The organism is bacterium, from assembly GCA_022616075.1.
Taxonomy (GTDB): Bacteria; Acidobacteriota; HRBIN11; order JAKEFK01; family JAKEFK01; genus JAKEFK01.
This window is the reverse complement of the sequence record JAKEFK010000048.1, coordinates 1-84,023: the sequence shown is the minus strand read 5'-3', so window position 1 is coordinate 84,023 and position 84,023 is coordinate 1. Positions and strand designations below refer to the sequence as shown.

The 84,023-nt window shown below is 48.8% G+C and carries 73 protein-coding genes and 1 pseudogene; 28 read left to right on the top strand and 46 right to left on the bottom strand.

The window, feature by feature from the left end; genetic code table 11:
• Positions 1 to 679, top strand: a 679-nt coding sequence (locus L0156_04410) for a class I SAM-dependent methyltransferase (GenBank protein MCI0602234.1), incomplete at its 5' end; no start/stop codon positions are given.
• Positions 672 to 4,115: a methionine synthase gene (gene metH / locus L0156_04405; protein MCI0602233.1), complete on the top strand. Its 3,444-nt coding sequence runs from the start codon at positions 672 to 674 to the stop codon at positions 4,113 to 4,115. The genes L0156_04410 and metH, both read left to right, overlap by 8 nt.
• A gap of 58 nt (positions 4,116 to 4,173) precedes the next feature.
• Here the strand turns inward: metH and speB are convergent, their stop codons facing one another.
• Positions 4,174 to 4,962: an agmatinase gene (gene speB, locus L0156_04400; protein MCI0602232.1), complete on the bottom strand. Its 789-nt coding sequence runs from the start codon at positions 4,960 to 4,962 to the stop codon at positions 4,174 to 4,176.
• Positions 4,963 to 4,988: 26 nt separating this feature from the next.
• Between speB and L0156_04395 the strand changes: the two genes are divergently transcribed.
• Positions 4,989 to 5,330, top strand: coding sequence for an MmcQ/YjbR family DNA-binding protein (locus tag L0156_04395; protein MCI0602231.1), 342 nt, complete (start codon positions 4,989 to 4,991; stop codon positions 5,328 to 5,330).
• A 56-nt stretch (positions 5,331 to 5,386) separates the two neighbouring features.
• On the opposite strand, the gene L0156_04390 is transcribed toward L0156_04395, so the two are convergent.
• Genes L0156_04390 through L0156_04375 form a run of 4 tightly spaced genes read right to left on the bottom strand, consistent with a single transcriptional unit; the run spans position 5,387 to position 10,446 of the window.
• Positions 5,387 to 6,826, bottom strand: coding sequence for an RtcB family protein (locus L0156_04390; GenBank protein MCI0602230.1), 1,440 nt, complete (start codon positions 6,824 to 6,826; stop codon positions 5,387 to 5,389).
• 49 nt (positions 6,827 to 6,875) lie between these two features.
• Positions 6,876 to 7,589 carry a formylglycine-generating enzyme family protein gene (locus L0156_04385; protein MCI0602229.1) on the bottom strand — a complete coding sequence of 238 codons (714 nt, stop codon included), beginning with the start codon at positions 7,587 to 7,589 and terminating at the stop codon, positions 6,876 to 6,878.
• Between the two features lie 54 nt (positions 7,590 to 7,643).
• On the bottom strand, positions 7,644 to 8,888 hold the full coding sequence (locus L0156_04380; protein ID MCI0602228.1) for a beta-ketoacyl-[acyl-carrier-protein] synthase family protein: 1,245 nt from the start codon (positions 8,886 to 8,888) through the stop codon (positions 7,644 to 7,646).
• 43 nt (positions 8,889 to 8,931) lie between these two features.
• Positions 8,932 to 10,446: a bifunctional metallophosphatase/5'-nucleotidase gene (locus tag L0156_04375; protein ID MCI0602227.1), complete on the bottom strand. Its 1,515-nt coding sequence runs from the start codon at positions 10,444 to 10,446 to the stop codon at positions 8,932 to 8,934.
• Positions 10,447 to 10,567: 121 nt separating this feature from the next.
• Here L0156_04375 and L0156_04370 point away from each other — a divergent pair, with 121 nt between their 5' ends.
• From L0156_04370 to L0156_04355, 4 genes are all read left to right on the top strand, one after another.
• Entirely contained in the window at positions 10,568 to 11,758 is a 1,191-nt protein-coding gene (locus L0156_04370; protein ID MCI0602226.1) for an FAD-dependent monooxygenase, read from the top strand.
• Positions 11,759 to 11,760: 2 nt separating this feature from the next.
• Positions 11,761 to 13,188, top strand: a complete 1,428-nt coding sequence (locus L0156_04365; protein ID MCI0602225.1) for a B12-binding domain-containing radical SAM protein — start codon at positions 11,761 to 11,763, stop codon at positions 13,186 to 13,188.
• Positions 13,189 to 13,385: 197 nt separating this feature from the next.
• Positions 13,386 to 13,895: an isoprenylcysteine carboxyl methyltransferase gene (locus L0156_04360; GenBank protein ID MCI0602224.1), complete on the top strand. Its 510-nt coding sequence runs from the start codon at positions 13,386 to 13,388 to the stop codon at positions 13,893 to 13,895.
• Positions 13,896 to 13,906: 11 nt separating this feature from the next.
• A complete protein-coding gene (locus L0156_04355) occupies positions 13,907 to 14,482 on the top strand; it encodes a YceI family protein (protein MCI0602223.1) in 576 nt (191 codons plus the stop codon).
• A gap of 80 nt (positions 14,483 to 14,562) precedes the next feature.
• Here the strand turns inward: L0156_04355 and L0156_04350 are convergent, their stop codons facing one another.
• On the bottom strand, positions 14,563 to 17,694 hold the full coding sequence (locus tag L0156_04350) for a cyclic nucleotide-binding domain-containing protein (GenBank protein MCI0602222.1): 3,132 nt from the start codon (positions 17,692 to 17,694) through the stop codon (positions 14,563 to 14,565).
• A gap of 248 nt (positions 17,695 to 17,942) precedes the next feature.
• On the opposite strand from L0156_04350, the gene L0156_04345 reads away from it, so the two are divergent.
• The 3 genes from L0156_04345 (at position 17,943) to L0156_04335 (ending at position 21,090) form a co-directional block, all read left to right on the top strand.
• Complete coding sequence (locus L0156_04345; protein ID MCI0602221.1) at positions 17,943 to 19,133, top strand: hypothetical protein; 1,191 nt, start codon at positions 17,943 to 17,945, stop codon at positions 19,131 to 19,133.
• A 261-nt stretch (positions 19,134 to 19,394) separates the two neighbouring features.
• On the top strand, positions 19,395 to 20,060 hold the full coding sequence (locus L0156_04340) for an HAD-IA family hydrolase (GenBank protein MCI0602220.1): 666 nt from the start codon (positions 19,395 to 19,397) through the stop codon (positions 20,058 to 20,060).
• Positions 20,061 to 20,085: 25 nt separating this feature from the next.
• Positions 20,086 to 21,090, top strand: a complete 1,005-nt coding sequence (locus tag L0156_04335) for an amidohydrolase family protein (protein MCI0602219.1) — start codon at positions 20,086 to 20,088, stop codon at positions 21,088 to 21,090.
• Between the two features lie 43 nt (positions 21,091 to 21,133).
• Here the strand turns inward: L0156_04335 and L0156_04330 are convergent, their stop codons facing one another.
• Both L0156_04330 and L0156_04325 read right to left on the bottom strand, forming a co-directional pair.
• Entirely contained in the window at positions 21,134 to 22,402 is a 1,269-nt protein-coding gene (locus L0156_04330) for a glycosyltransferase 87 family protein (protein ID MCI0602218.1), read from the bottom strand.
• Complete coding sequence (locus L0156_04325; GenBank protein MCI0602217.1) at positions 22,399 to 24,096, bottom strand: hypothetical protein; 1,698 nt, start codon at positions 24,094 to 24,096, stop codon at positions 22,399 to 22,401. The genes L0156_04330 and L0156_04325 overlap by 4 nt, the downstream gene beginning before the upstream one ends.
• Positions 24,097 to 24,129: 33 nt before the next feature.
• Between L0156_04325 and L0156_04320 the strand changes: the two genes are divergently transcribed.
• Positions 24,130 to 24,954 carry a DUF547 domain-containing protein gene (locus L0156_04320; GenBank protein ID MCI0602216.1) on the top strand — a complete coding sequence of 275 codons (825 nt, stop codon included), beginning with the start codon at positions 24,130 to 24,132 and terminating at the stop codon, positions 24,952 to 24,954.
• 14 nt (positions 24,955 to 24,968) lie between these two features.
• Positions 24,969 to 26,480 carry a sigma-54-dependent Fis family transcriptional regulator gene (locus L0156_04315; GenBank protein ID MCI0602215.1) on the top strand — a complete coding sequence of 504 codons (1,512 nt, stop codon included), beginning with the start codon at positions 24,969 to 24,971 and terminating at the stop codon, positions 26,478 to 26,480.
• Between the two features lie 82 nt (positions 26,481 to 26,562).
• Here L0156_04315 and L0156_04310 read toward each other — a convergent pair whose 3' ends face one another.
• The 4 genes from L0156_04310 to L0156_04295 form a co-directional block, all read right to left on the bottom strand.
• On the bottom strand, positions 26,563 to 29,724 hold the full coding sequence (locus tag L0156_04310; GenBank protein MCI0602214.1) for a protein kinase: 3,162 nt from the start codon (positions 29,722 to 29,724) through the stop codon (positions 26,563 to 26,565).
• Between the two features lie 24 nt (positions 29,725 to 29,748).
• Positions 29,749 to 30,687, bottom strand: a complete 939-nt coding sequence (locus tag L0156_04305; protein ID MCI0602213.1) for a hypothetical protein — start codon at positions 30,685 to 30,687, stop codon at positions 29,749 to 29,751.
• Positions 30,684 to 31,442 (bottom strand): hypothetical protein, encoded by a 759-nt coding sequence (locus L0156_04300; GenBank protein MCI0602212.1) that lies wholly within the window; start codon positions 31,440 to 31,442, stop codon positions 30,684 to 30,686. The genes L0156_04305 and L0156_04300 overlap by 4 nt, the downstream gene beginning before the upstream one ends.
• A gap of 259 nt (positions 31,443 to 31,701) precedes the next feature.
• A complete protein-coding gene (locus L0156_04295) occupies positions 31,702 to 32,157 on the bottom strand; it encodes a peroxiredoxin (GenBank protein ID MCI0602211.1) in 456 nt (151 codons plus the stop codon).
• A 76-nt stretch (positions 32,158 to 32,233) separates the two neighbouring features.
• Between L0156_04295 and L0156_04290 the strand changes: the two genes are divergently transcribed.
• Positions 32,234 to 33,226, top strand: a complete 993-nt coding sequence (locus L0156_04290; GenBank protein ID MCI0602210.1) for an SGNH/GDSL hydrolase family protein — start codon at positions 32,234 to 32,236, stop codon at positions 33,224 to 33,226.
• Between the two features lie 213 nt (positions 33,227 to 33,439).
• Here L0156_04290 and L0156_04285 read toward each other — a convergent pair whose 3' ends face one another.
• The 9 genes from L0156_04285 to lepA form a co-directional block, all read right to left on the bottom strand.
• A complete protein-coding gene (locus L0156_04285) occupies positions 33,440 to 34,735 on the bottom strand; it encodes an LpqB family beta-propeller domain-containing protein (protein MCI0602209.1) in 1,296 nt (431 codons plus the stop codon).
• Positions 34,736 to 34,899: 164 nt separating this feature from the next.
• A complete protein-coding gene (locus tag L0156_04280) occupies positions 34,900 to 35,688 on the bottom strand; it encodes an ABC transporter ATP-binding protein (protein MCI0602208.1) in 789 nt (262 codons plus the stop codon).
• Positions 35,688 to 36,638, bottom strand: a complete 951-nt coding sequence (locus tag L0156_04275; GenBank protein ID MCI0602207.1) for an iron chelate uptake ABC transporter family permease subunit — start codon at positions 36,636 to 36,638, stop codon at positions 35,688 to 35,690. Before L0156_04275 ends, L0156_04280 begins: the two co-directional genes overlap by 1 nt.
• Complete coding sequence (locus L0156_04270; GenBank protein ID MCI0602206.1) at positions 36,635 to 37,387, bottom strand: helical backbone metal receptor; 753 nt, start codon at positions 37,385 to 37,387, stop codon at positions 36,635 to 36,637. Before L0156_04270 ends, L0156_04275 begins: the two co-directional genes overlap by 4 nt.
• Before the next feature lie 122 nt (positions 37,388 to 37,509).
• On the bottom strand, positions 37,510 to 38,328 hold the full coding sequence (locus tag L0156_04265; GenBank protein MCI0602205.1) for an ABC transporter substrate-binding protein: 819 nt from the start codon (positions 38,326 to 38,328) through the stop codon (positions 37,510 to 37,512).
• Positions 38,321 to 39,292, bottom strand: coding sequence for a cysteine synthase family protein (locus L0156_04260; GenBank protein MCI0602204.1), 972 nt, complete (start codon positions 39,290 to 39,292; stop codon positions 38,321 to 38,323). Before L0156_04260 ends, L0156_04265 begins: the two co-directional genes overlap by 8 nt.
• A 113-nt stretch (positions 39,293 to 39,405) precedes the next feature.
• Positions 39,406 to 40,344: an SAM-dependent chlorinase/fluorinase gene (locus L0156_04255; GenBank protein ID MCI0602203.1), complete on the bottom strand. Its 939-nt coding sequence runs from the start codon at positions 40,342 to 40,344 to the stop codon at positions 39,406 to 39,408.
• On the bottom strand, positions 40,344 to 41,030 hold the full coding sequence (lepB, locus tag L0156_04250; GenBank protein MCI0602202.1) for a signal peptidase I: 687 nt from the start codon (positions 41,028 to 41,030) through the stop codon (positions 40,344 to 40,346). The genes L0156_04255 and lepB overlap by 1 nt, the downstream gene beginning before the upstream one ends.
• Positions 41,030 to 42,835 carry a translation elongation factor 4 gene (lepA, locus tag L0156_04245; protein ID MCI0602201.1) on the bottom strand — a complete coding sequence of 602 codons (1,806 nt, stop codon included), beginning with the start codon at positions 42,833 to 42,835 and terminating at the stop codon, positions 41,030 to 41,032. The genes lepB and lepA overlap by 1 nt, the downstream gene beginning before the upstream one ends.
• Positions 42,836 to 42,899: 64 nt before the next feature.
• Between lepA and L0156_04240 the strand changes: the two genes are divergently transcribed.
• The 8 genes from L0156_04240 to L0156_04205 all read left to right on the top strand — a co-directional run bounded on the left by L0156_04240 (position 42,900) and on the right by L0156_04205 (position 49,600).
• Positions 42,900 to 43,808: a cobalamin-binding protein gene (locus L0156_04240; GenBank protein ID MCI0602200.1), complete on the top strand. Its 909-nt coding sequence runs from the start codon at positions 42,900 to 42,902 to the stop codon at positions 43,806 to 43,808.
• A 25-nt stretch (positions 43,809 to 43,833) separates the two neighbouring features.
• Positions 43,834 to 45,246: a GWxTD domain-containing protein gene (locus L0156_04235; protein ID MCI0602199.1), complete on the top strand. Its 1,413-nt coding sequence runs from the start codon at positions 43,834 to 43,836 to the stop codon at positions 45,244 to 45,246.
• 10 nt (positions 45,247 to 45,256) lie between these two features.
• Positions 45,257 to 46,189, top strand: a complete 933-nt coding sequence (locus tag L0156_04230) for a tetratricopeptide repeat protein (protein MCI0602198.1) — start codon at positions 45,257 to 45,259, stop codon at positions 46,187 to 46,189.
• A 120-nt stretch (positions 46,190 to 46,309) separates the two neighbouring features.
• On the top strand, positions 46,310 to 47,113 hold the full coding sequence (locus tag L0156_04225; GenBank protein MCI0602197.1) for an alpha/beta hydrolase: 804 nt from the start codon (positions 46,310 to 46,312) through the stop codon (positions 47,111 to 47,113).
• Complete coding sequence (locus L0156_04220) at positions 47,110 to 47,592, top strand: hypothetical protein (GenBank protein MCI0602196.1); 483 nt, start codon at positions 47,110 to 47,112, stop codon at positions 47,590 to 47,592. The genes L0156_04225 and L0156_04220 overlap by 4 nt, the downstream gene beginning before the upstream one ends.
• Positions 47,573 to 48,781, top strand: coding sequence for a hypothetical protein (locus L0156_04215; GenBank protein ID MCI0602195.1), 1,209 nt, complete (start codon positions 47,573 to 47,575; stop codon positions 48,779 to 48,781). The genes L0156_04220 and L0156_04215 overlap by 20 nt, the downstream gene beginning before the upstream one ends.
• 45 nt (positions 48,782 to 48,826) lie before the next feature.
• Positions 48,827 to 49,168, top strand: a complete 342-nt coding sequence (locus L0156_04210) for a hypothetical protein (protein ID MCI0602194.1) — start codon at positions 48,827 to 48,829, stop codon at positions 49,166 to 49,168.
• A gap of 45 nt (positions 49,169 to 49,213) precedes the next feature.
• Positions 49,214 to 49,600, top strand: coding sequence for a hypothetical protein (locus L0156_04205; GenBank protein ID MCI0602193.1), 387 nt, complete (start codon positions 49,214 to 49,216; stop codon positions 49,598 to 49,600).
• Positions 49,601 to 49,607: 7 nt separating this feature from the next.
• On the opposite strand, the gene L0156_04200 is transcribed toward L0156_04205, so the two are convergent.
• From L0156_04200 to L0156_04180, 5 genes and pseudogenes are all read right to left on the bottom strand, one after another.
• Positions 49,608 to 50,915, bottom strand: a complete 1,308-nt coding sequence (locus L0156_04200) for a protein kinase (GenBank protein ID MCI0602192.1) — start codon at positions 50,913 to 50,915, stop codon at positions 49,608 to 49,610.
• A gap of 122 nt (positions 50,916 to 51,037) precedes the next feature.
• On the bottom strand, positions 51,038 to 51,376 hold the full coding sequence (locus tag L0156_04195; GenBank protein ID MCI0602191.1) for a hypothetical protein: 339 nt from the start codon (positions 51,374 to 51,376) through the stop codon (positions 51,038 to 51,040).
• Positions 51,377 to 51,404: 28 nt separating this feature from the next.
• On the bottom strand, positions 51,405 to 51,923 hold the full coding sequence (locus tag L0156_04190) for a response regulator (protein MCI0602190.1): 519 nt from the start codon (positions 51,921 to 51,923) through the stop codon (positions 51,405 to 51,407).
• A pseudogene (locus tag L0156_04185) lies at positions 51,903 to 53,991 on the bottom strand (ATP-binding protein). Before L0156_04185 ends, L0156_04190 begins: the two are co-directional and overlap by 21 nt.
• A 1,225-nt stretch (positions 53,992 to 55,216) precedes the next feature.
• Entirely contained in the window at positions 55,217 to 55,567 is a 351-nt protein-coding gene (locus tag L0156_04180) for a tRNA-binding protein (protein MCI0602189.1), read from the bottom strand.
• Positions 55,568 to 55,633: 66 nt separating this feature from the next.
• Between L0156_04180 and L0156_04175 the strand changes: the two genes are divergently transcribed.
• Positions 55,634 to 56,179, top strand: a complete 546-nt coding sequence (locus L0156_04175; protein MCI0602188.1) for a hypothetical protein — start codon at positions 55,634 to 55,636, stop codon at positions 56,177 to 56,179.
• Between the two features lie 27 nt (positions 56,180 to 56,206).
• Here the strand turns inward: L0156_04175 and L0156_04170 are convergent, their stop codons facing one another.
• From L0156_04170 to L0156_04160, 3 genes are all read right to left on the bottom strand, one after another.
• Positions 56,207 to 56,626 carry a response regulator gene (locus L0156_04170; protein MCI0602187.1) on the bottom strand — a complete coding sequence of 140 codons (420 nt, stop codon included), beginning with the start codon at positions 56,624 to 56,626 and terminating at the stop codon, positions 56,207 to 56,209.
• Positions 56,627 to 56,733: 107 nt separating this feature from the next.
• Positions 56,734 to 58,077 carry a sigma-54 dependent transcriptional regulator gene (locus L0156_04165; GenBank protein MCI0602186.1) on the bottom strand — a complete coding sequence of 448 codons (1,344 nt, stop codon included), beginning with the start codon at positions 58,075 to 58,077 and terminating at the stop codon, positions 56,734 to 56,736.
• Positions 58,046 to 61,201: an ATP-binding protein gene (locus tag L0156_04160; protein ID MCI0602185.1), complete on the bottom strand. Its 3,156-nt coding sequence runs from the start codon at positions 61,199 to 61,201 to the stop codon at positions 58,046 to 58,048. Before L0156_04160 ends, L0156_04165 begins: the two co-directional genes overlap by 32 nt.
• Before the next feature lie 164 nt (positions 61,202 to 61,365).
• Here L0156_04160 and L0156_04155 point away from each other — a divergent pair, with 164 nt between their 5' ends.
• Positions 61,366 to 61,944: a hypothetical protein gene (locus tag L0156_04155; GenBank protein ID MCI0602184.1), complete on the top strand. Its 579-nt coding sequence runs from the start codon at positions 61,366 to 61,368 to the stop codon at positions 61,942 to 61,944.
• Positions 61,945 to 61,972: 28 nt separating this feature from the next.
• Here the strand turns inward: L0156_04155 and L0156_04150 are convergent, their stop codons facing one another.
• The 5 genes from L0156_04150 to L0156_04130 are packed head-to-tail and all read right to left on the bottom strand — an operon-like array spanning position 61,973 to position 67,083.
• Positions 61,973 to 63,409, bottom strand: a complete 1,437-nt coding sequence (locus L0156_04150; GenBank protein ID MCI0602183.1) for a PLP-dependent aminotransferase family protein — start codon at positions 63,407 to 63,409, stop codon at positions 61,973 to 61,975.
• Positions 63,393 to 64,097: a haloacid dehalogenase-like hydrolase gene (locus L0156_04145; protein ID MCI0602182.1), complete on the bottom strand. Its 705-nt coding sequence runs from the start codon at positions 64,095 to 64,097 to the stop codon at positions 63,393 to 63,395. The genes L0156_04150 and L0156_04145 overlap by 17 nt, the downstream gene beginning before the upstream one ends.
• A gap of 39 nt (positions 64,098 to 64,136) precedes the next feature.
• Positions 64,137 to 64,310: a hypothetical protein gene (locus tag L0156_04140; protein ID MCI0602181.1), complete on the bottom strand. Its 174-nt coding sequence runs from the start codon at positions 64,308 to 64,310 to the stop codon at positions 64,137 to 64,139.
• Between the two features lie 57 nt (positions 64,311 to 64,367).
• Positions 64,368 to 66,578 (bottom strand): tetratricopeptide repeat protein, encoded by a 2,211-nt coding sequence (locus L0156_04135; GenBank protein ID MCI0602180.1) that lies wholly within the window; start codon positions 66,576 to 66,578, stop codon positions 64,368 to 64,370.
• The gene (locus L0156_04130) at positions 66,565 to 67,083 is read right to left on the bottom strand and encodes a sigma-70 family RNA polymerase sigma factor (GenBank protein ID MCI0602179.1); all 519 of its coding nucleotides are present in this window, start codon (positions 67,081 to 67,083) and stop codon (positions 66,565 to 66,567) included. The genes L0156_04135 and L0156_04130 overlap by 14 nt, the downstream gene beginning before the upstream one ends.
• Positions 67,084 to 67,210: 127 nt before the next feature.
• On the opposite strand from L0156_04130, the gene L0156_04125 reads away from it, so the two are divergent.
• The gene (locus tag L0156_04125) at positions 67,211 to 68,947 is read left to right on the top strand and encodes a fatty acyl-AMP ligase (protein ID MCI0602178.1); all 1,737 of its coding nucleotides are present in this window, start codon (positions 67,211 to 67,213) and stop codon (positions 68,945 to 68,947) included.
• Here the strand turns inward: L0156_04125 and L0156_04120 are convergent.
• The 4 genes from L0156_04120 to L0156_04105 all read right to left on the bottom strand — a co-directional run bounded on the left by L0156_04120 (position 68,944) and on the right by L0156_04105 (position 72,339).
• Positions 68,944 to 69,729 carry a urate hydroxylase PuuD gene (locus tag L0156_04120; protein MCI0602177.1) on the bottom strand — a complete coding sequence of 262 codons (786 nt, stop codon included), beginning with the start codon at positions 69,727 to 69,729 and terminating at the stop codon, positions 68,944 to 68,946. The genes L0156_04125 and L0156_04120 overlap by 4 nt on opposite strands.
• Before the next feature lie 94 nt (positions 69,730 to 69,823).
• Positions 69,824 to 71,023: an SLBB domain-containing protein gene (locus tag L0156_04115; GenBank protein ID MCI0602176.1), complete on the bottom strand. Its 1,200-nt coding sequence runs from the start codon at positions 71,021 to 71,023 to the stop codon at positions 69,824 to 69,826.
• A gap of 99 nt (positions 71,024 to 71,122) precedes the next feature.
• Positions 71,123 to 71,911, bottom strand: a complete 789-nt coding sequence (locus L0156_04110) for a DUF4388 domain-containing protein (GenBank protein MCI0602175.1) — start codon at positions 71,909 to 71,911, stop codon at positions 71,123 to 71,125.
• On the bottom strand, positions 71,908 to 72,339 hold the full coding sequence (locus L0156_04105; protein MCI0602174.1) for an ATP-binding protein: 432 nt from the start codon (positions 72,337 to 72,339) through the stop codon (positions 71,908 to 71,910). The genes L0156_04110 and L0156_04105 overlap by 4 nt, the downstream gene beginning before the upstream one ends.
• A gap of 144 nt (positions 72,340 to 72,483) precedes the next feature.
• On the opposite strand from L0156_04105, the gene thiL reads away from it, so the two are divergent.
• Complete coding sequence (gene thiL / locus L0156_04100) at positions 72,484 to 73,521, top strand: thiamine-phosphate kinase (protein ID MCI0602173.1); 1,038 nt, start codon at positions 72,484 to 72,486, stop codon at positions 73,519 to 73,521.
• A 3-nt stretch (positions 73,522 to 73,524) separates the two neighbouring features.
• The gene (larE, locus tag L0156_04095) at positions 73,525 to 74,337 is read left to right on the top strand and encodes an ATP-dependent sacrificial sulfur transferase LarE (protein MCI0602172.1); all 813 of its coding nucleotides are present in this window, start codon (positions 73,525 to 73,527) and stop codon (positions 74,335 to 74,337) included.
• An 86-nt stretch (positions 74,338 to 74,423) separates the two neighbouring features.
• Here larE and L0156_04090 read toward each other — a convergent pair whose 3' ends face one another.
• On the bottom strand, positions 74,424 to 75,137 hold the full coding sequence (locus L0156_04090; GenBank protein MCI0602171.1) for an SDR family NAD(P)-dependent oxidoreductase: 714 nt from the start codon (positions 75,135 to 75,137) through the stop codon (positions 74,424 to 74,426).
• Between the two features lie 57 nt (positions 75,138 to 75,194).
• On the opposite strand from L0156_04090, the gene L0156_04085 reads away from it, so the two are divergent.
• Positions 75,195 to 75,686, top strand: coding sequence for a TlpA family protein disulfide reductase (locus L0156_04085; GenBank protein MCI0602170.1), 492 nt, complete (start codon positions 75,195 to 75,197; stop codon positions 75,684 to 75,686).
• Positions 75,687 to 75,762: 76 nt separating this feature from the next.
• Here L0156_04085 and L0156_04080 read toward each other — a convergent pair whose 3' ends face one another.
• Positions 75,763 to 76,128, bottom strand: a complete 366-nt coding sequence (locus tag L0156_04080) for a response regulator (protein ID MCI0602169.1) — start codon at positions 76,126 to 76,128, stop codon at positions 75,763 to 75,765.
• Positions 76,129 to 78,231, bottom strand: coding sequence for an ATP-binding protein (locus L0156_04075; GenBank protein ID MCI0602168.1), 2,103 nt, complete (start codon positions 78,229 to 78,231; stop codon positions 76,129 to 76,131).
• A 98-nt stretch (positions 78,232 to 78,329) separates the two neighbouring features.
• Between L0156_04075 and L0156_04070 the strand changes: the two genes are divergently transcribed.
• Complete coding sequence (locus L0156_04070) at positions 78,330 to 78,704, top strand: response regulator (GenBank protein MCI0602167.1); 375 nt, start codon at positions 78,330 to 78,332, stop codon at positions 78,702 to 78,704.
• A 59-nt stretch (positions 78,705 to 78,763) separates the two neighbouring features.
• Here L0156_04070 and glgC read toward each other — a convergent pair whose 3' ends face one another.
• From glgC to L0156_04045, 5 genes are all read right to left on the bottom strand, one after another.
• Complete coding sequence (gene glgC, locus L0156_04065) at positions 78,764 to 80,002, bottom strand: glucose-1-phosphate adenylyltransferase (GenBank protein ID MCI0602166.1); 1,239 nt, start codon at positions 80,000 to 80,002, stop codon at positions 78,764 to 78,766.
• Positions 80,003 to 80,052: 50 nt separating this feature from the next.
• Positions 80,053 to 81,468: a hypothetical protein gene (locus L0156_04060; GenBank protein ID MCI0602165.1), complete on the bottom strand. Its 1,416-nt coding sequence runs from the start codon at positions 81,466 to 81,468 to the stop codon at positions 80,053 to 80,055.
• Entirely contained in the window at positions 81,459 to 82,130 is a 672-nt protein-coding gene (locus L0156_04055) for an ABC transporter ATP-binding protein (GenBank protein ID MCI0602164.1), read from the bottom strand. The genes L0156_04060 and L0156_04055 overlap by 10 nt, the downstream gene beginning before the upstream one ends.
• Positions 82,127 to 83,320, bottom strand: a complete 1,194-nt coding sequence (locus L0156_04050; protein ID MCI0602163.1) for an FtsX-like permease family protein — start codon at positions 83,318 to 83,320, stop codon at positions 82,127 to 82,129. The genes L0156_04055 and L0156_04050 overlap by 4 nt, the downstream gene beginning before the upstream one ends.
• Positions 83,317 to 84,023, bottom strand: a 707-nt coding sequence (locus tag L0156_04045; protein MCI0602162.1) for an ABC transporter permease, incomplete at its 5' end; no start/stop codon positions are given. The genes L0156_04050 and L0156_04045, both read right to left, overlap by 4 nt.

The following is an 84,023-nucleotide window of genomic DNA, read 5'->3' as shown; positions in this document are numbered from 1 at the left end:
TCTGTGGCCCTCTTTAAAGGAGCAACTAAAAGCGCTGGAGGGAGTTCGTGAGGATGATGTTCGTCTTCAGGAAGTATTGAGACAGCGAAAGGAGGACTTTCGCGAACAAACCTCCCGCATCGCAAATCCTGGTCGAAGCTGGGCGGCCTGGGCTCGCACTTTGAGCTATGTCGCGCCGTTCAGTGTGGTTGCGGATCTCGGATGCGGGGAAGGATATTTAACGCTGGAAGTTGCGCGCTGGGCGCGAAAAGTGATTGCGATCGACAAATCCAAAACCATGCTGCAGCGGGCGAAACAGCTTGCGCACAAACATGGTGCGCGTAACATACGTTGGAAACAGGCCAGGATCGAGAAGTTGCCGCTGAAGAATCAAAGCGTGGATGTCGTTCTCATGGCGCAGGTTTTACATGCGTTGCAGGATCCATCGGTCGGTCTGGCGGAGGCGCATCGCATTTTGAAACCGGGCGGAAAGCTTCTACTGCAAGAGCTGCGAACTCATCAGGAGGAATGGGTGAAATCAAAATTGGGAGATGTGTGGCTTGGTTTTGAAGAGAAGGAGCTGCGCGTGTTTTTGAAGAACGCTCGCTTTGTGGGAATCCAGCTGGATACCGGATCCAGGAGACGAGGGGATCCGTTTACGGTGTTGATCGGATGTGGAGTGAAGAGGAAGAATGCCTGAATATACAGAACGTGGTAAACAGTTGTTGCAATTGATTCGCGAAAAGATTGTTGTGCTTGATGGCGGCATGGGAACGATGCTTCAATCGTACGACTTGAGCGCATCCGATTTTGGCGGGCCTGACTATGAAGGTTGCAACGAGAATTTGAATCTGACGCGTCCGGATGTGGTTCGCCAGATTCATGAGGCGTACTTTAGCGCCGGCAGCGACATGGTGGAGACGAACACGTTTGGATCAATGCCCACCGTTTTATCCGAATACAATCTTGCACACAAGTCGATTGAGCTCAGCTCGGCGGCAGCAAGAATCGCGCGGGAAGCGGCTGTAAAGTTCTCCAACCGCTTCGTTGCGGGATCGATGGGACCCACTACGAAAACAATCACGGTAACAGGCGGGATCACATTTCAACAACTGATCGATTCTTACCGCACACAGGCAACGGGTCTGCTGCAAGGCGGAGTGGATGCATTATTGCTGGAAACATCGCAGGATACGCGCAACGTTAAAGCGGGAATCATTGGAATCCATGAAGCGTATCGCGATACCGGCATCCGTGTGCCTTTGATGATTTCTGCCACGATTGAGCCGATGGGGACAATGCTTGCGGGACAAACCATCGATGCTTTCTACGCTTCGGTCGAGCATTCTGGAATGATCTCGGCCGGTTTGAATTGCGCGACCGGTCCGGAGTTCATGTCGGATCATTTGCGGACTCTGCATTCACTTGCGAAATGTTACATATCCTGTTATCCCAACGCCGGTTTGCCGGATGAAAACGGCCGCTATGGCGAAACGCCGCAAATGATTGCTTCCGCGCTCGAACGCTTTATTGAACAAGGATGGATCAACATAGTGGGCGGATGTTGTGGCACAAATCCAGCTTACATCCAGGAGATTGCGAAAGTGGCCCGCGCGGGACGGCCGCGCGTACCCGCCTCCTACAAAAAGACGCATATCACAGGTATTGATTACGTGGAATGCGAAGAGTCCAGCCGTCCTTTGATCGTAGGTGAACGAACGAATGAAGTGGGAAGCCGGAAGTTCAAGCGTTTGATTGAAGCAGAGAAGTATGAAGAAGCCGCAGAAGTCGGGCGCGCTCAAGTTCGAGCCGGCGCTCAGTTGATTGATGTCAATTTGCAAAACGCGGATCGCGACGAAGCGGAAGACGTCAAGGAATTTTATGAAAAGCTGATCCGCATGGTGAAAGTACCAGTGATGGTCGATACAACAAACACAGCAGCAATGGAAACCGCGCTCACGTATTGCCAGGGCAAATCGATCATCAACTCGATCAACTACGAAGATGGGCAGGAAAAGCTGGACAAAGTCGTGCCGCTTGCGAAGAAGTACGGCGCCGCGATCATTTTCGGATGCATCGATGAAGATAAGGAGCAAGCGCAGGCGATTACGGTGGAGCGCAAACTCGGAATCGCCAAACGCGCGCATCAGGATCTCACCACGAACTATGGTTTCCGCGAAGAAGACATCATCTGGGATCCACTCGTCTTTCCGTGCGGAACCGGCGACGTCAACTATGTCGGCTCCGCGCAACATACGATTCGCGCAGTGGCCGCTTTGAAACAACATTTTCCATTTACCCGCACTGTGCTGGGAATTTCGAATGTTTCGTTCGGACTCCCCGATGCAGGACGCGAAGTGTTGAACTCCGTGTTTTTGTACCACTGTACAAAGGCGGGTTTGGATTTTGCAATCATTTCTTCTGAAAAATTGATTCGCTACGCGAGCATTTCGGAAGAGGACAAACGTGTTTGCGACGATCTGCTGTTCAATCGTGGAGAGGATCCGGTTGCCGCTTTCGCGGCGCACTTCCGGGCGAAAAAGCAAGAGTCAAAACCTGTGGCTTCCACGCGAACGCTGGAAGAAAGACTCGCAAGTTACATCATCGAAGGTACAAAGGAAGGCCTCATTGATGATCTGAATGAGAAACTCGAAACGACAGTTCCACTCGATATCATCAATGGTCCGTTAATGAAGGGGATGGATGAGGTGGGGCGCCTGTTCAACAACAACGAATTGATTGTAGCGGAGGTGCTTCAAAGCGCGGAAGCTATGAAGGCGGCTGTGGCGCACCTGGAGCAATTCATGGAGAAATCGGAGAGCGCGAACAAAGGGAAGGTAATCCTTGCCACCGTCAAAGGGGATGTTCACGATATCGGCAAAAATCTGGTGGACATTATTTTTTCGAACAATGGATACAGTGTAATCAATCTGGGAATCAAAGTGCCTCCTGAAGTTTTGATTCAGGCGGTGCAAAAACACAAGCCGGATATGATCGGGCTATCCGGTTTGCTGGTGAAGTCGGCGCAACAAATGGTCACGACCGCTGAAGATTTGCGCAATGCGGGAATCACATTGCCGATTCTTGTGGGCGGCGCTGCGCTCACGCGAAAATTTACGCTGACGCGAATTTTGCCTGCGTATGCGGGCGCGGGCCATCCGATTGTTGCTTTCGCTCGCGATGCGATGAAAGGACTCGATCTTGCAAATGCCGTGATGAATCAACCGGAGACGGTATTGAAGCAAATTGAAGAAGAAGCGGTCTCACTAAGCGGCGCCGCTGGCGCCGGTGAAGCGATGTCCGGTGTTTTATTGCCTCCGGTGCGTTCCACACAGATTTCGGTGGCTGAACCCACCGTTCGTCCACCGGACCACGAGCGGCACGAAGCTCAGTTTCGACTTTCGGAGATCTGGCCCTACTTGAATCGCCAGATGCTTCTGTCCAAACATCTTGGATTGCGTGGATCTGTGGAGAGGTTGGCGGAAGAACAGGATCCAAAGTACCTGGAACTGAATGCATTTGTTGGTGATGTGATGAAACGGGCTGAAGAGGGATGGCTTCGGTGTCGCGGTGTCTATCAGTATTTTGGCGCGAATTCGGAAGGGAACAGGCTGTTGTTGTTTGATGAAACGGGAAAGGAAGTCGGATACTGGGATTTTCCACGGCAGCAAAAAGAGGATGGACTCTCTCTTGCGGATTTTGTAAAACCACTTGCAACCGGGGAGCGCGATTCCGTTGCGATTTTTGTTACCACGTGCGGTGAAGGTGTGCGGGAACGCGCAAATGATTTGAAGGACCGCGGTGAGTATCTGCTTTCTCATACGCTTCAAGCTCTTGCAGTGGAAGGCGCGGAAGCTGCCGCAGAAAGATTGCACCGGAAAATTCGTGAAGGCTGGAATCTGTTCGATTCACCGGAGCTCACGATGCAAGACAGATTGAAAGCGAAATATCAGGGAATTCGTGTGAGCTTTGGCTATCCTGCGTGCCCGAACCTTGCGGATCAGCAATTGCTCTTTCGTTTACTGCAACCGGAATCGATCGGCGTGGGGTTAACAGATGGGTTCATGATGGATCCCGAAGCAAGCGTCAGTGCCCTGGTGTTTCACCATTCGCAAGCGCGGTACTTCAGTATCTAAACAAAGTAGCACAGCCGTCCCGGCTGTGTCCACAGGCGAGACGCCTGTGCTACTTTGATTACACAGTCTCTAATATTTTGCCGCAGATTTCTTTCAGGATTTTGGAGCATGCGACAGCCGTGATTTCGGATACATCGCGCAGCGGATTGAGCTCCACTATATCTGCGCCAACAACTTTTCCTTTCATCGATTGGATGATGCGCACAACCTGACGCGTCGACAGACCGCCACCTTCCGGATGCGATACGCCGGGAGCAAAGGCCGGATCGAGGCCGTCAACATCTACGGAAATGTAAACAGGGGTGTCGAAAGAGAAGACCTGTTCTTCTTTGAAGTTCCGCATTTCGATCATTTCCACACCGTACTTTGCAACTTGCTCCCGCTGGTGCTGGTTCGCGCAGCGAATTCCAAGCTGCACAAGACGCTCAGCAAGTTTGTTTTCCATAACGCGCGCGAAAGGAGAAGCATGCGAATAAGGATTCCCTTCGAAATCATGATAAAGGTCAGGGTGCGCATCGAAATGCAAAATGCTCAACCGCGGATATTTTTGATGAAATGCTTTCACTATGGGAAACGTGACGGAATGATCACCACCCAAACTGATGACCGGTTCGTTTCTTTCCAGCAATGATAAGACTCGTGCTTCGATCGATTGAAAAACTTCCGCTTGCATTCCTTCGATGTCCCCCGCGTCATCCATTCGGTCAGTGAGGTCGAAGTTATTTTCGGTCCACATGTTGGAAGAATCGGAATAGAAACTTTTACGAATCGCGGGTGGAGCGAGCGCCGCTCCGCGCAGAAAGGAAGAGTAATCGTCAAAAGGGATGCCGAGTAGTGCGATTTTCATACGGTTCAGGATATCATCAGTAGCTTATGAAACTCGAAGATATTCGTAAATATTGTTTATCTTTGCCGCACACAACAGAAAACGTTCAGTGGGGGAATGATCTCGTTTTCAAAGTTGCAGGGAAGATGTTCACTGTGTGCGATCTGGAAGGCTCTAAGCTGAGTTTTAAAACCACGCCGGATGAATTCCAGGAACTCATTCTGGTGGATGGTATCGCTCCTGCGGAATATGTTGCTAGATATCACTGGGTGACTGTTCACAAGGCTTCGGCGCTTCGTAATTCGGAACTCAAACGTCTGATCAACGATTCGTATCAGATGGTAGTCGATAAGCTGCCGAAAAAAGTGCGGGAGAAATTAACAAAGTAGTGCGGGTGTCTCGCCTGCAACTCTTTGCGCAGACGGGGACGTCCGCGCTACTTAGCTCATCCCTTGACAACGCCAATTGGGCGGAGGCGTGCAACTTTTTTGCTGATCCCTGCTTCGTGCATCACTTCGACAACCGCGTGAACATCTTTGTATGCCTCGGGCATTTCCTCCGCAACGGTGCGCATCCCTGTGGCCATTACGGAAATCCCTTTCCGTTTCATCTCATTGATGATGTTGCGCCCGCGCGCAGTATTCATGGCTTGCTTGCGACTCATCACGCGGCCCGCTCCGTGACAGGAGCTTCCGAATGTTTGAGACATCGCTTCGGACGTCCCGACCAAAACGTAAGACGCGTTTGCCATATCACCCGGGATCAACACGGGTTGTCCAATTTGCCGGTACACTTCCGGAAGCTGTGGATGCATGGGAGGGAAACTGCGTGTGGCTCCTTTGCGGTGAACGCACAGTTGTTTTTCCTTTCCATTTACTTTGTGATTTTCGAATTTCGCAACGTTGTGACAAACATCGTAAACAAGCTGCCATCCCAGCTCACCCGGCGAAATGCGCAACGTTTCTATGATTGCCTGTTCGGCAAGATGCATCATCGTCTGGCGGTTTGCCCAAGCAAAATTGGCGGCCGCTGCCATTGCCGCCAGGTAACCTTCTCCTTCAGGCGATTCGAGGGGAGCACATGCAAGCTGCCTGTCCGGAAGTTGAATATTGTACTTCTTCATTGTCGTTTGCATTGTGCGCAAATAATCCTGACAAACTTGATGACCAAACCCGCGCGACCCGCTGTGGATAAAAATGCAAAGATTGTCTTCTTCGAGTCCAAACAAGTCTGCTACATCCGGCTCAAAGATTTCATCAACGATATCCAATTCCAGAAAATGATTTCCAGAACCGAGACTCCCCAACTGCTGAGAACCCCTTGACATGGCTTCATCCGAAACCGCATCGGGATCTGCATTTTTCAGACATCCATACTCTTCCGTGCGATCCAGATGATCACGCGATCCCATTCCCTGTTCGACAACCCATCTTGCTCCTTTTCTCATTACGTTTCGAAGATCTTCCTTTGACAACTTCTGAATCGCGCCTGTTGAGCCAACGCCGGAAGGGACGCGGTAAAAAAGATTTCGAACAAGGTCATGAAGTTTTCCTTCCAGATCTTTTTCTTTGATACTCGTTCGTGCCAATCGAACGCCACAGTTGATGTCGTAACCGACACCTCCGGGAGAAATGACGCCTCCGTCTGCGGGATCCGTTGCGCACACTCCACCGATCGGGAAGCCGTAACCCTGATGTATATCCGGCATCGCAATGGAGTACTTGACGATTCCGGGCAGGTGCGCAACGTTTTGCACCTGTTTGATCGAATCATCTTTGACGATGGCATCGATTAACTGCTTGCTTGCGTAAATACGGCCGGGCACACGCATCCCGCCGGTGCGCGGTATCTCCCAAAGGTAATCGTTGATCTTGTTAATCTGCATTTTTTTACCGCAGAGGACGCTGAGAGCGCGGAGATACAAAAAAGTTCTTTCATTTTTTTTCTGCGGTCTCCGCGTTCTCTGCGGTTAATTCTAGTTCTCGGACGAGGCGAAAGCCATAATCGGCGTAGCGGTAGTCGGGAGGGATGGAGCTGCGCGCGGCGCATCTCGTGATCTTGCAATGATGACGCCAGGAACCACCGCGTGAGGAGCGTCTGCTTCCGGAGAGCGGTCCTTTCGGATTTTCAGCCGGCGAATTTCTGTAGTAGAGCGGATCATACCAATCCGAACACCATTCATGCACATTTATTCCCATGTCGTGAATGCCAAAGGCATTTGGTTCGAAACACCCAACCGGTTCCGGTCCATCTTCAAAGCGTGTATGGAGTTCAGGCCATTCATTCCAATTGCGCGTGCCCCAGGGATAAACATTTTCTGCAAGACCGGACCTTGCCGCATACTCCCATTCCGCTTCTGTCGGCAATCGATAGAGATGCCCTGTTGCTGAAGAGAGCCACTCACAATACTTGACGGCATCGAACCAGCTGACATGCGTGGCTGGTTGCAGGGGATCGTTGAAGGAGTGGTCCGGGAAACCATGATTTGTTGTGTCCAGGAATGCGCGAAACTCGCGATTCGTTACCGTGAATTTGCCAATATAGAAGCCATCTACGAATACAGGGTGGGCAGGCTTTTCATCTTCGTTGCCGGAGTCATCCCCCATAAAAAAAGAACCACCGGGAACATGTAGGAGATCAAGTTGCATAAACGAAGTAGCGCGGACGTCTCGTCTGCGCTCGCCGCAGGCGGGACGCCCGCGCTACACTTTCTTCAGAACGATCGCGCTGTTTTTGGAACCGAAGGCTATCGTGTTGCATAACGCTGTTTGCACCGTTGACTTACGTGAAGTGTTCGGCACGTAGTCCAGATCGCAGGCAGGGTCCGGATTGTCCAGATTGATGGTTGGATGGATCACTCCTGAATCGATTGCCATACACGTAGCGATGATTCCTGCCGCACCGCAGGCTCCCTGCGGGTGTCCGATCATCGATTTTGTGGAGCTCGCGGGGATCCGGCGGGAACGGCCGTCAAATACATTCTTCACTGCGAGCGTTTCCAACTCGTCATTGATTTTCGTGGCCGTTCCATGCAGGTTAATGTACTCGACTTCCTGCGGCGTTAATCCCGCGGACTCGACCGCAATCTTGATGGCGCGCGCCGATTCCGCGCCTCCAGGCATGATTTGCACTTTATGATACGCGTCGCACGTGGATCCATATCCGGCAACTTCCGCATAGATTTTCGCATTTCGTGCCACAGCGTTTTCGAGCGTTTCCAGGATTAGAATCCAGGAACCTTCCGAAAGCACAAATCCATCGCGATCCACATTAAATGGCCGTGAGGCTCTTTGCGGATCATGATTCCACTTGGTTGTGGTCGTTCCCATTTGCACGAATGCCGTAAGAATCGCTGGTGTGATGCATGCCTCGGCTCCACCGGTCACCGCATACCTGATGGTTCCGCTTTGCACCATGGAAGTTGCGTAGCCAATGGCATCCGTGGAGCTCGTGCAACCGGTCGAGATGACATGGCTCGGCCCGCGAAACCCGAAATGAATGCTGACTTCGCTGGACACCATTCCCACGAACGAAGATACGATGGCAAACGGGCTGATTCGCGCTTGTGAGGAAAAAAACTTTTCGTATTCCTGTTCGCCGAAATCCAATCCCCCGGCGCCGGTTCCTATAATGACTCCGATCTCCTGTCGCTGGAGCTCGGTAAGACTCGTGTAGGGAATTTCCGCATCTTGCAGGGCTTCTTCTGCGGCCAGGACCGCCATCGGAACAATGCGCGAAACCCTTTTGCGCTCTTTATGAGGAATGCATTCGTAGGATAGATTCTTCACTTCGCCTGCTATTTTGCACGCTAGCTTATCTGTGGGAAAAAGACTGATTTCCCCTATCCCACTCTCGCCTTTTTGCAAGGCCTGCCAGTATTCATTCTTGTTGGAACCGTTTGGGCTGAGCGAACCTAGACCTGTAATGACCACACGTGGCTTTACCATATAGCAACTCTACAAGCGAATTTCGGGCCGCTTCACCTATAATCTATTCCTGAAAGATCCTTCCTTCAACCTGACAGCGCAACGGCCCCTTTTCCAGACTACGTATCAGGACCTCGTTCAGATTGCCGCCTTTTACCACCTTATCTTTCGGTAATTGATAACCATCGATAAAACCACGATTCAGTAAGAACTCGATGGTAGCCATCGTGTAAACTTTGGCGAGATCCAGGGGCGCTTCGCCAATGGTAACTTTTGTTACTCGTTGCCCTACCGGCATGTCCGGATCAAATGTGAATTTCATTCCGGATACCTGCGGGAATCTCCCATCTTTTTCTCCAATCATGCTCACACCATTTTCGAGAGCTTCGAGCAATTGTCTGCCGGTAATTTCAAGCGAGCGGAGCTCATTTTCGAAAAGCATCACTGTGTATACATCATTGAGCGTGAGTGGTCCTTGTGGAATGACCCGGTCTCCACGAAAAGCTCCGCCATTTATGAGTGCAATGTCGGACTTCATTTCACCGCGCATGACGTCTGCGAGATAGTTGCCAAAATTGCTTTCTTTTTCACGAACCGTATCTTCGCGGACATCCAACGGGACTTCCGTCGTTCCAACGACTTTTTGAAACGGTTGCATTTGCTCAAGGTAGGGCGCAAGCGCGGCTGTTACTGCCGGACTGGGCTTTGTGACCCTGGGATTCACATCGATCCGCTTCCAATTCTTCTGGATAACCCATCCATCCGTTGTGCGAATTCCTTTGATTCCGATCATTCCCAGCGCTGTGGCGTTCGCGCCTGCCTTTGTGATCAGTGTTTTGCCAACGACTTCTACCAGCGGCTCATGATCGTGTCCGCCCACTATGAAATCAATATCCGGATTTAATTCCGCAAGACGCCTGTCGTCTTTGATACGCAAATGAGTCAACGCAATGATCAAATCTACTTTCTGACTTTTCAAGCGCGGGATCATTTTTTCCGTTATTTCGAACGGATCTTCAAACTGAATGGGTTCTTTGCCGCAACCCTCCACAGGTTCGAGTGGAACCGTTAAAGCGAAGATGCCGACCCGCATGCCGGCAATTTTTATGATGCGATAGGGCCTGATCTTGGAGGCAAGGTGATTCATCTCATCCGGGAATTTGACGTTCGATGAAAGCCACTGGAAATTGGATTGGTTGATCCTTTCTCCCAGAACCTGGCAACCGAAATCGAATTCATGATTCCCGAAGGTCGCAAAATCAGTGTGCATGGCATTCATGGCATCCACCATCTGTTTGCCTTTTTGTTTGAACCTGATAGACAAAAGGGAAGGAGAAAGGAAATCACCGGCATGCATCACGACCACAGGTCCTGCTTTTCGGAAGTCGGCAATCATGGTGCCGGCATATTCCAGCCCGCCGCGGAGCTCAGATTTGTGATCCACGATGGTCGGCACAGGAAAGACTTCGTACACATCATTCAGTTGAATGATGGTGAAGGTCTTCGCTTTGGCCGCCTCTCCTGCGGAGGCATACAAGAGGAGACAAAGAATAAGCGAATGTAAAATCTTCGACTTCATTTTTCAGTCATTTTTATTTGCTCGACGAAGATCGTTGAAACGGAAAAAGTATAATACCATTACTCTTGGCACTCGCCTGGTCTGATCGTTAGATTTCCTTGTTTCAGGAACGTAAAATCTCATGGATACAGATGTTCTCATTCTGGGGGCCGGTCCGGCGGGCGCAGCGCTTTCCTTGCTCATGGCGCGCAAAGGGTATTCCGTGGAAATCCTGGACGCCGCTTATTTCCCGCGCCCGAAAATCTGCGGTGAATTCTTGAATCCTCAGGCCGTGCAATGGCTGAGAGAAAATGAGTTGCTTGCTCCCGTCGAAGCATTGAATCCTTTCCCGATACGGGGAATGAGGATCACCGATCACAATGGGGACACATTTAAAGGGACTTATCAAACTGGCACCGGGTACGCGATTCAGAGAAAGGATTTTGACGCTTTGCTGATCTCGATTTTAAAAAGGGAAGGGATTCAGTTGCACGAAGGATTTCGAGCATCTCAGCTCATGTTTGATCAGGATCGTGTTGCGGGAGTGTTGGGGGAGGACTCAGACGGGAATGTTTGTGAAAAAAGAGCGCGAGTCATCGTGGGAGCGGATGGACGGAACAATTTGATCGGCCGCACTTTTGGTTGGATGAAAACGATTCGCTTTCTCCGCAAATACGCCTTTCTCAGCTATTTTGATGACGTGGATGGATTGCAAAACTACGGGGAGATTCATCTGGTCAAGGATGGTTATGTTGGAGTTGCGCCACTCAGCGATCGCCTTGCAAATGTGGCGCTTGTGGTGGACGAAAAAGTCTGCCCGAATGGAAACAGCGATCTTAAGGCATATCTATTAAGTTATCTAGAACAGACGGAGTTGAAGAAGCGTTTGAATAAAACGGAACCGCTTGTTCCGGTCATTACTGCAGGGCCGCTGGCGTTCAAGTTGAAGCGCATCAGCGGAAACGGAACAATCCTGGTGGGTGACACCTGCGGATTTATTGATCCCTTCACCGGAGAGGGAATCAATTACGCTTTCCTTAGCGCTTCGGTTGCAACCGAGGTTCTGGATGAATGTTTCCGGAAGAATCGTTTTGATAATTCTTCTTTGATGGTCTACGATAAAAAGAGACACCAGATCCTGGGAAGGAAGTTCCAGATGGCACATTTACTTCAGAGAGCCATTCATTCTCCATTCTTCTCCGATTTTCTTGTGCGGCGTTTTGCCAGAAAACAAGCACTTGCCGATAGGATGGTCAGCGCTGTCGGAAGCGCCATTCCCGTTCAGGAAGTCTGGAACTTTGGTTTCCTTCTGAAGGTGGCTCTGGGAGGCTAATGGTGAAAATTCTTTTGGTTTCTATGCCGGATACGGCAAGTTGTTTTGACAGAGTTATGAAGATGCCGAATCTCGGACTTTGTTCCGTTGCAGGCTCGCTTCCTCCCGATGTTGATGTAAAAATAATTGATTTCACTTTGCAAAATAAACGCATTGGACGCCAGCTGGAAAAACTGATTCATGAGTACGAGCCGGATTTGATCGGTTTGAGCGCGATGAGTTTTCAGTTTCAAACGGCGATGGCGCTCGCGAAAATTATCCGCCGGGTCGCGCCTTTAACGAGAATAGCGGTTGGAGGCTATCATCCCACACTACTCTATCGGGAAATATCAGAGTCACCGGACGGATTGCTCCTCGATTTTATCGTGCGCGCCGAAGGGGAGCCTGTATTCCGGGACCTTGTAAATCGCTTGAAACGAGGAGAAGAAGACTTCTCAGAAATCGCTGGACTTTCTTTTCGAAAAAAGGATGGAGAGTGGATCCACAACGTGGAAGCTCCACTCGTGGATGTTCGAAAATTGCCGCTCCCGAATCGCGAAGTCCGGATTTTGAAAAACTTCCATTACTTAAAACGCTCGTTTGATTGCTCCGAAACCACTCGGGGATGCACTTTTCCGTGCACTTTTTGCAGCATCACGCGTATGTACGGAAAAACTTTCCGCGAGTTTCCAATTGAAAGGATCATTGAAGATCTGACAATACTAAAAAAGAAAGGAACGTGGGGAGTATTTTTTGTCGATGACAATATGACTCTGAACGTTACCCGGATGAAAATTCTGTGCGAGGAAATTATTCGTCACAATCTCAACACGATCGATTATTTGACTCAAGCAACTGTGATTGGAATTGCTTCCGATCCGGAGCTCGCCAAACTGATGGGACGCGCCGGATTTAAATTTGTGTTTCTTGGAATTGAAAGCGGGAACAAGAGGAATCTGGAGTTGTTTAAGAAGAGCCACATCTGTGCGAAGACAAGACAGGCAGTGGAGTATCTGCAAAACAATAACATCATTGTTCTCGGGGGATTCATTGTTGCAAATCCAGCGGACGGGAAGGAAGATGTGAAAGCCGTTTTCGACTATTGTCTGGAGATTGGTGTGGATCATCCGATCATACAGACTCTGACTCCTTATCCGAAGACACCGATGAGGGAGGAATTGCTCAAGGCGGGGCTGGTCGTAAACAAGGACAATTTCAAGAGATACAACGGTTTCATCGCAAATGTTCGCACCGAGAAGCTCAGCATCGAAGAAATCAATCGGTTGATGGTCGTGGAGGGCGCCAAACTCTACTGGCATCCGAAGTATCTTTCGCGCAGCCGTTTCTGGCGATATCACGGTGTGGGAAGCATCGGTTTGTTGTATAACAATTATCTGTTCATTAAGAGTGGCTTGAAGGGGGACCTTTTCTTGTCGAGCCACACCCTGTAGTTCTTAACCGCCAAAGAATCGTAGTGGCAGAGCATTTGCCGTCGAGTTCGGATGGCTATTCTATTTCAAGTTGAAGCTAATAAGTGCAACAATAGATGCAAAGGAGCGGCAAATGCTCTGCAACTACTACTAACCGCCAAGGCGCCAAGAACGCCAAGATGCTTTACGTATATTTCTTAGTATTCAATACGCTTGAAATGCTTGTTGAATCCTGGATTTCGGCGCGCAATTCAAGGGTACTTCTGCAAAAGGGCGCCGTGGAGATCGCGGCATTTCTGTTACCTGTCATGGCAAGTCTGTATGGCGTCATGTACATTGGCGGTCTTGCGGAACATCTTCTTTTTCAGAGAGAAATTTCGCTCGCATGGGCGTCATCGTTTGGGATTCTCTTTTGTCTTGCAAAGGTCTTGAAATTCTGGGCAGTTAGGAGCCTGGGTTCTTTTTGGACGATGCGCGTTCTGATCTTGCCTGAATCGAGGGTCGTAACAGGTGGACCATACAGGTGGATTCGGCATCCAAACTACGTCGCTGTATTGATGGAAATTGCCGCCACAACCCTGATCGGAAAGTGCTTTTACACCTGTGGGATTGTCATATTTCTGTTTTCTGTTACGCTTGTTTTCCGTATCCACTATGAAGAACGGGCCTTAAGGGAGTACACTGACTACAGCGATCAAATGGGGGTCCGCCATCGTTTCTTGCCCTGAAGGGGACTGAAATGAGAAAACTGGTCTGCATCCTTTTACTCGTTTCTGCTTCCTTTGCATCAGCCCAGATCCAGAATTACAAAATTACGCCTGAGCAGAGCGCTCTCACTTTTGATGTGAGCGCGCAGATGCATCAGGTTCATGGCATCTCAAGAGACTTCAGCGGAACAATCAGCGGCGATCCGAAAGACGTAACAACTGCAAAGATAACGATCCGGTTAGATCCGAAGAACTTTGATACGGACAATCAGAAACGGGACAAAGTGATGCGGGAAAAATCACTCGAAATCGAAAAATTCCCGTTCATTGAATTTGAATCTACTGCAATTGAAGCCGTGAACAAAGGATTGAGTCCGAATCAAGCATCCGAGGTAATAGTGAAAGGCGTACTAAAACTGCACGGTGTTGAGAAGCAAGTCAGCATTCCGGTGCGTGTCCTGTGGGACGAAACTCAGTTAGTAGCCGATGGATCCATGGATCTGAAACTGGATGATTATACGATCTTCCGTCCGAAGGTGTTGTTTTTCCGTTTGAAGAATGATGTGAAAGTCCGCTTCCGTATTTCAGCTGAAAGGATACTTGAATAAACGCAAAGACGCCAAGGCGCCGAGAACGCCAAGGATAGGAATTTTATTGAAATCTTGTGGCGCCTTGGCGTCTTGGCGGTTTAACTCTTAACCTTATCTGCTTCCAGCGCGTTGAGCATGCTGCCGACGCGTTGCGCCATCACTTTAAAGATGCCGTGACAGATCGCCGGATAATCCTCCAGAATGTCCCACAAAGTTTCGCGGTCCAGTTTCAGACAATGCGATTTTTCCGTTGCAACTGCTGAAAAGAGGCGCGGTTGATTCCCCAGAACAGAGAGCGTGCCAAAACTTTCTCCTTCTTTGATCAGCGTCGCCTGGCCGGAACCTCTGCGGAGTTCCACGGCTCCTTCAAACAGAATAAAAATTTCTTGCGCGAGGTCACCTTCGGAAAAAATCACCTCGTTGGGAATGAATTGCTGTTCGGTGCATTGATTGGCAAGCAGTAGTAATTCATTGGGTCCGAGTTCAGAAAAAATATCCACCTTGCCCAGACGGTCCAGTTTCTGGATCGTGGAAAGCTTACGTTGAATTGAGCTATCGCCAATCATGCTTTTGTACCTCCATCTTAATGTTTCTTCGACCAGCGACTGGTTCTGAAAAATCTTCAAGGTGTTCTCAATATCCGGCTGCCAATCCTGCAGCTCTTCTATGCTGAGATCCTCAACCAGCGCGGCCGCAGGAAGCTGATCCTGAGCTCCCAGATAGCCCAGTAAGACCGCTCTTCGAGTTGCAGAGTCGCTTTTGTTCCGGAATCTCGCGGTTCCTTCAAGCAATGCCAGAATTCTGGATCGATGATCCGGACGCAGCACAGTATCGAGCCATTCCAATGCTGCATCGGCTCTACGTTTATCGCCGCCTGTCAGCGCGCGATAAGCGCTGTAAATGCTTTTCGGTTCATACAGTAGCGCCAGCGCGCGAAAAATTCGTTCGCGGGCCCACAGTTGTCTTTGGTGCAGTACGCGTTCGATTACGCTACCCGGATGCGGCACAAAGAATCTGATCCGTTCGAACTCCACTTCCAGCGCCGTGATCTCCTGTTCCACAAGGGAGTCAAGATTTTGCTCAAGGATGGGAAGGCGCTGGCGCTTGCGAAGCTTGTTGAGCGCCTTGATTGCGACAAATCGAAGCACAAGATTTGAGCCGAGGGCATGTTTCATCAGGAAGTCCGCGATGGTAGGTGCTTCAATATCTGATAAAATCACCAGAGCCTGCTTTCTTCTTTCAATGGACTCCGATGAATCGTTCACGATTCGTTCCATGTGTGGAAGGACCGCATTGCCATACGCGCCAAGGGTCTGGCGAACTTCTGCGCGCAGTGATGGATTGCCGACCAGTTCGAGCAGCGCGGGAATCAAACTCGCTCGTTTCAGATGACTCACACTGCGTAAAGCGATCTTTTGCACTTCCACTGCCGGATCTTGTAAGAGCCGGATACAAAGCTGATCTGTGGTGACGGAAGGTTTCAAATGTTCCAGAATTCGCGCAACTTCGAGGCGCACCTCGGGTCGCGCTTCTTCCGCCGAATCGCTCATGATCTCTTCCAATTTCTTGTACGCGGCTTCTTTCGCCGGCTCCAAATCCAGATTCAAAGAACAGGCGCAGGCAGCCGCTTGAACGGTGGGATCCGGATCCATCAACAAATGAGCGAGTTTCGCAAGTGGATCAATCGAAGATTTGAAACACAAATATCGTATTGCTTCAACCCTTACGCGGGCGTCCGGATCACTCACCATCTGCTCCACTTTGTTGGATAAATCTTCATTCTGCTTGAAAAGTAATTGCAGCGACATCAAACGAACTTCGGCATCTTTATGGTCCAGCAAAGGTTCGAGATAAGGTTTCATTTTTCGACCAGGCATTGTGGAGAGGAGCTGCAGAAGATCGATGAGTGTCTCGCGATTGGAGTTTTTCAAAAGCTCCGGCATGAGATTGTAAAAGTCGGTGGTGAAGAACGTCGTTTTTACACTGGAAAAAGTCACTTCTTTTTTCTGAATTGCATTTGTCAGGGCTTTCGGATACTCGCGTCCCAGGAAGAAAGTGCAAACAATGGCAACCGCCAGCAGGCCAATGCTGATGAAAGCTACGACTGGAAGAGGTACCTCTGCAATGGAAAACAACAAAACCAGCAATACCGCCCCGATTCCTTCCGCCGTTCTCACTCCTACTGTATCGATCAATGATTTCAACCGGACTTTAACATCGTCCGGTATCGCCATATAAAGGACTTCCAGAGAAGACCGATCCACGGAATGTTTGAACAGTTGTTCAGAGCCTTTCAAAAAAACCGCCGATGCGAGAGAACCCGCCATCAGTATCCAGGCGTTTCCGAAAGCCATTCCCAACGGCAAGATTGCAAGCGCAGCAGAGACTCCAACACGACTCATCAGAATCGGAGTGATAAAAAGTTGGAACAGGAATGTTCCTAATCCAACGTACGCATAGAATGAACCGAAAAACTCAGCCAGTTTATCGGCTGTAAACATTTCTCTTTGCGCTATGACCTTGAATTGAAAATCTGCAAATGTTGTGACAACAGTTCCGATTCCAACTACCAGTAAAACCAGAACGACGAAACGTCGTTGAATCTTGGGACTTTCCGCTTCGGCTGTTGAAACGGGTAGGCCTGTGCCGAGAATGGAAAGCGCTTGCACGGCAAAATGGCCGAGAAGAATGAGTATCGTTGCGGCAGGCAGGAGAGTAGAAACGCTGGAAGCTTTAACGACCCAGGTTGCAAAGAATCCACCCGCTGCGGCACCTAAAATTCCTCCCGATCCGATCATCCCAAGATCACGTTTGGCTTGCCGCGTGAGTAATTGTTGAGTGATCACGGACCAGCTTTGAACCGGGGCAAGCGCTCCGAAAACACCTGTCCATACATAGAGAATTGGAGTTGCGGGAGCCCAGCGTGCTTTGATCCCGGCCCATAAAATCAATGAGCCTACTGCAAATACCTTCAGACTCAATTCAACGGCTGGACCGAGCGATAGTTTTCTGTACAACCGGATATACGTTGCAGCTACGACTGCGGTTACCAAAGTTGTGATCGCCATGAACCAGGGAAGCGCGTTTGCGGAGTAATCACTCAAGATCAAACCGTCTCTGGCGGTTTTTAAAATGATGAAGGCGGCAGTGACTGCAAAAAGCAATCCTGCGCAGAGAAGTGTTGTCTTGTGTAGTCCTTCTGGGACTCCAAATCGCTCCCGCCAGTCCATCTTGAATGATTATAATGGACCGAAGGCGTCTGCGCTGCTATGGAGCGCAGGCTGAGGTTGTTGAAAAATCCAGATCGCGGGCGGTCCTCTAGTGGGAGCGCGGGCATCTTGCCCGCAAAATGCTTGTCGAGCAAACACGTTTTTGCGGACTGGAAGTCCGCGCTCCAATTGATTTTTCAACAACCTCGGCTTCCAGCCTCCATTACGGGCCGCAGGCTTTTAGCCTGCTTCTTAATATAATTACTGTGATGATTTATCGTTTCTCGATTCTATTCTTGTTTCTCCTCGTAAGTCCTTCTTTCGCTTCCACCGTTCTTCTTTCTCCGGAACTGGAAACGTTTCGCAACCAGGGTGTCGATGCATTGTTCAATATGGACTACGACGGCGCGCGGTCTGGTTTTCAGAAAATGATTGATCTGGACCCGCAGCATCCCGCAGGACATGTTTACATGGCGAACACAATCTGGCTGGGCCATCTTGCGCAGTTGCGGCGGTTGCAGACGAATATCTACAACCGTGGCAATTCCTTTTTTAGCAAAACTGAGGATGCAGTCGATCCAAAGATTGACAAGGCGTTTCGGCAGGAAGTCGATAAAGGTATTTCACTTTGCGAAAACCGGTTAGAAACGCGAAGGAAAGATATTCCTTCTCTTTATTTTCTTGGTGTTGCGAAGAACATTGTTGCCGGCTATGAGGCAACAGTGAAAAGGAGCTTTTTGCCGGCGCTCAGGAACGGTTCCAAGGGAGTGGGACTTCACAGGGAAATTATGGAAAAGGACCCGACATGCATCGATGCCCAGTTATCTGTTGGAATGTACAACTACGTAGTGGGCAGTTTGCCTCTGGCGGTCAAGGTGCTGGCTTTTATAGGTGGTGTTCGCGGTTCCAAGAAGGATGGGATTGCCATGCTGGAAAAAGTTGCGAAAGAGGGAAACTACGCGAAGGATGAGGGCAAAGTGCTTTTGGTGATGTTGTATAACCGGGAGAAACGGATTGCAGACGCTCTGAAAACTTTGGATCAACTGGTTCAACGTTATTCAAAGAATTCACTGTTTCGTTTGGAAAGGGCAATGACTTTAGGTCAGTTGCGAAAGTTTTCCGAAAGCGCGCATGAATTTGATCTGCTGCTTCAGGATCCCGATTCGAGTTCGTACATTCCGGATCTAATTCACTATCAGTATGGAACCATGCTTTCGGATGCGGACCGCTGGCAAGATTCGTATGAGCAGTTTGTGGCAGCATACAACTCAAAGAAAGCGCCTCCTGCTCTCGCAACGCTTGCGCACTTAAATGCGGGAAAATCCATGGATGCGCTTGCCAAGCGGGATGAGGCACGACTCGAGTACCAAACTGTTCTAAAAAGAAAAGATGTTTTTGATTCCCATGACATGGCGAAGAAGTTTCTCAAAAAGCCTTATTCCCCATTGCGCGACAGATAACATGAAGCAAGTCATAATTATCTGCTGGAGTACTTCGACTCGGAAGGTAACTTTCATTTCGTAGACTGGAGCCCAGAAGACGGAAGAATTGCTAGATCACGAGATTTGATGAAAGAAACAATGATGGAGCGCTAAATTACACCTCGATCATTCTGGATGCTTACAAAGATGGCTATCGAAGCCGTTCGAGCGGAGAACACCTGCGTTTCGAATGTTGATAGTTCCAGCCGACTAATGGTCCTGATTCGTTAACAAGAGTTGATGATTAAAGGGATCCTCTTCGATTTATTTGAGACACTGATCAGTGAATACGGCCAGAATCCAACACCTGCTTCGTCTCTTGGTTTCGATCTCGGTGTAGATTCCGCTGCGTTCCGCGCTGAATGGAAAGTGCGTCGCTCGAACGTTCTACTTGGGCAGATTTCGTTTTCGCGCGCACTTGCTGAGATTGCAACAACTCTGAAACATCCTGCCGAAAATTCTCTACTGGACCGAATCCGTAATGCAAGGATTCGAGAGAAGGCACAGTCTTTTAGCGAAATCCAACCTCAAGTACTGGCATTGCTGCGCGAGCTTCGAAGTCGCGGCATCCGGATGTGTGTTGTCAGTAACTGTTTCGCTGAAGATGTAACGGCATGGCACACAAGTTCGCTCGCGTCTGAGTTTGACGCCACTGCTTTCTCTTTTGAAGTTCATCTGGCAAAGCCAGGTCCGGAGATATATGCAGAGGCCTGCCGTCGGCTTGCTGTCGAACAAGATGCTACTCTATTCATAAGCGATGGGATGCAGGAACTTGTTGGCGCGGAAGAAGCGGGAATTCGGGCTTTCCAGGCACTCTGGTTTCTCAAACGATGGCCAAACTTTAGCAGAGACAGTCTCTACAGCCGCGCTCTCGAAAATATCGATGATATTTTAAATCTCATCTAATCGTATTAGGAAACGGAGGCTCACAATGAAAATTATGGTTGCATTCGTTTTTGTCTGTTTCTGCTACGCAGCGTCAGGAGAGGTTCCCGAACCCATCATTGACATGCATCTGCATGCATCCCCGGCGGATGGAAATGGTCCGCCGCCCCTGGCGATTTGCGCGCCGCTTTCAGAGATTCCGTTGCAGGATCCTGCCATGAGCTGGACGGAAACTTTCATGGGATGGCTGAAGAATCCACCGTGCAAAAATCCGATCTGGGGACCGGAAACAGATGAAGGTGTTTTGAAGGACACTCTGGAAATACTCGAACGCCGAAACATTTATGCTGTAACCAGCGGCCCCTTGATCGAAAACTGGAAGAAGGCAGGAGGCGAACGAATCATTCCTGCTTTGGAGTTTGGTCTACTGAACCCGAGTGTTCCCACACCTGCAGAAGTTCGCAGATTGTTTGCGGAAAAGCGATATGAGGTATTTGCGGAAGTGTCGATTCAATACGATGGCATTTCGCCAAGCGATCCGATGTTCCAGCCGTATCTGACCGTGGCCGAGGAACTGGATGTTCCGGTCGGAATCCATATCGGCACAGGTCCACCGGGTGCGGCGTATCTTCCCGGTATGCAGAATTATCGCGCGCGTCTGCACAGTCCGCTTGTGCTGGAAGAAGCGCTTCTTCAGCATCCAAAGCTTCGCGTGTACATCATGCACGCCGGGTGGCCAATGCTGGATGACTTGCTTGCGGTTCTCTGGGCTCATCCACAGGTTCATATCGATGTCGGCGTCATTAGCTTTGTTCTTCCGCGCAAAGAGTTTCACAGGTACCTTCAACGCATTGTTGAAGCGGGTTTTGAGAAGCGTGTAATGTTCGGTTCTGATCAAATGAATTGGCCAAAAACGATCGAGTCCGCAATTGACGCAATTAACACAGCGGATTTTCTAAGTGAAGAACAAAAACGGGACATCCTCTACAACAATGCGGCTCGATTTCTACGCCTGAGCAAAGAAGAAATAGCAAAGCATCATAGAAAATGAATCTGGTGCGGAGGTCTCGTCTGCGCAAAGCAAACTCTATGCGCTATCGTAACTGGCGGGCGAGTCGCCCGCACCACAACGCTTTCAAACCATCCACTAGAAGGAAAGCATAGAATGGGAGATAAATCAGCAACTTCAACCATAGGACCGGCTTCCATACACCAACCGGGTACAGATGCCGAACGAGATATGAAAGAATTATCCATCCGCATAAGAATAGCCAGGGTTTGTTTGGATGAAAAACCAGAAACGGCAATATCCAGCACAAGTACCAGGGATGTACAACGGGCGAAAATAGAATCACAGCTCCAAATACAATAAACGCAGACCGGTAAAACGAAAGCCTGGCTGCGAGACAGAATCCAGCCGCCAACACAGTAATAAGCATCCCTGCCATTCGCGCGGGTTCCGCCCCACCGAGCCAGTCGTATAAAAAGCCAAATAAGGAATCATTGAACCGCCATTTTTTGTAATAAGTCAGAACACCGGAAAACATTTTCCAATCGGAGGAATAGTAAGGCAGAAGCAGCAGAAGACCTGCAGCGCCGGCGGCAATCAAAAATTTCCATTTCCCCTGTTTGAGCAGCCATGGAAGGACGAGCGCGGGTAAATACTTAGTTAGAATTGCCGTTGCAAAAGTGATCCCCGATAGCGCGGTCTGGCGATGGTACAGCAGTAAATACGAAAGAAATAACAACGAGATTCCAATGATATCCATGTGTCCACTGCCGGCGAATTCAATGATCGGAAGTGGATGCCATGCATAGATCAAGAGCCATGCCGCGCTTTTATTCTCTTTTTGGAGCAACCTTCGAATGATTTCCAGCAGGATTAGATCGAAAATCGCAAGAAAGGATTTGAATAAAACAATATTGGTAGAGATTCTCGCAAACAGATAGAAAAGAGTTTCGGCAACTGTTGAATAAGGAGTTCGAAACTCTTTATGATTGATACGATCGTAATATTCATCGCGCAGCGGTTGCAGTTCAACTGCGCGCGGAGGGAAGTCGTAGGGTCCGTGTCCTGCTGCTTGAACCCGGCCGTCCCAGCGGTAACGGTAAAAATCTTCGGACAGACTCGGCTCGGACCCTAGAACGGCAAGCCGGAAGAATACAGCAGGAACGAGAATGTATAGCGCGGATACGCCTTCAAGCCGGCCCTGGAAAAGCCAGTAAACGCACACTCCATAGACTGCAAAGCAGAACAAGTTAACAGAAAGGAAGAGCGGAATGTTTGCGTTCCAGTTCCCAATTACCCCCAGGATTACGTACGATATTAGTAGTACGGAAGAGACCGGGAGTAAGCGTTTCAAGACCTTTTTTTCCCGTACCATTCTGCAACAATTTTTTCAGCGGGCCGGTCATGGGGCGAGTGCGTGTCTGCGGATCTGCCGCGATCGTCCGGGTCGCTAAACCATTTCCACCAGTACATTCCGGCGAACCATGGCTCATTCCAGTACGTTTCCAGTGCAAGGCGATAACTGGCTTCCTGCGCCTGTTCGTCATAATCGGATTCGTCCGCTTCAAATTCTTTCGTTCCCATGCCGGCTTTGCTGTTCGCCATGTAACCGATTTCGGTGAAGAGCAGAGGACGGCAAAAACGAAAGGAATAGGCTTGTAGCTTTTCCTTTTGTTTTGCGAAACCTGACTTCATCTCGGAAACTCCATGGTCTTCGGAAGTTCGAACCGCGTAGTAGTTGTCCAATCCCATGTAATCCAACGCATCCCAGAACGGAATTTCCTCGAACTCACGCCCCCAGTTTGCCGCGTACGTAAGCGGACCATGATAAACATTTCGGATTTTTTGAATGATCGAGCGCCAGCGATCAGGATTTTTCAACGTGGCCTGAACAAACTCGGTCCCGATGCAAAGCAGATCAGCTCCGGTTAGTTCTGAGATGATTGCATAGTGCACAATCCATTTCTCGTAGTTGTTCAGCCAGCGATTCCAGCCTTCCGTGGAATCAAAATCAATTCTTCCCGGCCAGGAATTATGACTGATCCAGATCTGTGGTTTCATCATGATTTTGATCCGGCGCGCCTTCGCATCTTCGGCCAGAGCCCAGAGGCTCTCGTCATTTTCGCCTGCAATGTGATGGCCGGGGTAGCCTATTTCGCTCGCATGATTCGAACGCATGAAACCGTAAGGCACGGACGCAATCCATTCCACGCCTAAATCTTGAAGTTCATCCAGCGATTGTTCAGATTTTCTTGTAGCGTAGCCACCTTCGTAGCTATTCGTGTATGCGTAAGTCATTCCTTTTTGGAAGCGGGTCGAGAATACGTAAGGTTCGATTTTCGCCAGTGGAACGCTTCTCAATTTCTGTTCCCATCTTTGAGCATAATCGGCTGGAAGCTCGCCATTTTTATAGTGTTGGATCATTGCCGGCAGGCCGTATTCCTGCACAAGGAATCTCGCGAGAGAAGCATTCCATGGATAGCGCACAAAACGGCTGGTTTGTCGATCCGTAAACAGGTCCGGGAACTGTGGCAACAAATCGCGTGCCTTCAGAAAAATCTCCCAATCATCCAGCTTTCTTTGGAACCAGACTCCGGCGAGCGCGCTGGAGCTGAATTCTCCCCATTCCGGACGGAACGGTTCACCGTTTGCATTTTGAAGAACGACCTGAAACTCGAAACGCTCCGCGATGCCGTCCCATTCGTCATTGACGATGCAATAAATAGCCCGCTCTCCGGGATCTGCATGGGCCAGCCGGACATCATTGATGTAGTTTCCTTTCTCCTCCCAGTTTCCAAAAAGATAGACCTTCAGCTGTTTGTCCAGCAGTTTGCCTATTAATTTCTCCGCTTCCTGCAGGTTTGCCTCCAGTCTTGTGGCAAGCTTTTCTATATTTGCGGACAAATAGTCGTTCGGAACATACTGGATCAGAATGCGATCAGAGACAAATCGAGTCAGCTCAACTTGTTTCGGTTTTCGCCGAAACTGAGAGCCGATGAATAAAATTGCGACCAGAGGCAACAAAAGTATGAGAGAAGTTTTCTTCATTGCGACTAAAAAAGGAGATCTATCTCCAGTAAAATGAAACTTATGATATACCACAGGTTCCTGCTCCTTACTTTCATTATTTTTTGCAGCAGCGCTTCCGCGTTTGATCATGAATACCGAGACTATGGTGAAGTGCTGAAGGCCAACGTAAAGGATGGTCTTGTGGATTACGCGGCTCTTCAAAAGGACAGAAAAGGGATCGATCAATTTGTGAGACAGCTCGGCGCGGTTACAACGAATGAGTACGAAGACTGGTCACGCGATCAGCAGCTGGCTTTTTGGATCAACGCATACAACGGCTGGTTTCTGCAGATTGTAATCGACCGCTACCCGATTCGTGGAGGAAGATTGCTCGGCGTATTGTACCCGGATAACAGCGTGCAGCGAATTTCGGGCATTTGGGACAACATCAAAACACGCTCCGCGGGCCGGGAAGTGTCTTTGAATGATATAGAACACAAAATTCTTCGGCCGATCTTTAAAGAACCGCGAATCCATTTCGCTATCGTTTGCGCTTCGATCGGTTGTCCCGCATTGCGTTCCGAGCCCTTTCGCGCAAGCGCACTCCAGGAACAGTTAGAGACTGCTGCGCGAGACTTCATTAACAATCCCGCAAAGGTGCGTTGGAATTCGGGCCAGAAAAAACTGGAGCTCTCGAAAATATTCGATTGGTTTTCCGAAGATTTCGCTTCTTTCGCCGATGAAAGTTGGCGCACCCGCTATTCCAAAAAACAGGCCGGTCCTGTTGCTTTCAGCAGTAAATACCTGTCACCTGAGGTTGCTGAAACGCTAAAAAAGGACGCTGTAAAGGTCGTTTATCTCGATTATGACTGGCATCTGAACGAGCGGAAGAAGTAGAATCATAATCGAACATGCTTCCGAAAGTTCTGGAGTCCCTTGCAACTTTAAATTCGCTGCTTCAACTGGACGATTTGCTTCCGGCCGTGCTGGACGTGACGCTGGACTTGACCGGCGCGGACCGTGCGTTTGTGGTTCTCGATGAAAAAGACCGGAAGTTCAGCGTTCAAGCAGGACGCAACAGCGCGAGAGAAGACTTAACGGAGCAGGATTTCAGCGGTTCCACAACTGTCATCGAAAAAGCGCGAAAAGAGCTGCAATCTGTTTACATTCCGCGCCTGACAAAGGATGCGCAGTTTGCCGATGCCGAGAGCGTTCGCAAATTGCAACTGAAGTCCGCGATTGCCATTCCTTTGTTTCAGCGTGAGAATGCGTTTCTGGGCGTAATCTATATTGATTCAACTTCCATGGTGAGTCCACTAACCGAAGAGCATTTGCAGATTATGAAAGCACTCGCGAATTATGTTTCGATCTCGATTGAAAATGCAAAACTGTTCGAAGAGGTTCGAGAAAAGAACCGGGAGATCGAGTCGCTGAACTCTCAACTGCAGAAACGCGTGGAAGTGCAGGCGGGAAATCTCGCCGAAATGAGGCACCTGTTGGCCGAAACGCAACGCGAGTTAAAGAAGGTTTTCGGCCTGGAAACGATCGTTGGTAAGTCGCAGCCGATGAAGCGAATTTTCCGAATCCTCGAAAAGGTCGTTGGCACGAGTGCAAGCGTCCTCATTACCGGCGAGAGCGGAACCGGCAAAGAGCAGATCGCAAGATATTTGCACCACTTCGGTCCGCGATCGGAAAAGCCGATGGTTTCCATTAACTGTTCCGCTTTCAGCGATACGCTTTTGGAAAGCGAGCTATTCGGCCATCGCAAAGGGGCATTTACCGGAGCGGATGAAAACAAAATCGGTTTATTTCAAGTTGCGGACGGCGGCACTCTTTTTCTTGATGAAGTCGGAGACATGAGCGAAGAGATGCAAAAAAAACTGTTGCGGATCCTGCAGGAAGGGGAGCTCCGGCCCGTTGGGAGTAAGGAAAACATTAAGGTGGATGTGCGCATGATTGCCGCAACGAATAAGGATCTTGAAGAGTTGATCAAACAGGGAAAATTTAGAAATGATTTGTATTTTCGCTTGAATGTCATTCACATTCTCCTTCCTCCTTTGCGCGAACGCAGGGAAGACATTCCACTTCTCATCGATCACTTCATGCAAACCGTTTGCGCAGAGTTGCAACAGCCGGTTAAACCGCTTCCTCCTGAAATTATGATGAAGTTTCTGGAATATGATTGGCCTGGAAATGTTCGGCAGCTCGCCAATGAAATACGGCGAGTCTTGATTCTGGAATCGGAATATCTACCGCTCCTTCCTCCCGCGGAAGAAGACGACAGGAAGCTTTCTACGGTTGAGAAAAAAGCGATTTTGAAAGCGCTGGAGAGCACGTTAGGGAATAAGAGTAAGGCTGCGGATTTGCTGGGAATGTCGCGAAGCGCGTTTTATGAAAAGTTGGCAAAGTATCAGATTCAGTAGCAGGTTGAAATAGCGACTAAAGTCGCTACTACGAGCCCGCCAGAAAAAAAATGTCGTCATGATCGGGCTGGTAGTAGCGACTTCAGTCGCTACTTGTTTGATAGCGAAATCGCAGGTTTTGATTGGCTTGAATCGCTTTTTCGGTTAGAGCTAATGCTTCTGTCATAAGCGACGCCTTCTTTCGCGGATCCATTTCGATCTTTGCTTGCTGCATGAGCAATGCTCCGCGGAGCGCGACCGTTTCCGCGTGAACTGGATTTAGTTTGGCGGCCTTCTCCAAAATCGCGATTCCTTGTTCGAAGTCGCCGGGCCAAAAGCGATTCACGTAGCAGCGAGCAAGCGCAATGTAGGTTCGCAAGTTATTGGAATTCATCTCCAACGACTTCTTGAGATTCGCTTCGGCGTTTGCCCATGCCTCATTAGCGATCTCCAGTTCGCCAAGTCTCAGATAGCTTGTGTAGGCGCTTGGATCGATTTCGAGCGAACGCATCAGCCGTGCCCGGGCTTTGTCGAATAACGGACCGGGCTGTTTGGCATGTTGAGCTTCGAGGATAAGCGCGTATCCGGCGCTTTCATGAAATTCAGCGAAGGCTGGATTTAACTTAAGTCCCGCTTCGACATTTCCGATGACACGAGAAGCATGCGGTGTCGGGTCTTCACCGGTCAGCGCAGCAAACTCGGCCAGTTGTAAGTACACAATCGATCGCGCATGTGGGATGTAAAAGAAGTTTGGAGTTGCCTTTGCTGCAATATCAAAATTTTCCAGCGCCTTTTCCATTTCCGGAAGTGGAGTCCGGCCATGTCTCGATTCATATTTCCCCAGATCCATATGTATGAAACCTTTATTCAATCGAATGGATGCTAGATTCGAATTCATGGTAAGGGCGCGATCAAAGAACTTGAGCGCATTCTGCAAATCTTGGACCGGCTCATGGCCATGATCCATTTTGTAGGATCCCAGCATTGCATAGGCGGCTCCGATATTGGATGGAAATCTTGCCTCTTTGGGAACAAGCGAAGCCGCATTTTCAAAACTCTTGATTGAATCTCGCAGGAAAGGTTGTGGATCAGCGCCACTGTTTAATGCATACAAGCCAAGCCGGCTATTCGCATAGCCGATGCTGTTGTGAGCTACTGCTTCGTTGGGATTTTGTTGCAGTGCAGAGCGGTAGTGTCGAATCGCGGTTTGAAAATCGGTGGTTGGATCAGAACCTGTGCTGATCCTGGCTTCCGCGAATCCCATCCATGCATATCCGAGATGTAAGTGGGGCAGGATCCAATCCGGTCTCAGTTGCAGCGCGCGCTGACCGGATGACAAGGCTTGCTGATACAGCGCGGTCGAATCCTGCCCAGCTAATGCGAGCGATTCAGCCTGATTGCTGTACAGGAACGAAAGGTTTGCATATGCTTCCGCGCTGTCTGGATTGGCGAGTTGTGCGTTATCGCAGTCTTTTTTCGACGCATTGTAAATATCTTCCGCTCTTCCACCTACTTCATTTTCAATTGCAATCACGTGGCCGCCCCAGGCGCAAAGACTTTCATGGATGCGCGGATCACTGGGAGCTATGCGGGAGGCCGCTTGAAACTTCTTGCGCGCCTGATCCAGTTGTTCTTTCGCTGCGGTTTGATCCCCCGACATTCTCTTTTCTGCTGCAACCGCAAGATGAACATTCCCTTCCAGAACGATTGCTTCATACAACCAGGCTGCGTTCGCGTAAGCAGAGGATGCCGATTGCGAAGCCTTTTCCCATTGCTTTTCATAATATTGGACGAGCGCCCTTATAAACGCCGCATTCTCCGTTGTGCTTGTTCTCCCAAGCCGCAGATACTTGAGAGCCGGATCCCGGTATTCCTTTTCGATTTGCTGCTTTTTAAGAATCCTAATTTCACGATTGGAAATTTGTTCGGCTTCCAGGTTTTCCTGTTGAAATAACTCTCCGTGCACCCATCCAAGAGCGAGAGCCACCTCCGCAGGCCGGTATTCGTTGTTCCATGCTCTATCGAGGTGTAGTTTCGCTTTTTGAAATTCCTTCAACGCCAGATAACCGCGTGCCAATGCGTAGTCGCCCGGTCCTTCAGCATGCTTTCCAACCTGTTTCATCTGAGAGCGGACCTCTTGCATTCTGTTTCGAACCGTTTGCATTTCCTTTCGCACATCATGTAACGGGAGCATGTATGCGATCCTCATGATGCTTTCCATCTTTTCCACTTGTTGTCCGAACTCTTGCGCGAGCCGGGCTTTTTCCGCAGAACGCCAGAATGAATAGAGAGCCACGCCGGCAAGCAAAAGAATAATGATCACGGAGATTACCAGAGTGGCTGCAAGGACCGGATTTTTGCTGATCTTCTTCTGAATTCGATAGCTGATCCCTGCCGGCCGGGCCAGGACCGGTTGCCCTTCGAGATATCGGTCCAAATCTTCGGACAACTTCCCGGCTGACTCGTAACGCCTGTAAGGAGCTTTTTCCAGACACTTCATTACGATCGATTCGAGATCCCTGGGAATTGCCGGATCCCTTCTGCGCAAAGGGACAGGTTCTTCTTGGAGAACCTTCATAAGAGTTTCGATTCCTGTGGCGCCTTCAAAAGGCCTGTGACCGCTAATTGATTCGTATAAAGTAGCACCAATACCGTAGATGTCGGTTCGGGCGTCTGCTTTACGGCTCCCTCCCGCCGCCTGCTCCGGAGACATGTAAGCAGGAGTGCCGAGAACTTCACCGGTCATGGTGTAGGCGGGACCTTCCATCTGTCGGACCAGCCCGAAATCAACGACGCTGGCGCGCCACTCCTCCTGCCGCTTTTCCACCATGATGTTGGATGGCTTCATGTCGCGGTGAATCAGGCCAAGCCGGTGCGCCTCCTCCAACGCCCGAAGCGCCTGCTGGATTACGCGAATCTTCTGTTGAAGATTCATTTGCGATCCTGCATCTTTCAAGGAACAGCCGTCTATGAACTGCATGCAGATATAAGGTTTGGATTGCACTTCCCCGACTTCATAGATCTTGCAAACGTGATCCTGTTCGATCCTTGCCTGGGCTTCCGCTTCTTGCTGGAAACGTTTTGTGAGCTCCGGATCGTCACCGCGGATGAATTTCAATGCCACGAATCTTTTTAAGCGCGGATCATAAGCTTTGTAAACGCGCCCCATGCTTCCTTCGCCGATCAGCTCAATAAATTCGTAGCGTTCCCAGTTCTGCACAGGAAATCTCGAAGCGGGCGCCGGATCGCGTTCGGAAAAGGTCATGGCATCTAAAAAAATTATCTCACGTTATCGGGGGACTTCTACCGCCACAGTGCCTGGAGATTGGAGGAACTGCGATTCGATCACTTCTCCGGTCTCGTTGAACATCACCTTTAAGCGATATAAATTGTTCGCATCATTTTCGTCGAATCGACTTACTACACGCGCAGAAACATTGATCCAACGCCGAACAGATCCGAAGTGCTGATAAATATCTGCCGAAGAAAATGGATAAGGCAGATTGCTTTCCTGTATCATTCTTGGTCTTGCCTGAAAGCGTATGGATTGCGTCGTTCCGGCCGATAAGCTATTCAACAGTGGCTGCGTTGCTTCGGCGCTATGGATTCTGCCCGCCTCCTGGCAGGCGACTTCCACGCGCGTCTCATAACCCCACGTTTCCAGACCCGCATTTTCCACATCCACAGAAAGTCGGATGGACAGCAGACCGCGATTGTCTACTTCAGCGTAGTCGACATGCACATGCGGGATTTCGAGGTCTCGTGTGAATCTTGGAACCGGTGGAGCGGGATGGATCATTCTGCCAGGCTCCAATCCTAGAGGCACCGTGATTGATTCAACCGGTTTGCTTTTCTCCTTGAATTTCGCGTTCCACTGATCGATCTCCTTCTGGTAAACGAAGAAGCCGCCGAATCCATTGAACCATCCTCTCAAGTATGGTGAGCGAACCATGAGCCCTTCCTTATCAAAATGAATTTGCCCTGTCGCCAAATCGATCCAGCCTTCCGGCGCATTGGAAGGAGGTTCAGGCAGCTTCCCACGATTCTCAATCATCCCTGTGGGTTTGAACAAACCTTTCACCAGAAGACCACTGATTCGTGGGTCATGATTTTCGACTTTCGTATCGATCGGGTACATTTTTCCTGTACGAAGGTTTAACCAGAATTCCTGGGCTTGAGCAAGGTTAGTCATTAATAGGAAGGCCAACAGAACCGATGCAGCCTTCATTGGTTATTCCCCGCATTCGTGCCGCCCGAGTAAGGTGTAGTAACTCCGCTCGTAAGAGTATCTCGATATTTTCCTGTACTGGAAAAATAGGTGATCCCGGAACCGGTGCTGGTGATCCGGTTTCCAACGGCCAGACCATGCGAATGGTTTGCAAAATAGATTCCGTAAGCGCCGGAGGGGGCGGCTACGAGATTGATTTCGTTATTTAGCACGCGCGCGCCAAAACCTTGCCCTACGCGAATGGCGAAATGACTGCTATCCGGAGCGGAGCTTCCAACTCCGGTATTCGAAACTTCATTCTTCCGCAGGATGTGTCCCATTCCTGCAACCCAGATCCCGGCGTGTGTGTTGTAGATTGCGCGAATTCCTTCTACGGTATTCGTTTGAGCAACGTTGAGGGCGCGACTGTCAGAAAGATCGATGGCCGTGTAGAAGTATCTGATCTCGCCGTTTTTGATTACGATGTTGCTTTTTTCATTTGCATAGAATGCTTTCGTTGAGGTTGCCGGACCGGCGAGCTGGTTGCTTAGAGTGTACCCGTTCAGGTCAATGACTACACCTGATGCGTTGATCGTGACCATGTTGCCGAAGGCCGTAGGAAAGTTCCAGTTGCTTCGAAAGCAGTAAACGCCTGGAGTATTAATGGTATAGGGCACTGATGTAATTGCTGTGCAGTTGACCGTTTCTGAAAAAGCAAGATAAGGAAGAGAAACGGCTAACATCAAAAACGCAAACATTACGGATTGTTTTTTCATGTTCTGACTCCTTGCAAACCGTCAGAGCAAAAGCTGTACCATTTTTGAATCGACGAGGAGGCGAGTTGTTTTTGTAAGGAATCCGTACAGCGATGACCGGATTGCTTACACGACCGTGCAGGAATACTAATGCTGCGGTTCGTGTGGGAGCGCGGGCATCCTTGCCCGCAAAGTGGTTTTTGCGCTCACAAGTTTTTGCGGACTGAAGTCCGCGCCCCATCTGAACTTTAGGACGGTTTGCGCCTCTGGCTGGAAAAAATCACAAACCTTTTAATGCGTCGATGAGCTCCTGATTCGCTCGCTGTTGCGGAATGTCATAAACATTGACGTAACGAACGATTCCTTCTTTATCCACGATTACGGTTGCGCGATTTGTGATGCCTTTTTCTCCAAGATAGAGGCCGAATTTCTGGGCTACTGCTCCTTTTGGATGGAAATCGGCAAGCAATGGATATTCGATTCCTAGTTTTTCGGCAAAAGCTTTGTGAGTCCAGGCGCTATCCACGCTGATTCCAAGAATTTCCGCGTTGAGTCCTTTGAATTGGCTGAAGTCATCGTGAAAGCATGCGTGTTCTTTGCTGCATACGGGGCTGAAGTCTAAGGGATAGAACGCTAAAACCACGTTCTTTCCGCGCAAATCTTTTAATGATACTTCTTTTTGATTTTGATCTTTTAAAGTAAAATCCGGTGCAGGTTGTCCAACTTCGATAGGCATTATTTCCTCCAATAAAGATGGATAAGCTAATCGACTTGATTACGGTTGTCAATGCGTAAACTTTGTTCCGGTTAATATGCCACTTAAAGATACCTGGCGGGCCAAAGGTAGTCTCGCGATTTTCGGCACGCTGTTTACGTTCATTATGGTAATCACTATTTACGAGGTATGGAGGGGTAGGCAATACGATCGCTGGAGAGCATACTATCAGCTTCAAGGTGACTGGAAGGGAACGTTAACCGTCCCGTCGAATAATGAAATATTGATGTGGGAATACCGTCCAAACAGCCAATACACGGCTTTAACGTTTGGTTATACGATGACCACAAATCGCTATGGTTTTCGAGGTGTGGACAGAGATCTGTCTGTCAAGAAACAAAACACGAAGCGAGTGGCGTTTCTTGGCGACTCAGCCACAGTGGGCTTATTCGTTCAAAATGATGAAACTTTTGTTAGCAAGTTCGAATATTATGCAAACAATCAATACCGAAACGGATCAGTGGAATCACTGAATTGCGCTATAGATGGATATCATGCGGTCCAGCTTCTCGAACTGTTAAAGACAAAAGTTCTAAGTTTGCAACCTGATTCGGTCGTTTATGTCATGCATTTAAATGACTTCGACTTCGAGTTCGCGTCAGCGAAAAAGGTTTTGTATTTCAAAAGACCAAATAGTTTCTTATGGACTGATATTCGAAATGCGATCTGGCCGATCATTTTTGAATACTACGAGTACTCGTATGGCAGAAACAAGGATGCCGTCTTCCGGGCAATCAAGGAAATGTCAACTTTGTTACAGAAAAAAAATATCGACTTTATGATTGTCTTACTTCCCGTATTCAAGATGACAGAAAAGGATTTTAACAATTACCCACACTGGAAACTTCACCAGGCGGTTGGCAAATTTCTGTCAAAAGAGCATATTAAAGGCATTGATCTACTCCAAAGTTTCAAGGATGAGAAGCGGCAACCGAGGTTTTTTGCCTATGATGTGTGGCACCTGAACGCTACAGGACATGATTATGTCGCCAAGAAGCTACTACCGGTTGTTTTAGCGCACGACAATTAAGCGCCCGCTGTTCTCCTCTTTATGTAAATGGTCTTGTGTCGAGTACTCGTTACCATCGCATGCGCATATTCAAAAGAATTTAATCAATCCTAAAGTAGCACGATCAAACTAAGGGCGAGTAAATGCTCTGCCACTACAAGGTTTTTAACGCGTCAATGAGTTCCTGAATCGCCCCCGGAATAACCTATCGAGTTAGTACCGCTTGTCAATGTGTTATGGTTCGCACCCTGGCGTTAACTCGCCCTGGTTATAGTTCGAAAGCGTATCCGCTGCATCTTTCAAAGCCCTTCCGGTTGCTGTTGACGGCCTGACATCGTAGGGCAACTTGCCGAAGAAAGAGGAGAGCAGACTATCCGCATCCGATATTGCTAGGCTTACAGGAGCCGGGTTGGAACCGTTTGCGATATTCAATTTGGCAGAGATCAACTGGTGCGCCAGGATCAAGCTTGCATCACCGCGAATCGGACTATTCAGAATGGAAAGCAGCTCGGCGCTGGTGTAAAGCTGGCTTCCTAAAGTGAGGAAGGACACCGGCCAGGCAGATGGATCTTCTTTCCAAAATCCCTTCGGATGAGGGCAATTGAAATTGGGAAGCGGCTGCCAGTCTGGATTTATGTCGTAATCAGAATTGTTGGTTAAGTTGATCGGATTTGTTCCGTCCGCATCCATGCTGAATATATCAACGTTCCCAGTCCGAGCGCTAAGAAAAGCGATCTTCGTGCCATCGGGAGAGAATACACCTGATGAATCCGCTAATCCGGAATCCGTAAGCGGTGTCTGGTTTGATCCATCAGAATCCATGACAAATACGGTAAAGACGAGAGTTCGATCGCTGGTAAAAAGGATCTTGCTTCCATCGGGCGACCAATCGGAATCTTCTTCGTTCGCAGGATTGTTCGTGAGATTCGTCTGGTTTGTGCCATCCGTATTCATAACGTAGATTTCTCTGTTCCCATCTCGCTCGCTTGTAAAGGCAATCTTGGTTCCATCGGGCGACCACGCGGGAAAGGCATCGAAAGCCGGGTCATTGGTAATGCGGGTCTGATTGGTTCCATCGGCATTCATTACGTAAATTTCAAAATTTCCATCTCGATCGCTTTCAAAGGTGATCTTACTGCCGTCCGCCGACCAGGAGGGGAACAGTTCGCTGCTTGCAGGAGTATTGGTAAGACGCGTTTGATTGGAGCCATCGGCGTTCATGATATAGATCTCACCGCCTGCATCGCGACTACTTACAAACGCAATTTTGGCGCCGTCCGGAGACCAGGCTGGCCGTTCGTTACTTGCTGCATCAGTCAGACGCGTCACATTCGAGCCGTCCGCATCCATCACGTAAACCTGGAAAACTCCCCCAACCAGATCGCGGCTCTCAAACGCGATTTTGCCATTGGCTCCCGGAAAAGCCGCATCAGCCGGAATTGAGGATAATAGGCTGACAAAAAAAGCAAAAGTTATCATCCATATGATTTGCCAATTTGTGCGAGCCAGTTTGGTTAAATTTGAATTCATAGGTTCCTCCTTCTTAAGGGCTGATCTAACGCAAGATATTCGCCAGCAGTCTGAAAAGGCCTCGATTCTGACGAGCTAAGGTGAGGAAATCAGTGAGAGAGTTTTTGAAGGACTTGTACGAATTTCACACAACGGTGTGCGAACTCCGGACATTCACCGTTCTATCAGTTGCGGTTGTCAATGCGTGTGTTCAAAAGAATTGCCGGTGCCTGAGAGAAGGGATTTTTTTCGATCTTGCAATCGATTCGAAAAACATCACGAAGCAATGAAGCAGTCAGGATTTCAGCAGGTGTGCCGATCTGGTGGCAGAGGCCTCCTTGCATGAGGATCAGTTTTTCGCAGAACTCGGCCATCAAGTTCAGGTTATGAGAAACGGTCAGGATGGTGAGACTTTCCTCAGCGTTCAATGCTTTTAGGATCTGGAAGATTTCGATTTCATAATGGAGATCGAGGTGCGCGGTGGGTTCATCCAGCAAAAGCACGCGTGGTTCCTGAGCCAGCGCTCGCGCAAGTAGTACGCGTTGGCGTTCACCGCTGGAAAGCTCGTGAATGTAGCGGTTGCGGTAGGCCCACGTTTCCGTTTTGCGCAACACAGAATCAACGATCTGATGATCCCGTTGGGAATGAATGCCGAGTCTACCCACAAAAGGTATGCGGCCCATAAGGACAACATCTTGAACGTGGTATGGATAGGAAAACTGAGCCTCGCTTCCAACTACAGCCATCCTTCTGGCGAGTTCCGTTAATGCGAATGTTTTCAAGGGCTGTCCGTCAATTTTGATCGTACCTTGCTGCGCTTGGATCACTTTGCTCAGGATTTTTAACAGCGTGGATTTTCCGGAGCCATTCGGACCAATGACACCCCAGAAGGCGCCTTTCGACATTTCAAATGAAATATTCTGAAGATGAAACGAGCCGTCATAACCGAAACCGACGTCCTGAGCAGAAATCATTAATACACCAGTTCCTTTTGTTTCTTTTTTAAGAGAAAGATAAAGAAGGGCGCGCCGCAAAGGGAAGTAAAAACGCCGACCGGAATTTCCACGGGAGAAAAAATCGTTCGCGACAGAATGTCCATCAACACCAGGAAGAATGCGCCACCGATGGCGCTTGCGAGAATCAATTTGCGGTGCGATGGTCCGACCAACAAACGAAGAATATGAGGAATGATCAAACCGACAAATCCGATGGAGCCTGCCAGGGCAACACTTGCGCCTACCAGAAGGGAAGAGGAGAAGAAAAGGATTTGCTTGGTCGTCTCAACTTTGATGCCGAGATGAATTGCATCTTCTTCTCCACCGCTCATCGCATCGAGGTCTCGCGCATAAAAAAGCGCGATCAGCAGACCTACCAGGACCAGCGAACCCGAAACCACAATCGACCAACCTGTGCCCGCGATTGAAAGAGAACCCAGCATGAAGAATAGAACGGAAAAGGATTCGCGCCGGAATAGTGTGAATAAGAGCAGAACGAGCGCGCTGAAGAAAGTGCTGGAGACAACGCCTGCCAGTATGAGCGTTTGGATGGGAGTTCGTCCGTGTGTTGTGGCGATGCGGTACACAAGCAACATGCTCAGGAAGCAGGCGCCAATTGAAAAAATATAAAGCGTATATTGGAAATGAAAATTCAGAATCGTTGCAACCAGAGCTCCGAAAGTTCCAGCGCTTGAAGTTCCCAGAATGTACGGATCAGCAAGAGGATTTCGCAACAATCCCTGATAAACTGCACCGGCAGTTGCCAGCGCGATTCCAACGACGAGTCCAAGCAGCGCGCGCGGCAAACGGATGTTGAAAACCACAGCGGGATTCCATTCGCGGACTTCACCAATCCATAGAGAAGCAGCAAATGTGATCACAAGCAACAGAGCTAACGTAAACATCCATCGAACGAAATGTCCGCTCATTTTTTGTTAAGAAATTGTAGCGGAAATTCGCGCAAGGCCCGCAATGTCCCGAAGCCATGCCAGGCGACGTGGCTGCCGTCAAAGAGGAACATCTGACCGTTGCTCACGGCTCTTATACCAGGAAACTCTTGTTGGAAGAGATCCAGATGTTTGCGTCGAAATGGATAAGGTTCGTCAGGAAAAAGAATCATTTCCGGATCGATCTGCTCGATTTCTTCCGGCGTTAACGGCGGATATCGTTTTTGATGGGAAGCAAAAACATTGCGAAATCCAAAAAGCTCGCAGGCAGAGTGAACATAAGTATCAGCGTTGATTGTCATGTATGGTTTGCGCCAGATCAGAATCAGGCTTTCATAGATACGATCGGGCTTGTATGCTTCTCGCAGCTTTTGAATCTCCTCAGTCATTGCAGCAGCTGCGGGCTGCACGGAAAACAACTCACCCAGCTGCCGGATCATGTGAATAGAATCGTCAATCGTTTTTGGAAAGACTGTAAAGGTGCGGATCTTGTTTTTCTCCAACGCCTTGGCATCTTCTTTGCGGTTTTCGTCGCAATCCAAAATGACAATATCAGGCTTGAATTCAAGTATGGATTGCAGTTTTGGATTCTTGGTTCCACCAACTTTTGGTTTATGGATAACCTTTTCTGCTGGTCTGGTGCACCACCGGGTGACGGCTACGATCTGATCACCCAGACCCAGTTCGAACAGTGTTTCGGTTATCGATGGCACCAAACTGATGATTCGCATTTTTTTTGAACAGAAGATCGCGAAGGACGCGAAGGAACGCGGACGTCTCGTCTGCGTAGCGTTCGCAGGCGGGACGCCCGCGCTACTTTTCTTGATCTTTGCGTTCTTCTGTTAAAAATAGTTTACTTGTTCAGCAGTGAATCCAGTTGCTGGATCCCTTCGATCAAACGGGATCCCTGATGAGTGATAGCATTCCAATCAATCGCATTCTTGTCAATGATCTTACCTTCGCGAACAGCGCGCAAAGCCCGCCAAGCCGCCAGGCTCTGATACTCTTCTTGCGTGCGGCTGAGAGACATCAGCAGATCGGGATTTCTGGCAACGACCGATTCCATCGTAACGGTTAGATAAGGTTCCTGCCGTTCACCAAAGACGTTTCGAAGACCCAGGACTTTCAAAATTTCTGTGAGGTAAGATTGGCCTCCAACTGTCCAATTGCCGGCATCAATCTCCATGTATACAGTGCGCTGTGGTTTGGCAGCGGCTCGCTTCCGAATTTCTTCCATCTGTTGTTTCATGGTTGCGATCAATTGTGTGGCAGCAGGGAGCCGGTTGATCTTGCCGGCTATCAGATTGAATCGCTGAAAAACATCATCAAGAGTCTGGGCATCCGGAACCTCTACAACCAGAATGCCTGCGGCTCGTAACTTTTCAGGCACATTCCATTTCCAATTTCCGGCGAATACTATGTCCGGTTTCAAAGAAATAATTTTTTCCACATTGGGATTCAGCACGTCTCCAATTTTTTCGGTTTTCGTTGCTTCGGCGGGATAGTCGCAATAAAGGGTTGTGCCGACGATCTGCGGGCCGGCGCCCAGAGCGTAAAGAATCTCAGTGAAGCTGGGAGCGATGGAAACAATCCTCTTCGGTTCGGCAGAAGCGGTTGCTACGCAGAGTAACAGCGCAATTAGCGAAACAACACGGGCAAAAATTCTAATCAACGAGGTGTTTGGAGCGCAACCATTCCTGGTTGAGTTTGGAAAGATACCTGGTTCCGGTATCCGGTAGGATCACCACAACAAGCTGTTCCGGTTTCATCCTTTCAGCAACATGTATTGCTCCCGCAACGGCTGCTCCACCTGAAGAGCCGACAAAAATGCTTTCCTCTTTCGCCAGACGCATGGTGATTTCATACGCTTCTTTATCCGGAACTTGAATGATTTCATCAATGTATTCGAAATTGTAAGCGCCTGGGATAAAATCTTCGCCGATTCCATCAATCAAGTAAGGATGATAGCCTTCAATTTTTCCCGTTTCGAAGTAGCCTTTAATTACGGAGCCAACCGTATCGATGCCCACAACTCGCACGCCGGGATTTTTTTCTTTCAAGAACCTGGCGGTTCCTGTAATGGTTCCACCGGTTCCACAACCGGCGACGAATGCATCCAGTTTTCCATCCGTATCGCGCCAGATTTCGGGGCCTGTCGTTTGATAATGAGCGTCCGGATTTTTCGGGTTGTAATATTGCTGCGGTAAGAAGGAATTTGGGATTTCCCGGTTTAATCGATTGGACGTCTCGTAATAGGATCTGGGATCTGTGGGATCCACATCGGTGGGACAAATGACGCATTCCACTCCGTATGCTTCGAGTAAACGAATCTTCTCCACAGGAACTTTGTCCGGCATGACTGCGATCATCTTGTAACCCAGGATATTTGCAACCATAGCAAGGCCGAGACCGGTGTTACCTGAAGTCGGTTCTATGATGGTTCCGCCTGGCTTCAGCGCGCCTCTTTGGACGGCATCCCGAACCATGTGAAGTCCTATGCGATCTTTGACAGAACCGCACGGGTTAAAGAATTCCAGTTTTGCCGCGATCCGGGCGCCGGAAGCTGGAACAACTTTGTTTAAATAAACGAGCGGCGTGTTGCCGATCAAGTCCAGTAAATTTTCAGCAATCTTCATAACTAAACAACTCGCAAAGTAGCGCGGGCGTCCCGCCTGCGGAACTGCGCGCAGACGAGACGTCCGCGCTACAAAAGCGCCCCATTCTACAATATTTGCTTACTGTGCGTCCATTACGGCTTTCTGCGATAAACAAAGATTGGGGCGGGAGGACGTATTTTATATGCGTCCGCGAAGTTGCCTTGATTGATAGCGATTCCGAGACGCCCGCGCGAATCGATGTAGAAAAGAGGTTGACCTACAGCCACATCACTGAATGTTTTGACGAACGGAATTTCAAAATCACGTTCTCCGATCCGCGCATGAATGAGATCGCCTAGCGCGATGTTCATCTTCTGGAATATTTCTGCCGGGATGTTTGTCAGGAGGTTTCCGTAAGGACCGTCAGTTCCGATAATTTCACCCGTGAGTCCTTTTTCATCGATCCTGGATCGGTGGACATCCAGACGGATCGGAGTCGGGACTACGGGTCCCACCTCAATCCAATCTTTGCCGCTTGCCAGATGCGCAGCCACAGGCGAAAAAATATCCCGGCCATGAAAGGTTGAGGAGAGCGCATTCCCGTTCATCCATTTTATGTTTGTGATTTCCCGCACACTCTCGATACCATCGGCCTCTTCCACGAGCGTGATCAAGCCATTGTCAGGGAGCACGAAAAACTGGTTTTTTCGCGATTTGACCACGATCGGTTTTCGTACGCTTCCTACTCCCGGATCTACTACCACAACAAATACCGTGCCCGAAGGAAAGTGAGGTGCTGTACCTGCAAGGAAACGCGCTGCATCCATGATGGAAAAGGGCTGAACTTCATGGGTGATATCGATGATGCGAAGATCCGGTTCGATTCCAAGCATTACACCTTTGCAAATAGCGACGGAGTCATCGATGGTGCCGAAGTCGCTCATGAAGACGACGGTGGGTGAGGAGGAGAAGGACAGGAGGGGGATTAGAAGGATGAATACAGTTAACGATGCTCTGAGTGCAGATATGTTTCGCCGGCGAGCCGCCGGCGCTACAGACTGCCGGCTGGAAGCCGGCGGTACAAAGTTCATCACCGGATGATTTTGAAGAAGCGTTCCCACCGCGTGTCTGGAATAAAATTCACAACGATATGCGCAATGTGCCGCAGATTTTCTCCCATGGTGGATGGTCCAATGTTTTGCGGTCCGTCAAATGACCAGTAAACAATGAAAGCTCTCCCTTTTATAAAATCCTTCGGCACAAGTCCCCACGCGCGACTATCTTTGCTGTTGTCGCGGTTATCTCCCATGGCAAAATAAAGACCTTTTCCGACCTTTTTGGGTCCAAAATCATCACTGACAATTCCTACAAGATCCGGCTGTAAATCGGATTTATGCACTTTGTACGGTTCTTCAATCGGTTTACTGTTAATAAGGACCTGGCGGTTCCGAATTTCGATTTCTTCGTTCTCAACAGCGATAACTCTCTTAATGAAATTCCGGCCAGGGTCTTCCGGATATTTGAAAACAATTACATCAGTCCGGCTCACGTTCCTGATCGGCAAAATCTTTTTCTCCCAATTAAACATCGTTGGCGCGTAAGCAAACTTGTTCACTAGTATGTGATCGCCAATCAACAGATTGTCTTCCATGGAGCTGCTGGGTATCTTAAACGCTTCTACAACAAAGGTCCGAAAAAATAATGCAAGGACAACGGCGAGTACAATCGCTTCAAAATACTCACGAGCGACTGATTTTTTGAATTCGACAGTTTCCATTATTGCTTTTGATCCTCCTTCAGGATTGCGAGAAAGGCTTCTTGCGGGATATCGACTTTTCCCACACGCTTCATTCTCTTCTTGCCTTCTTTTTGTTTCTCCAGTAGTTTTCGCTTTCGCGTGATGTCCCCGCCATAGCATTTGGCAATCACGTTCTTGCGCATTGCAGAAACGGTTTCACGAGCTATGATTTTATGTCCGATGGCTGCTTGAATCACGACTTCGAAGAGCTGACGGGGAATCAGCGACTTCATTTTTGCGGCAAGAGCACGCCCTCTATAATAAGCTTTTTCCTTATGGAGGATCAACGAAAGGGCGTCCACAGGCTCGCCATTTACGAGGAGATCGAGCTTCACGAGTTCGGAGGGCTGATAGCCGATGAAGTTGTAGTCGAAGGAAGCATAACCTCTGGACACGGATTTCAAGGCGTCGTAAAAATCGATCACGATCTCGTTCAACGGAAGATCGTACTTGATCAGCACGCGATCTGTGGAAAGATATTCCATCCCTTTTTGCACGCCACGCCGGGCCTCGCAGATCTTCAGAATCGGACCAACAAATTCGTCTTTTGTCATGATCAATGCTTCGATCATCGGTTCTTCCATCTGTGTGATCAGCTGGCTTGCCGGCATTTTCGATGGATTTTCGATTTCCAGGACGGTGCCGCTGGTTAAAATCATTCGGTAGCGGACATTCGGAGCGGTTGTAATCAGAGAAATGTTGAATTCATTTTCCAACCTTTGCTGAATGATTTCCATGTGAAGCAATCCGAGAAAACCGCAGCGGAAACCAAATCCGAGCGCCATTGAATTCTCCGGCTCGAAGAAAAAGGATGAATCGTTTAATCGGAGCTTTTCCAAAGCATCTCTGAGCGATTCGTATTCCGTGCTTTCTGTGGGATACAGGCCAGCAAAAACCATCGGTTTGATTTCTCGAAATCCCGGCAAAGGCGCATCAGTGGGTCGTTTTTCCAATGTGACAGTGTCGCCTATCTTTGTATCCTCGATCCTTTTGATTGCGGCGATGATACAACCGACTTCTCCGGCGGCCAGCTCATCCACCGATTTCATTTTCGGCGTAAAGACTCCGAGGTCTGTCACTTCGTAGCTTTGATTGTTTGACATGAATTTGATGCGGTCCCGTACACGCAACGTTCCTTCAAAAACACGAACGAGCACAACCACACCGCGGTAAGAGTCGTACCATGAGTCGAAAATCAGCGCCTTCAATGCATCTTCAGGATCTCCCTTGGGTGGAGGAATCGTATGAATCAATCCTTCCAGCAGCTCCGGCACACCGATACCGGTTTTTGCGCTCACGTAGTACATCTTTTCATCCGTAAAACCGATGATGTTTTGAAGCTGTTCTTTTGTCCGTTCGATGTCTGCGCTCGGTAGATCGATCTTGTTGATCACCGGTAGAATGATCAGGTTGTTTTCGAGGGCAAGATACGCATTTGCGAGCGTTTGAGCTTCTACACCTTGTGCTGCATCCACCACAAGCAGAACGCCTTCGCATGCAGCAAGGGACCGGGAAACTTCGTAGGAAAAATCGACATGTCCGGGTGTGTCAATCAAGTTCAGGATGTATGTCTCGCCATCTTTGGCTTTGTATTCCAGGCGAACCGCGTGAGCTTTGATCGTTATGCCACGCTCTCGCTCGATGGTATTTGTGTCCAGGACCTGTTCCGACATTTCTCGAGCGGACAAAGCTCCGGTCAGCTCCAGCAACCGATCCGCAAGAGTCGACTTGCCATGATCAATGTGCGCAATAATACTAAAGTTTCGTATTCTTTGATTTTTCATGAAGAAGCGTCAAATGATAATATATTGCGTCCTTTCAAGGAAGTGTTTTAACACATTCTAGAATATGAGAATCGTTAGTTTATTACCATCTGCAACAGAGATACTCTTTGCGCTGGGCTTGGGCGACAAGGTTGTGGGAGTAACTCACGAATGCGATTACCCCTCCGAAGCGCGCTCCTTGCCGGTACTGACTCAGTGCGTTTTCGATTCGGAGAAGATGACGCAAGAAGAAATAGACACGGAAGTGAAGCGTCTTGCAACAGCGGGGGAGAGTTTGTATCGAATCAATGATCAACTTTTGAGTGAGGCTGACCCGGATCTGATCGTCACACAGGATCTTTGTCATGTGTGTGCGATCACTCCTGGAGAAGTTCAGCGCGCCGTGGATTTGTTGGGAAAGAAGCCGGAAATCGTCAGCCTGAGCCCGAAATTGTTGGAGGATGTCTTTGCCGACATGGATACAGTTGCCAGATCAGCCGGAATGGATGCTGATGGTGTAATCCAAAAGCTTCACGCAAGGGTCAGGAGAATTGCTCCCGCAGCTACTTTGTGTGAGAAACCAACTGTGGGTTGTCTGGAATGGCTCGAGCCGCTGTGGCGCACTGGACACTGGATTCCTGGAATGGTGCAGCTTGCGGGCGCCGAGGAGGTTCTGGCAGAAGGGGGAAAGCCTTCTCGCGGCCTGTCCTGGGAGGAATTGCAATCAAAGAATCCTGATATTATCATCCTCATGCCGTGCGGTTATAATTTAGGCAGGGCGCGCGAAGAGTTTTTTCGCGTCAGGCGAAGTTATCCCTGGGAGAACTTGCGGGCATATCAGAATCAGGCCATCTTTGTAGTAGACGCGAACTCGTATTTCAGCCGGTCGGGTCCGCGTCTGGTAGACGGGCTGGAAATGCTCGCAGAAATTTTTCACCCTGAATACTTCGCAAACCTGGCCCCCTTGCACTCATACGTTAGGTTCACTGTTTAAATCAACGTTCAAAGGAGAAAGAACAATGAAAAAGTTAGCAATGTTCTGTTTTCTCGCTCTGACTGTCGTTGCTTTTGCCGCCGACAAGTGGATTGATCAAATTCAAGTCCTGATGACAGAACAGGAAAAGGCCGATTTCAAGAAATTGAAATCTGACGCAGACAAGGAGAAATTCGTGGCGGATTTCTGGGCAAAAAGAGATCCGACCGCAGGCACGCCCGAAAATGAATTCAAAAACAACTATGAAACGAATTTTGCGCAAGTGAATGCCAAGATGAAGGACAAACGCGCTTTTGAATCAGACATGGGCCAGACGCTGCTTTTGCTGGGGCCTCCAGCGGATCAAAAACAGGAAGGAGGAAAACCTGCGGGTTACGGTGAAGAAGAAGAGGGAGGCGCGCCCGGGAAGCAGGTTTGGGTTTTCCGGAATTTGCCGGCTGAAGTAGCATCCGGGGAGGTCACGATTGAATTCCGAGTATCCGGAGGAGCATGGAAATTTGCCGACAAGAAAATAGCTCAAGCTCTTCTGGAAAAAGCGCGCGAGCGAGCCATCAGCGCTGGTCAGGCAGCAGCGCACACTCCGCAAGAGCCGGCTGCGAAGCAGCCACAGGCCGCAGCGAAACCCGCAGTCAGCGATGCGCCACCGGTCACGTCCCCCGATGTCAAGGCCGCACTGGATGCAACCGCAACGGGTGCTGCTCCGAAGGACATTCCGGTAATTGCTCTGGTTGATTCTTTCATGACTTCTGAAGGCGAGGTGTTTTCAACCTTTGCGCTCAACACAGGCGCAGATTCAAGCGGCGGAAAAGTCGGCATCCGCGTCCTCGATTCAACAGGGAATACTGTGAAGGAGACGGAACTCCCGTTTGTGGATGCGACGGCAACACCTGCTGAGCCTGCCGGCTATTTTCAGAGCAGACTGCCGATGACCCCCGGCGAATATTCCGTGGCGCTTGCAGTAAGCTCCGGAGGAAAAGCCGGCGGTGTAAAGAAGACGCTGAGCGTTCCTCAATACGATGGAAAATTCGCGATCAGCTCCATCATCCTTTCGAAAAAGTTCAATCAATTGACGGAGGCAAAACCTGAGAAAACACCCTATACCTTTGGAAAGATCAAAGTGGATCCGAATACCGAACGAGTATTCTCAAAAACCGATGAGTTGATTATTGTCTATGAAGCTTACAACTTTCAGCAAGACGCAACTGGTCAAGCAAGCCTGGAAGCAACCATTACTTTTCAAAAAGGAACCGACAAACCGAAGCCAACAACGCCTTCTCCTGCCAAGGGTCTGGTGACCGGCAAGAAGATGACCGTTCCCACAAGTTTTTCCTTGAGTGAATCCTTTTTCACACCGGGCGAATGGAAAATCAAGTTGACTGTCAACGATAAGGGCAGCAGTCAATCGGCAACTCAGGAAGCTGGTTTTACAATTAAGTAGGATCAAAGTGATGAAGTTTCGTTTTCTGTTTTTGTTCTTTCTCCTGATATCGGTGCAGGTTTTTGCTGCAGCCGGGAAGGTCCGCGGTACGGTCAAGGATGTGGATGGAAAACCGATTGACAAGGCCACGATCACGATTAGTTCGACCGGCGAAATCAGTCAGAAATACACTGCGCATACAAATGCAAAAGGGGAATACATACACATAGGTGTATTCCCCGGAGAGTACCGGGTCACGGTCAGCAAAGAAGGATATAAGCCGGTAGAGTATGAGTACGCTGACGTTCGTGTAACTTTAGCCGACAAAGGAACAACTGTAGATTTTAAGATGCAATCCGTTGCGGCTCAGCAGAAAACGCAGCAGCCCGCCGCGTCTGAAGAATCGCCTGCCGTTAAAGAGGCAAAAGCCGGACTTGCCGCGTTGAACGGAGGGAAATTGGACGAAGCAATTGCCGCGTTCGAAAAAGCATTGCAACTCGATTCAACGCTTGTGGTTGCTCATTACAATCTGGGGGCTGCTTATGAACGTAAAGATAACTTAGAAAAGGCAAGGCAGCACTTTCAAGAAGCGGTCAAGCTGAAACCGGATTTCGGTGAAGGTTATCTTGCGATTGGCAATAGTTATCTTGCCGAAAGAAAGTTTGATTCTCCAGCAATCGACGCGCTCACGAAAGCGACCGAACTGTTGCCGCAAAACTACAATGCTTTCTACAATCTAGGTGTATGTTATTCCAACTCCGGCAAGTATGTTGAGGCGGAGAGCGCCTATCGGAAAGCTGTTGAGATCAATCCAAAAGAGCCAGTTGCTCACTATCAACTCGCAATGGCTTTGTTGGGACAATCCAAAAGTGCGGAGGCGAAATCAGAATTTCAAAAATATCTTGAGCTGAATCCGAATGCCGCCGATCGCAAAGAAGTGGAAGAGTTGATGAGTACGCTGTGACTATGGAGCGCGGGCTTCCAGCCCGCATTAGGCGCCGCGGACTTCCAGTACGCAGCGGGTAAGATGCCTGCGGCCCGTAATGCAGCCTGGAAGGCTGCCCTCTAGCCTCTTGAATATGATATGACATACGCTCGCGTTAATGGCATCAATCTCTACCACGAAGTAAACGGGTCCGGTGATCCAATCCTGTTGATTCCCGGGTTGGGTTCCGATGCTGGAACTTGGGGAACATTTTTACCCGTCCTGAAGGAAGGTTACAAAACGATCATACTGGAGAATCGAGGATCAGCGAGATCCACGAAACCCTCCGGAACTTACACGACTGAGAGTATGGCTGAAGATGCGATAGCGCTTTTGGACCAACTCCAGATGGAACAGGTTCATGTAGTCGGGAAATCCATGGGAGGAATGATCGCTCAGATTCTTGCCGCGCGCCATCCGGAAAGGGTCCGTTCGCTCGTTCTCGCCTGCACATTAATGCGGCATGATTCGTACGGAGAGGAGCTGCTCGAGATGGGGCGCATTCTCGCCGAAAAAGCCGGACTTTTCGAAACTTACCGGTTGGCTTTCCTTCTATCCTATTCGAATGAATATTGTGTGACGAATCGTTCCCGCCTGGATGAAGCGCGGCGGTTGCTGGCAGAAATCGGCTCAGAAGAGCTGCTGCAAGGCTATCTTAGCCAGTCGATTGCCTGCGAGACGCATGACAGCCGGGAGCTGGCAAGACAAATCAAAGCTCCCACTCTGGTGATCGCTGCGAAGGAGGACTCGATCACAACTCCGGAACAATCCCGCGATCTGGCCGCTTCCATTCCGAACGCCGAACTGATGATTTTCTCGCGTGGCAAACACGGATTCTGGCGTGAGTTTCCCGATGAAGTAAATCCCGTCGTCCTCAATTTTCTAGCGCGCCATCACTCATGACCGGGATTCTTATCACCTTCAACCTCGCTTCGATCGTATTTCTAGTCTGGGTGTTTGCTCAGGGAATCCTTGTGGATTCAGGACCTTCGATCCGCTCTCACATCGTTATGGCTCTTTGCGCGACCGCGCTGAACGTTTTTGCGCACAGTCTCACAATGATGTATGTGGTTGCTGTGGGACGCATGATCCGTGAAGCGGTCGAAAAAAAGCATCTGGACCAAAAATATGTGGCGCAAACCAAAACGTACCGGAAGAGCATTTTTAAAGTTGCAACAATGGCTATGCTTGCCGTAATGATACAAACAATTCTGGGCGGGGGAGTGCACACAGGAGTTTTTCCTGTATGGTTTCATTTCAGTCTTGGATTTCTGGCTGTGATGATCAGCGGATTCGCAACGTATCTGGAAGTGCGCTACCTGATCGCAAATCATCTTTTGGGCCACCGTGTGGCGCGTGAGTTTGAAACACACCAATCCTGATCTAGGTTCTGAGGAAAAGCCACCACTCATTCTGAGCTCTTCCCGGTATTTTTTTTGGAAACCTGTATTGTTCATTCATCAGAATGGCTTTCGAATCCGAATCGGGAGTAATGACTCATCCATTTTCTTTTCCGATGCGCGGATTTTGAAATGGAAGGAAGCGGATTCATATACGAATGGGATCTGCACCGGAACAAAATACGAGATCATTCTGGCCACTTCCTCCGGAAAAATTTCTCTAAAACACATCAGTAAGATCGATCCTCCTGACGATTTCCCGTTTTTTGCTAACAAACTGATTGGACAACTGGCCGATCGCGCACAAAATGAGATCGAATCGGGAGGATCTCTGCAGGGAAATGGCTGGATTTTGACGGCGGAAGCTTTGCAATCAAACGGAAAGAAACTGAATTGCAAAGAAATTTGGGATGCCGCAATGAGCGAAAATCATGTAACCGTTTGGAAATTGCAAGAGAGCTATCCCTTTGTTCGAATTCCAATGGAAACCGCACAATCACGTATTCTTTTGGAAATACTGGATCGCTACGTTAAAAAGAATCCACCTCCGCAATCGTCCAGTTCTTTGGGCCGGCTCTTATTCAGACGAAAGGACGATTCGGCGCTTCAGTTATTTCTGTCAATCCTGCTCCAGAGACGCACGTGGGATTTTTACGAGAACGGAATCATTCAGCGGCCGGGACACAGAGTCCTTTTTTTCAGGAATTGTGAAACGCTTCAATACGCAGTCGGCCTTCAATTCGTAAATGGAATTTACGCTTTCACGCGGACCCAGTTGAAGCTCAAATCTTTACCTGATTTGAAGTTGATGCAAATCAAAACACAACGCTACGGCAATGATAAGGAATTGGAACAAGCCAAACTGGACATTTCCAAGCAAATCGCAGACCGCCTCTACCTGAAAGTCGCAACTCAACAGGATGTTCCCTGGGGACGGTTTGCTCGCATTTCAAAAGATGAGGTTCGTTATCTGTCGACCAGTTTGCTCGGCGGAAATTTCAGCATGACGTTCCCCTTTTCAAAACCGCTCTCGTATTCCTTCGATTCTGGGAAGTTCTATTTGTTCAACGCCGTCGACGCGCAGCCTCTCTTTACAATGGATTGCGATGAAGAGAACTTCTATCCTGGCTTTTTCTTACTCCTCCGCCTGGTTGGAGAATATGGCAATTGAATACCCTTGTGGCCGAAGATGATGGGGGCTAAAATATGTCCCAATATGAAGATTAGATGGACAGTTTTTCTGGTGGCTTTTGTTGCCTTCGTCTCTTTCGGATCCATAAGTTATGCGACGCCGTCGACCACTTACTGGACTCCGATGACCTTGGATATTCAGTCGTACAAAGTATTTCATATTACTTACGACAGCTACTTTACTGTTTTTCGCGATGCTTCGGATGGAGGCGGAGATTTTCCAACGGATTATGGTCTGACAGTGGGGATTCTTCCATTTGAAAAACTCCAAATGGAAGTTGGTTTCGATTTCTTGGAACCAAGCGATCATCCACTCTTGTTTAACGCCAGGATTGGTACACCTGCAGATGCGCTGTTTGAAGGGTAGCCAGCCATCCAACTGGGGATTTTCAATGTGGGAACTGAGAGCGGTGTGACCAATCAAAATATTGTTCATCTGGTGGTAGGAAAAGTGTTTCCAAATGTTGGCCGGATCTCGGCCGGCCCGTACATTGGCAATGGTGATGTTCTGCTCAGCAGTGATGGAGAGAAAGAAAATAAAGGGTTTGAGATTGCTTTTGACCGGGGCTTTATGCCGGTAAAAGACTCAGCGGGAAATGAGTTTAACAGATTGGTTTTCGCGGGCGATTATGCATCGGGAAATAACGCGTTTGGAGGCGGCGGATTCGGCCTCTACGTTTTCTTTACCAGGGACATTAGCCTCTTGACCGGCCCTGTTTGGTTCAACGACGAAGGTGTCAACGGTAAATGGAAATGGACGCTTCAACTCGACATCAATCTTCCAAGGATAGGTGAATGAACGCCGGCTATTTCGCTTTTTTCTTTTCCAGTGAGCGCAAGACCTTGTTCAGCAGTCTTTCAAAATCGACAGGTTTTGTATCGTAGTCGTCGCATCCGGCAGCCAGCGCTTTTTCACGGTCGCCCGCCATTGCATGAGCCGTAAGCGCGATGATGGGGATGTCCTTTGTAGCATCGGAATTCTTCAACCTGCGACTCACTTCAATGCCATCCACCAGCGGCAAACTGATGTCCATTAGAATCAGGTCAGGTCGTTCAACGGGAATGCGATCCAGAGCATCTCTTCCGTTGACAGCGATAAGTACCTCGTAGCCTTTACGTTTCAATCTGCGTGTTAGCATGTCCCGGTTGTCTTCATTGTCTTCTACAAGAAAGATTGTTTCTCCGGTTGCTGATGCGGATTGCTTGATTGTCGGAATTTCGTGCGATGGTTCTCGCGAATGAACCAGCTCAGAATGGAGCAGCTTCTTCAATGTTTCGGAGAATTCAGCAGCAGTCGCAATGCGGTCTTCCGGCTTTTTAGCCATTGCGCGTGAAATGAGCGCATCAAATGATTGAGGAATAGTGGAGACGATACTGCTGGGTGCTTTTGTCTCAGCAGTAGCAATTTCATGGAATAATTCAAGAATGCTTGCGCCCCGGAAGGGGGATTTGGCAGTTGCCGCTTCGTAAAGCACGCTTCCCAAAGAAAAAATATCAGTTCGCGTATCCAGTGATTCCCCCCGTGTTTGTTCAGGCGACATGTAATTGATCGTTCCTACTGGCGAGCCCATCGTTGTGAGCGTGCTGGCGAAAAGCGGATCTGTCGAAAAATCCTGTCCGACATTCGGCATACATTTGGCGAGGCCAAAATCCAGCAGCTTCACATTTCCCCCGGCAGTAATCATGATGTTTCCCGGTTTGATGTCCCGGTGAATCAATCCGATCGAGTGAGCGGCCGAAAGAGCGTCAGCAACTTTTGCTCCAACGTCAATGATTTGCTCAAACTGCAACGGCCCTCGTTTCAGGATCCGGTAGAGGCTTTTCCCTTCAACGAATTCCATGACGATAAACGAGACATCATTGACTTCTTCAATTGCATAAATTGTGATGATATTCGGATGGTTTAAAGCGGACGCTGCGATTGCTTCACGCATCAATCTGGTTCGGGCAGTTTGATCGCGCATTACAGGCACAGACAAAACTTTAATAGCAACCTGGCGTCGCAGCTTTTGATCCTCCGCGCGATACACCTCACCCATTCCAGCTTCACCGAGAGACTCAACAATCTTGTAATGCATGATCGTTTGGCCAGGCTGGAGTGTCTTGACATTCATCAAAAGCCGTTCCATTTCGCGATTACTTGCGAAAAAAGAACTTTGCTTAAAGAATTCAGCAAGGAAGACTTGCGTTCCACAATTCGGGCAAAAGCTTTCTTCATTGTCGAAATGAAATCGCCTTAAAAATTCTGATTCTTGAACAAAAGTCCGTGAGCTCTGCGATTAATGTATTCATTAACCAGGTCTTCCTGAATCGCAGGCAGGAGGATGACCACGTACGTATCAGGAGATCGTTCACGAATCTCCGACACTATTTGAGGGGCATTTTCGGCATGAGCAAGTAAAACGAGGTCTGGAAGTTCTGCTTCTACTTGCCTTCCCAGTTCGTGATGTGAAGAATGAACTTTCAGCCGGCATTCTTTGATTTCCGTGAGCAGTGAATGAACCTTTGAAATGATTTCAGGCTGATTTTCAATAAGAATAACATTCAGCTCTTCTGATGATAATTCTTCGTCCAAAAAATTACCTCAAACCAGATAGTAGTCGTTACGTAGTGCGTTCTTTTCCAGCGCTTTCGCGAACACAGGCGGCAAGCAAGCTTCTTAGTTCTTGCATCAGCCCATCTTTGGTGTAGTCCCCCTTCTGCAAGATGGACTGAACGTATCCATTTAGCCGGTTGCGGTCATCTTGCGTCAAATCTTTGGCCGTAACAACAATCAACGGGATCTGGCGCCAGGCTTCGTTTTTTCGCAACTCTGTCACAAACTCAAAGCCGTCCATTTCCGGCATCATGAGATCCAGAAGGATCAATTCCGGAATCTGTTCGGATACCCGGGCAAGTCCGACGCGGCCGTTTTCCGCAACAGCGACACTCCAGCCTTCTTTCTCCAATGCGCGTTTGAAAATGTCGCGGGTTTCTTCATCGTCTTCAACAACGAGCACCGGACAAGGTGGATTCGGGCAGCTGAATCTCCGCAACACACAAGCAAGCCGTTCCCGGTCCACGGGCTTGCTCAAGTAGTCACTTACTCCGAGAGCATAGCCCAACTCCTTGTTATCGACCATCGTTACCATGATGACCGGAATATCTGCAAGTTCCGGATCCGCTTTCATTTCCGTGAGTACCGTCGAACCGTCCATCACCGGCATTAAAACGTCCAGGATAACCACCTTCGGGCGCAATTCCCGGGCAAGAAACAATCCCTGTTCTCCCGAAGAAGCAAGCACTGGACGAAATCCCTCCCGGAAAAGGACTCGCGACATCAAATCTCTTGCGTCCGGATCGTCATCAATTACTAATATCGTAGAACGGAAATCCTCCTTGCCAACTGCAGTCAACGGTTCCGCGGCGATTTTTTCTTCAAATACCTGGACTCGTTGAATACCATGACTTGAGACATCAACAGGTAACTCAACGGTAAAAGTTGTTCCCCGGCCATGTTCGCTTTGAACAGTGATGTCTCCGCCCATCATATGGCAGAATTTACGGCTAATGACCAAACCCAGGCCGGTTCCCCCGTACTGTCTGGTTGTGGAAGCGTCAGCCTGAGTAAAAGCCTCAAACAACCGGGCGAGCTGATCTGGAGTCATTCCGATGCCCGTATCGGAAATATCGAAACGGAACCACTCGCCGCTCTTTCTTATTTCTCGATTCACCCGCACTGTGATGGTTCCCGATTTTGTAAACTTGCATGCATTGCTCATCAAGTTAAACAGAATTTGTCGCACGCGCGTAACGTCAGCATGCATGCTCCCGGGATCTTTTTCACTTTCAACTTTGATTCTATTTCCATTTTTTTCCGCAAGCGGATGCACTGTGTTCACCACATCCTGAATCAAACCAGCAAGTGAAAATGTTTCGAGAAACAACTCCATCTTTCCAGCTTCAATTTTGGAAAGGTCAAGGATGTCATTGATCAAAGTCAACAGGTGTTTTCCGGCGGAGTGAATTCTTTTCAGGTCCGAATCAAATATTTTAACTCCGAGATCGTCGGCTTCCTCCTGAAGCATTTCGCTGTATCCGATAATGGCATTCAGCGGAGTCCGTAATTCATGACTCATCGTCGCGAGAAACTTGCTTTTCGAGCGATTCGCTTCTTCGGCCTGGTCCTTCGCTTGCCTCAACTCTTCTTCGGAACGCTTGCGTTCGAAGACCCGTCCAAGCTGCGTACCGATATGCGCCATTGCCTGCAACAAAGCTTCATCCGGCTCGGCTGGTTTTTCTGTAAAGAATTCCATAACTGCCACGGCTTGAGATCCGATCAATACCGGAAAACCAAAGGCGCCATGAACGCCAATGTCTTCAGCGAACTTTGCCCGCGGAAAGTTGGAGTCTTTTGTTACATCCATAATCCAGGCAGGTTTGCCGCTCAAAGCCACCCGGCCCGGAAGGCCTTTTCCTTTTTCTAGATGCGTCGATTCGGTTACTCTTCGGAAGGTATCGAAACGTCCATCCTTGGGCAGGTGCCAGATCGTTGTCGGGGCCAGAGTGCCTTCCGATCCTCTGGACACCATATATACATGACCCACCGGCCATCTGGTAAATTCACAGACCCGGTCGATTCCGAACTGCAGAACTTCTAATTCATTCGTAGCCTGATTTGCCGCAACTGCTACTTCCTGCAAGACCTTCAATAATGCAGTTTTCTGTTCGAGAGCCTCCTCAGCGACTTTCCGCTCTGTGATGTCCTCAATGCTCCCTTCGTAATAGAGTAGATTGTGCTGCGCATCGTAAACGGCATGCACCTTTTCGGAAATCCAGATCATAGTGCCGTCTTTTGCGGTACGCCTGGGATTCGAATTTTGTGACGGCCCCCTCTTCCTGCATTGTGCGGATGAATTCCATACGCCTGCTTGGATCGACGTAAAGCTGATTGGAAATTGCCGAGATATTGTTGATCATTTCGTCTTCGTTTTTGTATCCAAGGATTTGCGCCATCGCGGGATTCACGCTGATAAATTTCCCATCGGATGTGCTCTGGAAGATCCCTTCCACTGCATTTTCAAAAATACCCCTATATTTTTCTTTGGCTTCCACCAATCCGCGCGCAATATTGTTGAACGACTGCACCACAGGACCCAATTCATCACGGGTTTCGAGCGAAACGGAGCCAGTAAGATTCCCCTGGATCATTGCATCGGAGGCCTCCTGCAGACCGGAGACAGTATTCATAACGGCTCTGTAAAAACCGACAAGCAGATACCCTACGAGTGCCAGCATAAGAACGGAGATCACTTCCACCAATCGCTTTTTGCGCTCAAATCCATCGATTCGCGTGCGCAAAAGTCCATCAAGTTCTGCAACCGTGCGATCCCACAAACTGAAATCCTTCTCCAGCGTTTTTCGAGTGAGTGCCTCAAGGCTCTCTTGCGTCGTGGTCAACTGCGGAGCGTCAAGGATTTCGGCATCAATTGCTTTCAATAGCTCTTCGGTTTGAGCAACTGCATTCTGGACCGGCTCTTCCAGGGCTGGTTTCAAGTTTTGCGCCGGGTTGTTGCGAAACCCTACTTGTAAACCTGCCCGTGTGGCTTCTGAATTCGAACGCACTAAGCCCGTTAACGTGATCAGCTCAGCCTTCTCTTCCGCCGTCATCGAGCCGCGTTCCAAAATGGATTGCGCAAAAAAACTGGTTCGTGAAACCAGATCCACACCTTCAGGCAGTTTCAGCAGGACTGAATCCATGAGGTAGTAACTATCAAGGTCGGGATCCAGAATGAGATTGGAAGTATCCCCCGCATGAGAGACCAACGCTCGTATATCACCGATCACTTTGCCATAGAGCGTGTCGGTGTCCGATGCCTCGAGACTGAGAGTCTTATTCTTCAGGAATTTCCAGTTCTCGCTCAAAACATTCAGTCTGGAACTTGTATTTAGAATCTTTCCGTATTGCTTTTCGGCAGATAAGAGTTCCTGAAAATCCTGATCGATGATCGATTGCAGCTCAATCAATTCCGGACGCAGCGTGATTTGCCCTTTCGCGTAAGAATGAGCCAGGCTTCGCGCTGAAGGGACATGTTCAAGGAGCTTCCGTAAAGGGCGGAGGTATGCATCACCGATGATTTCCTTTTCAGAAAATTCAATGCGGTCATTCATTTCGGAAATCAAAAAAAACATGACCGTCGCCAGCGGAATTGCAAAACACAAACTGATGAGCGCAAACTTTTGAGGGTACTTCAGCCGGTTCATGATCGCGACGGCTGGAGCAAGGATAGGACTGATGCGTTTGTTCTGTGTTAGCATGATTACGTGCTTTGACCCGAGACTCTCAAATCATGGAGAATCCCATTCAGTTGTCCCCCCGCGAAAAGTTGTAGAAAACAATATAGCTTCCGCTACGAGTTCTAGCGAAAAAATGAGGTTACTCGGCTCGTGTTCCGTCCGGCACCAGTTTCTCCGGAAGGGCGAGAACCGGCGTAATTCCATCGGCATAGCCGATGTCAAAAAGCATTCCTTCCGAGACCTCGCCGGCCATTTTTCGTGTAGCGAGATTCACTACAAATAACGCTTGTTTCCCTTCAATTTCTTTGGGATTCGCGCGCTCTTTTTTCATACCGGCAAGTATGGCTCGCCGGTGGTCGCCAAATTCAACAGTAAGTTTTACTAATTTATTAGACGAAGACACCTCGTCAACCGCAACGATGGTGCCGACGCGTATGTCAATTCTTTGTAACTCTTCGGAAGTGATCAACGGTTTGATGGGAGCAGGCATTCATCCTCCTGATCTGTTATGCACAGAAATGCTTTTCACTGATTCTGTGCTAATTATGGAAAAGAATTGACAATAGAACAAATGATTGAAGAAGAACGCAAACTCTTGCGGGCGATTGAGCGGATTCTGCAGGACCCTTCTGTGTCGGCGCAGATCGACCGGATTGCGGATCGCGTTGTGGATGAATTCAAAAGGAGCCAGGATCCGTTGGCATGGGAGACCATTCCTTTGGAAATTTACGAAAACAAATTGCCTGAGTTGATCCGCTCCAGCTGGGTATTTTTACTGAAGGAGGGTTCCAACAGCGGCGCGGAACGCCATCCGAACAGTCATCAACGGGTCAGGTCCTGGAGGCGAACAGGAGACTTGCAGATCTGGACGGAAGATCGATGGCAATCTCATGTTTTGCTGGATCAGTTTCATGGGCGGATTGAAGATCACTGGGCATCCATACCTGTCAACATCTGGCATCGGGCGGTTGTCGGCCCCGGCGAACATTGGATTGTCGTTTCTTTTCATACTGCTACAGCAGCCGAATTAATTGAAGAGCGTCCGGATCCCGCGGATGCAAAACGGATGCAGCGGCGAATCTACACAAAGCTGCACTCGTAAGCCAGCCGGCCGCGGATCGATAAAAACCTAGACAGAAATACCGAGAGCCTTGAGGCGGTTCCTAAATTCGCTGATGGGAATGGATTTCTCAAAATAACTCGACGCTCCCCTCCTTATTGCTTCGCGTTCGATCTCCTGTGCGCCGTACGCGGTCATCAGAACTACATGCGTTTTCGGAGCCTTCGTTTTAATCAGCGATAACAAATCAAGTCCTTCCAGCGAGGCACCCGATGAGAGACGTAGATCCAAAATCACCAAATCAAAGGCATGAGCACTCAGCAATTTTGTTGCCTCTTCCAGAGTACTTGCTCCTTCAACTATTACATCATCGGTCTGAAAGAGTCCCGCAAGACTTTCCAAAATCGCTTCATCATCATCGACAATGAGCACACACTTCTTATCCATTTTCTGTCGAAGCTGTTTTGTAACGAGCAAGGGCTGTACCACTGTATTTCTCTGAGGCTGTTCAGGGTCATCCCAGGGAAAACGTGTTCTTTAACGGAACACCTTGTTCCATTCCGAATCATGAGAAATGCGGTCCACTAGCAAGAGTTTCACGTTTTTGGAAGCGCGATCTTGTGTTTCTTTATTTTTCTGTAGAGAGTGCCGCGGGAGACACCAAGGTCACGGGCGGTGGCTTTCAAATTGTAGTTATGCGTTCGAAGCGCCAATTCGAATAGCTTGAGTTCGGCATCGTTGACAGTCAGGGGCTCGGAGCGGGATCTCGTATGGGCGTCCGATGGACCGGTAAATTGGGGAAGATGGGAGATTAAGACCTGGGATCGGCTCGGACAAAGAATGGCGGCGCGTTCCATAACATTTCTAAGCTCGCGAACATTCCCCGGCCAGTCGTATGAGGAAAGTAATTCCGCAGCTTCGTGTGAAATTCCATCCTGCACACCGCCGAATTCTTGCAGAAATTTTTCTGCCAGCGAAAGAATGTCTTCCTTTCTCTGTCGAAGCGGCGGCACTGGAATTGTAAAAACATTCAGGCGATAAAAGAGATCTTCGCGAAACTTGCCGGCAGTAATTTCCTTGGTTAGATCGCGATGGGTTGCCGCAATCAAGCGGACATCCACTTCAATTTCTGCGACTCCTCCAATTCGGCGAAACCTCTTTTGTTCCAAAACATTTAAGAGTTTAGGCTGTATGGAATAATCCATTTCTCCAATTTCATCCAAAAACAGAGTTCCGCCGTTTGCTGCTTCGAAGAGACCGATTTTCCTTTCATGAGCTCCGGTGAACGACCCTCTTTCATGTCCAAAGAGTTCTGATTCCGTTAAATCACGTTGCAATCCGGCGCAGTTCAGCTCTACAAAAGGATGTTTGCTCCGCGGCGAAGTTTCATGGATTCGACGCGCGATCAGTCCCTTTCCGGTTCCCGTCTCTCCGCGAAGTAGGACCGTCGTGTCTCTTGGCGCAACAACTTCTATCAGCTTTATTGCATCCTGGATCGCCCTGGCTTTTCCCAGGAACAAAACACGTGCGGCATTGCTTAATCTTTCCAGCTGGGCAGCCTTACGGCGAAGGCTACCTGACTCGAATCCCTTTTCAACGAGAACCAGTAGTCTTGGAGGATCGACCGGTTTCACAATAAAGTTATCTGCCCCGCGCCGCATTGCCTCAACAGCATCTTCAATGGTTCCAACACCGGTGATCATGATCACAGAAGTTTCTGCTCGGACCGATTTAATTTGCGTCAGCAAATCCAGGCCGCTGATGTCCTCCAATCGCAGGTCTAGGAGAACCAGATCGATCGGTTCCTTGCGGACAATCTCGATTCCTGATTCTCCGGACTCAGCGCAAAAAACTGAGTAGCCTGCATCTGACAACAATGTCTCGAGCGCCTCGTTCAAAGACGTATCATCATCGATGATCAATATGCGTTTCCTCTGCATTGTCTACACCGTTAGATTTCGGGCCCCGTGCCGGTAGAAAAATTCTGAATAATGTTCCTGCTGGACCCGATTCTACATCGATGGTTCCTTCATGTTCTGTTATAACACGTCGAACAATCGCAAGTCCCAGTCCGCTTCCTTTACCGGTTGTAAAGAAAGGTTCAAAGATACGAGAAAGATTCTCACCGGGAATGCGGGAGCCGTCGTTTTCTACCGTCAAATGGATCCCGGGCACTTCCCCCGGGGCGCTACCAGCCGATACGACAATCCTGCTGACTCTTTTCGCGTGTTTCGTAGCGTTATCGATTAAGTTAATCAAAACCTGAATCAATCGGTCTCGATCCAGGGTAACTTTCGGAAGGTCAGCCTCCCACTCCAAAAACACTTTTGGGGTTTCCTGTTCGCGAAAAGTCTCCACGGCCTCTTGCAATAATGAACCTGGATCGACTTGCGATAAAAGAAGGGAATGGGGCCGGGCGAATTCCAAAAGATCATCCATCAATCGTGACATTCTTCTCGTTTCCCGGTCCAGGATCTTCAGCTGAGGTTGCAGATCCTCGTTCCCTTTCAGACGATTTCCAAGCACATAAGCTGTCGCTTGAAGCGAAAAAATCGGATGACGAATTTCGTGCGCAACGCCAGCCATCATTTGGCCGTACGCTGCCATTCTTTCCGCTTCCCTTAGCGCCTCAATCCCGTGTTGCACACGCTCTTCGAGATTCAGGTTCGTTTCCTGCAATCGTTTTTGTGCCTCCAGCAATTCTTTCGTTTTCTCCCGAACGATCCCGGCAAGTTGAGCCTGTCTGGCCTTCAATTGATTCGTACGAAAACGATGCAATCCGAAGACAATAGAAGTTAGACCCAGGATGCATAGGGCGAGGAACCATCTGGTTTGATAGAAATGCGGCTGAAGTGTAAAAGCAAAAACGGCTCCTGTTTCATTCCAAACAGCATCATTGTTGGAGGCAATCACGCGGAAACGATAACTTCCGGGAGGTATGTTCGTGTATGCGGCAAAACGGCTTTGCCCGGCATCGATCCATCCGGTATCATGACCTTCCAGCTGGTACTTGAATTTGTTTTGTTCGGGATCCAGAAAACTCAGAGTGGTATAACGGAATTCGAATCGCGAACTTCCGGGAGGAATTTTGATACCGGAAAGCAGATCAAGCTCCCGATGATCCACCCGCACACTATCTACTAATACATTAGGGGAGATCCTGTTTACTGGAATCTTGCCTGGATCAATAACTACCACTCCTGCAATTGTCGGAAACCATAATCTGCCATCTTTGGTTTTCCATCCGGATGGATGTCCGGCTCCGTTGCATTCGCTACTCGGCATTCCATCTTTTTTGGTAAAGGAAATGGAAGGAATCGATCGAATTTTGCCGGCATCAAAGTCATCCAGATCCTTTTTACGCACGCAAAAAATTCCTTTATTGCAGCTCATCCATAGGTTCTGTTGGTCATCTTCCAGTATTTGAAAAACGACATCGTTAAAAAAATCATGATCAGTTGTATATGCTCTAAAACGGCCGTTTTGGAATCGATTCAACCCGCCCCCTGCGGTTCCAATCCAAATGTTTCCCTGATCATCTTCGTGGATCGCACGAATCTGATCACTGGAGAGTCCGTTTTTCGTTGTAAAAGTGGTGAACTTTCCGTCTTTGAAGAGGCTCAGTCCTCCCATCGTACCGACCCAGAGACGCCCATCTTTTTCATGTAGAGTTCTTACAAAATTATTGGCGAGGCCCTCTTTTTCTGTATAGCTGATGAACCGGCCATCTTTAAAATGGTTGACACCGGCGCTCCATGTTCCGACCCACAAGCTGTTTTCCTGACCTTCGACGATTGCATAAACATGATCGCTGGACAATCCGTCGCGCGTTGTATAAATTGTCATATCTCCGTCTCTATAAAGAACCAGACCCGATCCATCCAATCCCAACCACAGATTCCCTCGCTTGTCCCGGCAAATGGAATAAACATCTTGGTGAGAAAAACGATTCAAAGCATGGTAATGAAATTTCCCTTCCTTCCACTGGAGAAAGCCGCCCCCCCTGGCGGTGAACCAGAGATTTTTTGCATTATCCTCAAAAATCGTCATTACGTTCGGGTGGGATAGGCCTTCGCGCAAAGTATACGGTGTAAGCTTCGTATCGCGGAGCTGATTCAAGCCCCCGCCATAGGTGCCGACCCAGAGACTGCCTTCGAAATCTTCGTAAAGACTGAGCGCCATCTTATCGGAAAGTCCTCCGCTCACAGAATGGACTTCAAAGCGACCATCACGAAAACGGACGAGTCCACTGTTCGTTGCAATCCACACGTTATCATGCCGATCCTGATGAATTGCCAAAACGGTTTCATCGGGAAGTCCATCATTTCGATGGTAGCTGTACATTTCGCCATTCTTGAAACACCGAATTCCATCGCCATCGGTTCCCACCCATAAGTTTCCTTGCCTATCTTCAACAATAGTGCGAACAGCGATATCAGGATGACTGACTCTGTAAATGTGCATGTTGCCGCTTTTCCAGCACTTTAGTTCCCCCTTCCAGGTTCCGAACCAGCGATGGCCCTGCCGGTCCTGATAAATCGATCCGATTGGATCCTGAGAAAGACTCTTTGTGATCACATCGGTATCGAGCTTGCTGTTCCTCCAGAGGTTCAGTCCACGCGCAGTTCCGATCCAAACGTTTCCTTCCCGGTCTTCAAAGAGTGAATACACAATGTCATTGAGCAAACCATCTCGCGTCAGGTAACTTTGAAACTTTCCATTCTGATACCGGAGAACTCCACCGCCGGCAGTGCCGATCCAGAGGCTTCCATCTTTGGATTCGCACAAAGCCCTGACCGCATTGTGGCGGATCTCCTTCGTATTCTTTCGATCGAATACTGTAAAATGAATTCCATCGAAACGAACCAATCCTTCTTGCGTTCCTAACCAGAGATAGCCGTCGCGTGTTTGTACAATCGCCCGAACGGTGTTTTGCGGCAAACCGTCATCGATCTGCCAGGTACGATGACCATACTGCGTGATGAATTTGGAAGGATCCAGAGCGAAGGAGTAATGAGAGAAGCACAGGTGTGCAAAGACGATTAAAAGGAACCTGGCTCTCATTCTGTTACGCCATCGTTGCTATTCTAAATCCCCATGATCCACTATGGAACATTCACTGTTCCATTTGGAAACAATGGATCACATCAATCGCCGAGCCATCCTGCGACGCTTACACCGGTACGGATTTTGCTTCTGCAAAAGGGAAAATTCAGAAGGAGTGAATCATGAAGTTGCATGCATTCAACAAAACTTTGCTTTTTCCTGCGATCGGCGCTCTGTTTGTGACAATGCTGAGTTCGCAATCGGTGAGCGCGCAGGCATTTGAATTCTTACCGGCCTGGACGCATACTGCTTCCAGCTGTGCTATTGACGAAGACTCACTGCCATTGTATCGCTTCCAAACCGCGGTCGGCCCTGGTAGCGACTTTACGTTTCGTGCCGGCCAGACCAGCACCTCTCCAATTATCGCACGCTGCAACGTTGTCAATCCTCTGGATCAGGGAAATCCGGCATGGAATGCGATCATCCTGGGTTATCAGGATCCTGATGGTATAGGGACGAATCACAGTGTGCGGGCCAAACTCTTCAGCGTGTCGCGCCCCACCGGCAGCACAACCTTGATAGCTTTCGTGAATAGTAACACCAGCGGAAATACGGGACGAACCGAATTGGCAATCAAGTTCTCCCATAGTTTTGATTTCTTGAACAACGAATATTTTGTCCAAATTGAATTGATTCGCAAAAACCAGAACGCAGGTCCTGTTGCTTTTATGGTTAGGCTTACTCAATTAGAAGAAATCTAAAAGCTGCGGAACCGATACAGCGGCGAATCTATACAGAGCCGCAATCGTAAGCCAGGCGGCCTAGAGTTGCCAGTGCTTGATCAATTTTATCGCTCCAGGGGTGCGCGCAATTTAAGCGAATGCAGTTCCGGTAATGTTGTTTAGGTGAAAATAGCGAGCCGGGGGCGATGCTGATTTTCGAATCCAACGCTTTTCGATAGAGTTCCAGTGAATCCACCGAATTGGGAAGCTCGGCCCATAAGACAAAACCTCCCTGGGGGCGAGTGACTCGTGTGCCTCGCGGGAAGTAGTGTGCGATTGCTTCCGATGTTTTTTGCACCTGCGATGAGTAAGCTCTGCGGATTCTTCGCATGTGATGATCATATCCGCCGCTTCGTAGCATTTCTGCAATGGTGATTTGGGTGGGCAACACGCACGAAAGCGTATTCATCAGTTTTAGTCGCCTGACTTCATCCTTGAAGCGGCCGGGAGCAGTCCAACCGACGCGATAGCCGGGCGAAAGACATTTGGAATAGGAGGAACAGAGAAGAACCAGTCCCTGTTGATCAAAGGCTTTACAAACTTTAGGCCGCTCGTTTCCAAAATAAATTTCTCCGTAGATATCGTCTTCAATTAAAGGAATCTGCTTGCGCGATAAAAGCTCGACCAGTTGTTTCTTGCGTTCTTCAGGCATGTAGCAACCTAACGGATTGCTGAAATTGGAAACGATCAGGCACGCCTTGACCTGTTGTTTCTTGATTGCTTGTTCCAGGGCATCCACACAAATTCCATCGCGCGGACAGGTGGGAATCTCCAGAGCTTTCATCTTGAGACTTTCGATGATTTGCAAAAAGCCGTAGTAAGTGGGAGATTCGACTGCGATTGTATCTCCCGGTTGTGCGACCGCTCTCAAACAAAGATTGATGGCTTCCGTGCAGCCGAAAGTGATAACAACATCCGCCCCCGAAAAACTGCAACCCCAATCGAGCGATCTTCGGGCGATTTGATGGCGGAGTTCTTCACTTCCTTGCATCATTCCGTAGGAATGTTCTTCGCCATCCGATTCGCGGGCGATGCTCGCGAGGATCCGGTTCAGTTTGCGCATGGGTAATAGTTCCGGACTTGGTGTAGCCGCTCCCAGGGGAACGATATCGGGCCGCGTAATCGCATCGTGAATGCTGGCCACAAGCTCGCTTACGTTCACTCGTGATGCGGATAACGATGGCTTGCTGATCGCCGGTTCCGGTGGAAGCGCGCGTCGCTGGAGACGCACATAGTAACCGGACTGGGGACGCGCCTCAATCAGCCCGCGATCCTCCAGCAACACGTACGCTTGCAACACAGTGCTGATGCTCACATTTTCCTGCAGGCTCAACCGGCGAACAGAGGGCACTTTTTCGCCCGGTAAAAAAGTCCTTTTGTCAATCAAACTCGCGATTTTGTCAGCGAGCGTTTCGTAAAGATACGGATCAATTTGTGGATTCATAAGCGTCAAAATGGTTCAAGTAGTTTAAAAAAACCGGTGTTAACTGAAAATCCTTACAGATGAATTTTGCTCCCGCTTTTTTCAAACGCTGACTCTTTTCATTCGCGCTGATCCCAACAAAGCCGATACCCAGATTCTTTGCTGTTGTGACATCCCAGACTCCATCACCGACAAAAACGACGGTGCTGAAATCTTTGCATTCGTAATAAACCTTCGCTTTTTCAATGACGCGGCTGACGATGCCATCGCGTGAAATGGAATCTTCGCAGGAAGCAAAAGGTGTGTCCATTTGAATCCCTGCGCGTTGAAGCTTAAACCGCGCGGACTCCGACCAGCATCCGGTGGCAATCGCCACTTTCCAATCGGTTTCTTCGCGCAGAAGACGAAGAATACTACCGGCCCCGCGTACTTCTTGAAAATCCCGAGGGTTCGAACAGTACGCTTCTCTTAAGTTCCGGATAAAACGGGCGCGCGCGCGGGCAAGTTCGGAATCCAGCGGGTTTCTATTGAAAAAAGAGGTGAGAACTTCTGTAGCGATCCCTTGATCTGTGCTGTAGTTATAAGATTCCCAATCGCGTGAGATTTTTCGCAAACCAAATTCCTGCTGGAAGGCGAGCCGAAAACACAAGCCATCCACCTGATTGGTGTCTGTCAATGTTCCGTCTACGTCGAAGACTACAAGCTTCATTTCCTACTATCATAGCTTTTGTTACTGTACCTGTACAGATCAGATTTTTGGAAAGTAAAGGTATACAGTTAACAGCCAAGACGCCAAGGCGCCAAGAAAATTGAAACTTTTATCCTGGCCGTTTGATTTTTTTGCAACTTCTTTCAATTGCTCTTTTGATAACGCTCCAACTCCTGTTAACTCCCTTTCAATGACGTATTGAGGCATTTTCATTCTCCTTCCAAGTAGCGCAGGCGTCCCGCCTGCGAACAGCGCGCGCAGACGTCCGCGCTACTTTGATCGGCTCAAACGTGATTTCACTTGCTTCAAGAAAGGAATATCCGAATCCGCATTTTTCCAGAGTTCGGTCATGTTTGTATAAGTGATGTGCGCTTTTTGTTTGTCTCCCATTTTTTCGAGCAGCACGCCTTGATAGTATAGCGCTTCCGGATAAAAGACCGCACGATGGCCAAGATAATTGGAAAAAGTTGTTTTTAGCTTCTCAAAGGTGTCATATGCGGCGGGGTAGTCGCCTTTTTCATTATAGGCAAGGGCAAGTTCCCGTGTGCGTAGGATGCGGCTCCAGGGTTCTCCCCGCGTTTCCAAATCGTTCAGCACACGAATTGCCTGCTGATGGTCCCGTTTTTTACGCGCGTCAAATGCCTTCAGCATGTCCGGATAGAATCCGTAATCAAGAATATTCTCCCTCGCGATTTGCTCTGCTTCGGGAATGCGGCCAGCCAGCAGGTAGTTCTGGAAAAGATAAATGTAAAGAAAGTCATCATGATGAGTATCCGCTTTTAGCGCGTTATTCATTTCAATTTCAAAGCCTTTCTGATCCCCTCGCAAAGTGAGCAACCAGAAAGCTCTTTGAGCGTATGCTCTTGCCAGGTTCTGAGAATCCTTTGACTTCCGATCGAGTTCAACCACATGGTTCGATGCTTCCAAAGCTTCGCGATATTTCCCCTGATATACAAGGATTCTTGTGAGGCTTCTGTAAGCTTGCCGTTGCGTGTCCTCAGACTTCGAGAGCAAAGCGCGGACGGTTGATTCCGCTTCCGGAAATCGATTTTGGAACACAAGAACATCTTCAGCGATACCGATCAAAGGCATCGTGCTGGATGTGAAAATCTTTTTCGCAGTTTCATAGGTATGGCGCGACGCTTCAAATTCTCCACGCAAGTTTAGAGCGTCGGCATACAGTTTATAGGAGCGTTCACTGCCGACATTTTGTACGAACTTCTGAGCGAGATGCGCCAGCGGTTCGTAGCGATTCGTACCTTCGTAGATCAAAATTAAATGATCGTATGCCAGGCCATAGGCCGGATCCAGCTCAAGAACTTTTCTTAAATAGGATTCCGCGGTCGCGTAATCCCCTCCATGAAAGGAGACGTCACCTGCCATGTAAAGAGTCTCTTTCTCTTCCGGATAAGTCTGAAGAACGCTCCGGTAAATGCGCAACGCTTGATGCGGTTTTCCATTGATGTATTCGGAATAAGCGCGGATGAGCTTCTGTTCCTTTGGCAAAGCTTTGCGCTTGAATTTCATGGCTTTCGCGATTGCGTCGCGCGCCGGTTCACCCGATGTCCAGCGCGCAAAAGCCAGTTTGTAATGAGCGATCGCGAAAGTCGGATCCATTTGAACGGCTTGTTCAAACTCGGCTTCCGCTTCGCGAAAAGAGAGCCTGTTGAGCAAGTCTTCACCTTTGAAATAGTGGTAATAGGAAGCCATGTTTTCAGTGGTCAATTCGCTGATCCGTTTTGAATTTCTCAGGGCGGGTTGATCTTCCTCAAGATGAGAGCGCAAGGAGCGGGAAATTTCATCGAGATGAAAGGGAACGGAAGCCAGATCCCGCGCTTTCTGATTGCCAGAGTAAAGTTGTTTGCCTGTTTTTACATCTTTCAAGTTTACATGAATGGCTATTCCTTCCGGATCTTTCTCAATCGTCGTGAATGCGATGGCGGTTGGAGAAAATTTGTCTTTGATTGTCTGAACCGCGGCTTCGTCCAGCATCCTTACATTGGACTGTCCAGAGCGTTTTGCTGCATCGACCATCATGGCACGGCTGATCACCTGTACCTGAGAGGACTGTTCGAGTGAAGTGCTTAACATTGCAGCAATCGCGTTCAGCTGCTGATTGTTGGTGTTGTTTCTGGGGTCGAGGAACGCGATACGGACGCGTTGATAAGGTTGTTCCCTTTGGAATTTGTATAGGTACAGGCCGCCTGCAAGTAAGAGTATGATGCTGGCGGCGATCGTCAAAACGGAAGAGCGAACGATCCTTACGCGCTTCACAGGAGGTGCTGAGGCTAAGAGAACCCGAGTTTCAGAGGAACATTCACGGCACCTGGATATATGCTGAATCCACTTCAGCTTTTCCGCTTTTGCCAGGTTATTGCTGGCTAGCTCAAACAGTATCTCAGCGGACGGGCATTCATTTCTGTTACTCGAGCCTGCTCCTTTTCCATAGGCTTCTATCAATTTTTCTTCATTCACTTTCATAATAAATTCCTTCTTCTTTCAGCAAAACGCGAAGGTCCTCCAGTCCACGATAAACGAGATTTCTTGCGCGCGCGCTGCTCCACTGCATTAGCTTGCCGATCTCATCAGCGCTGTAACCTTGCAGATAGAAGCGAACCGCAATTTGCCTGGATTCCGCCAGTTTGTTCAACACGTTCTCCAGGACGTCGAACAAACGGCTTTCCGTATTTGGATTGACCCCCGCAGTTGCTTCGGTGATGGTCTCCTGCTGTTTGAAACGCATTTTTCGCAAAACATCGATGGCTGTCGTTGCGGCCATCTTGTACAAATAAGTTGAGGGGTAAACAATCTTTTGACTGTTATCGAGCAGCTTCCAGATTTTAATGTGAACTTCCTGTTCGATGTCCTGCAGATCGAAATCGGAAAATGAGGGATAAACTCGATGAATTGCGTTTCGGATCAGGTTTCCATAATCCCGCTGAATGGATAGGAACTCCGCTTCTTTTTCATCGCGAGATTTGGCCATATTGTCATGGTTACACAGGGCATTCGAGTACTCAAACATATCCGTTCAATGAATGGACGTTCCGCGGAGCAAGAAATTCTCACTACGGAGCGCAGGGGCTTCCAGCCCGCAGTATAATTACACGTTTATGGACGAGATTCCGATTACCGCGAAGTTTAAAGAACTGGGCAAAGTCAATTCCAAAGGTGTTCGTTTTGCCGACGCCACCGGCGCTGTTAAGCATTATTCCTATGCGGAGCTGATGAATCAAGCGGGTCGAGTTGCGAATGGTTTAAGGATGCAAGGAATTCAACCTGGAGATCCTGTTATTCTGGTGATGACGAATCCACAGGCGGCCATTCTTGCAATTCTTGGTTGTATGATGCTCGGTTGTCCGCCGACTCCGGTTTATCCGCCGCTCAATTTGCAGGCTGTTCCCGGGTTTTTGCGTTTCATCAAACATGTTGCCGAAAGATCAACGGCTACGATGATCATCGCAGAAGGACAAACTTACTCTTTTCTTGGTTCGATTTCGCATCAAACGAAAACCGTCCGGAATGTATTGAGATTCGAAACATTAATCGCGGATGGATGCAACGATGATTCTGTAGATCCTGAAAATCCCGTGGCTTTTTTGCAATTCACTTCGGGGAGCACGTCAGATCCAAAAGGCGTGCTTGTATCGCACCGTGGCCTTGCCGCCAATTTGTGGATGATTCGTCAAGCCTCTCATATGAGCGAGTCCTCGAGCGTCGTAACCTGGTTGCCTGTTTATCACGACATGGGATTGATTGGGACCGTTTTGAATGCAATCACTTTGCCTTGCGATCTTGTTGTATTGCCACCGATTGTATTTTTAAAAAAACCGCGTCTCTGGCTGGAATTGATCACTGAGCATCACGGAACTCACACGGCGGCGCCGAATTTCGCGTACGGTATTTGCGCGCGACGCATCTCGGATGTCAGCGGATTGAATCTATCCAGCATGACGACTTTTATTTGTGGCGCCGAACCGGTTCTTCCCGCAACCATGGAAAAATTTGTGGAGCATTTCCAACCGGCTGGTTTGGAAGCGGGCGCGCTTGTGCCGGCATATGGTTTGGCAGAAGCTACTCTGGCTGTTACATTCACACCATTCCTGCGCGGGCTGAAGTCCGATAGAGTGGACCTCGCGGCATTATCTGAATCGCGATTTGCGAAACCGGTAAACGGAGAGGATTCTCATTCTGTCTGGATCGCTTCGTGTGGCGAACCGATGCCCGGTTTGTCCGTGCGCGTTGCGACTGAAGACGGTGCGCCGCTGGCAGATCGCGAGGTAGGGGAGGTACAGGTGAGCGGACCATCTGTGACTCCGGGATACATTGGAGACGAGCATTCCACGCGTAATTCAAGGACTTCGGATGGATGGCTCAAAACAGGCGACTTAGGATATTTTGTTAACGGCGAGTTGTATGTTTGCGGTCGAAGCAAGGACGTCATTATTATCCGCGGGAAAAAATTTCATGCGCATGATCTGGAAAGCATTGCGTCGGAAGTTCCAGGAATTCGCACCGGGAACGTTGTGGCCTTCAGTTCGGCCAAACAAAACGGGGAAGCGCTGGTCCTCATCGCTGAAACCCGAAAAGGAAACCATGACGAACCTCTGGGGCGGAACGTTCGAAACCGTCTCTCTGAATCTATTGGAATTTCGCCGGATGAAGTGGTGATCGTTCCGGCAGGAACGCTTCCAAAAACTTCCAGCGGCAAATTGAAACGGCTCGAAACGAAAAGGCTCTTCGAAACGGGTAAATTGCATTCGCGCCCCGGGAAAGTCTCAGCTTATCTCGAAGCAATGAAATCCGGATTCGGATTCCTTCTGCAGAAGATTGGTGTCCGCGGAAATTAGTCACCGATCTTCGTAGGAGCTGCGCTCGCTGATTTTACGTACAAGAACTTTGTAAGAAGCCAGCCTACCAGAACGATCACGGCTGCGATCAGCCAACCATACTCCTGGTTGCCGTACAATCCCGGATAATGATTGGAGACCATGAAGAAGGCGAGAGGCACACTCATATACGTGTTGTGTTTTGAACGAAGGCCGGCAAGCGCAACGACGGAAGGATCCGCGGCGGCTGCGGTTCCTTTGATTCCAGCAATGATTTTCTTTTGGGCCGGCCAGATTCTCATCCAAACGTTCATGAACATAACCGTGCCGAAAAAAGCCCCAATATGAATGTATACGGAGCGCCCAATGAGAATTCGGGAAAGTCCGAACAGGACCGCGACCACCAGCAAGAAAGAAATGACGGCGCCTACGGTTTCATTCTTTACAGCTTTCCAGACGATATCGTAAATAAAAAACGCTACGAAAAGTATCACAAGGCAAAGAATACTTGCCGTTCCGTTGGACATCGTGCTTCCTTCCGGAACCATGTTGTTTGCCATGTAATAAGAGAAAGCCAGAAGGAAGATTCCTGAAATCCATGTATACATCGCGCCCCACCTGAACCAGTAGAGCGAACGGGGCATGAGCTCCGGTACCACTTTCTTTTTTGAATCTGCATCATAGGTTTTGGCTACGTGTGCGTTGACGAAATTAAAAAAATAGAGATGGCCGATCCATACAATGCCTGCGGCAACGTGTATCCATCTGAACAAGAACTCCGTGTATGATTGAACCCATTCCATAGCTGCCTCCTTCTAGAAAACCGCCAAGCCGCCAAAACGCCAAGTTTTCAGAATCAAGAGAATTTATCTCTTGGCGTCCTTGGCGGCCTGGCGGTTAAACATTCGTCCCAAAGACTTGTGGAAACTGATTCAAAAAACTTAAAGATGTTAGAGCTGCGGCCCGGCTGTGCGCGCATTGACCGCGATATTTCATCATTTCACAAAATTCTCGAATTTTCAAAACATCGGAACGTTGCACTTGAAACAATTTATGAAGTTCTTGTGTTCCGATGAAGCAAGGGGGACAAACGCCGCAGCTTTCGCGCATAAAGAAAGAAAGGGTTTGGACAGCAACTTGCCGGAGATCGGACGAATCATCGATAACAATCACGCCGCCGGTTCCCAGATGACTCCCCACTTTTTGTAAATTTTCGAAATCCATGAAGGGATCCAATTCCACGGGGACGATTGGGGTTGAAGGACCGCCGGGAAAAATTGCGATGAATCGCCTCCCAGGCAGCGGACCACCACCGAAATCGTTCAGCAAAGTTGAAAGCTGGATGCCCAACGGACATTCGTACACGCCCGGTTTGCGAATTTGCCCTGAAAGGCAAAAGAGTTTTGACCCGGGAGATTCCTTTGTTCCCAGTTTGCGAAAAGTCTCGGAGCCTTGCATCAGGATCGGGATGGTGTTACAAAGCGTTTCCACGTTGTTCACAACTGTCGGGCACTCCCAGAGGCCATAGTCGTGGGGACGTGGCGGTTTCACCCGGGGAATTGCTGGCTTTCCTTCCAGAGATTCAATCATTGCGGTTTCTTCACCGGCAATGTATGAATCTTCACCGCAGTGTATCACCAGCTCCACTTTCAGCATTCCGTCATTGCCCAGAAATTTGTGATTCCGCGCCGCGATCAAAGCCCTTTTCAGACTCTCTTCTTCTTCTGCAAAAATGCCGCGTAGAAACAGAAACGCTTTTTCAGCGCCAACCGCAAAAGCGGCAATGGCCGTTGATTCCAGAACCATATGAGGGTTTTTAACGAGTTCCCGGTCTTTAAACGAGCCAGGTTCTCCCTCCGCTATGTTGCAAATGAGATAGTGAGGCTTCCTTTCCTGTGATAGCACAGCGTCCCATTTCGTTGCGGTTGGAAAACCTGCTCCCCCTCTTCCACGAAGGCCTGATTTGCGCACCTGTTCCACGATTTCCCGGGGGCCCAGCCGGACTGCCTTCGCCAAAGCTTGATAACCACCATGACGCAGATAAACATCGATCGTATCGATTTCAGGAATGCTATGGCAGCGTAATAATATTCCCATATGAAATGCATTGAACCGTCAAGACACTAAGAACGCCAAGATTCTAGAATGTATTTTCTCTTCCTGGCGCCTTGGCGTCTTGGCAGTTCATCATGCTAACTACTGAAAAGTAGGCGCCTGTAAACCGGAGACAATCCGGATTCCCTCTGAATCTTTTCTATAAATGAGTTTCAGCGTATATAGACCATAAAGGATTCTGGCAGTTTCATGAGGGCTATAAGGCGAGCCGGCACATAGATCGTAAAGATTCGTTTTTCCATCTACAAGACGTAAAACCGTTCGCTCTTTTTCTTCGGCTCCGTAGAGTTCAATGCAGAGGAGGGCATTCTCTTCAGCGCGCAATAATGTTTCACGGTTTCCCATCAAACCAATGACCCGTTTTGCATTTTGGATGTGGCGCACTCCGTCCAGAATAGAGCGCGGAATCGGAATATCCAGCTGGATCGGCTTGGAATGTCTGAACTTTCCGAGTTGAAAGTTGACTTCACCCTCGAACCAATTGAACAAGGACCATACGATCGCTTGTTGATGACTGCGCACGGCCCACGGCAATTCATCTCTTTGCAAGGATCCCATATCAATCAGAATCTCCCCTTGCCACTTTCCTTTCTGTTGTGCCATCAGCTCAATCGATTTGTCATAGTCCATGCGTGTGATCTTTCCACACCGAAAAAGAAACTCTCCCAGGTGATCATCAGGAGAATTCGATGCCGCAAAAATAATGTTTCCTTCGTCCACGAAAACCTGCTTTGTGATCCCCTCGTGCAGGATTGTGACGACTCCCGGGACTTTGTATTGGGCTATGGTAAAGAGAATTTCAGGAAGTGGTTGTTCGGAAAGTCTAACTCTGTAGCTGAATTGTGGTTTATCCGGTGGAGTTCTCTTCATGCCGGCTGAAGATGCTTCTTCATTCTTAGAACAGTGCCGTGATTCTTCTTTTTAAATTCGTATTCAACCCCATCCATAAAACTCTTCATGTAGAAAATGCCCCGACCGGTCGACTTTAAAAGATTTTCGGGCAGCAAAGGATTTTGGACCTGCGCAGGATCGAAGCCGACCCCTTCATCCTCGATGATCACGGAAAGTTCGTTGTTCTCATAGCTCATTCTGACGACCACTTTCTTCATGAGATCGCCTTTATTTCCGTGTTTGATGGCGTTGCTGATTCCTTCTCGAACGGCAAGAATAATCCAGTGGGTTGTATCCTCATCAAAGCCGATCAGATTGCAGAGGTATTTAACGAGATCGTGGCCAATATCTATGAACTTATAATTGCTGTTGATAATAAGATCAACTTCGTATTCGGCACCTGCCATGGACTGTGAAGTTCCCTCCTCAACCGCATTCTGGTGATTTATCGGCCGCTATTTACTGATTGCCACTATAGCATAGATGACTACAATCGCAAATAAGTATAGCCCACGAGATGTGACTATCGCGAAGGATATAATGAAGAGGTCATGACGCAAACCCTGAATCAAATTGGAGAAAAAAAACTGTTGCAGGAGCTCAAGAAGTACATGGGAAGTGCGGGAGAAATTGTTCGGACTTTCTCCGAGGATACGGCCGTTATCGACCCGGGCGGAAGGTCCTACCACTTGTATACAGTTGATTCGTTGATCGAGGGAGTTCATTTTCGACGGGAATATATGCCGTTCTTTTACGTTGGGCGAAAGGCGATTAAGGTTAATCTCAGCGATATTGCCAGCATGGCAGGCGTGCCGAACTATTACCTTGTTTCTCTCGGTCTGCCACCCGACACACCCGTTCAGGCGATCGAAGACATTTACGAAGGAATGAATTCCGTGTCAAAGGATCTTAATCTGCATTTGATTGGTGGAAATGTTTCGGCATCATCTCAGTTGTTTGTTGACGTTACTCTCATCGGTTCGGTTGCAAAAAACAAAATAGTGCAGCGAGACGGCGCCCGGAACGGAGATTCCATTTTTGTGAGCGGCCAGCTTGGGAGTTCGGCAGTGGGATTGAACCTCTTGAAGGAAGGTTTTCGCCTGCTCGGGAATGGTTTGATCTTTCCCGAGGGACAACGAGATTCTCATTTTGTTACGGAAGCTATCATGAGCCATATTGATCCGCCCTGTCTTGTGGAACTTGCGCAGAAGCTTGCGCAATCGGCCACGGTCACTTCCATGATTGACTTGAGTGATGGACTCTCGTCAGATCTTGCTGAAATTTGCCGTGAGAGCAAAGTGGGCGCGCAGGTGGAGATGGAAAAGCTACCTGTTGCACCGGCAGCCTTGTACTGGGAGCGAAAAAGAAACCGTGATCCAAGAATTCTTGCGCTGCATGGCGGAGAAGATTACCATTTGCTTTTCACAGTTAGTAAGAAATTTCGCGAAATCTTCCTGAGAAGGACCAAACCACTGAAAATAACGTTGTATGAAATCGGGCTGATCGTTGCGCAATCGGAAGGCATACAGGTGATTGAAGCGGATGGCCGGAAGTATCCTATGGGAGAGGGTTTTCAGCATTTTAGGTGATGTATGAGTGAACTCGAAAAACTTGCGGCGGAGAAGGAGCAGAAGCTGGTGGCATGGTTTGGCCAGTTTCGCAACGCGCTCGTTGCTTATAGCGGTGGCGTCGATTCCACATACGTCTTGTATGCCGCGCATCGCGTGTTTGGCAATCGCGTTCTCGGCGTCAGCTCATTCTCCGAAACCGTTCCACAGGTTCAAAAGGATTCTGCGCTGGAGAATGTGAAAATCATCGGAGCTCCATACGAAATCATCTACACGGAAGAAATGCAAAAGGACGCATTTCGCACGAACAATACCGATCGCTGCTTTCATTGCAAGGATGAACTTTATGGTGTGCTCAAAGAGATTGCGGGTGTTCGAGCATTCGACGTGATTGTGGATGGGACAAATGCCGACGATATTTCCGATTTTCGCCCGGGTAGACAGGCCGCTGAATTGCACGGCGTGAGAAGTCCACTCGTTGAGATAGGGATGAAGAAGTTGGAGATTCGCGTCCGTTCCAGGTTGGCGGGTCTCACAACCTGGAATATTCCCGCCTCTGCCTGTCTATCGTCACGAATCCCGCACCAATCATTCATTACAGTGGAGAAGCTAAGAACGGTGGAACTGGGTGAAGATTTTCTTCGATCGTTAGGTTTCCGGCAGATACGTGTGCGACACCATGACAAAATCGTTCGCATTGAACTCGCCCCCCAGGAAATGAAACGCGTGTGGGAGGAAGATTTGTTCGATACAATTGTTGCCCATTTCAAATCTCTAGGGTTTAAGTTTGTAACACTTGATCTCGAAGGTTATCGCACCGGCAGTCTCAACGAATAACGATAGAACAAAGTAGCGCGGGCGTCCCGCCTGCGTCTTCTTAGCTCTCGCAGCCGTGACGGCCGCGCTACTTCGTTTAGAATCTCTTACCTTTTCGGGGGATGGAGTGGCCGGAGATCGACCATGCTGATCAGAGAGCCGGCGGATGTGGTTAGTACATCAATAACCGCCTGTCCTACATCTTCCGCCGTTACCGCCCAGGATTTGTCCTTTGTTTGGCTGGAAAACTCTGTCTGCACAGTTCCCGGACAGATGGTGGAGACTTTAATGTTGTGATGTCGCACTTCCAGCATCAAACATTCCGCGAAAGCAATCAGACCATGCTTTGAAGCACAATAGGCTGATCCTCCCGGAAAGGAATTCTTGCCTGCCAGCGAAGAGATGTTAACGATGTGTCCTTCTTGGTTTTGAATCATGCCCGGAAGAAATGCTTTACTGCAATAAAACACGCCGAATAAATTCGTTTCCAGCGTTGCCCGAAAATCTTCTTCGTTCATGCTTGTGACTTCACCAAATCTTCCGATACCCGCGTTGTTGATCAGAATCTGTGGTGTGCCCATTTTTTCCTGGACTCTCGCTGCGAGGCTTTCTACTTCTTTCCACTTACGCACATCAGCTTTGAAAGTTAGAACTGTTACATTCAATCGGGAGATTTCGCGCGCAGTTTTCTTGAGCTCCTCTTCGTGACGCGCTGCAAGAACTACGTGGCAACCCTCGCGGGCCAGTGCTTCTGCTGTGGCTTTTCCAATACCTTTACTGCCACCGGTTATGACAGCTACTTTATCCTTGAGGCGTCTCATGACTAGACTTTACTTCGAGTAAACTTATTATAATATAGGCTCGGAAAAGACCTATCTATGAAAACATCTCACATTGCGATTTTTGTGATACTGCTCTCTCTTGTTTTTTTCGTTTCTTATTGCAAAAAACCCGTGAAAGTCTCGGATTTGCCCGAGGTAGAGCTGAAGGATTTGGATGGCGCCCCGGTCGATTTGGCTCAGTTCCGTGGAAAACCACTGATCATCAATTTCTGGGCAACATGGTGCGGTCCTTGCCGGTTTGAAATTCCGATGCTAAATGAACTGCACAAGAAGTATTCTTCGCGCGGACTTGTGATTGTGGGCATTTCCACGGATGAAGAAGGAGCTTCCATCGTAAAACCCTTTATGAAGGAATTGCCGTTTGAGTATAGTTCTTTTCTAAAAGGCAAAGACACTGAAGAAAAATTCGGAGGTGTTTGGGCCTTGCCGACCACCATTTTCTTCGATAAGGAAGGCAAGCAAGTCGATAAGATTCTTGGTGTTCAACCCCGCGAAGTCTTCGAACAAAAAATCCAGCAGATGCTTTAATCAAAGTAGCGCGGCCGTCGCGGCTGCAGCTCCTCGCAGGCGGGACGCCCGCGCTACTTCGTTCACAAACTTTCATCTATGCCAGAATCTGGCGAATTCTACGCAGCAAATCATCCGGTTCAAATGGCTTGGTGATGTAATCGCAATAGTCTGTTGGATGTGGCTGATTGTCTTCCCGTGGTGACGCCCGCGCGGTCAAAAGAGCAATCGGAATGTTTCTCGTTTCTTCCTTGGCGCGCATCGCCTCTAAAACTTCCCATCCGCTCAGGAAGGGCATCATGATATCCAGCAAGATCAAATCAAAATGATCGGTGGCGACTCGTGCTAATACCTCTCTTCCATCAGTAACGGAGGCCACGGAATATCCGGCATCTTCCAAAATCATTCTAACGAGATTAACGATGTCTTCTTCGTCATCTACGATCAGTATTTTCTTTGGCATTTATGTCAGATACTTGGGCGAGGAAACTGTTTCCGGTTTATTTGGTTTTACGGCCGCGGGGAGATCCGCTGCTTGCAGGGAAGGTACAACCATTCCAAACGTCGTTCCAAAACCAATTTTACTTTGTACTTCGATCGGGATTCCATGCGCATCCAGTATCGATTTAACCAGCGCGAGGCCTAGCCCCGTGCCGCCATACTTCCGGGTATGAGAGGAATCGACTTGATAAAAGCGATCGAAGATTCTGGGAAGAGCATCAGCAGGAATTCCGATTCCGTCATCGCTGACAGTAATCTCTACCGGCGTTAACGCCTCTACGATGCAGTTGCTCGTGTATGTTTCGAAATGGTAGAACGGTCCGGGATGATGAATCACCTGCGCCGCGATTCTGATTCTTCCCTGATCTCCCGTAAATTTAATTGCATTGCTGAGAAGATTCGTCAATACCTGAGTGAATCGCTGGATATCCACGAACAACACAGGAAGATCCAGAGGTATGCGAACCTGAACTTCAAGATTTCTTTTTTCAATTAAGTCTGCGTATTGCTCATAGACATCTGCCCAGATATTTTCCAATCTGCAGGGACGCAGCTGGATGGGCGCTTTTTTCGATTCCAGTTTTGTGTAATCGAGAAGATCATTAATCAAGCGCTGCAAACGCAGAATATTTCGCTGCGCAACGCTGAGTCCTTCACTTTGCATCGCAGTCAGTGGTCCCAATTTTTCCTTTTTTATGTATTCCACATAACCCTTAATCGAGGTGAGCGGCGTGCGCAACTCGTGCGAAACGTTGGCCAGAAATACGGATTTCAACGTGTCCACCTGACGCAATTCTGTATTCAATCGCTCCAATTCGTTTACCTTTTCGGTTAGAACATCATACAGCTTTGCGTTTTCAAGCGCTAAAGCGGTTTCATCGGCGATCATGACGAGAACCTGCATCAGCTCATGTTTAAAGGCGGATGCTTCGTCACTGTACACGGAAACAACTCCATGGATTTTGTCGGCGACCACCAACGGCGATGCGATACAGGAATGGATATCGTCCTGAAGCAAGGATTGCTTTAACTCTTCCGGTGCATCCTTCTGGGTATTTGAAATCCACAATGGTTGACGGGATCGTACCACATGAGCCGCTAGTTTTATGAAGGACTCTTTCTGCGGTTCTTTGCCTTTCAAAAGGTTTACCGATCTCCATTTATCCACTTCTGCAATAAACCAGCAATCGGTTTCGGTCACGAGGCTCAATTCCTCGAACAACAAGTTCATAACCGCATCCTGGTCTCGCAGAGTAATAATTTGTCTGCTCACACGATTCAGTGATGTAAGATGGCGCAACTTGTCTTCCAGGTCATACCGGATCGAGCTCAGACGTCTCAGAACAATATTTCCAATCAGCAAAGTGGAGCTGAGCACGAGAAAAGCAAGAATTCCCATCCGGTTGTAAGACAGGGCCATGACGACTCCGAACGGTATTGCTGCAAACTCCGTAAAGAAAGCAGGAATCAATCCTTTCCTGACGTATTCAATTGGCCTCTGTTGATTGCGCAAATAGTTTGAAAAGAAAAGGAGGACGCCGTTTAGAAGACTCAGGCCAAGGAACATCAGAATGATGCAGAGAATATTCCGAACCGTGAGATGTATGAGGGGAAGCTCAGATTGCAGCAGGTAAATATAAATCCAGCTGGCAGTTAGCCACATCAGCCCGATCATTCCACTGTTAAACACAACGATTCCAAGTTCGTAGCTGAGAGGAATCTTTTTACGCAATATCCAGTGCCGTTCGATCATTCGTTTGACCGAGCCAATTACGATGCCACTTACGGCAACCAAGATCGCAGGTACGGCCCCGAAAACCAACAAAGCTGCCGTAATAAATGAGGATCCGAACGTTATCACCACGTTCATTCGGGCGTATTGAAAATTCAGAAAGGATGCAATCACATGCATCATCAGAAACAGTGAAAACACATGAAGAGGCGTGGGCTGAGCGGGAAAAGGGGAACGGATCGAGAAGAAAATAACGAGGATAAATCCTATGATTCCGGTGAGCCAGTGGTAAAAATTGGCTGGTAGCCCGTAGTTGCTACGTCCCCCACGCATCCTGAAGAAAGTATAACATGCTCACGCTGAAGCGAGGCCCGGTTTATGATAATATAGCACTCGATTCACTGCCGCGAGAGAAAAACTCAGCTCACAAAATGCCAAAAATTCTTGTCGTTGACGATGAAGATGATGTGCGGAATCTTCTGATGATGATTTTTCGCGATGCTGGCTATGAAGTTGAAAGCGCCCGAAACGGAAAGGAAGCTGTAGAGAAAGCGCGAAAGGAAAAACCGGACCTGATCTTTCTGGATATCTTAATGCCGGTTATGGATGGTTTTGAGGCGTGTTCGTTATTGAAAAAGGATCCCGCAACAAGAAACATCTTTATTGCATTTTTAACAGCTAAAGACATGCCACAGGATTGGGACAGAGGATTGCAGTCGGAGGCGGATGTTTACATTGCAAAACCGTTTAACAATGAACGCCTCATCTTTGTCGCCCGCGAACTGCTCGCATTAAAAGAAAAGTAAACAAAGTAGCACGGGCGTCCCGCCTGCGAAGAGCTGCAGACGAGACGTCCGCGCTACTGTCAATCCAACACAGTTCCTTTCGGAACAACCACAACACCGCCTTCCGAAACATGAAAGCCGCGCTGGAGATCCGCATTCCGGTCGTAACCGACTTCACATCCCCGGGGTATTTTGACCCCCTTATCGATAATCGCGTTCTTAACCTTTGCGTAGCGTCCGATATCCACGCTATGCATGAGTATCGAATCATCCACTTTGGTGTAACTGTGAACCATAGCCCGCGGAGAAAGAATGGAACGGTTCACAACGCCACCGCTGACAATGCAGCCCTCCGAAACCATGGAATCCAGGGCGATACCGGTCCGCTTTTCTGCGAAATTCGCAAACACAAATTTTGCAGCGGGATAATCGTAATGAACAGTTCGGAAAGGCCAGCGATAGTTGTAGAGATTAAATACAGGATCGACAGCGATGAGATCCATATTTGCCTGGAAATAGGAATCAATGGTTCCCACATCACGCCAGTATCCAACTTCTTTTTCTTCAGAACCGGGGATCACATTCTTTGAGAAGTCATAAGCGTAAACACGGTAATGATGAAAAATCTTTGTGAAAATCGTTTTGCCGAAATCGTGCGCCGAATCTTGAAGAAGAGCATCTTCTTCAAGTTCGCTAATGAGAGTTTGACGGTTGAAAATGTAATTCCCCATCGATGCGAGAACATATCCCGGATTGTTGGGAATCGTCTTGCCGACGGGAGGTTTTTCTTCGAAGCCGATCACCCGCCACTCAGAGTCCACTTCAATAATTCCAAATTGCCTCGATTCGGAGGCCGGAACAGGGATCGCGGCGATGGTTACATCAGCGTTCACTTCTTTGTGAAAATCCAACATTTGCTGGACGTCCATCTTGTAAACGTGGTCGCCTCCAAAGACACAAACATAGTCCGGCTCTTCATCGAAAATCAGATTGAGGTTCTGATAGACGGCGTCTGCGGTGCCACGGTACCAGTGCTCTCCTCTGCGCATTTGCGCCGGCACAGCATCCACATACTGGTCCAGAGTGGCGGAGAGTCGCCAGGCCTTCGATAGATGAACGTTCAATGAATCGGATTTAAACTGAGTCAGGACTTTGATTTTCAGAAATCCGGAGTTCACAAAGTTGTTCAGGGCGAAATCAACGATCCGGAAGCGCCCGCCGAAGGGCACAGCAGGTTTTGCACGATCGCGAGTCAATGGGAAGAGGCGAGTTCCTTCCCCACCCGCAAGAATCATTGTCAGTACATTTTGCGAATACATCTTTCATTAGTTTAGCACCTGGCGTGATTTCTTTCCGAATCCAGGGCGATTTATTTCACAAAGGTTTCTGCGTTTCCGGTGGCCTTGAAATGATGTTTTTTGCCGTCGATCTGAAGCTTTACGTCGTAAGTCATTTTGTATTGAACAAAGTGAAGGATCTGGCCTTCTAATGCAGTAGTAACAAATCGATCCGCTTTTGCCGAAAGCGTCATGGAGCTGAAGCGTTTCTGAGCTTCCATCTTGAAAGACAGGGGAACCGTAAGGCCATCGGTGGTTTTCTGGTAATCAGAAAAATGAATGCGTTCCGGACGCAATAACGTGACAAAACCTTTCGAGTCGTAAACACCTGCGAACAGACCTTTGCTTTTGTTTTCCAGATAGATCTCGCCAAAAAATATTGCGAATTCTTCCGAGCGAGCATGCCCCCAGTTCCATTCTATCTGTCTCCAGATTCCCCAGTTGTGATCATGGTAGCCTTCGATTCCGTCAAAGTCATAGCTCGTGTTACCGATGCGAATGCTTCCCTGGTATTTTCCGCGGATCGCAGGAATCACATAACCTGATTCGAAGTCGCTTCTGCGCGCAAGAAAAGTCGGGGGAACATACAGACCCTCAGCAGGGTAATACAACAGCTTTCCTTCTACTGGTACCTGATCGGTAAAATTCAAAGTTATTTCATAATGATCCTTTTCATAACGAATCTGATTCGGGCCTGCGCTGTAATCAATTTTCTTCAGAGGCAAGGAGTCGTTAAAGGCCGGATATATATTCTCGAACCGACGATATTTTCCGTCATACATCCGCAAACTGACGATCCAGACAGCCTGATTTTGAAGTATGTCGCCAGCGACCATGATGCTCAAATAGCCATGGAACGAACCTGATTCAAAATTGAAGTAGTGCCATTCCGACCATCTTTTCATGTCCGGGGAATCAATGGAGGGCAGGTGAAATCGATCGAGCTCATGATAGAAATCGGGGACCGGAGGCTTGAGCCACGAATTGTCCCGCGAATCGTTATGCCAGGGTAGATGAAGATTCTTGATTCGATTCTCCTGATCCGGCAAGGACCCTTCAGCAAAAGCGTGAAGCGGAGGTTCCCGTTTGCCCACCTGTCGAATATAAGCAAGTTTAGGAACTATGTAGGGCGAGACGCTATCGATTTCATTCTCAAAGCGGCTGCTCTGTAGAAACTGGCGGACAATGAATCGCGCCTGCGGAATCGAATAGTAAAGCGCAGAGATTCCACCCACTTTCATGCTTTCCAGATCGATCCCCTGTGGCACGAGAATCAGGTCTCCACCACCAAACAAATTCTTATCGCGCGCCTGCTGCAAGACGGCTTCTCCAACCGCAAGAAGAGTCACCATCACTGCAGTTGCAAGCCCGTATCCCAGCAAGAACAGCAACGTTCGTTTTGGTTTGGCTGCAAATGTTCTTTGCAGAAGAAGCCAGGCTATTCCCATTTACCATCTCGCATGTGTTGAATCAGTTTTGCAGAAGCGGCCAGGTCCGGGTTGTGAGTGACCATTACGATCGTGAGGCCGTTTTCGTGAAAACGTTGAAACAGGCTAACGATTTCAAGACCGGTTGCTGCATCTAATTCTCCGGTTGGCTCGTCCGCCAGAAGCAGCTCGGGATCATTTGCGAGAGCTCGCGCAATGGCGACGCGTTGCATCTCGCCTCCGCTGAGCTGAGAAGGCCGGTGATTACGGCGCTCGGCAAGATTCACCGAATCCAGCAAATAGGCCGCCTTTTCAGCTCTAAGCCTTGGAGGAATGCGTTCCTCGCGCATAGGCAATTCCACATTCTCTTGCGCAGTTAACATGGGCAGCAGATAGAAACGCTGAAACACGAAACCAATTTTTTGTAAACGGAGCCTGGTTTTGTGTTGCTCAGTCCAGCCAACGATGGATTCACCGTGCCACCGGACCTCTCCGCTGGAAGGGGAATCCAGCGCACCCAGAAGATGCAAAAAGGTTGATTTTCCGCATCCGCTGGGTCCAACAATGGCGATTAAATCCCCCTGGTGAACAGCCAGCGAGATGCCCCGAAGCGCTAGAACCGGTTTTTCCATCTGATGATAGGTTTTGTGAACTTCCCGGGCTTCAACAATGATCTCGTTCATAAGATCTCTTCACGCAACGTCTCGGCAACCGGAAGCCGGATGGCGGCAGCTGCAGGATAAATTCCAGCGAAGAATCCCGTGAAAAGCAGCACGAGAAATCCTTGCAGGACCGAAGCGGGATCAAAAATGAAAAAAGAAAACTCTTCAGGAAGTCCCGGCGCCGAAGTAAGAATCCGGTCGAGATAAATCGCCACAATCTTGCCCAGAAATGCTCCGAGCACCGCAGATGCGATCGCCGTAAGCATTCCTTCTAATAGAATAGTAACAAAAACAGTTTTCCGGCTTAATCCGATCGCTTTTAACAGCGCTATTTCTCCCACGCGGTCGTGGAAGGAGATTGTGGTGATGATGAAAACGAGGACGAAAGTTACCACAAGGCTGATGCCGCCGAGAATATATGAGAATTGCTTGAAATAAGAGAGCTGTCTATCCACTTCCTGAATGACTGAGTCGATCGTGTAGGCTGTGATCTGCGGGAACTGAACGTTGACTCGCTCAACAACTTGCGATGCTCGCGAAGGATCTTTCAGCTTGATCAACATTGCGGAAACGGGTTGCTCCGATTCCTGCAGCATCAGTTTCTGCAAAAAGGGAAGCGGCGTGGCAATCGTAAACTGACCCTCGGCATCCAAATAAAAGTAGGCGATTCCTACCACTCGAACGGGGACAGTTTCCTGTCCACCTGATGTTTGCGATTGGCTTGGCATCCACAGATGCAGCGTATCTCCAGGCCGGAGTTTTTTTTCATTCGCAAGATACGGATTGATGAGAACTCCATCACCAGCTGGATGTATATTCGAACCTTCCAGGACTTTGTAACTGAGAGTCTGGCTGATCTCCAATCCTATAGCGAAGCTCGTAAATGTTTCCTTGTTAGAACGAACGGCAACCGTTGTCCCAAGCATTGCATCCACTGCCCTGATTTCCGGAAATTTCAGGAGTTCTTGCTTGAGATAACCAAAATTCTTGATTTGAGCTTCCGTTTCAAACGGAAGAGTTCCGCGGGCACTTGCGCGAACTTCGTATCCCATTTCAGTGAGAACTCTGGTAATGCTGATGCTCAAGCCACTTGCAAGCAAAATCATGTCGAGCAGTAGAGCAGCGGTGATTGAGATTCCCAGGATGTAGAGAATATTTCGGGAGGGATGGCGCAAAAGGTTTCGCAGCGCAAGGAACAGAGGAAACTTCATCGCCCGAGTTCCTGTAAGACTTGAAGCCGTTTAAGACGAAACCACGAAAATGTTCCCGCAACTATTCCAAGAACGAAGGAAACTGTGGCTGCCTGGAGCAGGATCGGCACGGTCACTTTCGCAAAAATCAAAGTGGTTTGATAGAAGTTCTGGTAGTACAGATTTACCACTCGCGCCGCGAGTATTCCCAGAAACGCTCCTATCAAGCTTGCAAGAAAAGCGAAGAAAATCGACTCAAGAACAAGAGTCTTTAAGATGGTTTTTCTGGAAATCCCGGTCACGGTGAGAATTGCAAATTGCTTCCGTTGATCTTCGACCCTCATGACCACCAGCGCGAAGATGAAGATTGCGCCGGCCATCATCGTGATAAAAGCAATGGCTTTGTGAAAGCGGCTGACCACTTCAAAAGTTGTGCTGTTTCGCGTGGCAAGCTCTTCGGCCGAATTCGCGGTAAAGCCGATCGCTTCTGCGTTCAGTCTTGCAGCGAGATGAGACGCATTGCTTCCATTTTTTAGCCTGACAGAAACGAGATCGAGTTGATCTGGCCTGTTGATGAGCGTCTCCAGGTCTGACAAATGCATCTTGATCTGATTCCGTTGCAGAGGAACGAGATAAGGATCCGCCTTTTCCCTGTATACGTGCGCCACGCGAAAAGTCCGTGCTTCTTTCATATCGCCGGCTGCGGAGATCTCTACAAGATCAC

Coding starts and splice junctions, on each gene's coding strand:
- metH (MCI0602233.1), top strand. CDS start 672: ATGCCTGAATATACAGAACGTGGTAAACAGTTGTTGCAATTGATTCGC.
- speB (MCI0602232.1), bottom strand. CDS start 4,962: ATGAAAATCGCACTACTCGGCATCCCTTTTGACGATTACTCTTCCTTT.
- L0156_04395 (MCI0602231.1), top strand. CDS start 4,989: ATGAAACTCGAAGATATTCGTAAATATTGTTTATCTTTGCCGCACACA.
- L0156_04390 (MCI0602230.1), bottom strand. CDS start 6,826: ATGCAGATTAACAAGATCAACGATTACCTTTGGGAGATACCGCGCACC.
- L0156_04385 (MCI0602229.1), bottom strand. CDS start 7,589: ATGCAACTTGATCTCCTACATGTTCCCGGTGGTTCTTTTTTTATGGGG.
- L0156_04380 (MCI0602228.1), bottom strand. CDS start 8,888: ATGGTAAAGCCACGTGTGGTCATTACAGGTCTAGGTTCGCTCAGCCCA.
- L0156_04375 (MCI0602227.1), bottom strand. CDS start 10,446: ATGAAGTCGAAGATTTTACATTCGCTTATTCTTTGTCTCCTCTTGTAT.
- L0156_04370 (MCI0602226.1), top strand. CDS start 10,568: ATGGATACAGATGTTCTCATTCTGGGGGCCGGTCCGGCGGGCGCAGCG.
- L0156_04360 (MCI0602224.1), top strand. CDS start 13,386: ATGCTTGTTGAATCCTGGATTTCGGCGCGCAATTCAAGGGTACTTCTG.
- L0156_04355 (MCI0602223.1), top strand. CDS start 13,907: ATGAGAAAACTGGTCTGCATCCTTTTACTCGTTTCTGCTTCCTTTGCA.
- L0156_04350 (MCI0602222.1), bottom strand. CDS start 17,694: ATGGACTGGCGGGAGCGATTTGGAGTCCCAGAAGGACTACACAAGACA.
- L0156_04345 (MCI0602221.1), top strand. CDS start 17,943: ATGATTTATCGTTTCTCGATTCTATTCTTGTTTCTCCTCGTAAGTCCT.
- L0156_04340 (MCI0602220.1), top strand. CDS start 19,395: ATGATTAAAGGGATCCTCTTCGATTTATTTGAGACACTGATCAGTGAA.
- L0156_04335 (MCI0602219.1), top strand. CDS start 20,086: ATGAAAATTATGGTTGCATTCGTTTTTGTCTGTTTCTGCTACGCAGCG.
- L0156_04325 (MCI0602217.1), bottom strand. CDS start 24,096: ATGAAGAAAACTTCTCTCATACTTTTGTTGCCTCTGGTCGCAATTTTA.
- L0156_04320 (MCI0602216.1), top strand. CDS start 24,130: ATGAAACTTATGATATACCACAGGTTCCTGCTCCTTACTTTCATTATT.
- L0156_04315 (MCI0602215.1), top strand. CDS start 24,969: ATGCTTCCGAAAGTTCTGGAGTCCCTTGCAACTTTAAATTCGCTGCTT.
- L0156_04310 (MCI0602214.1), bottom strand. CDS start 29,724: ATGACCTTTTCCGAACGCGATCCGGCGCCCGCTTCGAGATTTCCTGTG.
- L0156_04305 (MCI0602213.1), bottom strand. CDS start 30,687: ATGAAGGCTGCATCGGTTCTGTTGGCCTTCCTATTAATGACTAACCTT.
- L0156_04300 (MCI0602212.1), bottom strand. CDS start 31,442: ATGAAAAAACAATCCGTAATGTTTGCGTTTTTGATGTTAGCCGTTTCT.
- L0156_04295 (MCI0602211.1), bottom strand. CDS start 32,157: ATGCCTATCGAAGTTGGACAACCTGCACCGGATTTTACTTTAAAAGAT.
- L0156_04290 (MCI0602210.1), top strand. CDS start 32,234: ATGCCACTTAAAGATACCTGGCGGGCCAAAGGTAGTCTCGCGATTTTC.
- L0156_04285 (MCI0602209.1), bottom strand. CDS start 34,735: ATGAATTCAAATTTAACCAAACTGGCTCGCACAAATTGGCAAATCATA.
- L0156_04280 (MCI0602208.1), bottom strand. CDS start 35,688: ATGATTTCTGCTCAGGACGTCGGTTTCGGTTATGACGGCTCGTTTCAT.
- L0156_04275 (MCI0602207.1), bottom strand. CDS start 36,638: ATGAGCGGACATTTCGTTCGATGGATGTTTACGTTAGCTCTGTTGCTT.
- L0156_04270 (MCI0602206.1), bottom strand. CDS start 37,387: ATGCGAATCATCAGTTTGGTGCCATCGATAACCGAAACACTGTTCGAA.
- L0156_04260 (MCI0602204.1), bottom strand. CDS start 39,292: ATGAAGATTGCTGAAAATTTACTGGACTTGATCGGCAACACGCCGCTC.
- L0156_04255 (MCI0602203.1), bottom strand. CDS start 40,344: ATGAACTTTGTACCGCCGGCTTCCAGCCGGCAGTCTGTAGCGCCGGCG.
- lepB (MCI0602202.1), bottom strand. CDS start 41,030: ATGGAAACTGTCGAATTCAAAAAATCAGTCGCTCGTGAGTATTTTGAA.
- lepA (MCI0602201.1), bottom strand. CDS start 42,835: ATGAAAAATCAAAGAATACGAAACTTTAGTATTATTGCGCACATTGAT.
- L0156_04240 (MCI0602200.1), top strand. CDS start 42,900: ATGAGAATCGTTAGTTTATTACCATCTGCAACAGAGATACTCTTTGCG.
- L0156_04235 (MCI0602199.1), top strand. CDS start 43,834: ATGAAAAAGTTAGCAATGTTCTGTTTTCTCGCTCTGACTGTCGTTGCT.
- L0156_04230 (MCI0602198.1), top strand. CDS start 45,257: ATGAAGTTTCGTTTTCTGTTTTTGTTCTTTCTCCTGATATCGGTGCAG.
- L0156_04225 (MCI0602197.1), top strand. CDS start 46,310: ATGACATACGCTCGCGTTAATGGCATCAATCTCTACCACGAAGTAAAC.
- L0156_04220 (MCI0602196.1), top strand. CDS start 47,110: ATGACCGGGATTCTTATCACCTTCAACCTCGCTTCGATCGTATTTCTA.
- L0156_04210 (MCI0602194.1), top strand. CDS start 48,827: ATGAAGATTAGATGGACAGTTTTTCTGGTGGCTTTTGTTGCCTTCGTC.
- L0156_04200 (MCI0602192.1), bottom strand. CDS start 50,915: ATGAATGTCAAGACACTCCAGCCTGGCCAAACGATCATGCATTACAAG.
- L0156_04190 (MCI0602190.1), bottom strand. CDS start 51,923: ATGGTCGATAACAAGGAGTTGGGCTATGCTCTCGGAGTAAGTGACTAC.
- L0156_04180 (MCI0602189.1), bottom strand. CDS start 55,567: ATGCCTGCTCCCATCAAACCGTTGATCACTTCCGAAGAGTTACAAAGA.
- L0156_04165 (MCI0602186.1), bottom strand. CDS start 58,077: ATGCAGAGGAAACGCATATTGATCATCGATGATGATACGTCTTTGAAC.
- L0156_04160 (MCI0602185.1), bottom strand. CDS start 61,201: ATGAGAGCCAGGTTCCTTTTAATCGTCTTTGCACACCTGTGCTTCTCT.
- L0156_04155 (MCI0602184.1), top strand. CDS start 61,366: ATGAAGTTGCATGCATTCAACAAAACTTTGCTTTTTCCTGCGATCGGC.
- L0156_04150 (MCI0602183.1), bottom strand. CDS start 63,409: ATGAATCCACAAATTGATCCGTATCTTTACGAAACGCTCGCTGACAAA.
- L0156_04145 (MCI0602182.1), bottom strand. CDS start 64,097: ATGAAGCTTGTAGTCTTCGACGTAGACGGAACATTGACAGACACCAAT.
- L0156_04140 (MCI0602181.1), bottom strand. CDS start 64,310: ATGAAAATGCCTCAATACGTCATTGAAAGGGAGTTAACAGGAGTTGGA.
- L0156_04135 (MCI0602180.1), bottom strand. CDS start 66,578: ATGAAAGTGAATGAAGAAAAATTGATAGAAGCCTATGGAAAAGGAGCA.
- L0156_04130 (MCI0602179.1), bottom strand. CDS start 67,083: ATGGCCAAATCTCGCGATGAAAAAGAAGCGGAGTTCCTATCCATTCAG.
- L0156_04125 (MCI0602178.1), top strand. CDS start 67,211: ATGGACGAGATTCCGATTACCGCGAAGTTTAAAGAACTGGGCAAAGTC.
- L0156_04120 (MCI0602177.1), bottom strand. CDS start 69,729: ATGGAATGGGTTCAATCATACACGGAGTTCTTGTTCAGATGGATACAC.
- L0156_04115 (MCI0602176.1), bottom strand. CDS start 71,023: ATGGGAATATTATTACGCTGCCATAGCATTCCTGAAATCGATACGATC.
- L0156_04110 (MCI0602175.1), bottom strand. CDS start 71,911: ATGAAGAGAACTCCACCGGATAAACCACAATTCAGCTACAGAGTTAGA.
- L0156_04105 (MCI0602174.1), bottom strand. CDS start 72,339: ATGGCAGGTGCCGAATACGAAGTTGATCTTATTATCAACAGCAATTAT.
- thiL (MCI0602173.1), top strand. CDS start 72,484: ATGACGCAAACCCTGAATCAAATTGGAGAAAAAAAACTGTTGCAGGAG.
- larE (MCI0602172.1), top strand. CDS start 73,525: ATGAGTGAACTCGAAAAACTTGCGGCGGAGAAGGAGCAGAAGCTGGTG.
- L0156_04090 (MCI0602171.1), bottom strand. CDS start 75,137: ATGAGACGCCTCAAGGATAAAGTAGCTGTCATAACCGGTGGCAGTAAA.
- L0156_04085 (MCI0602170.1), top strand. CDS start 75,195: ATGAAAACATCTCACATTGCGATTTTTGTGATACTGCTCTCTCTTGTT.
- L0156_04080 (MCI0602169.1), bottom strand. CDS start 76,128: ATGCCAAAGAAAATACTGATCGTAGATGACGAAGAAGACATCGTTAAT.
- L0156_04075 (MCI0602168.1), bottom strand. CDS start 78,231: ATGCGTGGGGGACGTAGCAACTACGGGCTACCAGCCAATTTTTACCAC.
- L0156_04070 (MCI0602167.1), top strand. CDS start 78,330: ATGCCAAAAATTCTTGTCGTTGACGATGAAGATGATGTGCGGAATCTT.
- glgC (MCI0602166.1), bottom strand. CDS start 80,002: ATGTATTCGCAAAATGTACTGACAATGATTCTTGCGGGTGGGGAAGGA.
- L0156_04060 (MCI0602165.1), bottom strand. CDS start 81,468: ATGGGAATAGCCTGGCTTCTTCTGCAAAGAACATTTGCAGCCAAACCA.
- L0156_04055 (MCI0602164.1), bottom strand. CDS start 82,130: ATGAACGAGATCATTGTTGAAGCCCGGGAAGTTCACAAAACCTATCAT.
- L0156_04050 (MCI0602163.1), bottom strand. CDS start 83,320: ATGAAGTTTCCTCTGTTCCTTGCGCTGCGAAACCTTTTGCGCCATCCC.